Below are 114438 nucleotides of genomic sequence, written 5' to 3' on the forward strand. Positions count from 1 at the left end.
TCATGGCTCTGCTCAAGATACTCAACTACCCGGACAAGCGGCTCAACAAGGTGGCGAAGCCCGTCGCCGTGGTGGACGACGGCATCCGCAAGCTCGTCGCCGACATGGCCGAGACGATGTACGCCGCGCCCGGCGTCGGCCTCGCGGCGACGCAGGTGGACGTGCACGAGCGCGTGATCGTCATCGACGTCTCGGATGCGCACGACGAACTGATGGTCTTCATCAATCCGGAGATCGTCTGGGCAAGCGAGGTCAGGAAGGACTGGGAAGAGGGCTGTCTGTCGGTGCCGGGCATTTACGACATCGTCGAGCGGCCCGACCGGGTACGCGTCAAGGCGCTGAACGAAAAGGGCGAGACGTTCGAGCTCGAGTGCGAAGGGTTGCTCGCCGTGTGCGTCCAGCACGAAATCGATCATCTGGACGGCCATGTGTTCGTCGAATATCTGTCGCAACTGAAGCAGACGCGCATTCGCGGGAAGATGAAAAAGCTCGAAAAGGCGCTGTAACCGGCGGTACGATTCACGTTTTTTGCAGGCGCGCCGGACGGCGCTTTTCCCGATGACTCAATCGCTGCGTGTCGTTTTCGCCGGTACGCCTGAATTCGCCGCCGCCGCGCTCGCGGCCATTCATGCGGCGGGCTTTCCCGTTCCCCTCGTACTCACGCAGCCGGACCGGCCCGCCGGGCGCGGCATGAAACTGACCGCGAGCCCCGTCAAGCGGTTCGCCGTCGAACACGGCCTCCCGGTCGCGCAGCCGGCATCGCTCAGGCGCGCGGGCAAGTACCCGCAGGAAGCGGCGCACGCCATCGACCTGCTGCGCGCCACGCCGCACGATGTGATGGTCGTCGCGGCTTACGGGCTGATCCTGCCGCAGGAAGTGCTGGATATTCCGCCGCGCGGCGCGATCAATATTCACGCGTCGCTCTTGCCGCGATGGCGTGGCGCCGCGCCGATCCATCGCGCGATCGAAGCGGGCGACGAAGAAACCGGCATCACGCTGATGCAGATGGACGCCGGCCTCGACACGGGCGCGATGATCCGCGAGACGCGCACGCCCATCCTTCCCGACGACACGACCGCGACGCTGCACGACCGGCTCGCGCGAATGGGCGCGGCACTTATCGTCGCCGCGCTACGCGATCTTGAGCGCGACGGCACGCTGCCCTCCACGCCGCAGCCGCAAGACGGCACCACCTACGCCGAAAAGATCGCGAAGCACGAGGCGGCGCTCGACTGGCGCCGCCCGGCTGCGGAACTCGCGCGACAAATTCGTGCGTTCGATCCGTTTCCGGGCGCATCCGGCACGCTCGATGACACGGCGATCAAGATCTGGTCGGCGCAACCGCTCGACAGCGCGCATGGCGCGGCGGGCGCGGAGCAGCCGGGCGTCATCGTGGACGTCTCGGCGGAAGGAATCGTCGTCGCGTGCGGCAGCGGCGCGCTCAGGCTGACGCAGCTTCAAAAGCCGGGCGGCAAACGCCTGGCGGCGCGCGAATTTCTGGCCGGAACGCCGCTGTCGAAGGGGCAACGTTTCGCCGTTCACAACGACGCGCGCAGCATAGAATAAAAGTCGCCCACGCTTTCCCGGAGTTTCCATGCTCGGCATCACAGGTTTTGCCTTCTTTTTCGTCGCCGTCTTTCTGCTAAACGTCACGCCGGGGCCGGACACCGCTTACATCGTCGGGCGCAGCGTCGCGCAGGGCCGCGGCGCGGGCATTGTCTCGGCGCTCGGCATCTCGGCGGGGTGCATCGTTCACACGCTTGCCTGCGCGTTCGGACTGACGGCGATTCTCGCGGCGTCGGCGACGGCGTTCACCGTCGTGAAGATCGCGGGCGCGCTCTATCTGATTTATCTCGGCGTGCGGCTCATCTTCACGAAACCCGACGCCGCGAATGACGTAGCGTCCGCCAAAGCCAGCGCCAAGAGCGCGCCAAAATCGCTGCGCCAGCTTTTCACGCAGGGTTTCGTGACCAACGTCCTCAACCCGAAGGTCGTGCTCTTCTTCGTTTCGTTCTTCCCGCAGTTCGTCGCCGCCGACAGCCAGCACAAGACGCTCGCGTTCCTCACGCTCGGCCTGGTTTTCATCGCGATGAGCACGGTGTGGAACAGCTTCGTCGCGTGGATCGCGGGCAGCGTCACGCAACGTTTCTCCGGCAAGCCCGGCGTCAAGCGGTGGCTGGATCGCGGCGTGGGCGGCGCGTTCGTCGGGCTCGGCATCAAACTGGCGACTTCGCACAGATAGTTGAATTTTTCGCGGCTGCCCCTATCTAACATTTTGCTTACAATGAGCGTCTCGGTCACGTTGGCCGGGATCACCGCGCTTAAGCGCAGCGTATTTAGGGAGAAGGAGTTCCGCATATGTTCAACTGGGTCAAAACCGCGATGCTGATGGCAGCGATCACGGCCCTTTTCGTCGTGATCGGCGGCATGATCGGCGGGTCGAAGGGCATGATGCTCGCGCTCGTCGTCGCGCTCGGCATGAATTTCTTCTCGTACTGGTTCTCCGACAAGATGGTTCTGCGCATGTACAACGCGCAGGAAGTGGATGAAACCACTGCGCCGCAGTTCTATCGCATGGTGCGTGAACTGGCCACGCGCGCGCAGTTGCCGATGCCGCGCGTCTATCTCATCAACGAAGACGCGCCGAACGCGTTCGCCACCGGCCGCAATCCGGAGCACGCGGCGGTCGCGGCGACGACCGGCATTCTGCGCGTGCTGTCCGAGCGCGAAATGCGCGGCGTGATGGCGCACGAACTGGCGCACGTGAAGCACCGCGACATTCTCATTTCGACCATCTCCGCGACCATGGCCGGCGCGATCTCCGCGCTCGCGAACTTCGCGATGTTCTTCGGCGGGCGCGACGAGGAAGGCCGTCCGGCGAATCCGATCGCGAGCATCGCCGTGGCGATTCTCGCGCCGATCGCGGGCGCGATGATCCAGATGGCGATTTCGCGTGCGCGCGAATTCGAAGCGGATCGCGGCGGCGCGCAGATCTCCGGCGATCCGCAGGCGCTCGCGAGTGCATTGGAGAAGATCCACGCGTACGCGTCGGGCGTGCCGTTCCCGGCGGCGGAAGCGCATCCCGCGACCGCGCAGATGATGATCATGAATCCGCTGTCGGGTGGCGGCATCGCGCATCTGTTCTCGACGCACCCGGCCACCGAAGAGCGCGTCGCGCGTCTCATGGAGATGGCGCGCACCGGCCGCATGTAAGCCAGTCGCATCGGCAGTCGAATGCAAGGCCGCTCCGGCACGTCCGGAGCGGCCTTTTTTCTGAATGCAGCGTCCGGCGCGCCGGCTCGTCAGTCTGGTTTCCCGCGCACGTTACAATCGTCGTTTGCATGCGCGCGCCAGCCGCAAGACTTCCTCTCCGACATGACCGACAAGCCTTCCCGGCGACCCGCCGCTGCGCATCAGCCGCACGCGCCATCCCGCATGAGCGCGCTGCATCTCGCGCCCGATTCGCTCGCGTTCGCGCTCGACGGCGCAGCGCAAGCCGTCGGCGCGGTGCGAGCCGGCTCGGCGTTGCCGGCGGCCATCCAGACGGTCGTGGCGTCGGGCAAGCATGCGGCGGCGCGCGGCGCGATTCAGGACATCGCGTATCGCACGATGCGAAAGCTCGCGCTCGCCGATGCGCTCCTGCACAAGCTCGTGCGTAAAGCGCCGCCGCCGCACGTGAGCAACGTGCTCGTGTGCGCGTTCGCGCTGCTCGCGGACGACGAGGCGCACGCGGCGTATGCGCCGTTCACCATCGTCGATCAGGCGGTGAGCTCCATCGCCGCGCGGCGCGAGTTCGCCTTCGCGAAGGGGCTCGTGAACGCGGTGCTGCGCAACTTCCTGCGCGAACGCGACGCGCTCATCGGCGAAGCGATGCAAAGCCCCGTCGCGCGCTGGAACTATCCGCAATGGTGGATCGACGCGGTCAGGCGCGCCCAGCCCGACGCGTGGGAGCGCATTCTCGCGGCGGGCAATGTGCAGGGGCCGCTCACGTTGCGCGTGAACGTACGGCACATGACCGTGAGCGCGTATCTGGACGTTCTGAAGTCCGAACACATCGAAGCGCGCGCGGCTGGACAGCACGCGGTTCGCCTGGACACGCCGATGCCCGTCGATCGCATTCCCGGCTTCGCGGACGGCGTGGTGTCCGTGCAGGACGCGGGCGCGCAACTCGCCGCGCAATGCCTCGACGTGCGCGACGGCATGCGCGTGCTCGACGCGTGCGCCGCGCCCGGTGGCAAGACCGGCCACATTCTGGAGCTCGCGAACGTCGAACTCGTCGCGCTGGAAAGCGATGCCGCCCGCGCGGGCCGCATCGCGCAGAATCTGGAGCGCCTGGAGCTGCAAGCGGACATCCGCGTGGGCGACGCGGGCGACCCTTCACAGTGGTTCGACGGCGCGCCGTTCGATCGCATTCTCGCGGACGTGCCGTGTTCGGCGTCGGGCATCGTGCGCCGGCATCCGGATATCCGCTGGCTGCGGCGCGCGTCGGACATCGGCGCGCTCGTCGCTGAACAAAGACGCATCCTCACGGCGCTCTGGCCGCTCGTCGCCAAGGGCGGCGAACTGCTTTACGTGACGTGCTCCATCTTTCCGGAGGAGGGCGAAGAACAAGCTCGCTGGTTTGGAGCGGCGCAGGAAGATGCGGTACGATTGGACGCGCCGGGGCAACTGTTGCCGACAGCGGCGCGCGCAAGCGCGGATGCGGTTCAAGAGTCACCGGATGGTACACATGCCGAACGCGCCGGTCCCGGCGAGGCAGAGAACGCAGGTCCGCCGTCGAGCGTCAACGCGGAAACCTTCGCGGATCACGACGGATTCTTCTACGCGCGCTTTCAGAAACGGTGACGATCAAACGCTTTTTTCCGCTTCGGCTCGCGGCCGTCATCTGGACTGCGCTGGCGCTCTGGCTGAGTTTCGCGCCGGCTGCGCCCGCCTTCGCGGAAACCATCTCCGTGCAGCGCGCGTCCTTGCAGGCAGACAACAACGGCTGGAGCCTCGATGCGCATTTCGACTTCGATCTCAACAGCAGTCTCGAAGAAGCCGTGAACCGCAGCGTGCCGCTCTACTTCACCATCGACTTCACGCTTTCGCGGCCGCGCTGGTACTGGTTCGACGAAGAGCCGGTCAACGCATCGCAAAGCATTCGCCTCTCTTATCAGCCGCTGACCAACGAGTACCGCGTCTCGACGGGCGGCTTGCAATTGCGCTTCGCATCGCTTGCCGAGGCGCTCGCGGTCATCAAGCACGTGACATCGTGGCATGTGATCGACCGCAATCAGGTGCATGGCGGAGAAACGTACACCGCATCGGTGCGTATGCAGCTGGATATCGCGCTGATGCCCAAGCCGTTCCAGATCGACGCGGTCAACAACCGCGACTGGAACCTGTCCTCGGATTGGAAGCGGTTCACTTTTACGGCGGCGGAACGTGCGAAATAGATTTCGACGCGGCCGCACGGACATGAAGAGTTTCGTCGTCCGGTTGCTGGTTGCCACAGTCGCGCTCACGGCGGTTCTGCTGCTCGTGATGCTCGCGCTCGCGAGCGCGAACACCGAGTTCTTCGACCGCTATTACGGCTGGCTGTACGCGGCGAACGTGGCGGTGGCGCTCATCTTCATGCTGATCGTGATCAGCCTCACGCTCATCATCGTGTCGCGCGTGCGGCAGGGGCGCTTCGGCACGCGGCTGCTCGCCAAGCTCGCGCTGATTTTCGCGCTCGTCGGCGTGCTGCCGGGCGCGATCATCTACGTGGTGTCGTATCAGTTCGTCTCCCGAAGTATCGAATCGTGGTTCGACGTGAACGTGGAAACCGCGCTCACCTCGGGCCTGACGCTTGGGCGCGGCATGCTGCAAACGTCGCTTGCCGATTTCAAGAACCGCGGCCGGCAGATGAGCGATCAACTCGCGAGCGCCGATCCGTCGAGCCTCACGCTGACGCTGCTGCGTCTGCGCGATCAGTTCGGTGTGCAGGACGCCGTGGTCTTCGAGCGTCCGCGCGATCAATACAATCGCGAAGACCTGAACGCGGGCGGACCGTTGCAGCGCGTGGCCGGCTTGCGGACCATCGCGCAGGCGTCGGGCAACTACTATTCGCTCTTGCCCACGAACGAGCCGAGCGGCGCCATGCTGAAGGAAGCGCAGGATCATCCGTTCGGCGCGATTGAAGGGGAAATCGACGGCGATCCGAAATCCACCGGACCGAAAGGCGCGCTGCGGCTGCGCGTCATCACGAAGATTCCCGACCCTACGACGACCACCGAATTCCAGCACGTCGACCGCTTCTTGCAGATCGAGCAGCCGGTGAGCCAGGAACTCGCGCGCAATGCCGACGCCGTGCAGCGCGCGTACCGCGAGTATCAGGAGAAGCGGCTCGGGCGCACGGGCTTGCGCAAGATGTATATCGGCACGCTGACGCTCGCGCTCTTCCTCGCCACCTTCATCGCGATGATGCTCGCGCTCGCGCTCGGCAATCAGCTTGCCCGGCCGCTCTTTCTGCTCGCGCAGGGCACGAAGGAAGTGGCCGAAGGCGACTACACGCCGAAACGCGAGATCAATTCGCGCGATGAACTGGGCTTCCTCACGCAGTCGTTCAATGCCATGACGCGCCAGTTGTCCGAGGCGCGGGCGGCGGTCGAGAACAACCGCATCGCGCTGGAACATTCGAAGGCGTATCTCGAAAGCATTCTCGCGAACCTCACGGCGGGCGTTTTCGTGTTCGACCGGCAGTTCCGGCTGACTACCGCGAATCGCGGCGCGGAGCGCATTTTCCGGCAGCCGTTCCGCGCGTTGCTGGGTCATCCGCTCGATCAGATCGACGTGCTCGCGGAATTCGGCGCGATGGTCAGGAAAGCATTCGCCGAGCGCGATGCCGCCGCCATCGGCAGCGGGCATCCGACGGGGGATCGCGGACACTGGCAGCAGCAGGTCGCCGTGACCGTGCCCGGCGAGAACGATCCGTTGACGCTGCTCGTGCGCGGCACGCAGTTGCTGAGCGCCACTGAAAGCGACGCGGAAGACGCCGAAACCACCGGCTATGTCGTCGTCTTCGACGATATCTCCGACGTCATTTCCGCGCAGCGTTCGGTTGCGTGGGGCGAAGTCGCTCGGCGTCTCGCGCATGAGATCAAGAATCCGCTCACGCCGATTCAGCTTTCGGCGGAGCGTCTGCAAATGAAGCTCGCCGACAAGCTCGCGCCGCACGACGCCGAAGTGCTCAAGCGCGCATCGACGACCATCGTGAATCAGGTGCAGGCGATGAAGCACATGGTCGACGATTTCCGCGAATACGCGCGCACGCCGCCCGCGGTGCTCGGCAACCTGCAACTGAACGATCTCGTCGGCGAAGTGCTCGCGCTGTACGGCATCGAAGAAGGTAAGAGCCCGATCAAGGTGGACCTCGCGAAGCTGCCCGTCATTCGGGGCGACGCGACGCAGATTCGCCAGGTGATCCACAACCTGCTGCAAAACGCGCAGGACGCGGTCGCCGACGTGCCGGAGCCGCGCGTGCTGCTCGAAACGAGGACAGTAGAATATGGCGAGCCCGATGCCTCGGGTCATGCGCGCGTCGCGGTTCGCCTGAGCGTTTCCGACAACGGCGCAGGCTTTCCCGCGCGCATTCTGTCGCGGGCGTTCGAGCCTTACGTGACCACGAAGGCAAAGGGCACGGGTCTGGGACTTGCAACCGTGAAGAAGATCGTCGACGAGCATGGCGCGCGCATCGACATTCGCAACCGGTCGAAGACGGGCGACGTGGTGGAAGGCGCGCAAATCTCGATTCTGTTTCTCCAACTCGCGGAAGAGACCGCCGCCGATGGCGCAGCGCCTTCGGCTCCGGCGGCCGCGAAACATGGAACGACAAAAGCAACAGTGCAGACAAGGGCAGCTTAAATGGCAACCATCCTGGTGGTAGACGATGAAATGGGGATCCGGGAACTGCTCTCCGAGATCCTGAGCGACGAGGGGCATGTGGTGGACGTCGCGGAGAACGCGCAGCACGCGCGCGACTACCGCTTGCAGCAGACACCCGATCTCGTTCTGCTCGACATCTGGATGCCCGATACCGATGGCGTGACGCTTCTGAAGGAATGGGCCGCGCAGGGCAAGCTCACAATGCCGGTCATCATGATGTCGGGGCACGCGACCATCGACACGGCGGTCGAGGCGACGAAGATCGGCGCGCTCAACTTCCTCGAGAAGCCCATCGCGCTGCAAAAGCTCTTGAAGGCGGTCGAGCAGGGACTCGCGCACGGCACGGCCGCACCGGCTGCGGTGGCGGCGGCCAAGCCTGCGCTCAACGCGGGTTCGTCGGGGGTGCCGATCGCGGCGGCGCTGCCGACGGTTTCGGCGCTGAACGCATCGTCCGGCGATTCCGGCGCGGGCGGCGCGGGGCAAAGCCCGGCGGGACAGACGGCGTCGATTTCGTTCGACATCCCGCTGCGCGATGCCCGCGACGCATTCGAGCGCGCCTACTTCGAATATCACCTCGCGCGCGAGAACGGCAGCATGACGCGCGTCGCGGAAAAGACGGGGCTGGAGCGCACGCACCTGTACCGGAAGCTGAAGCAGCTCGGCGTCGATCTCGGAAAGAACAAGAGCGAAGTTTGAACGGCACTTTGAAGCCGAACCGGACGAAAGCGTGAAAAATTCGGTGAAAGGCTTGAGCGCCGTGCATGGCTCTGATATAGTCTCACTTCTTCGTTGGCCCGGTAGCTCAGTTGGTAGAGCAGCGGATTGAAAATCCGCGTGTCGGTGGTTCGATTCCGCCCCAGGCCACCAGAATGCAAGAAGCCCGAGAGTGTTTTCGCTCTCGGGCTTTTTCATTTGCGGCGCCGTGTCATTGAGCAATGCCGATCGAGCGCCGCGAGCGCCCGGCCGCGCAGTTCGGCGAACAATCGTTCAGCGTGATAAAATCCGCGTCGAATTAAGGACTTGCCTCGTCCGCGGACCGCAAGTCCTTTTCTTTTCGATGCCCCGAAAGACGCGCTTCGAAGCCCGAAAGCATCGGCGAATCACCGCGCGCTGCTATCGGAGGCACTATCGGAAGCATAAGGGGCGCGTGCGTCCGACAAAACATCGCCGGCCTATACTGGATTCGCGGATCGCCGCAGCCCGCGTTTCACACGCGACGCCGGTTTCTCGACCGGCCACGCGGCGCACGACGCCAATCTCATACACGGAGTTTTCACGGTGACTCGGATAGACGCGAAGGACAGCGCCCTCGTGCTGTTTTCCGGCGGGCAGGACTCGGCCACGTGCCTGGCATGGGCGCTCGAACGCTACAAGACCGTCGAGACGCTCGGCTTCGACTATGGTCAGCGTCATCGCGTCGAACTCGAATGCCGCGACGGGTTTCGCGCAGGCGTCGTGGGCGCGTTTCCGCAGTGGGCCGAGCGGCTCGGCGAAGATCACATGATCGACCTGTCGGTGCTCGGCGCGATCAGCGACACCGCCATGACGCGCGAGATCGAGATTCAATCGACCGCGAACGGCTTGCCGAATACTTTCGTGCCCGGCCGCAACCTGTTGTTCATGACGATTGCGGCGGCGGTCGCCTACCGTCGCGGGCTGAAGGTGCTCGTCGGCGGCATGTGCGAGACCGATTTCTCCGGGTATCCGGATTGCCGCGACGACACGATGAAAGCGTTGCAGGTGGCGCTGAACCTCGGCATGGAAACGCGCTATGCGCTCGAAACGCCGCTGATGTGGCTCGACAAGGCCGACACCTGGCGTCTCGCGGAAACGCTCGGCGGCGAGGCGCTCGTCGAACTGGTTCGCGTCGAAACGCATACGTGCTATGTCGGCGAGCGTTCCGAACTGCACGACTGGGGCTTCGGCTGCGGCCAGTGCCCGGCGTGCAAACTGCGCAAGCGCGGCTACGAGGCGTATCGCGCGGGCGAGCACGTCACGATCGAACCCGTTTGAATTTCAAACGCAGAGCAGAGCGAACTAACACAGGTCACAGAGCAGTCATGACGTACGCGGTCAAGGAAATCTTCTACACGTTGCAGGGCGAGGGCGCCAACGCCGGGCGTCCCGCCGTGTTCTGCCGCTTCGCCGGCTGCAATTTGTGGTCGGGCCGCGAGGAAGACCGCGCGGACGCGGTATGCCGCTTCTGCGACACGGATTTCGTCGGCACGGACGGCGAGAACGGCGGAAAGTACAAGACGCCGGCGGAACTGGTCGCGAAAATCGCGTCGCTGTGGCCGGAAGGCGCGGCGCACAAGTTCGTCGTGTGCACGGGCGGCGAGCCGATGTTGCAGATCGACCAGCCGTTCGTCGACGCGCTGCACGAAGCCGGCTTCGAAATCGCGATCGAAACGAATGGGTCGATGGCCGTGCTCGACAGCATCGACTGGATTTGCGTGAGCCCGAAGGCCGACGCGCCGCTCGTCGTGACGAAGGGCAACGAGCTGAAGGTCGTCGTGCCGCAGGACAATCAGCGGCTCGCCGAATACGAAACGCTCGACTTCGACTACTTCCTCGTGCAGCCGATGGACGGCCCGTCGCGCGACATCAATACGAAGCTCGCGATCGACTGGTGCAAGCGGCATCCGAAATGGCGGCTGTCGATGCAGACGCACAAATATCTGAACATCCCCTGAAAGACGATCGAGCCGACGTGCAGACGATTACCCGAAAACTCGAATTCGATGCGGGCCACCGCATTCCCGATCACCGCAGCCAGTGCCGCAACTTGCACGGGCATCGTTACGTGCTCGAAATCACGCTGCAAGGCGAACTCGTCGATACCGAAGGCGCGCCGGATCGCGGCATGGTGATGGACTTCGCCGACGTGAAGTCGCTCGCAATGGAACATCTCGTCAACAAGTGGGACCACGCGTTCATCGTCTACGAAGGCGACGTGAAAGTGCGCGAATTCCTGCAATCGATGGCGGACCACAAGACGGTCGTGTTCGACCGCATTCCGACCGTCGAGAACATGGCGGCGGTCGCGTTCCGCATTCTCGCGGGCGTGTACGATGCGCACTACGGCGTCGATCTGAAGCTCAAGCGCGTGCGGCTGTACGAAACGCCGAACTGCTGGGCGGACGTCGAGCGCGCGTAAGGCTCAAGGCGCGGCGAACGTCCGCGCCGTTGTCACGGTATGATCGCTCGGTGAGTCGGCCAACGCGCCGACGCCGCAAAGTGCGTGTCGATCATCCGGAGCGCAACATGCCGTCACTCTTTCAGTCGTGCCTGTTCCACGCATCGCGCAGACCGCGCTCCCACGGAGCCGCGCGATGAGCACCTTCACCAATCCCCTCAAGCAACGTCTCGCCGATCCCAGTCCGCTTTTCGGCCTGTGGCTGTCGCTGTGCAGCGCCGACGCCGCCGAAGCACTCGCCCACGCCGGCTTCGACTGGCTGTGCATCGACATGGAACACTCGCCGAACGATAGCCGCGATGTCGTCGAGCAGCTTCGCGCGATCGCCGCCGCGCATTTGCCGACGGAGCCGGTCGTGCGCGTGCCGTTCGCCGAAGGCTGGCTCGTCAAGCGCGTGCTCGACGCCGGCGCGCGCACGCTGATGTTTCCCAACGTGCAGTCGGCGGAAGACGCGGCGCGCATCGTGCGGCTCACGCGCTATCCGACTGAGGCGCAACTCGAAGGACTGCGCGGCGTCGCGGGCGCCGTGCGGGCGGCGGCATACGGCATGCGGCGCGATTACGTGTCCGGCGCGAACGCGCAGATTGCGACCATCGTGCAGATCGAATCCGTTGCGGCGCTCGCCGCCGTCGATGAAATCGCTGCGACGCCCGGCGTCGATTGCCTGTTCATCGGTCCGGCGGATCTCGCCGCGAGCCTCGGTCATCTCGGCGATACGAAACACCCGGACGTGCTCGCGGCCATCACGAAAATCGCGGATGCGGCCAGGCGCGCGGGCAAGTCCAGCGGCATTTTCGCGCTCGATGTCGCGAGCGCGCGGCAGTACGCGGAGGCGGGCATCAAGCTGGTGTCGATCGCCGCCGACGTGATGTGGCTATTGAAGGCAACGCGGCAGGCGTTGCAGGAGGCCAGAGCATGAAGGGCGGATGGCGTGGCGGCGTGGCGGCGGCATCGGCTGCGCTCGTCTGGATGACGGCGGGCGGCGCGCACGCGCAAGGCATGCCGAAACCAACTGATCTGGCGACGCAAAACGCCGTCGCCGATTACAACGCGGGCAACCTCGTCTCCGCGCGCTCGGAGTTTCGTCGCGCGGCTGAAAAGGGCAGCCGTCTCGCGCAATTCAATTACGCGATGATGCTGCTCAACGGCGAAGGCGGCGCCGCCGACGTGCCTGAGGGCAAGAAGTGGCTGCGCCGTGCCGCCGATGCAAACATGACGCACGCACAGTACGTCTACGGCAAGATGTACGACGACGGCGAGTTCGTGGACAAGGATCCGGCGGAAGCGCACCGATGGTTCCTGCGCGCCGCGAATCAGGGGCACGTGCAGGCGGAACTGGCGCTCGCGAATCAGTTTCTGGACGGTCGCGGCACGGCTCGCGACAACACGCAGGCATTCACCTGGTACAAGAAGGCCGCGCAGGGCGGCGACATGACGGCGCAGTACGTCGCGGGATCGTTCTACGAACGCGGCGGCGATGGCGTCGAGCGCAATCTAAACGTCGCGCGTGCGTACTATGCGGCGGCTGCCGCGCAAGGCGATCCGGCAGCGAAGCTCAAGTACTTGCAGCTGAGCGCCGAGCTCGAACAGCGGAAGCCGCCGCCGCAGGCGCAGCCGCAGTAACCGCTTGCCGCGCTAGCTCTGCATCAGCCGCTTCTGCCGCGCGACGCTCATGATCAGCCCGACCGCCACGCCGAGCGTGGTCAATGCCGTGCCGCCATAACTCATGAACGGCAACGGCACGCCCACGACCGGCAGAATTCCGCTCACCATGCCGATGTTGACGAACGCGTAAGTGAAGAACGCGAGCGTGAGCGATCCGGCCAGTAGTCGCCCGAAGAAGGTCGCGCCGTTCGCCGCGATATACAGTCCGCGCGCGATCAGCGCCATGTAGAGAAAAAGCAGCACCAGCCCGCCCGCGAGCCCGAATTCTTCCGAAAACACGGCGAAGATGAAGTCCGTATGCTTTTCGGGGATGAATTCGAGGTGTGCCTGCGTGCCCTTCAGCCAGCCCTTGCCGAGCGTGCCGCCGGAACCGATCGCGATCACCGCCTGAATGGTGTGGAAGCCCTTGCCGAGCGGATCGGATGTCGGATCGAGCAGCGTGCAGATGCGATGCTTTTGATAATCGTGCATCAGCGGCCAGTTCACTTCGGGCTGGCAAATGCGGTCCTGAAACACCGCGACGCTCGCCACGACGATTACCGCCGCCGCGAGCACCGGCACGATCAGCTTGAAACTAAGCCCCGCGAAATAGATGACGAACACGCCCGCCGCGAACACGAGCACCGCCGTGCCGAGGTCCGGCTGTTTCGCGATCAGGCCGACGGGCAGCACCAGAATCACGAAGCCGACGATGTAATCCCACCAGCGAATGTTGCCTTCGCGCCGCTGGTAATACCACGCGAGCATGAGCGGCATCGCGATCTTCATGATTTCCGACGGCTGAATCACCACGCCGACGTTCAGCCAGCGTTTCGCGCCCTTGCGCGTCAACCCGAACGCGGCCACGGCGACCAGCAGCGCGACGCCGACCGTATAAAGCGGCACGGCAAAGCGCATGAGCGTCTGCGGCGGAATGTTCGCGAGAATCCACATCAGGCCGAACGTCAGCAAGATGTTGCGCAGTTGGTCCTCCACGCGGCCCGGCACGTCGAGACTGGCGCTGTAAAGCGTCACGATGCCGACGCACAGCAGCAGGAAAACGATCAGCGCGAGCGGCCGGTCGAAGCCCGCGAACATGCGCTTCGCGCGCTCGATCCACGCGTGCTTGTCGAATTGCAAATGCACTTGCATGCCGATTTCCTTATTCGTCGATGCCGCCGGTCGGGGCGAACGTGCGCACGCCGTTCTCCGCGTTGCCGCGCACCATCGTGGGCGTCGGCTCGGCTGGCGCGTTTTTCTGGCCGCGCTTGCGGCCGGGCGGCGTCGACGCAGGCAACGCGGCGGCTGGCGCGGACGCCGGGCGCCCGGCGGGTACAGCAGGCGCGGACGCCGCCTTGGCGACATTCGGATTGGACGCAGCGGACGGCGAGAACGCCGGCGACTGTTCCGCGACCGACGAAGGTAGCGCGGCCGCAGCCGGCGGTTGCGTGCCGCCGATCACCGGCAGCCCCGCATCTTCCGTCGCGGACGCGGCTGCCGCCACGGCGGCCGCTTCGGCGCCCGGTTTCATTCGGTCCACCAGGTAATAGTCGAGCACCTTCCGCGCGATCGGACCCGCTGATTCCGCGCCCCAGCCGCCGTTTTCGACGATCAGCGCAAGCGCGATCTTCGGGTTCTCGGCGGGCGCGAACGCGATAAAGAGCGCGTGGTCCCGCAGATGCTCGGCCGTCGCGTGGCCGTGGTAGTTCGCGCCCTGAAGCGAGTAGACCTGCGCCGTACCCGTCTTGCCAGCCGCGAGGTAGGGCGCACCTGCGAAGACCTTCGCCGCCGTGCCGTTCGTCACCACGCCTTCCATGGCGCGCTTGATGACGTCGATGTCCTGCTGACGCACGGCTATCTTGTCGCTCGGGTCGCGCACGACCGGGCGTATCGCCTTGCTGATCGGATTTTCGATATCGCGCACGAGGTGCGGCTTCATGACGACGCCGTTGTTCGCCAGCGTGGCCGTGGCGTGCGCGAGTTGCAGAATGGTGAACGAGTTGTAGCCCTGACCGATGCCGAGGCTGATGGTCTCGCCTTCGTACCAACGCTGCTGCTCAGGTTTGCGATACGCCTTGCGCTTCCATTCCGTCGACGGAAGAATGCCGCGCGCCTCGCCCGCGATGTCGATGCCGGTAATCTGCCCGAAGCCCCACGGCTTCATGAAGCCGGCCATCGCGTTCACGCCGAGATCGCGCGCCAGCATGTAGAAGTACGTGTCGTTCGAGACGACGATCGCGCGGTTCATGTCCACCCAGCCCTGACCCGAACGCACGTCGTTGCGGAACGTGTGTCCGCCGAACGTGAAGTAGCCGGGATCCTGAAAGCCCCAGCCCGGCGTGCGCTTGTGCAGCGTGAGCGCGGCGAGCGCCATGAACGGCTTGTACGTCGAGCCCGGCGGATACGTGCCGTGCAGCGGGCGGTTCAGGAGCGGATGGTCCGGCGAGTTGTTGAGCGCGTCCCACGTCTGCTGGTCGATGCCATCGACGAACGAGTTCGGATCGAAGCTCGGCGCGGAGACGAAGGCGAGCACGTCGCCCGTGGAAGGCTCGACGGCCACGAGCGCGCCGCGCTTGCCCGCGAACGCCTGCTCGGCGACCTGCTGCAAGCCGATATCCAGCGACAGCACGAGGTTGTTGCCGGGCGTGGCCTGCGTGCGCGACATCGTGCGGACCGGGCGGCCGCCCGCCGTCACTTCCACTTCCTCGAAACCGGTGAGCCCGTGCAGCTCGGTTTCGTAACTCTGCTCGACGCCGATCTTGCCGACGTAATCTGTGCCCTTGTAGTTGTTCGCGTCGAGACGTGGGTCGTAGTGATCGGAGTTCGCGTCGTTTTCGTCGCTTGCATCGTCGATGCGCTCCTGATCGCGCTGCGAAATGCGGCCGATATAGCCGATCACATGCGCGGCCGTCGTGCCGAGCGGATATTGGCGGAACAGACGCGCGCGCACTTCGACGCCGGGAAAGCGAAAGCGTTGGGCGGTGAACTTGGCGACTTCTTCGTCGGTGAGGCGCGTGCGGATCGGCAGGCTTTCGAAATTCTTCGAGTCCTCGAGCAGCTTCTTGAAACGCCGCCGGTCGCGCGAATCGATGGGAATGACCTGCGACAGTTCGTCGATGACTTCATCGAGCGTGCCGTTGATCTTCGACGGCGTGACTTCCAGCGTGTAGGCGGAGTAATTCTTCGCCAGGACGATACCATTGCGGTCCGTGATGATGCCGCGGTTCGGCACGATCGGCGCGACGGAAATGCGGTTCTCGTTGGCTTGCAGCGAATACTTGCTGAAGTGCCAGACCTGCAAATAGAGAAAGCGCAGGCCGATCAGCCCGAAGCAGACGAACACGAACAGTCCCGCCGCCGCGACGCGCAGGCGGAACTTCGACAACTGCTGCTCGGTGTTCTTGATTTCGGTCATGCAGGTTTCGCGAGGGGTTCGCGTTTCTTTCGCGATTCAAGTGTAGTCGGCGCGCGGGCGTTTATCGGTCGCCGTGTGGCGCGCGGCGCTCAGATCGGGCGCGTGTCGTCGGGATCGGCTGCGCGCCGTTGCGGCATCAGGAGCAGGAAACTCGCGATCGGCCAGAGCAGCGCCTCGACGAATCCGTTGGTCAGGTAACTCCAGCCGGGAAACGCCGCGCCGGTCATCAGACGGATGATGAACGGCACGAGATGCGCGCCGATCAGCAGCGGAGCGACGACGAACGTCTGCACCGGCAGCGACATCCACAGCACGCGCCGGTGAATGGTGATCGCGCCGTAGGACAAGAGCGTGTACGCGAGCGCGTGCTCGCCGAGCAGGTTCGCGCTATGGACGTCCATCAGGAGCCCGAGCAGGAACGCGATGCCCATGCCAACCTTGCGCGGCTGCTGCACGTTCCAGAAGAGCAGCACGAGCGCGACAAAATCCGGCACGCCGACGAGCCGGCCCCAGGGCACCAGATTCAGCAGAAACGCAGCGGCCAGGCTGAACGTGATGAAGTACGGATTGACCGGCTGAAGAATGTACTGCGGACGGTTCATCGCGCGGCTCCCGACGATGCGGGTTTCGGCGCGTGCGCCTTCTTGCCCGTTTTGGCCGATGCGCTCGATGCCGCCTTCGGCGCGGCAGGCTTCGCCGCAGGATTCGCGGCGGGCGTCGACGCAGCCGCCGCCACTGAGGCGCTCGCCGGCGCAGACGCGGCGGTCGCGGCGCTCGCACCCGCAGCGGCCTTCGGCGCGGGCTTCTTCTTGCCCTTGTTTTCCTTCGCTTCCTTGGCGGCAGCGGCGGCTTCGACTTCGATCGGGTTCGGCGGCACGTTGACGTTGTAATGCAGCACGAGCAGCTGGCGCGCGCCGCGCACCGCAGCGACCGGCACACAGACGACACGCGCGAAAGCCGTATCCGCCTGCTTGTCGACGCGCAGCACTTTTGCCACCGCGAGCCCCGGCGGATACACGCCGTCGAGTCCGCTCGTCACGAGCTGATCGCCGACCTGCACGTCCGCGCTGATCGGCACGAAGCGCAGATCGAGCGTGTCGCCCTTCGGCGTGCCGTAGATGACGCTGCGCAGCCCCGTGCGCGCGATCTGCACCGGCACGGCCTGGTCCTTGTCGGTCAGCAGCGTGACTTCAGATTGCAGCGGAAAGACGCGCGTGACTTGCCCGATCACGCCTTCTTCGTCGACGACAGGCGCGCCGTCCTGAATGCCTTGCTGCGAGCCCTTGCCGATGACGACCTTCTGCGTGAAAGGATCGCGCGTGTCGTACTGGATTTCAGCGGGCGTGGTTTGCGTGGTCGCACGCGATTGCAGGTTCAAGAGCGCCCGCAAATGCGCGTTCTCGGTGTTCAATTGCGCGGCGTCGCCCGCCTTGATGGACAGTTCGAGATTCTTGTCGGCGAGCTTGCGGTTTTCGCTGCGCAAGGTTGCGCTCGTGACGGCGAGATCGGCGGCGCCCATGAAGATGTCGCGCGGAACCAGCGCCGCGCGCTGCAACGGATACAGCCCGGCGCCGAGCATGCCGCGCACGATTTCGAGTGTGTTGAAGCGGACGTCCGTGACCAGCAGCGCGATGGCCAGCACCACGAAGAAAATGAGGCGCGCGAGCGCCGAAGGGCCTTGCTTGAAAAGTGGCGGCGGACTGTATTCCATGGTCAGCGCCGAAGGCGTGAGCGGTTGGATGTTGCTGCAGGCTGTTTCGCTTGTGGCGGGACCTGCCCTACGCTGTTTCGACAAAGGCCCGGACTGATGCCGGGCCGTGCGCGCGTCGCGTTACGCTGAATGCCTGGGCGTCTGCTTCGGCGTTGCGTGATACGCGAACACGCACGCGGCAACGCCGAAGACTGCGATCACTCGTAAGAGAAGATGCTGCCGAGCTTGTCCATGCGCTCGAGCGCCATGCCCGAACCGCGCACCACGCAGGTCAGCGGATCTTCGGCGACGAGCACCGGCAGGCCGGTTTCTTCGGCAAGCAGGCGGTCGAGGTCGCGCAGGAGCGCGCCGCCGCCCGTCAGCATCATGCCGCGCTCGGCGATGTCCGCGCCGAGCTCCGGCGGCGTCTGTTCCAGCGCGATCTTCACCGACGAAACGATCTGGTTCAGCGGATCGGTGAGGGCTTCGAGGATTTCGTTGCTCGAAATGGTGAAGCTGCGCGGAATGCCTTCGGACAGGTTGCGGCCCTTGACTTCCATTTCCTTCACTTCCGAGCCGGGGAACGCCGAGCCGATTTCCTTCTTGATGGCTTCAGCGGTTTGTTCGCCGATCAGCATGCCGTAATTGCGACGGATGTAATTGACGATGGCTTCGTCGAACTTGTCGCCGCCGACGCGTACGGAGCCCTTGTACACGATGCCGCCGAGCGAGATGACGCCGACTTCGGTCGTGCCGCCGCCGATGTCCACGACCATGGAGCCCGTGGCTTCCGAAACCGGCAGGCCCGCGCCGATTGCGGCGGCCATCGGTTCTTCGATGAGGTACACCTGCGATGCGCCCGCGCCGTGAGCCGCTTCCTTGATGGCGCGGCGCTCGACTTGCGTGGAGCCGCACGGCACGCAGATGATGATGCGCGGCGACGGCGAGAACATGCGGGATTCGTGTGCAGTCTTGATGAACTGCTTGATCATCTGCTCGGTGACGGTGAAGTCGGCGATCACGCCGTCCTTCATGGGCCGAATGGCTTCGATGTTGCCCGGCACCTTGCCGAGCATTTGCTTCGCTTCCTTGCCGACAGCCTGAATGGTCTTCTTGCCGTTCGGGCCGCCTTCTTGACGGATGGAGACGACTGACGGCTCGTCGAGGACGATGCCCTTGCCGCGCATGTAGATCAGCGTGTTGGCGGTGCCGAGGTCAATCGCCAGGTCGTTGGAAAAATAGCTGCGCAAAAAGCCGAACATTCAAAAATCCTGTCTCGCTGGGTAGCCGTGCCTCGCTAAGAGCGCCGGGGACGGCAGCGGAAAAAATAACGGTTTGCCGGACGGCGAAACGGGCCGCCGTGATTGCAAATCCGAGCAGAAATCTACCGCGGAACTGAACATGCCACGCAAACGTTTCTCGGAATGCATCCATCCAGGGAGAAAGCCGCTGACAGGTCGATCCGGATGTGGGTCGAACGTGTAATGATACCTTATAATTTGGGGGTTTCTATAGGAAAAGGACGGCACTTTTTGCCATCCTCGGCCCCGCTTCGACGGCTTTCCGCCAAGATCGTAACTGTCTGTTACAGCGAACGTTTTTGGCGCGGGAGTTGTTCATGTTTTTCTCCGGTGATCCCATGTCATTGACCCTGACCGACGTTAAACGCATCGCGCATCTCGCGCGGCTGGAACTGCCCGACCACGAGGCCGAACCGACGCTTGCGCGGCTCAACGACTTCTTCGGTCTCGTCGAGCAGATGCAGGCCGTCGACACCGCCGGCATCGAGCCGCTCGCGCATCCTATCGATGCCATCGAGGAAGTCGCGCTGCGCCTGCGCGACGACGCAGTCTCAGAGCGGATCGAGCGCGAAGAGTTCCAGCGTTGCGCGCCGGCCGTGCAAGACGGGCTCTATCTCGTGCCGAAGGTGATCGAGTGAACGCGGCGCACCGGCCGCATCGGCGGTATGGGCCCCTCGGAACAACGATCTCGCGCGTGGCGTGAAGCGCCCGCTCATCAGGGAACTGCAATGCATCAGAAAAGCTTGACCGAACTGCGCGCCGCGCTCGACTCGAAGGCCATTTCCGCCGTCGAGCTGGCGCAGTCGTACCTGCAACGCATCGAAGCCGCGAAGGACTTGAACGCGTTCATCGGCGTGAATCCGGATCTCACGCTCGAGCAGGCCAAAGCCGCCGACGCGCTCATCGCGCAAGGCAACGCCGGTCCGCTCGCCGGCCTGCCGATCGCGCATAAGGACGTGTTCGTCACGCGCGGCTGGGCGTCGACGGCAGGCTCCCACATGCTGGAAAACTACGCGAGCCCGTTCGATGCCACCGTCGTCAAGCGCCTGAACCGCGCCGGCATGGTGTGTCTCGGCAAGACGAACATGGACGAGTTCGCCATGGGCTCGTCGAACGAGAACTCGTACTTCGGCGCGGTCAAGAATCCGTGGGACGTGAAGGCCGTGCCGGGCGGATCGTCGGGCGGATCGGCTGCGGCCGTCGCCGCGCGCCTCGCGCCCGCCGCGACCGGCACCGACACCGGCGGCTCCATCCGGCAGCCCGCGTCGTTCACCGGCATCACCGGCATCAAGCCGACGTATGGCCGCGTGTCGCGCTACGGGATGATCGCGTTCGCGTCGTCGCTCGATCAGGGCGGCCCGATGGCGCAGACCGCCGCCGACTGCGCGCTGCTGCTCAACGCAATGGGCGGCTTCGACGAGCGCGACTCCACGAGCCTGCAACGCGATAACGAGGATTACACGCGCTATCTCGGCCAGAACTGGAGCGAAGATGCCGGCAAGCCGTTGAAGGGCCTGCGCATCGGCATGCCGAAAGAGTACTTCGGCGCGGGCCTGGCCGACGACGTGCGCGCCGCCATCGACGCGGCACTGAAGCAATACGAAGCCCTCGGCGCCACGCTCGTGGAAGTGTCGCTGCCGAAGACCGAGCTTTCGATCCCCGTGTACTACGTCATCGCGCCGGCGGAGGCTTCGTCGAACCTGTCGCGCTTCGACGGCGTGCGCTACGGGCATCGCGCGGCTGAATACCGCGACTTGCTCGATATGTACAAGAAGTCGCGCGCACAAGGTTTCGGGCCGGAAGTGAAGCGCCGGATTCTGGTCGGCGCGTACGTGTTGTCGCACGGCTATTACGACGCGTACTACCTGCAAGCGCAGAAGATTCGCCGCATCATCGCGCGCGATTTTCAGGAAGCGTTCAAGCAGTGCGACGTCATCATGGGGCCGGTCGCGCCTTCGGTAGCGTGGAATCTCGGCGAGAAAACCGACGATCCCGTGCAGATGTATCTCGCCGACATTTACACGCTCTCTGTGAGCCTCGCGGGCCTGCCCGGCATGAGCGTGCCGTGCGGTTTCGGCGCGGGCGCGAATGCGAAGCGGCCGGTCGGTCTGCAGATCGTCGGCAACTATTTCAACGAAGCCCGGATGCTCCAGGTCGCCGACGCGTTCCAGCGCGCGACCGACTGGCACCGCAAGGCACCATCGGCATCGGGAGTGTGAACATGCAGTGGGAAGTCGTCATCGGTCTGGAAACGCACGCGCAGTTGTCCACCGTCTCCAAGATTTTCTCGGGCGCGCCCACGCAGTTCGGCGCCGCGCCGAACACGCAGGCATCTCCTGTGGATCTCGCGCTGCCGGGCGTGCTGCCGGTCATGAACCGCGGCGCCGTCGAGCGCGCGATCCGCTTCGGGCTCGCCATCGGCGCGCACATCGCGCCGCGCAGCATCTTCGCGCGCAAGAACTACTTCTATCCGGATCTGCCGAAGGGCTATCAGATCAGCCAGTACGAGATTCCAGTCGTGCAGGGCGGCCAGATTACGATCCACGTGCCCGCCAACGAAAAGGCCGGCAAGGAAGCGTACGAAAAAACCGTCAACCTGACGCGCGCGCATCTGGAAGAAGACGCCGGCAAGTCGCTGCACGAAGACTTCGCGGGCATGACAGGCATCGACCTGAACCGCGCGGGCACGCCGCTGCTCGAGATCGTCACGGAGCCGGAAATGCGCAGCGCCGCCGAAGCGGTGGCGTATGCGAAGGCGCTGCACGGTCTCGTCATGTGGCTCGGCATCTGCGACGGCAACATGCAGGAAGGCTCGTTCCGGTGCGATGCGAACGTATCGGTGCGTCCGGTCGGCCAGAAGGAATTCGGCACGCGCGCCGAGATCAAGAACCTGAACTCGTTCCGCTTCCTCGAAGAAGCCATTCAGTATGAAGTGCGCCGTCAGATCGAACTGATCGAAGACGGCGGCACCGTCGTGCAGGAAACGCGTCTGTACGATCCGGACAAGCGCGAAACGCGCTCCATGCGCAGCAAGGAAGACGCGCACGACTACCGCTATTTCCCCGACCCCGATCTGATGCCGCTCGTCATCGAGGAAAGCTGGGTGTCGCGCGTGCGGTCTGAGATGCCGGAGCTGCCGGCGGACATGCAGAAGCGTTTCGTCGATACCTACGGCCTCACGTCCTATGACGCCGGCGTGCTTACGTCGTCGAAGGCGATGGCTGCGTACTTCGAAGCGGTGGTCATGAAGGCGGGCGCGGCGCAGGCGAAGATCGCCGCGAACTGGCTGATGGGCGAGCTCTCCGCGCAGCTCAACCGCGAATCGCTGGACATCGCGCAGTCGCCGGTGTCCGCCGCGCAGCTCGCGCTCGTGCTGCAACGCATCGCGGACGGCACGATCTCGAACAAGATCGCAAAGGACATCTTCCAGTCGATCTGGGAAGAGAAGGCAACCGACGAAGCCGCGGCGGATCGCATTATCGAGGCGAAAGGGCTGAAGCAGATTTCCGACACCGGCGCGCTCGAAGCGATCATCGACGAAGTGCTCGCCGCCAACCAGAAGTCCGTGGACGAATTCCGCGCGGGCAAGGAGAAGGCGTTCAATGCGCTGATCGGCCAGGCCATGAAGGCGACGAAGGGTAAAGCCAATCCGCAGCAGGTCAATGAATTGCTGAAGAAAAAGCTGGGCTGAGTCGGCGGGCAACGGCGCGTTTTTGCGCAGAGTCTCTGATTCGGGAGCGTAAGACTTACGGGCTGTTGCCGGTCGAGCTGGGCAGCGGCCCGTTTTCATTGCACACGCGAAAACAGACATGGCAAAGAAACCCGACCTGGACGACTATCTCGTTCCCTTCTTCGACGGCGGAAAGAAACTCAAGGCGTTCGACATCGCTTCGATCGATCCGTCCGCGAAGCCGTTCTCGACAGGCTCGAAAGACGACGACCGCGCGCGTCTTGCCGAAATCGGCGCGCAACTGAACGATTTGCAGGAGAAGCTGCACGCGCAACGCCGCGAGCGCGTGCTGCTCGTGCTGCAAGGCATGGATACGAGCGGCAAGGACGGCACGGTGCGCGGCGTGTTCCATGACGTCGATCCGCTCGGCTTGCGCATCGTGCCGTTTCGCGCGCCGACCGAGCGCGAGCTGGCACACGACTTTCTCTGGCGCGTACACGCGCAGGCGCCGATGGCGGGCGAACTCGCGATCTTCAACCGCAGCCACTACGAGGACGTGCTCGTGCCGCGCGTGTTGAAGGACATCGGCGATGACGAATGCGAGCGCCGCTATCGTCATATCCGCGAGTTCGAGGCGCTGCTCGCGGATGCGGGCACGACCATCGTCAAATGCTTCCTGCACATTTCGAAAGACGAGCAGCGCGAGCGGTTGCAGGCGCGTATCGACGATCCGACGAAGCACTGGAAGTTCGATGTCTCCGATCTCGACGCCCGCAAGCTCTGGGACGACTATCAGCAGGCGTATTCGGTGGCGCTCGGCGCGACCTCGACGGACTACGCGCCGTGGTACATCATTCCGGGCGATTCGAAGACGCATCGCAATTTGATGGTCGCCGAGCTCATCCTGCGCGCGATGCAGGGCATGAAGCTGGAATATCCGCCGGCGAAGGAATCGCTCACGGGCGTGAAGGTCGAGTAACTCAAACTTAGAAGAAAGGAAGCGTATGTTTCGCGTGATCACCGCCAATCTGAACGGCATTCGTTCGGCTGCCAAGAAAGGCTTTTTCGACTGGTTCGGCGAGCAAAGTGCCGACGTCGTCTGCGTGCAGGAAATCAAGTGCTCGCAGGACGACCTGACGCCCGAGTTTCTCGCGCCGCACGGCTTTCAGGGCTACTTTCAGCACGCGGTCAAGAAGGGCTACAGCGGCGCGGGCGTGTACACGCGTCACGAACCGGACGACGTGATCATCGGTTTCGGCAGCGAGGAGTTCGACCCCGAAGGGCGCTACGTGGAAGCGCGCTTCGGCAGGCTCTCGGTGGTGTCGGTGTATGTGCCGTCGGGGTCGAGCGGCGAAGAGCGCCAGCAGGCGAAATACCGCTTCATGGACGAGTTCATGCCGCATCTCGCCGAGCTTTCGAAAGAACGCGAAGTCATTCTGTGCGGCGACGTGAACATCGTGCACAAGGAAATCGACATCAAGAACTGGAAGAGCAATCAGAAGAATTCGGGCTGCCTGCCGGAGGAGCGCGCGTGGCTCACGAAGCTCTTCGATGAAGTCGGCTATGTCGACGTGTTCCGCACGCTCGACCAGCGGCCCGAGCAGTACACGTGGTGGAGCAATCGCGGTCAGGCGTATGCGAAGAACGTCGGGTGGCGCATCGACTATCACATCGCGACGAAGGAAGTCGCCGCGACCGCGAAGAGCACGTCGATTTTCCGCGACATCAAGTTCAGCGACCATGCGCCGCTGACGATCGATTATGACTGGAAGGTGGGCCGGAAGTGATTACCGGCCGCTCTTCCTGAACCGCCCCATGCCCGCGTAAGCCGGCAACGCATCGATGCTCTTGCCGACTGCTTTCGCATAGAGCGGCATCATGTCGGGCATGCGTTTGAGCAGGTCCTGCTTGCGGTCGGGCCCGTACGGATGCATCCAGATGAAGCCGTTGTCCTGGCGGCGCGTGGCCGTGTCGATCTTGTTCCACAGCGTGACGGCGGCGCGCGGATCATAGCCCGCGCGTGAGGCGATCTCGCTGCCGATCACGTCGGCTTCCGTTTCGTCGGCGGGCGAATAGCGCATGGCGAGCAGTTGATCGCCGATGCCGAGCGGCGTCGAGCCGACATCCGCGAAGCCGAAAAGCTGCGGCATCGTCCCGGCGGTCAGTTGCTCCGCCTGCTGGCGGCCGAGCCGCTCGCGGGCGTGCTCGCGCAGCGCGTGCGCGATCTCGTGGCCCATCATCATGCCGATTTCGTTGTCGTTCAGATGCAGCTTTTCGATCAGGCCGCTATACACGACGATCTTCCCGCCCGGCAGACAGTACATGCGAATCTCGCTCGACCGCACGACGTTGATTTCCCACTTCCAGTTCTTCGAGCGGTCGTTCCATTTCAGCGCGAACGGAATCTCGTGATTCGCTATATCGCGCACGCGCTTCACGAGCGCGTTGTCGTTCGGCAGGAGCCGCTTGTTGCGCTCCGCATCGCGGATGATCGCGGCGTAGGCATCGGCGGACTGCTGTTCGAGCGTCGCGGGCGGAATGAGATTGCGAAAGAGCGCGGTGTTGCCGAAGCGAATCTGGTTGTTCGGCGCGGTGTAGGGCGCGGGCACGCGTTCTTCGTCCTGCGCACGCGCGCACGGCGACGCGAGCGAGGCGCACGCCAGCGCGCCAAGAAGCGTCTGCGCGAGGACACAGCGCGCACGGTGGATCGACATGCGCACCGTCATCGTTTGGGTCTCCAGGGCGCGATTATCGGCAACAGTAACATGCCCGGAATCGACAGCGCGATGCAGACGAGGAAGTACTCGAACCAGCCCGTGCGCGCGACGATGAAGCCGCTCACCGCCGAGACGATCGTGCGCGGCACGGCCGACAGGCTCGTGAAAAGCGCGAACTGTGTCGCGGTGTAGCGCGGGTCGGTGGTGCTCGCGATGTAGGCGGTGAACGTGGCGAGCGTGAGCCCCGTGGCGAAGGTTTCGAAGCCGTACAGCACGGCGAGCGCGAGCGGCGACGGCCCGATCTTCGCGAGCCACGCGAAGCCGAACGTCGCGACGATCTGTAGAACGCCGAAAATCCACAATCCGCGCGCAATGCCGATCTTCACCAGAAACACGCCGCCGATGATCCCGCCCGCGAGGCTCGTCCAGAACGCGACCGTCTTCGCGATCACGCCGAGCTGCATCATCGTGAAGCCCAGGTCGAGGAAGAACTTCGTGGCGAGCGCGGTCGCCATGGTGTCGCCGAGCTTGTAGAGAAAGATGAAGCCGAGCACGAGAAGCGCGGCGCGCCAGCCATCGCGGGTGACGAATTCGTGGAACGGCTCGATGACCGCATCGCGCAGGCTTTTCGGCGGCGTGCCGTGAACCGCCGGTTCCTTCACGACGAGCGTGGTCACGATGCCCGGCAGCATGAAAACGGCAGTCATGATGAAGACCGTCTTCCACGGCAAGAAGCCAGCGAGGATCAGCGCGAGCGAGCCCGGCACGAGACCCGCCACCTTGTACGCGTTGACGTGGACCGCGTTGCCGAGCCCTTGCTCCGTATCGGCGAGCAGTTCGCGCCGGTACGCGTCGATCGCGATGTCCTGGCTCGCGCTGAACAATGCGAGCAGACCGGCGATGGCGGCCACCGTCCAGATGTCCTGACTCGGCGAAAAGAAGCCGAATGCGCCGATGGCGAGCGTGACGAGCACTTGCGTGACGAGCATCCAGCCGCGCCGCCGGCCCGGCCGCCAGAACGGCAGGCGCGGCACGTAGCGGTCCATCAGCGGCGCCCAGACAAATTTCCACGTATAGGGCAGCCCGAGCAGCGCGAAGAGACCGATTTGCTTCACGTCGACGTGCTCTTTGGTGAGCCACGCCTGCAACAGACTCAGTAACGTGAAAAGCGGCAATCCCGACGTGAAGCCGAGAAACACGCAAATCAGGATGCGCGCGTTGAGAAACGCGTACCAGCGGGGATGTTCTTCGTGAGCAGTTAGAGCGGGCGCCTCGTGTGGCGTGTCGGGCATGTCGATGTTGGAAAAGCGTTGTCGATGCGCGATACGCCGGGTCGCATCACCGGCGCTTCACGCGATAGACCGCAAGACTACCACGCCAGTTCGCGCCCCAACGGACGGACTGTCCGCCGTGCAGCGCCACGCGGTCCAGAATCTCAATGCCCACTTCCGGCGCGAGCGCCTCGAAGTCCTTGATGGTCAGCACGCGCACATTCGGCGTGTTGTGCCATTGATACGGCAGCGACTTCGACACCGGCATGCGCCCCTGGATCACCGAAAGCCGGTGCGGCCAATACCCGAAGTTCGGGAACGAAACGATGCATTCGCGCCCGACGCGCACCGTTTCGCGCAAGATCGCGGCGGTCTGGTGAATGGTCTGCAGCGTCTGGGAGAGGATGGCGAAGTCGAAGCTGTCGTCTTCGAAAAGACGCAGGCCGTCTTCCAGATTCTGCTGAATCACGTTGACGCCTTTCTGCGCGCAGGCGAGCACGCCGGCGTCGTTGATTTCGATGCCGTAGCCGTTCACTTCAAGCTCTTCGGCGAGCAGCGAGAGCAGCGACCCGTCGCCGCAGCCGAGGTCGAGCACGGTCGAGCGCGGTTCCACCCAGCGCGCGATCGCCCGGAAATCCGAGCGCAGCGCGAGCGAATCGAGCGTGTTCTGGTTCATGCGCCGATCTCCGTGGCAATGCGTTCGTAATAGGCGCGCATCAGGTTGTGATAGCGCGCGTCGTCGAGCAGAAAGGCGTCGTGGCCGTGCGGCGCGTCGATTTCGGCGTAGCTCACGGTGCGCTTGTTGTCGAGCAGCGCCTTCACGATTTCGCGCGAACGGGCGGGCGCGAAACGCCAGTCCGTCGTGAAACTCGCGATCAGGTACTTCGCCTTCGTGCGGGCGAGCGCCTGCCTCAAGTCGCCGTCGTAGGCTTTGGCCGGATCGAAATAATCGAGCGCGCGCGTGATGAGCAGGTACGTGTTGGCGTCGAAGTATTCGGCGAACTTGTCAGCCTGATAGCGCAAGTACGACTCCACTTCGAACTCCACGTCGAAGTTGAAGTTGTACGCATCGAGCGCACCTTCGGCGCGGCGCAGCGCGCGGCCGAACTTCACGGCCATGTCGTCATCCGAAAGATACGTGATGTGGCCGATCATGCGCGCGACGCGCAGGCCCCGGCGCGGCTTCACGCCGTGCGCGTAGTAGTCGCCGCCGTGGAAGTCGGGATCGGAAAGAATCGCGGAGCGCGCGGTTTCGTTGAACGCGATGTTCTGCGCCGAGAGCTTCGGCGTCGAAGCGATCACGATGCAGTGTCCGAGCCGCTCCGGGTACATGAGGCTCCACGCGAGCGCCTGCATGCCGCCGAGACTGCCGCCCATCACGGCCGCGAATCGTTCGATGCCGAAGCGGTCCGCGACGCGCGCCTGCGCATGCACCCAGTCTTCGACCGTCACCACGGGAAAGCGCGCGCCGTAAGGCTTGCCGGTCGCGCGGTCGATGCTCATCGGCCCGGTCGAGCCGAAGCACGAGCCGAAGTTGTTCACGCCGATCACGAAGAAGCGATTGGTGTCGAGCGGCTTGCCCGGCCCGACCATGTTGTCCCACCAGCCGACGTCCTTTGGATTGTCGGCGTACACGCCCGCCACATGATGCGACGCGTTGAGCGCATGGCAGACGAGCACCGCGTTCGAGCGCGCGGCATTCAGTTCGCCATAGGTTTCGACGACGAGCTCATAGTCGCCGAGCGAACTGCCGCTCTGAAGCACGAGCGGCTCGGTGAAGCGCAAGGTTTGGGGAGTGACGACGCCGATGGATTCCATTCATTCCGCCTTTACTGGGCGGCTAAACGGTGTCGGCTGAGCGCGGAGAAGCGGAGAACAGGCGCGGCCGACGACCTCTTTAGCCGCATTTATAGTGAACCGGGCCATGCCCTGGTTCGCGCGCCCGCAATCGAGTCAGCAAATCGGCGCGTGTTCAAATCTGTCAAGCGGTGAAGTATAGCGGAAAACGTAATAAAGCCGCCAATCGACGCGGGTCGCGCGCGGCGGGCGCCGGCTTGGGTGACGCCTCGTTTTCTGTCTATATTGTCTAGGCATCGCGCCTTGCCGGGAATCGACATGAAACCGAGTCGCGTCAGACCGCTGAGTCATTTGAAGAGCCGCGCAGCCGAGATGATCCGCAACGTCGTGGAGAGCCGCGAGCCGATGCTCATCACGCAGAACGGCGAAGCGAAAGTGATCGTGCAGGACGTGCAGTCCTATGAGGACCTGCATCAGACCGTCGCGCTGCTCAAGATTCTCGCGATGGGGCAGAAGTACATCGAGGCGGGACATTGCATCAGCGCGGGCGACTTCTTCGCCGAAATCGAGCGGCTGGACAAACAAGAGGGCATCAAGTGAAGACCGTCTTTCTCGATCCCGTTCGGCAGGACTTGCAGGACTTCCGGCGCTATGTCATCAACAAGTTCGGCGGCACCGCGTGGAAAGCGACGCGCGACAAGATCGCGGACGCCGTCGCGGATATCGAGGCTTCGCCGCGCAAGGGCGCGACGCCGCCCGAACTCGTCGACTTCCGCATGACGGGATACTACGAAGTCGTTAGCGGGACGAACCGAATTATCTACAAGGTCGACGACGACACGATCTACGTGCATCTCGTCGTCGATACGCGCTCGGACCTCGAAGATATTCTCGCGCGTCGTCTTTTCAGGATTTAGCCGCTGGCCGGCTAAGCGCGCCGCCGCGCATGCCGAGCGCGAGCGCCCGCACCGAGCGCACCGTGCGATCCACGTAATGCGGCCGGCCCGCGCCCGGCAAGCGTACCGAGACCGCGCCCGCCGACGTGCGCACAGCCGGCAGATGCCCGACGATCCACACCGTCCGGATGCCGAGCCGCCGATAGCTTTTCAGGTGCCCGCGCGTGTCTTCGACGAGAATCGCATCGGCGAGACGCACGTGCGCGCGTCGCATCGCACGGCGAAGCATCGGCGCGTCCGGTTTCGAGCGCCAGCGATCGCCTTCGCGCATGTCCTCGATCGCGATCACGCGCTCGAAGAGCCGCTCGATGCCGAGTTCCGCGAGCACCGCGCGCGCATACACGGACGGCGCGTTGGTCAGCACGATCTTGCGGCCCGGCAGCGCGCGCAGCATGCGGCCGATGCCGCGTTCGGCGCGCAGCATCGACGGAAGATCGGCGAACGTGTGGACGACGTGCAGGAAGTCGGCCGGATCGACGCCGTGATGCTTCACGAGCCCGACGAGCGTCGCGCCGTAGCGCACCGTATAGCCGACGCGCAGCCGGTTCGCTTCGTCCACATCGACGCCGAGCCGGTCCATGATGTACTGCGTCATCGCGCGATTGATGGCCGGGAAGATCTGATGCGACGCGTGATGCAGCGTGTTGTCGAGATCGAAGAGCCAGACCGGAACGCGCGGTTCGACGCGGCGGCGGCGCGATGGGGTGTGCGGATTCATTGCGCGAAAAGAAACGCCCGCGCGGCGGCGGGCGTCATCATGAAATGAGCGGGGCTCAATGCGAGCGGATCATCGTGCCGAATGGCTGTTCGGTCAGGATTTCGAGCAGTACCGAATGCTCGATGCGCCCGTCGATGATGTGCACCGAGCGCACGCCGCTCTTCGCGGCATCCAGCGCCGACGAGATTTTCGGCAGCATGCCGCCGGAGATGGTGCCGTCGGCGAAAAGCGCGTCGATCTCGCGCGCCGAGAGGTCGGTGAGCAGGTTGCCTTCCTTGTCCATCACGCCGGGAATGTTCGTCATCATGACGAGCTTTTCAGCGTTCAGCACGACGGCCAGCTTGCCCGCGACCAGGTCCGCGTTGATGTTGTACGAGAGGCCGTCTTCACCGAAGCCGATCGGCGAAATGACCGGAATGAACGCGTCGTCCTGAAGCGCCTTCACGACGGCCGGGTTGATGGCTTCGACTTCGCCCACTTGCCCGATATCGATGAACTGTCCGGGATTGTCGCGGTCCGGCATCATTAGCTTGCGCGCGTGGATGAGGCCGCCGTCCTTGCCGGTGAGCCCGACCGCATGACCGCCGAAGTGATTGATGAGCGTGACGATGTCCTGCTGCACTTCGCCGCCGAGCACCCACTCGACGACTTCCATCGTCTCTTCGTCGGTGACGCGCATGCCCTGAATGAAGGTGCCCTGCTTGCCGATTTTCTTCAGCGCCTGGTCGATCTGCGGGCCGCCGCCGTGAACGATCACCGGGTTGATGCCGACGAGCTTCAGCAAGATGACGTCGCGCGCGAAGCCTTGCTTCAGGCGCTCTTCGGTCATGGCGTTGCCGCCGTATTTGATCACGACCGTCTTGCCGTGATATTGACGGATGTAGGGCAGCGCCTCGGCCAGTATTTCAGCTTTCAGGGTAGGCGCGATCTGCGTGAGGTCGGGAAGGTCGGACATGGCGGCAGTCGAGGCGAAGAGCGTTTAAACAGGCGGAATTGTACAGGACCGATGCAAGGCAACATGACGTTTTGCCGCGACGCCGCCGCGTTTTCCGGCGCGGCGGACAACGTGCGATCATCGTTTATCTTGCCGATGTCACGAATGCGTCACGATGACGAAGCCAACGTCCACATCCGACGCGCCGCGCGCCGTCTGCGCCCGCTGCGGCGCGACTTTCCGATGCGGCTCGCTTGCGGGCGATGCCGCCTGCTGGTGCGCGTCCCTGCCGGTCTTGCCGCCCGAGCGCCTGCGCGTCGGCGAAGCGTGTCTGTGCCGCGCGTGCCTGCTCGCCGAGATCGAAAAAGCGCGCCTGCCGGGTTAGCAGAGCGCATGCCGCGCGAGGTGCGACAAATCGCGCCACGGGCGGTTCGGCGGCGCGCGCAAGCGGGATAATGCCGCATGGACCACGACTTGCCGGCGCGCGCTTTCGCTGCCGGCGCGCACTCGAAGGCAAATGCATCGCATAACCAATACCGGTCGCGTCAACCTCGGCCATCTGTTCTGGCTTCGCTCGCTCGCGATCATCGGCCAGTTGACGACGATCGCCGTCGTGCAGATTTCGTTCGGCGCGAATCTTCCCCTGCCGGCCATGCTGCTCGTGATCGCGCTGGAAATGGTCTTCAACGGGCTAACGTGGCTGCGCGTCGCGCGGGCGCGGCCCGAGACGAACCTCGAACTCTTCGGGCAAATGTGCGTCGATCTCGGCGCGCTCTCGGCGCTGCTCTTTCTTTCGGGCGGCGCCACCAATCCGTTCGTCACGCTGTATCTGCCGTCTCTCGCGATCGCCGCCGCCATTCTGCCGTGGCTCATGATGACGTGTCTCGCGCTTTTCGCGGTCGCATGTTACGCGCTCCTGAGCTACAACTACGTGCCGCTCAATATCGAGAATCCGGCCAATCTCTTCGATTATTTCCGCATGGGGCTGTGGGTCAACTTCATGGTGAGCGTCGGGCTGATCGGCTGGTTCGTCGCGCGCATGTCGCGGGCGCTTCGGGTGCGCGACGCCGCGCTCGCCGACGCGCAGCAGCGCCATTTGCGCGACGAACGCGCGGTCGCGCTCGGCGTGCAGGCGGCCACCGTCGCGCATGAGATGGGCACGCCGCTCTCCACCATCGCGATGCTTTCCGAGGAATTGCGCGATGCCGCCGCGCACGACCGCAATCTCGCGCCCTACGCGGACGACTTCGAACTGCTCGAACAGCAGATGGCGCTTTGTACGTCGGCGCTCGCGCGGCTGCGCAGCCGGGCAAGCGGGCCGTCGAACCGGCAGGCCCTCGACGAATGGCTCGCGAGTTTTATAGAGCAGTGGCGGCTGCGTCATCCGCAGGTGAAATTCGAGCAGGTGGGCGAAGCGCCGGCGGGCGCGTCTATCGACGACGCGGTGGCCGTCGGTCAGATTCTGACCATCCTGCTCGACAACGCCGCGCGCGCAAGCAGCGAATTCGTGACGCTGCAGGCGGTGGCGGAAAGTGTCGAGGGCGCGCGGTACGTGCGCTTCGAAGTGTGCGATCGCGGCCCTGGCATTCCGCCCGCGCTGCGCGCGTCGCTCGGCGCGGGGCCGGTCGACAGCACGCAGGGCGGCCACGGCGTCGGGCTGTATCTGGCGTTCGCGGCGGCGGCGCGCCTCAACGGTTCCATCGATCTGTTCGCGGCCGAACCGCGCGGCACGCGCGCGGTGCTCAGGGTGCCGAACCGGGGCGCGGCGGCGGCGTCGGTCGCGGCGGCGCGGACCGAATCAAGCGGCGCGGCGTGAGGCCGCGTCAACAAGGAAGGAGAAGTGAAAAATGAGCGATAACAACTTTCTGATCATCGACGACGACGAGGTCTTCTCGGGCATTCTCGCGCGCGGACTGGCGCGTCGCGGTTACACGGCGCATCAGGCGCACAACGCGGACGAAGCCGTGAAGCTCGCCAACCAGCACAAGTTCGGTCAGATCACGGTGGACTTGCATCTCGGCAACGATTCGGGCTTGCGTCTGGTCGCGCCGTTGCGCGACCTGCAACCGGATGCGCGCATTCTCGTGCTGACCGGCTACGCGAGCATCGCGACGGCCGTGCAAGCCGTGAAAGACGGCGCGGACAACTATCTGGCGAAGCCGGCGAATGTGGAATCGATTCTGCTGGCGCTTCAGGAGGAAGCGAGCGAGCAGACGGCCGAGGAAGCCATCGAGCACCCGACGCTGCTTTCGGTGGCGCGCCTGGAGTGGGAGCACATTCAGCGGGCGCTGGCGGAGAACAACGGCAATATCTCGGCGACGGCGCGCGCGCTCAACATGCACCGGCGCACATTGCAGCGCAAGCTCGCGAAGAAGCCGGTGCGCCAGTAAGCGACCGCTGACACGCAGGAAACGATGAACAAAAAAAGAACCGCCCAAGCCGGGGAACGAGGGCGGTAATCGGAGAGTTGCAACGACTTCATGCATATACATGGGGATATGCACACGCGCAGCATACGTCGGATGATTTCGCCCTTATATACGAAAAATCCTAAAGATAGGAAGTCTCCTAGTTTCTTGCTTGTCGGCAGCAAGTGAGACGCCCGTCGCGCGCCTCTATTGCATCGGCCACATTTCTCCCATACGCCCTCAAGAAACGCGTTTCCAGCGCCGTAAAGCCTCCTTGTGCGCGACATGTATCGCGCTGCGCCGGCACTGCGCCGGCGTCGAGTGCTGTCCGTGGGCGTCGCCTGCGGGGCGCGGAACCGGAGCCCGGCACCGGATGGAGTCAGCGCGCGAGCGCCTGTTTTCGTTCGGCGTGCCCGCTCGCGACATTCGGAGACATCGATGAAATGGTTTGACCGCCTGCCGGTCCTGAGCAAGCTGTTGCTGTCGTTTGCGGTCGTGATCCTGTTCACGGCATGCGTGGGCGGAACCGGCGTCGTATCGCTCGCCAAGATGAACGGCCTGATCGAGGAAATTGGCGACCGTCACATGGACGGCCTTTACTGGACCGAGGAAATCAACAAGCACAAGCTCAACACGGACCTCGCCGCCGCCAACCTGACTTTCGCCGACGATGCCGGCAAGCAGAAGCTCAAGCAAAGCATGGGCGAATCGCTGGCCGCGATGCATCGCGCGTTCGAGCACATGCGCCCGACGATCGTTTCGCCGCAAGGCATCGCACTCTACGATGCCGCGAACCAGTCGGTCGCCGCGTGGGAAGACATCGCGCAGATGCAGATGGGCGTGAAGCCGATGCCCGTCGACGTCGATCAGATGGGGCTGATCGCCCGCGCCATCGCGGCGAGCGAGAAGGCGCGCGACGCGCTGCAACAGCTCGCCGATTACAAGCGTTCCCGCGCAACGGAGGCGCGTCAGAGCGCGGCGTCCGAGTACGACACGATGCGCGTCGTCTTGCTCGCGCTGGTGCTGGGCGCGGTCGCGGCGGGCGCGGTGCTCGCGGTCGTGATTGGGCGGCGCCTGGCCGGACAGCTCGGCGGCGAGCCGGCGTATGCGGCGCAGATTGCCAATCGCATCGCGCAGGGCGATCTGACGGCGCGTGTGCAAACCCGTCCCGGCGACGACAGCAGCATGCTGCACAGCCTCGGCAACATGAGCAGCAAGCTCGCGGAAATCGTGGGCGGGATTCGTCACGCGAGCGAGTCGATTCTGTTCGCATCGCGCGAAATCGCGCAGGGCAACACCGATCTCTCGCAGCGCACGGAAGAACAGGCGGCGTCGTTGGAGGAAACCGCGTCGAGCATGGAGCAGCTCACCGCGACCGTGCGCCAGAACGCAAGCAATGCGGACGAAGCCAGCAGCCTCGCGCGGGGCGCATCGGACGTGTCGGCGCGCGGCAGCGATCTGGTCGGCGAAGTGGTCGACAACATGCGCGAGCTGGCGGCAGGCAGCAAGCGCATGACGGACATCATCGCGGTGATCGAAGGCATCGCGTTCCAGACGAACATTCTCGCGCTCAACGCGGCCGTGGAAGCAGCGCGGGCGGGCGAGGAGGGACGCGGCTTCGCGGTCGTGGCGGGCGAAGTGCGCTCGCTCGCGCAGCGCAGCGCGATGTCGGCGAAGGAGATCAAGGAACTGATCGAAGCCTCGACGGCGCGCGTGGACAGCGGCGCGGCGATCGCCGAGCGCGCCGGCGCGACGATGGCCGAAGTGACGGACGCCGTGCAGCGCGTGACCGGCATCATGGCGCAGATTTCGGCGGCGTCGCACGAGCAGAGCGCGGGCATCGAGCAGGTGAATCGCGCGGTCGCGCAGATGGATCAGGTGACGCAGCAGAACGCGGCGCTCGTGGAGCAGGCCGCGGCAGCGGCCGGCGCGATGGCGGATCAGGCCGAGCAGCTGAAGGGCGCGGTGGCGGTGTTTGAGTTGGAAGGGCGCGTTTGATGCGCGCGGCTGCGGTTGGCGTTCGCGCGTGGGCCGCAGCGGGGGCGCGCGACAATGCAGGACGCGAAGCGCGGCGGCTGGTCGCCCGGGGGCGGCGCGGCTAAGGCAATCCTCGAGCGGGCCGCATCGCGCTCGGGTGAAACCTGACTCGATGCGCGCGGCCGCGGTTCGCGTTCGCGCGCGGAGCCGCAGCGGGGGCGCGTGACGGCGCAGCAGGCGAAGCGCGGCGGCTCGTCGCCCGGGAGCGGCGCGGCTGAGGCAATTTCCGGCTCCGCCGCTCTTGGCTTGCGTGATGCCTGACGCAAACGCCGCTCGAAACAACGCCCGCCGAGGATGTGAGCCGCATCGCCCGAGCGCCGCGCCGCGAGGCCGGTTACAAAGCAACCCGCAGCCGCCCGCGCGACGCATCGAGCGAAACGCAGCCGGAAAGCTCATCTAGCGAGGCACGCGGGCAACATCGCCCCGCTAGCGCGCTCGCAAGACAATTCCCGCCTAAGTTGCTGCGTGCTCGCCAACGCGCTGCGCAAAGGCGATCTGGAATTAGCCCGGCGAGCATACCCGGCCTCATCGCTCGAGAGCTGCTCCGGCGGGCCGTTCTTCGGCGCAGGCCGAAGCGCGTTCGCGCAGCAACGCAGCAGACGCGCGCCGACGCGCCGCGAGCGCGGAGGCCGCATCGCCCGAAAGCTGCGCCGCAGGCCAAATCCCGGCGCGAACCGCCGAGCGTCCCGCCCGACGCATCGAGCGAAACGCCGCTTGAAACCACGTTCGGCGACGCACGCTGCCGACATCGCCCGACAGCGCCGCCGCAAGCCAATCTCCGCGAAATCCCGCCCAACATCGCATAAGCCACCGATTTTCGGCTCGCTTGCCTCCGTTCAGCCCACTCCGTACACTCGCGCCTGTCCGAAGAATCAAGCGCGCCGCGTGGCCGGCGCATCATCGCCGAGAAGGAGAGCTGCCCATGTCCGATTCCTATTTCCCGCGCTGGCCCGAGCAGCCGAATGCCGAAGGCGGGCGCGTCGTCGGGCCTGACGAGCGTCTGCCGTGGCCGCAAATGATCGCGATGGGCGTCCAGCACGTCGTCGCGATGTTCGGCTCCACCGTGCTCGCGCCGCTGCTGATGGGCTTCGATCCCAATCTCTGCATCTTCATGTCCGGCATCGGCACGCTGCTGTTCTTCGTGCTCGTCGGCGGGCGCGTGCCGAGTTATCTCGGTTCCAGCTTCGCCTTCATCGGGCTCGTGATCGCCGTCACGGGCTACGGCGGGCACGGCCCCAACGCGAACATTCCGGTCGCACTGGGCGGCATCATCGCGTGCGGCGTGGCGTATGCGGTCATCGGCGCGATCGTCGCGGCAGTCGGCACGCGCTGGATCGAAACGCTGATGCCGCCCGTCGTCACCGGCTCGATCGTCTGCGTGATCGGGCTGAATCTCGCGCCAATCGCCGTGAAAGGCGTGAGCGGCAGCAACTTCGATTCGTGGATGGCGCTCGTCACCGTGCTCTGCGTGGGCGGCGTCGCCGTCTTCGCGCGCGGCATGGCGCAGCGGCTCCTGATCCTGATCGGCCTCGCGATTGCGTACCTGATCTACGCGGTGCTGACCAACGGCATGAGCATGGGCAAGCCCATCGACTTCGCCGTCGTGTCGAACGCCGCGTGGTTCGGCATGCCGCACTTCACCGCGCCTGTCTTCCAACCGCAGGCCATGACGCTGCTCGCGCCCATCGCGATCATTCTCGTCGCGGAAAATCTCGGCCACATCAAGGCGGTCGGCGCGATGACGGGACGCAGCCTCGACAAGTACATCGGCCGCGCGTTCATCGGCGACGGCCTCGCCACCATCGTCTCCGGTTTCGCGGGCGGCACGGGCGTGACGACTTACGCGGAGAACATCGGCGTGATGGCGGTCACGAAAATCTACTCGACGCTCGTATTCGTGATCGCCGCGCTGTTCGCCATCGTGCTCGGCTTCTCGCCGAAGTTCGGCGCGCTGATCCAGACGATTCCCGGGCCGGTGCTCGGCGGCGTGTCGATCGTCGTGTTCGGTCTGATCGCAGTGACGGGCGCGCGCATCTGGGTCGTCAACAAGGTGGACTTTTCGGATAACCGCAATCTGATCGTCGCGGCCGTGACGCTCGTGCTCGGCGCGGGCGACTTCACGCTGAAGCTCGGCGGCTTCGCGCTCGGCGGCATCGGCACGGCGACGTTCGGCGCGATTATTTTCTATGCGGTTCTGCGTCGGCGTGGGGCGGGCATGGTTTGATGTACCGTTGGGGTGCGCCGGTGTCGACGCTGATGGCGCCAGTACGCGCGCCCCATCGTCTTGCCTGCGATTCTGCGCTGGCGTGGCACAGGCGTAGTTTGCTAGCTGAACTGTGCTGCACCCTCGCAGCGCCAGACGAAGGCGCCAGAGCGCGCGCATCGTCTTGACCCGCTTCTGCATCGGCGCGCGGGCGTGATCCGATGTATTGCTGCGGCTGTGCCGGTGCCAACGCTCATGGCGCCAGTACGCATGCCCCATCGTCTTCCGCGCGATTCTGCGCTGGCGCGGCGCAGGCTTAGTTTGCTAGCTGAACTGCGCTGCACCCTCGCAGCCCGAGATGAAGCCGCCAGAGCGCGCGTCGTCTTCGACGCGATTTTGCATCGGCGCGCGGACATGAATCGATGTTCGCCGCCATCGTTTTCTGAGCGATTCCGCGCCGCCATAGCGCCCGCGTCGTTTGACCTGTCGCTGGGGCTGTGCCGGTGCGGTGCAGCTCCCAACCCTCAAGGCGCCATCCCACGCTTGCGGTTCACAATCGCCGTCTCGGAAAGATCGATCTCCCGCATCAGCTTGTTCAGCGTTTCATCGTTGATGGCCTGATCCGTCCTCAGCCGCAGCAATTCCGCGCGCTCCGCCCGCAGCGCGGCCATCTTGAGCCGCGTTTCGACGATCTCGCTTCTTTTCGCCGCCACGCGCGGCGCTTCCTCGTCGCCGAGCGATTCCAGCCGCCGCCGATACGTGTCCATCACGCGCGCCGTCGAATCGGCGCAGCGGGCGGACCCGGCTTCATCCATCGCGTCGGTGAGCAGCGTGTGCGTTTCGTCGATGGCGCGGATCGCCGCCTGCGCCGCGCGCCGGCGCGCCAGCCGTTCCTCGGCCGCATGGGGATTGCGCTCATGCTTTGCGCCGCGCAGCACCACCGGCAAGCCGACGACCGCGATCAAGAGCGACGCCAGAATCACCGCCGACGCGATAAAAATCGCGAGATCGCGCCCGGCGAGCGCCGCGCCGTTATCGAGCGTGACGGGCAGCGAAAGCACGCCCGCGAGCGTCACCGCGCCGCGCACGCCGCCGATGGTCGTGAGCGCGAGCGTCCGGATGCCCGGCGCGGCGCTTTCGATGCCGACTTTCGCCGCGCTGCGGCTCGCGACCCAGCGCAGGCAGTACACCCACACGAAACGCAGCGCGTAGAGCGCGAGCACCGTCGCGACCACGTAGCCGATCAGAAGGCCGACCTGCGCGTTGCCGTCCTGATGCGCCTCGATCAACGCCCGCCCGATGATGTGCGGCAACTGCAAGCCGAGCAGGATGAACACCATGCCGTTGAAGACGAACTCGATCATCGTCCACGTGCTCGTCATGCGTACGCGCACGGCGCTCGGAATGGTCGCGCGCAGGCTCTGGATGTTCATCATCATCCCGGCGGAAACGGCCGCGAGAATGCCCGAGCAGCCCGCGCGCTCGGAAATCACGTAGGCGGCAAACGGAATCAGTACGGTGAGAATGACGCCGGCGGCGGGATCGTCGTCTTCGGAGAACTTGAGCACGCGCGCCGGAATCTCGGTGACGATCCAGCTGATCGCCGCGCCGATCACGAGACCGCCCGCCGAAATCACCACGAAGCTGATGGCCGCCTCATGCAGCGAGAACACGCCGGTCAGCGCCGCCGCGATGGCGAACTTCAGCGCGACGAGACCGGAGGCGTCGTTCATCAACGCTTCGCCTTCCAGAATGTGCATGAGGTTGGCCGGAATGCGATTGCGCCCGGCGATGCCCGTCAGCGCGACGGCATCGGTCGGCGAAAGCACGGCCGCGAGCGCGAAGGCGACGGAAAGCGGCATCGCGGGAATCATCCAGTGCAGAAAATAGCCGAGCGCGCCCACGGTGATGAACACGAGCCCGAGCGCGAGCATGAGAACGGCGCGGCGCGCGAGATACAGCTCGCGTTTCGGAATGCGCCAGCCGTCCGCGAACAGCAGCGGCGGGATGAAGAGCAGCATGAACAGCTCGGGATCGAACGTGACGTGCAGCCGGAAGCCCGGCCACGCGAGCATCGCCCCGATGGCGATCTGGATGAGCGGCAGCGGCAGCTTGAACGGCAGCAGGCTTAAGCCCACGCCGGACAACGCCACGATCATCAGCAGGATGAGAACGGTAAAGACGATTTCCATGCCGGATAGGGAACGCGCGGGCGTCCGTTCAGTGTTCGAGACGACGCGAGAGTGTAGCCCGGCGCTTCGTGCTCGACATGTTCCGGCGACGCACTTCGACGGTGCGCGTGCATGCGTTCGCCGCCTGTTCGCGGTGCATGAAACCTGCAAACGCCCGACGAATGCGGCGGCATCGCGCGCATGGACCTTGCTTTATCGGGAGCCACGGGACGCGAGACTCCCGACGAGATCATCGAGGGCGGTGCTTATGAAAACGGTATCGGGCAGGACCGGCGCGGGGCCGGAGCACGAAGCGCGTGGCGCGCACGCGAGGGCATCGACATGTTGATCGCCAATCCCGAGAAGACGGCGCTCCCCGCGCGCACCTTCGAACTCGGCGTGATGTCGGGCCTGAATCGCTATTCGGTCGAGCATGGCGAGTGGACGCTTTCCAGCGTGTTCCAGCCGGTGTTCAGCCTGTCGCACATGCGCGCGGTCGGATACGAGGGGCTTCTGCGCGCGCACGATGCGCTCGATCGCCCGGTGCCGCCGGTCGATGTATTCGCGCAGGCGTCGCGCGTGGGCGAAGCGTTGCAGATCGACCGTCTCGCGCAGGCGCTGCATCTCGAAAACTTCAAGATGCTGGGCGCGCAGAACGAATGGCTGTTCCTGAACGTGCATCCCGGCGCGCTGACCGAGCCTTATCACGCGGCTGCGCTGCTCGCCAATCTCAGGCGCCTGCATATCGAGCCGCGCCGCGTCGTGCTCGAAGTGCTGGAGCAGAGCGCCGAGGATATCGAGCGACTCGCGCAGGCGGTGCAGCAGTTTCGCGATCAGGGATTCCTCATCGCGCTCGACGACTTCGGCGCCGGGCACACGAATATCGAACGTATCTGGCAGCTCGATCCGGATATCGTGAAGCTCGACCGCGTGATGCTGTCGCACGCTGGTCATAACGTGCATGCGCCGCTGTCCGCACGCACGATCAAGCAGCGGCGCAACATGGAAGCGGTGCTGTCGGGGATCGTCGCGCTGCTGCACGAGGCGGGCAAGCTCGTGCTGATAGAAGGCGTCGAGACCGAGCACGAGGCGCAGCTTGCGCTTGCGAGCGGCGCGGACTTCGTGCAGGGCTTTTTCTTTGCGCGGCCGCATCCGGGTCTCGCGGACGGCGCGCATGCGCAGACCATCATCGGTGAACTGACGGAGCGGTATCGCTTGCAGACGGAAGTCCGCGAGCGGCGCGTCGCGACGCGGCTTCAGCCGTATGTGCGGGCGTTTGAACGGGCGGCGGAGCGGCTCGCGGCCGGCGAACCGCTCGACGAAGTGTGCTGGAACTTTCTCGCGCTCGATCACGCCGCCCGCTGTTTTCTGCTGGATCAGAACGGCCGGCAGTCGGGCCGCAATGTCGTGCTGCGCGCGGATCGCGCCGCGCACGAGACGCGCTTTCTGCCGCTCGTGGATGCGCAGGGCGCGAACTGGCTGCGCCGTCCGTACTTTCGCGCGGCGCTCGGCGACCCCGCGCGCGTGCATGTGACGAAGCCTTATCTTTCGATCAACGAGGCGATGCCCTGCGTCACGCTGTCGGTCGAGACACGCTCCGGCGGCAAGCGCTGCGTGCTGTGCGGCGACATCGACTGGATGGCGGACGACGACGTCGCCTGAAGCCGCTCACTTCGCCACGACGACCGGAATCCCCTTCAGCGACGACGCGCCCTTCATCTGTTCGATGGACGCGCGCACCGCATCGCCCGTCGCCGCTTCGATGCCGAGCCGCGCGGCGATATCGCGCTCGCTGCGCTTGACCATCGCGAGACTTACGAGCTTCACGTGGCCGTAGCCGCGCACGCGCTCGAAAAGCGCGGCGAGCGCCGCCACGTCTTTCGCGTTGCCGGCGTCGAGCCCGGCGAGTGCGCGCTGCATCGTGAGTTCGTAGTCCTTCGCGAGCTGGCGCTCCATGCGGCGTTCGAGCGTTCTGCCAAACGGATCGAGCGCCGTGCCGCGCAGCGCACGCAGCTTCGACAAGCCGCCGAGCACCGGCCACATCCACTGGCCGAAGGTCTTCTTCTTCGGCGTGCCGTGAGACAGCGCGGGCGGCGCGAGGTTGAACTTCACGGTGTAAGCGTCGCCGGGCGTGCCCTCGAACTGCGCGGCAAGCGCCGCGCGGAACGCCGGGTCCGCGTGCAGGCGCGCGACTTCGTATTCGTCCTTCACCGCGAGCAGCTTGTAGAACGTGATGGCCACGGCGCGCTTCACGTCTTCATTCGCCGATGCCCGCGCAATCAGCGAACGATATCGCTCCACGTACTTCGCGCCGCCATAAGCGAGCAGCCGCTCTTCGCGGTCACGGATGAGGTCGGCGAGCGGCATATCCGCCATCGAGACGCGCTTCAGTTGCGCCGACGATGCGAGCGCGTCCAGCTCGCGCATATCCGCCGCCGCGAGCCGTCCGATGGCAAACGCCAGCTTGTTCGCCGTAACTGCGACGTTGTTCAGTTCGAGCGCGCGCATCAATGCGCCGTGCGACACGGGCACGAGCCCGAGCTGCCACGCGAAGCCCAGCATCACGATATTCGCGCCGATGGTATCGCCGAGAAAGCGCGTCGCGAGCGATTGCGCGTCGCAGGTGTGCAGGGCATCGGCGGCATTGGCACCGGCCGCGTGGCGCATCTTGTCGAGGAGCGCGTCTGCGTGCAGATTGGCGTCCGGGTTCTGCACGAAGCTCGCGTTCGGAATCGCGTGCGCGTTGACGACGATCCTCGTCCGGTCATGCCGCACCGTCTGCAACGCTTCGGGACTCGCGCCGACGACCATGTCGCAGGCGAGCAGCAAATCGGCCTGCTGCGTGTCGATACGCACCTGATTCAGCAGCGCGTCTTCGCTTGCCACGCGCACGAACGACAGCACCGAGCCGCCTTTCTGCGCGAAGCCCATGAAATCGAGCACCGACGCGCTCTTGCCTTCCAGATGCGCCGCCATGCTGATGAGCGCGCCGACCGTGACGACGCCCGTGCCGCCGACGCCCGTCACCAGAATGTCGTAAGGCGCCTGGTCGAGATGCGCGCGCGGCGGCGGCAGTGCATCGACGCGGCGCGCGAGTTCGGCAGGATCGAACGCTTGCCCGTCCGCTTTTTTCAGCTTCGCGCCTTCGAGCGTGACGAAGCTCGGGCAGAAGCCGTTCACGCACGAATAGTCCTTGTTGCACGACGACTGGTCGATGCGCCGCTTGCGTCCCAGCTCGGTTTCCACCGGTTCGACGGACAGGCAATTCGACTGCACGCCGCAATCGCCACAGCCTTCACAGACGGCTTCGTTGATGAAGAGGCGCTTGTCCGGATCGGGAAACTCGCCTTTCTTGCGGCGGCGGCGCTTCTCGGCGGCGCACGTCTGGTCATAGATGAGCACGGTCACGCCGGACGTCTCGCGCAGGCGGCGCTGCACGGCATCGAGTTCGCTGCGGTGATGAAACGTCGTGCCGCGCGGGAACTGGTCTTCGTGGCCTTCGTATTTTTCGGGTTCGTCGCTCACCACGACGAGCAGCGCGATGCCTTCCGCCTCCACTTGCCGCGCGATCTGCGGCACGGAAATGCTGCCGTCGACCGGCTGGCCGCCCGTCATCGCGACGGCGTCGTTATAGAGAATCTTGTACGTGATGTTGGCTTTCGCGGCCACCGCCTGACGAATCGCGAGAATGCCCGAGTGAAAGTACGTGCCGTCGCCTAAGTTCTGGAAGACGTGCGGCGTTTTGGTGAACATCGCGTGCGACGCCCAGTCGACGCCTTCGCCGCCCATCTGGATGAGGCCGGTCGTGTCGCGCTCCATCCACGACGCCATGAAGTGACAGCCGATGCCCGCCTGTGCGACCGAGCCTTCCGGCACTTTCGTCGATGTGTTGTGCGGGCAGCCCGAGCAGAAATAGGGCGTACGCTTCACGGCATCGGCGATATTCGACAGAATCTGCGGCGCGACGAGATCCACCACTTTCTCGCGGCGATCGAGCGCCGGCTTGTGCCGCGCGAGCCATTGCGCGAACACAGGCAGCACACGCGACGGCCGCAATTCGCCGAGCGCCGAAAGGAGCGGCGCGCCGTCCTGCGTGGTCTTGCCGATCACGACCGGCCGCGCGCCCTCCACGCGGTTGTACAGATGGTCCTTGATCTGCTGCTCGACCACCGGCCCTTTTTCCTCGATCACCAGCACTTCCGCGAGCCCTTCGACGAACGTGTCGAGCCGCGTGGTTTCGAGCGGAAACGACAGCCCGATCTTGTAGATACGCACGCCGGCGGCGTCGAGATCATCGACGGTGAGTTCGAGGCGGCGCAGCGCCTCCATCAGATCGAGATGCGCTTTGCCGCACGTCACGATGCCGACGTTCGCGCGCGGGCTCGGCGCGATCCACTTGTCGATGCTGTTCGTCCGCGCGAAGTGGCGCACGGCGTCGAGTTTCGCGTGAAGGCGCGCTTCGATGTTGAGACTCGGCAGGTCCGGCCAGCGGTTGTGCAGGCCGCCCGGCGGCGGGGTGAAGCCTTCCGGCGCTGTCCATCCGGTTTGCAGCGCATCGAGATCGACGGTCGATCCGGATTCCACCGTCTCCGAGATCGCCTTGAAGCCGACCCACGCGCCCGAAAAGCGCGACAGCGCCCAGCCGTACAGCCCGAATTCGAGCATGTCCGCCACGTTCGACGGATTCACCACCGGCATGTGCCACGCGATCATCGCCTGATCGCTCTGATGCGGCATGGACGACGAGACGCAGCCGTGGTCGTCGCCCGCCACGACGAGCACGCCGCCGTGCGGCGACGAGCCGTACGCGTTGCCGTGCTTGAGCGCATCGCCCGCGCGGTCCACGCCGGGGCCCTTGCCGTACCACATCGCGAACACGCCATCGACGGTGCGCTCGGGGTCGCTTTCCACGCGCTGCGTGCCAAGGACGGCGGTGCCGCCCAGTTCCTCGTTGATCGCGGGCAGAAAACGCACGTCATGCGACGCGAGCAGTTTCTTCGCCTTCCACAATTGCTGATCGACCATGCCGAGCGGCGAACCGCGGTAGCCGCTGATGAAACCGGCGGTGTTCAGTTGCGCGGCGCGGTCGAGCGCGCGCTGCATCAACACGAGACGCACGAGCGCCTGCGTGCCGGTCAGAAAGATCCGGCCGCTCGTGGCGCTCAGGTTGTCGGCGAGTTGGTAGCCGGACAGCGCGGGTTCGTTGAGGCGAGGCGACAAGGCATCGGCGGGCACGCGTGCGTTCATGGTTGTCTCGTTGTTCGTCTATGAGGCGATACGTCATTTTTTGTCATCGAACGCGGAATGTTTTTGCGCACTCGCTGCAATTCAGCAGGCATAGAGAAACGACGCATGCTTTTTCGGCCTAAACGGGAGAAATCTGCTCGATCTGGCGCGCATCGGCGTAAACCCGGACCCATGACGCTCGCGTGACCGCAAGGATTGGGACTAACCTGATCGCTTCTGAAAACGAGAGAAAGCCGACGCGATGAAACTCTTCTACTGGCCGAAGACGCGCGCTTTTCGCGCGCTGTGGATGCTTGAAGAACTGCGCGAGCCGTATGAACTGGCGTTCGTCAACATTCGCGCAGGCGCGCAGAACGAAGCCGCGTTCAGCCGCGTCAACCCGATGTCGAAGCTGCCCGCGCTCGACGACGGCGGCGTGCGCGTGGCCGAATCCGGCGCGGTGCTGCTTTATCTGGCGGACCGGTTTCCGGACGCGCGGCTCGGCGCGCCGGTTTCCGACCCGGCGCGCGGCCGTTTCCTGCAATGGATGTTCTTCACCGGCTCATGTCTGGAACCGGCGATGGCCGAGCGCATGACCGGCGCGCAGGGCAACACGGTCAGCTTCGGCTGGGGCGATCTTTCGCGCGTCGAACACGCGATCGAAAGCGCGCTCGAAGAAGGGCCGTGGCTGCTCGGCGAACTGTTCACCGCCGCCGACATCCTGCTCGCGAGCACGCTGCAGATCGCGTTCGTCGCGAGGCTGATCGAGCCGCAAGGCGTGCTGTTCGATTACGTCGAGCGTGCGGTGGCGCGCGAAGGATACGAACGCGCGGCCGAGATCGACCATCGCGAGGCGGAGCGCCTCGGACTCAGGCCGCACCCGAAAGCGCCGGTGGATTGAGCGATCGCGCCGCCGGTCAGGGAAAGGCGCGCGGCTTCGGAATGCCCGCGCCAGCATCGATGTCCGCGACCGCGCGCACATGCGCCAGTTCGATGGCTTCAGTCGAAGTGGCAAGACCGTCGTCGCCGCCGACGGTCTTCCAGTCCTGCACGGCTTTGTCGAGATGACGAATCTCGTACTCGGCGTCCCAGCGCGGGCCCTGAAGCTCTATTGGCCTCACGTGGATGGAATAGACGCCATATAGGAAGACCTGGTCCGGCATGTCGCCTCCGATGCAGTGAGCGGCGCGCGCACGCCGCCTCGCCGCCAGCTACAGTTCGATTTCCCCGAGGATGCGGTGGGCGAGCGCCCGCGCTTCGTCGAGTGCTTCGTGCTCGTTCTCCGATGCGGCTTCCACTTCGTAGAGCGTCGCGTCGGGCTGCTCGCCGTCGTCGCGGGAGAGCGAGACGAGTCCCTGAAACTTGCCTCCGTCGATGGCGCGCACGCCGATCGTCGCGGTGTAGATGCCTTTCGTGTAGGTCGTGTCTTCCATGATGGATTCGCCTCTAGACAAGGACGCGAGCATGAAATTCATGCTAGCACGCGGCCACGCGCCGCGTGTGACAGCGGCGCGCGCAGCCTACGCGTAGCCATTAGCCAAGCAATTCCTCGACCTCGTCCAGCGTCGGCGAATGCGCGCCCGAATGACGACACGCCGCCGCGCCCGCCGCCAGCGCGAACTTCAGATGCTCGGGCCAGCCGCCGTGGCGCGCCATCAGGCTATAGAGCAGCCCGCCGATGGACGCATCGCCTGCGCCGACCGTATCCGCCACCTCGATCACCGGCGGACCCGCGCTGAACGATTCGTCGCCGGCGTAGAGCGTCGCTTCCGCCGAGCCGCGCGTGACGAGCACGGTGGCTTGCGGGTTCATCGCGCGCAGTTGCGCGAGCGCGTCTTCCTCGGGAACGCCGCGAAACAGCATGTGCAGGTCTTCGTCCGACACCTTGATGAGATCGGCAAGGCCCGCCATGTTGCGCAGGATCGGCTCGTAGCCGTGTTCCATCAGATTCCGGTAGTTCGGATCGAAGCTGATCTTGACGCCATGCTCGCGCAGCTTCGCGGCGAGCGCGGCGAGCGTCGCGCCGAGCGGCTGTCGCACGAGGCTGATGCAGCCGAAGTGCGCCCACTTCACGCGCTCCATCCAGCCTTGCGGCAGCTTCTGCGGATCGAAGGCGAGATCCGCGCCGTTTTCGCCCATGAAGTAATAGGTCGGCGGCTGCGTCTTGTGAACGATGGCAAGCAGCGGCGGACGCTCGACGCGCTGCATGAAGCGCATGTCGAGGCCCGCGGCGACGCTCGCCTGCCAGAGGTCGTCGGAGAAATTGTCCGTGCCGAGCGACCCGGCGCTCGCGGTCGGCAGCCCGAGCCGGGCGACGGCGCGCGCGACGTTCCAGCCCGCGCCGCCCGGACGCGACAGCCAGCTCGCCTCGCCGGTGCGGATCAGATCAGTGAGGATGTCGCCAGCGGAGACGAACTGCGGGAAAGTGGTGTAATCGGTTGCCATCTTGCTTACCGTGAGTTGTGCGGCGAGGCGAGCGCGTTCAGCACTTTGTAGCACGCGCCCATCGTGTGATAGTCGGTCTTGCCGGCGGGACTTTTTTCGTCGCCGTATTTGCGGTTGTCGCACGTGAGAATGCGATACCACGCGCCGTACCGGTGATCGACGAAATGCGCCCAGCTATAGCGCCACAGTTCGTCGTAGCAGTCCCAGAAGCGTTCGCTGCCGGTGCGCGCGCCGAGGAGCGCCGCCGCCGCGAAGCTTTCGGCCTGCACCCAGAAGTACTTGTCGTGATCGCAGATGCTGTCGTCGGGGCCGAAGCCGTAGTAGAGGCCGCCGTGCCGGTCGTCCCACGCGCGGCAAAAGCCCGCGTCGAACAGTTCGATGGCGCGCGGCGCGAGCCACGGCAGCGCGCGATGGCGTTCGAGAATCAGCAGCAGCTTCGCCCATTCGGTCTGATGCCCCGCCTGAAAGCCCCACGGCCGGAAGATGTTCGAACTGTCCGATTCGTTGTAGTGCCAGTCCACGGACCAGTCGCGGTGAAAATGCTCCCACACGAGTCCGTTCGACAGCCGCGCCTGCCGCAGCGTGATGTTGCCCGCAATTTTTTCCGCGCGGTCGAGATACAGCACGTGGCCGGTCGCCTCGTATGCCGCGAGCAGGGCTTCGGTGGCGTGCATGTTCGCGTTCTGCCCGCGATAGTCCGAAAGCTGCCAGTCAGGCGTGGCTTCGTCGGCGTACAGACCCGCTTCGGCGTCCCAGAAGCGGCGGTCCATCAGCGCGAAGGTTTCGTCGATCATGGGCCGCGCTTCGTCGATGCCCGCCATGGCCGCATGCGCACACGCAAGCAGCACAAAGGCCATGCCGTAGCAATGGCGCGTGCCGTCGAGCGTGCGTTTCTGGCCGTCGCGCCATTCGATTTCCCAGTCGTAGCCTTCGTGCGCGGCGTCCCAGTGCGCGTCGCGCAGGAAACGGAACGCGTGCCGGGCGTCATCGAGGAACTGCGCATCGCCGAAGTGGCGATATGCCATCGCGTAATTGAAGACGAAGCGTGTACTGCTGACGAGGTGGCGCGTCGTGCGGTCGTAGACGGTGCCGTCGTCCTTGAAGAAATGGAAGAAGCCGCCGGACGGATCGCGGCCGGCCGGCGCGTAGAAGGCGAGCGTGTCGCGCACGTGCGACAGCAGGAAGTCGCGGCTGCGGAAGTCGATTGGGCCTTCCATCTGTTCCGACGCCGGCGCGTTCCCGGAAGCGACGGCGGCGACGGCGGGGGAGGCGGTCATGTTCATGGCGTGCGGATGTCCTTTTTCGTGCCCGAACTCGCGCGAGCGATGAACTCCACGCTCATCAGCGAATTGGCCTGATCGGGCTGGGTCGAAGGATCGTCGAGCAGCAATTCGACGCCCCGCCGCCCGAGTGCTTCCTTGTCCACGGCGACCGTCGAGAGCGGCGGCGAGCTGTGAGCGGCGGCGGGAATGTCGTCGAAACCGACGAACGCGATGTCTTCCGGCACGCGCAGACCGTGCGCGAGACAGACGCGCATGGCCGCGAGGGCCGCTGCATCGTTATAGGCGAAAACCGCGTCGGGCAGCGCATTGGATTGCGCGCGCGTCTCGGCGATGAGACGCTCCATGGCGTCGGCGGCGGCCACGTCGGCGGGCACGCCGGCCTGCGCGTTGATTTCGAGCGTCGGATCGAAGAGCAGGCCGGCGTCGAAATACGCCTTGCGATAACCGAGCGCCCGCTGCGCGATACTGTGATGCGCGAGCGATCCGCCGATAAACGCGACGCGCCGCCGTCCGAGCGCGAACAAATGCTGCATGGCGAGCGCCGCGCCCTTTGCGTTGTCGATGTCGACCGAGCGAAAGCCGGGCGCGCGCAGGTCGATGAGCACGATGGGCCGCGCGAGCGATTGCAGATGCGCGAGCAGTTCCGGCTCGACGAAGCCCGCGACCGCGATAGCGTCGGGCGCATGCAACCGCATCTGCTGCGCGAGGTCTTGCGTGGGACCGGCGGTGAGCACCGATGGCACGAGACGGCGCTCGCGGCACGCCTCTTCGAAGCCGTGCAGCACTTGCGAGAAAAACGGGCTGACGGCGAAGTTGTTGTGCTGCCGATGCAGCAGAAAGGTCACGCGGCGGATGCGCGTGCGCAGCTGCGCGGAGTCATAGCCGAGGCGCTGCGCGACTTCGACGACGCGCACGCGCGTGGCTTCCGAGAGACCCGGCTGGTTCTTGAGCGCACGCGAAACGGTCCCGATGGAGACGCTCGCCGCCCGTGCGACATCGCGGATGGTAGTGGCCATCGTGTTTTTCTCTAGGATGAAGCGGAGCGCACGCAGAATGCGAGCGCCTTGGGGCGCGATTGTATAGTAAAAGCGGGCCGCGACGCGTTCTGAATTGCCTAGAGGAAACCACTAAGCCTTTGTGCAGAATGCTTTGCGGTCTATGTGGTTGTTTAGTAAAACGGTGCGAATGAATGGCGCGGCGCGGAGTGCAACGAGGCGATGCATGATGCCCGACGCCCGAACCTAGGCTACGCCCGTGCTTGCGAACTGAACGCCAACCTCACGCCTTTCACCGCCGCTCATATCAAGATCACTTCATAAGGCCGCGTCAGCCGCGCAAGCACATGCTCCGCCAAAACCGCCGCCTGCCCCGTCGCCGTGTCCGGCTCCAATTGACTGCGGAACGCCTGCACGGCTCTCAGCTTGCGGGCATGTGTCGCTTCGTCGAGCACGATCCTGCGGGCGCGGCTCCACGGTACACGCGTATCGTCGGGCGACGCCCAGTGCCAGGTGCAGAGCGGCACCTCCACGAAAGCCAGCCCAAGCGAAGCGGCGGTCGAGAAGGCCGCGCGCCCGACCGCTTCGTGGTCCGGATGCCCGTCGTGACGCCAGGTCGCGAAGACGATGTCGTCGGGCTGCAAATGCTTCTCCAGGTAGCCCGCCAAGTCCGGCTCGATCTCATCCGCGCTGCCGTGTCGCAGCCCGAGTCTTGCCACCTGCACGTTTCGCAGGTGCAGCCGCTGCAATGCCTCGCGCGTTTCCATCGGGCGAACGGCGGCCAGGCGCTCTGGGGTCCACGCGGTGGAATTCGGGTGACTCGCGGTGCCGTCCGTGACCGCGACGATCAGAAGATTCCTGCTCGTTTCCGATAGCAGTGCGAGCAATCCGCCCGTGCCGAGCACTTCGGCGTCCGGGTGCGGCGCGACGACGACCGCGCGTGCGCCGGGCGGCACGAGATCGCCCGGATGCACTTCCGGCAATGCGCCGAGACGCCCCCAACTCTGCCATGCGGCTTCCGGCGTGCCGTGGGCGGAAAGCTCGTCCTGAGGCGCCGGCGTCACGCGCGCTTTCAGTGTAGCCATGAAATGCTCTCCTTCTTCATTCGCGCGCGGACTCACTGAGGCGCCGCGACGCGACGCGCGTCATAGCCGACGCGGCGCGCGCAATCGCGCGATGCCGGATGGTCCGAATGAGCGGCTCCTGGCAGCATGAGTTCATGGATGACTGGCGCGCTGTTCATGGCTTTCCCCGTGGTCGCGTATGTGATGTGACCGCAGTGTGGCAAGCCACGTACCCGCGCGATACTCGGCCCAACGGCATAGGCACGAGCGTCTGACCACCAGCATTCGATGTCCTCATGATGCTGCTCATGGGCAGGTTATCTTGCCTATGCCGTTCGGCCGAGTCGATCTTGCGTGACGCCTGCGCTCAAATAACGAAAAGGCCGCACGAGGCGGCCTTATCACGAAGCGGAGTGAGTCATGCAGCGATCAACGGCGAGCGGGTGCCCCGACGGTTTTGCTTTCCCGTACGGGTTCGGCGGCGGTCCGGCGCGAGCCCCAACGCTGCGCGAGCACCGCGCAGACCATCAACTGAATCTGATGGAAGAGCATCAACGGCAACACCACGGCACCCACCGCGTGCGACGCGAAGATGACCTTCGCCATCGGGATGCCGGACGCGAGGCTCTTCTTCGAGCCGCAGAAGATGATGGTGATTTGATCCGCGCGGCTGAAGCCGAGGCGTTTCGCGCTGAACGCCGTGATAAAGAGCGCCGCCGCCAGCAGAATAATGTTCACGACGAGCAGCCCCGCCAGCGCGGACACGGGAATCGAATGCCAGATACCTTCATTCACCGCTTCGCTGAACGCCACGTAGACGACCAGCAGAATCGAACCTTGATCGACGAACTTCAGCACAGGCTTGTGCCGGTCCACCCACTTGCCGATGGCGGGCCGCAGCAATTGTCCGGCAACGAACGGCACCAGCAATTGCAGCACGATATTGCCGACGGTGTGCCACGGAGAGCCGGTGGTCGCGCCGTGATTGCTCACGAGCAGCCCGACGAGCGCGGGCGTGATGAATATGCCGAGCAGACTGGACGCCGACGCGCTGCACACGGCGGCCGGCACGTTGCCCTTGGCCATGGACGTGAAAGCGATGGACGACTGTACCGTCGACGGCAACGTACACAGGAACAGGATTCCGGTGTACAGCGCCGGGGTGACGAGCGGGCTCAAGAGAGGCTTGAACGCGATGGCGAGCACCGGAAACATGACGAAAGTGCTGAGCAGCACGAGCAGATGCAGGCGCCAGTGCGTGGCACCCGCCACAATCGCTTCGCGGGACAGCTTCGCGCCGTGCAGGAAAAACAGCAGCCCGATGGCGATGTCGGTGATCCAGTTGAACGCGACCGCCGCATTGCCGCGGCACGGCAGCACGCTCGCGATGATGACCGTGCCGATCAGCGCCAGCGTGAAATTGTCAGGAAGGAGTTTGGGCCGTGCCATCAAGAAGTCTCGCACTCGGGCGCTGCCGGGCCGTTCGCTCGGTCAAGCGTCGCGTCAGGGAAAACCATGATTTTCGCCTGCGGGCGATTAAATTGGCAAATTCATTTCTCAGATCGATTGATTCCCGTTGCGCATTAAACACGGCTGCAGCCTTGGGAGCGTACAGCAACTTCCAGACCGCGACGGCTGGGCAAAGCCGCAAACGAGCGCCTTAAATTCATCCTATCAATTCACCCGCAAATAAGGATGTCGAAGTAAAAAAACTCTGACGTAACATGGTGTTACAACCATCGCGCCGGCCTAACACTTTTTGGCTCGACGGGTGCCGCCAAGGTCAATAAATTGTTGGATGCGCCGGTCGGAGCGGTGCGTGTCGGTCGATGCCGCTCAACACCCTGCTCCGTAAGCATCAACGAGGCTGGCGTCCGTTTGACGGTTCGGCGCAGCGAGCAGCGGCGGTTCCGTCGAATATTCGTGCTGGTTGCAGGCAGTTCTGACATGGCGCCCATAGGCTTTCGCAAGACGACTCGGTTCTTCGCTTCCACCGCGCTCCTCGCGCTCGCGGCGGCGGGATCGCTCGCGCTGGCGGGGCCGCGCTCCGAGTGGCTGTCGCCGGCCGTTTTCAGCGATTCCGCCGCGAGCCGCCAGTCTCTGCATGCCACCCCGGTTGCCGCAAAGGACGGCCTCACGCCCGTGAGCGCCGAACTGCACCCGACGCCGCGCGGCGAGCAGGCCGCGCCGTTCCGCGGCACGGGTTCGATCCGCGCCGACATCACGCGCTACAACGAAGAACGCAATGTGCCGCGTCCGCAGGGCCGCCCGTCGGACGATGGCCGCGCGCCCGCTGCATCGAACTTTCGCAATTAAGCGAGCAGCCTCGCTGCGGATCGCGGAACTCGTGTTTCGTCTCAGTTAACGAAAAATAATTGGCGCGTCCAGCGCGCATGTCACGGTGACGTAATCTCGCCACAGCGAGGCGTCACTTTTCCTGTCAGACATTCCCCTCTTTTTCCCGCGCAAGGACAATGCGGCCTTCGGCTCATTGCGCGTTCCCTTTTGTTTCGAAACGGCTTTCATCGCGTCGTGAGGCGCGCCGTGCCTGCTTTCCCGCGCGCTTGCCTCGCGTGAGTCGCAGGCGCGAGAAGCGGCCGGCCTTCGCGTGACCGAGGGCCGCCATCGACGCTTCGGTGATGGAGTACTCGAAACGCTATACCCGCAATAACGAGAAAGATTTTTGACCGGATAAATGGTCCGTAAAGATGGTGCCGCTCCACACGCGATGCCTCTCGCCAGAAGCCCATTACGCCGGTCAGACGAGGCGAGCGCCGTGTTCCTCGCCCGCCACGCTTTTAATTTTCGACAAACGACAGGAGAGTTCATGAAGGCAACCGTCAACCGTGCGCCGCAGAAAACGGTGAAAGCAGCGGTCAAGGCCACCGCAATCGCAGCGATGATCGGCTGTTTCAGCGCGGGCGCGGCCCACGCACAGTCGAGCGTGTCGCTGTACGGCCAGGTCGACGAATGGGTCGGCGCAACCAAGTTTCCCGGCGGCCAACGCGCATGGAATGTCAGCGGCGGCGGAATGTCGACGTCCTACTGGGGCTTGAAGGGCTCCGAGGATCTCGGCAACGGCTACAAGGCGATCTTCACGCTCGAAAGCTTTTTCCGCGCGCAGAACGGTCAATACGGCCGCTTCCAGGGCGACACGTTCTTCGCTCGTAACTCGTATGTCGGCATTCAAGGTCCGATCGGTACGTTCACCGCCGGCCGCCTGACCACGCAGCTCTTCGTCTCGACGATCCTGTTCAACCCGTTCGTCGATTCGTACGTTTTCTCGCCGATGGTGTCGCACGTGTTCCTCGGCCAAGGCACGTTCCCGACCTACACGACGGATCAGGGCGTCACGGGCGACTCGGGCTGGAACAACGCTGTCCAGTACACGACGCCTGACTTCAACGGCCTCTCCGGCAGCGCGATGTACGCGTTCGGCAACAGCGCCGGCGACAACCGTTCGAAGAAGTACAGCGCGCAGTTCCTGTACTTCCACGGCGGCTTCGCGGCGACCGGCGTCTACCAGTACGTGAACTTCAACAACACGCCGGGCGATCTGCCGACGTCCAATGCGTTCACCACGCCCGGGTTCAAGAGCCAGAGTGTCGCGCAACTGGGCGCGTCCTACGACATGAAGTACGTCAAATTTTTCGCGCAGTACATGTACACGAAAAACGACATCGAACCGACCTCGTTTCACGTCAACACGGGCCAGGGCGGCGTGACCGTGCCGGTCGGCCCCGGCACCGTGATGGCGTCGTACGCGTATTCGCGCAGCAACGGCGGGCTCGATCAGACGCACAAGAGCTGGGCCCTCGGCTACGACTACCCGCTCTCGAAGCGCACGGACGTCTACGCTGCGTATCTGAACGACAAGTACACGGGCATGTCGTCGGGCGATACGTTCGGCGTCGGCATCCGCGCGAAGTTCTGAGCGCAGCGGGCAAGCCCCAAACGAAAACACCGCGCCGAGTGCGCGGTGTTTTTTTTGCGAAGCCTCAAAAAGCCAATCAACGAATCGCGAGCCGTGTCTTCGCGTCCTCATACTCCTGCTTCATCCGCGCGACCAGTTCGGCGACGCTCGGCGTGTCGTGCATCAGGCCGACGCCTTGACCCGCGCCCCAGATGTCCTTCCACGCCTTCGCCTTGCTCGAGCCATCGCCGAAATTCATCGCGGTTTTGTCGGATTCGGGCAGCGCGTCCGGATCGAGCCCCGCGTTCACGATGCTCCGGCGAATGTAGTTGCCGTGCACGCCCGTGAAAAGATTCGTGTAGACGATGTCTGACGCGCTCGATTCGACGATGGCCTGCTTGTAGCTGTCGAGTGCATGCGCCTCGCGCGTCGCGATGAAGCGCGTGCCCATGTACGCGAGGTCCGCGCCCATCGCCTGCGCCGCGAGAATCGAGCCGCCGTTGGCGATCGATCCCGACAGCACGATCGGTCCGTCGAAGACGCGCCGCACTTCGCCGACGAGCGCGAACGGCGACGTCGTGCCCGCGTGCCCGCCCGCGCCGGCCGCGACGAGAATCAGCCCGTCGACGCCCGCTTCCAGCGCCTTCTGCGCGTGCCGCAGATTGATGACGTCGTGCAGCACGATGCCGCCATACGAATGCACCGCGTCGATCATCTCCTTGACCGGCGCGCGCAGGCTCGTGATGAAAATCGGCACCTTGTGCTCCACGCACACGCGCACGTCGTGTTCGAGCCGCGCGTTGGACTGATGCACGATCTGGTTCACCGCGATCGGGCCGATGACCGCATCCGGATTCGCCGCCTTGTGCGCCGCGAGCGACGCCTGAATCTGCGTGAGCCATTCATCGAGCATTTCAGCCGGCCGCGCGTTCAGCGCGGGGAACGACCCGACGATCCCCGCCTTGCATTGCGCGAGCACGAGTTCGGGATAGCTGACGATGAACATCGGCGAGCCGATAACGGGAAGCGCCAGATTCTTGAGGACGGCTGGAAGGGCCATGAGACGAGTCTCCTGATGTTGTCATCTCGTTTCGACGCTAGCGTTAGCATGCCCGAAGCGATGCATTGGAACGATCGTTCGATTATAGGCATGGCGGGGCTGCTGCGAGGCGGCCAAATCCGAGTGAATCCTCGGTTTTCGGGCATTTCCGGCGTTCCGCGAGTGAGCATTCGCAGCGCCACGCCTACAATGACTCGCACAGCGACAACAAGAACGCATCATGTCTTTCGCAGCCTTCGAGCCGTTCCTTGTCGACGCCGCGGGCGTCGCGATTGCAGGCGTGAAGGGCGGCGGCGGCCCGCCGCTCCTGCTGCTGCACGGCCATCCGCAGACGCACGAAATCTGGCACAAGTGCGCCGACGTTCTCGCGCGCCACTTCACGGTCATCGCAACGGATCTGCGCGGCTATGGCGCGTCGGCGAAGCCCGAAAGCGACGACGCGCACACGCCCTATTCGAAGCGCGCGATGGCCGCCGATCAGGTCGCCGTGATGCGGCACTTCGGCTTCGAGCACTTTCTCGTCTGCGCGCACGATCGCGGCGCGCGCGTCGCGCATCGCATGGCGATGGACTTCCCTGACGCCGTCGATCGGCTGATGCTGCTCGACATCGCCCCGACGCTCGCCATGTACGAAGCGACGAACCGCGAATTCGCGACCGCGTATTTCCACTGGTTCCTGCTGATCCAGCCGTCGCCGCTGCCGGAACTGCTGATCGGCGGCAATCCGGACGCGTATATCGACCGGGTGATGGGCAATCGTCACGCGGGACTCGCGCCCTTCGCGCCGCACGCGTTGCAGGCGTACCGCGATGCGCTCGCGCAGCCGGGCGCGGTCTACGCGATGTGCGAGGACTATCGCGCGTCGGCGAGCATCGACCTGGAGCACGATCGCGCGGACCTCGAACGCGGGCTGAAGATCGCGTGTCCGCTGCGCGTGCTGTGGGGCGAAGCGGGCGTGATTGCGCAATGCTTCGACGCGCTCGGCGAATGGCGGCGAGTCGCACGGGACGTCAGCGGCCGCGCGCTGCCGTGCGGGCACTACATTCCCGAGGAACAGCCGGACCTGTTGATCGACGAGATGCTCGCGTTCTTCGACGCACAGGCATGACGAGCCGGCGTCATCCATCTGTAGGGAAAGCACCGATGCACGGGGTATATCGTCGGGTTACGATCGACTCGACGTTGATCACGTCTATGTTCGCCGCTTGCCGTAGCTGACAAGCGGCTTTCTTTTTGGTCTCGCGATCCCCGTCATTCAGGCGAGAGCAACGACGCCCGCGTCCACCTTCACTGCGCCCGCCTGCGCCAGTTCCCCGACGATTTTCTCCAGCAACGCGCGGCGCTCGCCCGGCGCGGCGAGTGTATGGGCGGCGGCGCGCATGACGCGGGCGGTCGCGGTCGTCGCGAAGAGGGCGTCGAAGCTCATTGCGCGCACTTCCATCAGCTTGAACACGATCAGCACCTTCAGCGCGTTCTTCGCATTGCGGGCGGGGTCGGCCTGCAAGTAGTCGAGCCGCGACGACGCGGCATCCAGTGCGCGCGCCACGTCCGTGAACGGCGCGCCGTGGCCGGGAATCACGAGACGAACGTCGAGCCGCGCGATGAGATCGAGCACCGCGCGTTCTTCGGCGAAACCGCTCGCGCCTTCCACTTCCGGAAAGATCACGCCGAAGCCGTTCTCCCACAGCGCGTCCGCGCTGATGAGTATGCGGGCGTCGGCGCAATAGAGCATCAGCGAATGCGGGTGATGCCCCGGCGCACCCAGCACGGACCACGACAGCCCGCCGAGCGCGAGCGTCGCGCCGCTTGCGATGGTGCCCGTGAAGCCGAAGCGGTCGCAACTCTGGCCGGTGGCGTTGAATGTGAGCGCGTGCTCGTCCCATTCGCGCACGGCGTCGGCGTCGCCGGCGGGAATCAACGTGTCGCACGCATATGTTTGCTGGAGCAGCGCGTTGCCGCCGCAGTGATCCGAGTGCAGATGCGTGTTGACGATCAGATCGAGCTTGCGCGCGCCGAGTTTCTGCCGGACGAGCGACAACGTTTGCGTCGCGTGGGAGACGTAGCCCGTATCGACGAGCGCCGTGCCTCCGTCGCTCTCGAAGAGCACATTGTTGGACGAGAGCCAGCCGCGCTCGAAGACGGTCATGGAGTCGGGTAGCGCGTTCACGGCGCGGTCTCCTTCGGCATGACGACGATGGTCGCCGTTGCCTTCATCACGGTTTCGCCGAGTTGATTGTGGGCGCCGCCTTCGAGCTTCGCGAGATCGCCGCCGAGGCTCGCTTTCCACTTCGCCTCGACGACTTGCCAGCGCATCGTGAGCACGTCGCCGGCTTTCACGGCGCGCGTCAGCTTGATGCCGAATTCGAGGCCGAGCGGCTGCGCGTATCGCGCGAAGTGGTCGGCGATCATCGCCATGAGATGCGCGGTCGGCTGCGTGCCGGACGCGATCAGCGCGCCGAAGCGGCTCGCGCGGGCGTAGGCCTCGTCGTAATGCAGCGGGTTCGTGTCGTTGACGAGCGTCGCGAACCGGCGAATGGAATCGGCCGGCAGCGGGAGCGTCGCCTCGAACGATTCGCCGAGCATCACGACGCGCGCCCCTTGCCGGCGGCTCGCGACGCGCGCGAGCACGCTGCGCTTCGCGGCGTCGTCATACGCGCTCCACGCGGCGATTTCGTCGAGAGTGCGAAAGCAGCCGTCGCAGAAGTTCGTTTGCGGGTTCATGCGGCAGATATCGACGCACGGCGAGGGCGCGCCGTTCATTGCGCGGCCGTCTCGCGCAGCGCGACATTGACAACAGGCGCGCCCGTCAGATCGATCAACTCCTGCGGCGACAGATTGAAGACCGCATGCGGATGCCCGGCTGCGGCCCACAGGCTGTCGAGCGCGAGCAGGTCTTCGTCGATCAGCGTGACCGGCTCGACGGCATGCCCGATCGGGCACACGCCGCCGATCGCGTAGCCGGTGTTTTCACGCACGAACTTCGCATCGGCGCGGCCAAGTGCGCCGACGCGCGCCGCGACTTTCGCTTCGTCCACGCGATTCGCGCCGCTCGCGATCACGAGCACGGGCGCATCGTCTTCGCGGCGGCGGAAAAGAATCGACTTCGCGATTTGCGCAACCGAGCAGCCGAGCCCGGCCGCCGCTTCCGCCGACGTCTTCCCGGTCTCGGGCAGCATCACGACGGGATGCGGATGACCGCGTTCCTGCAACAGCCGCGCGACGCGGCGCGCGGAATCGGGCAGAGCTTCGATAGGGGTGGGTTCGATCATGGCGTTCCTCTTCAAGACACTGCTCAGACGCAGACTTCGCCGGTCTTCTTCTTCGCGAGCAACGCGCGGCCCGCGCGCGAGGCGCTCGGCTTGCCGATTGCGCGCGAGATGAAGTCGCCGGTTTCGACGAGTTGATCCAGATCCACGCCCGTCTCGATGCCGAGTCCGTTCATCAGATACACGACGTCCTCGGTCGCCACGTTGCCGGTCGCGCCCTTCGCGTACGGACAGCCGCCGAGCCCCGCCACCGACGCATGAAAAATCTCGATGCCTTCGAGCAGCGCCGCATAGATGTTGCCGATGGCCTGGCCGTAGGTATCGTGAAAGTGCCCGGACAGACGCTCGCGCGGGAACACCTTCGATGCCGCCGCGACGACTTCGCGCGTGCGCTCAGGCGTGCCGACGCCGATGGTATCCGCGATATCGATTTCGTCGCAGCCGAGCGCCTTCATCCGCTCGACCACGTCCACCACGGACGCCACGCTGACTTCGCCCTGATACGGACAGCCGAGCGCGCACGAAATGCTGGCGCGCAGCCGCATTCCGGCTTCTTTCGCGGCCTTCGCGACCGGCTCGAAACGCGCGATGCTCTCCGCGATACTGCAATTAATGTTTTTCTGCGAGAACGCCTCGCTTGCCGCGCCGAAGATCACGACTTCGTCGGCTTTGGCTTCCAGCGCGCCTTCGTAGCCGCGCATGTTCGGCGTGAGCACCGAGTAGATCGTGCCCGGCCGGCGCTCGATGCCCGCCATCAGCGCGGCGGCGTCGGCCATTTGCGGCACCCATTTCGCGGAGACGAACGACGTCGCCTCGACATTCACGATGCCCGCGCGCGCGAGCCGGTTCACGAGTTCGATCTTCGTCTCGGTGGCGACGAATTCCTTCTCGTTTTGCAGGCCGTCGCGCGGCGCGACTTCGACGATTTTCACTTTGGCCGGAAGCATGGCTGTCTCCTTTATAAACCCCGCGCGATTCAATAACCGCGCTTGAAATCCACGATGCCGCTGATCGCTTCGCCGCGCGCGAGCGCCTTGATCTTCGCCGCGATCTGCACGACGCTTTCCTCACGCAGCGTTTCCGCCGAGATATGCGGCGTGACGCTGATGCGCGGGTGCCGCCAGAACGGATGATCGGCCGGCAGCGGCTCGGTATGGAACACGTCGAGCATCGCGCGGGCGAGTTGTCCGCTGTCGAGCGCGGCGAGCAGGTCGGCATCGACGAGATGCGGGCCGCGCGCCACGTTCACGAGATACGCGCCGCGAGCGAGCCTGCCGAATGCGCGGGCGTTCAGGATACCTTCGGTATCCGGCGTGTGCGGCAGCAGATTGATGAGCACCTTCACGCCGCCGAGGAACGCATCGAACTGCTCGGGGCCGGCATGGACCGCGACGCCTTCGATGTCCTTCGGCGTGCGGCTGTAGCCGCGCACCGGCACGCCGAGCGCGACCAGCGAACGCGCCACTTCCGCGCCGAGCACGCCCAGCCCCAGCACGCCGACCGTGAAGGTCTTGCGCGCGTGCTGCGGCAGCTTCTGCCAGCGGCCTTCGCGTTGCAGGGCTTCGTATTCGTCGAAGCGGCGCATGAAGCGCAGCACCGCATGGCTCGCGTACTCGACCATCTGCTGCGCCATGCCGGTGTCTTCCAGACGCACGAGCATGGCGTTGGGCGGCAGCGTGCCGGGCTCCTTGCGCTCGACGTCGAGAATGGCATCGACGCCCGCGCCGAGATTGAATACGGCCTTCAAGTCCGGCCGGTTCGCGAACAATTCGCGCGGCGCGCGCCAGACGACGGCGTAATCGGCGGGCGCGGTGTCGCCGGGTTCCCAGACGCGCACGTCGGCTTCCGGCAGTTCGCGGGCGAAATCCCGCAGCCACGCGTCGATATCCGTGTTCTGCTCGTAGAAGACGATCTTCATGCGGCTCATTTGGCGAACAACTGGCCGATGTCGTTGAACGCCTTGAATTCGAGCGCGTTGCCGCAGGGGTCGAGGAAAAACATCGTCGCCTGCTCGCCGACTTCGCCCTTGAAGCGGATATGCGGCTCGATGATGAACGTCGTCCCCACGCCCTTCAGCCGTTCGGCGAGCGCGTGCCAGTCGCCCATCGAAAGCACGACGCCGAAGTGGCGCACCGGCACGGCGTCGCCATCGACGGCGTTCTTCGCGGCGGGACGCGCTTCGTCCGGCGAGAGATGCGCGACCAGCTGATGCCCGAAGAAATTGAAATCGACCCAGTCGGGCGAACTGCGGCCTTCCGGACAGCCGAGCAACTCCCCGTAGAACGCGCGCGCGTCCTCGAGACTGGTGACGGGAAAGGCCAGGTGAAACGGCTGGAGCGTGCGTTGCGTCCTGGAATGGTCCGCGTGCTCGAAGCGGCCGGCGGATTCATCGGGTAGATCGGACATGCGGCCTCCGTGTTGGGGCGTTGTGGCGGCGTTGTGGCGACGTTATGGCGACGTTATGGCGACGATGTTGCGATTCGGACCATTTTACGGTGACGGCGGGCTCGGCGCGCGGCTTCGAATATCCAAATGACGATTGAATCGTTCGCGGCGGCGCTGCATCACGCGAGAATGACGCATGAATCGAACGCAGCCGAGGCACGCATGAACATGAACGACGAACCCTTCCGCCGGCCCGTGCTCGTGACCGTGCCGGGACTGCACGGCAGCGAAGGCGCGCACTGGCAGAGCTGGCTGGAACGGCAATACGTGGAGGCGTCGCGGGTCGAGCAGGCCGACTGGGATGCGCCGCATCTCGATGAATGGGCGAGCGCCGTCGAAGCGCGGCTCGACGCCTTGCGGCGGCCCGCGGTGCTCGCCGCGCACAGCTTCGGCTGTCTCGCGGTTGCGCATGCGTTCAGGCGCGCGCGCAGCCGTGCGCTCACGCGCGTGACGGGCGTGCTGTTGGTCGCCCCGGCGAGCCCGGACAAGTTCCGTCTCGCGGGGCGCTTCGAAGCGGAACGTCTGTCCGTGCCGTCGATTCTCGTCGGCAGCCAGACGGACCCGTGGATGCCCATCGACCGCGCGCGCGATCTCGCGCAGCATCTGGGCAGCGCGTTCGTGAATTTCGGCGATGCCGGCCACATCAACACGGCGGCCGGCTTCGGTCCGTGGCCGCACGCGAAGTATCTCGTCGATACGCTCGCGCACTACGCCCCGCCCGCGCCGTCCGAGCCGTCCGAGCCGTCCGAGCCGAACGGCGCGCGGGAGCGGTCGCCGCGCGAACACGCGTATGGCTGATGGCTGCGCCGCGCATTCCATAACATGGATGGCCGCCTGCGCGCGGCCTTTCGCTTTTATATTCCAGGGAGTCTCATGGCGGCATTCAGGCAAGTCGGGCTCGCGGCATGGATCATGGCGGCTTCCGCCGCGCACGCGGACACCACGCTGCTCAACGTCTCTTACGACGTCACGCGCGAGCTGTACAAGGACATCGACGCGGCGTTCGTCGCGGACTACAAGAAGCGCACGGGCGAGACGGTGTCGGTGAGGCAGTCGCATGGCGCGTCGAGCGCGCAGGCGTTATCGGTGATGCAGGGCTTGCAGGCGGATGTCGCGACGATGAACCAGCCGAACGACATCGACCTGCTCGCCGAGCGCGGACAACTCGTGCCGGCGAACTGGCGCACGCGCCTGCCGAACGGCAGCGCGCCGTACACGACGACGATGGTGTTCCTCGTGCGCCACGGCAACCCGAAGCACATCAAGGATTGGAGCGATCTCGCGCGGCCCGGCGTGCAGGTTGTCATCGCGAATCCGAAGACATCGGGTAACGGCCGTTACACGTATCTTGCGGCGTGGGGCTACAAGAAGCAGCAGGGCGCGAGCGACGCGCAGGCGCAGGACTTCGAGAAAGCGATCTTCGCGAACGTGCCGGTGCTCGACACGGGCGGGCGCGGGGCGACGACGACGTTTACGCAGCGCGGCATCGGCGATGTGCTCGTCACGTTCGAGAACGAAGTGAGTTTGATCGGAACGGGCGCGGGCGCGAAGGACTTCGACGCGGTGTATCCGTCGTCGAGCTTGCTGGCGGAGCCGCCGGTTTCGATCGTCGACAAGGTGGTGGACAAGCGCGGCACGCGCAAGGAAGCGCAGGCGTACCTCGACTTTCTGTACGGCCCGCAGGCGCAGGAAATCATCGCGCAGCATCACTTGCGGCCGCGCAACGCGGACGTGCTCGCGAAGCATGCGAGCGAGTTCAAGCCGCTGAAGACGTTTACGGTGGAGCAGGTGTTCGGGAGCTGGCAGAAGGCGCAGCAGGCGCATTTCGCCGATGGGGGGACGTTTGATCAGGTGGTCGCCGAGAGGAAGTGAGGCTGGCGGGCGGTCGGGAATCGATGCAACGGCTGACTTCCCTCACCGCCCGCGACCGAATCGCGCCTCGCTCATTGGACGTCTCGAATGCTTCGAGCTCTGCAGTCCTCAAGCGACCTATCGTCGTGGTGGTCTATCCCATAAGCATACTTGCAGTAGACAAGGAGATCGCTTCGAACTTCAGGCGATAACTCAGTGATGGGCAACGGATCACCTTCATTCGCGAAAGGGTTGATGAACTCTCTCTTGTGCGTGAGACCCTTCTTGATGAAGTAGACGGCGTGTTCCTCGTGGTCGATTGACGAATGGTAGTAGCCCACACCCAAATAAAACCAGACTGATAGCAATGCCGCGGCGCCCAGCAGCACGGCTGCCACTCTTCTTTTCTTCATGACCCGTTCGCTCGCGGCGCGGATAGCGATAATTCCGAGCGTAGCCGCTTGACCACATCCATTCCCAGATTGCCTGGGCACGCTCGTCCTTTATGCGTTGCAAGCTGTTGATACTCTCGATGCCCGCCCAACCGCGCGATATTGAAAAAGTCCATGAGCACGCGACACAACGCGCGGCACGCGCCGATCTGAGGCCCTGTTGGCTCGTCGTGCCAAAATACGGCTCGATCGGTGACGATCCCGCCGATATTTATTAGCTTGTTCAAAAGTGACAAGCGACTGTATTCCTGTTCGTATGCCTCGCCTGCCTGTACGAGATCGGCAAGAAGAACGATTCCTAGTTTCCCGGTGTTATCGCCAGCAACGTGTTCCCCCGTGAACCTCACGTCTCGGGCCTCGTAAATTTCGCCCTGACAGGAGATGGCATAGTGATACCCTGCGTCGTTGAACGGCGGGATTCGTCCCATGTCCTCTGCCTGTAAGCGTTGCATCTCCTGAATGGAAGGCGAACCGCACGAGTAACTGCGGCCCGCGTGATGCAGGACGACGTCGTGATAGTCCCAATGACTCTCGCGCAACACTCCTCTCGGCGGTTTAGCGTGCCATGCCGAACGCTCGACCAACGGGTAGCCGCTTCGGGCGAGCGCGTTGATGATTGCTTGCCGAGTCGCGCCCTGGTTATTGACCGAAATGGCAGTGGCCGTGTCACGGGTGTTGCCCGCCGCAGAGTGCGCCCTAGTCCAATGGCGGATGCCGTAATCAAATGTCAACTCAGTCTCCGTTCACCGGAATCAGATTGCGCTTGGGCGATGAAAACACGGTGTGTATTTCAATGAGTTGCGTACCCTCGGTTTCGACCTTCGCATAACCGTTCGCATCCGTTCTGCATGATCGATGGACGCCCGACACAACGGCGATGACATCTTGATCTCGCAAAGGAAGGCCGGTTGCACTGTCTCGCATGCAGAACCAGGCTACGCATTGACCGGTTTGCTCTCTCTGGCGTGTAGCGGACTGCGCTGAGACTTCCGCGATCGTCGTAGCGCCAATGACGCCAAGCTTTTCCGCGAGGTCGTCATACCACGCTTCTCCTGCCAGCCGCGCGACTATCCGCGGATACTCCGGACAGTCGCAGACGACTACATCAGCGTCGAGAGCTATCTCGCTCCCGCCAATGGTCATGCGGCGCGGACCTCCATCCCTCGCGATGTAGCCTGTGGTCCGACAGACCGGACAGTAGACAGGGCCATTAATGAGTGCAGCTTGTTGTCCAGCATTGCCTAGTGTGAAAAACGGCCCTTTGCAGTAAGAGACCTCACCGCCGTTACTCAACTTGTCGCCGACAACTGCCATTCGGCGCATCATGAGAAAATCCTGAAGATTGATTCGTTGTACTTGATGACCGGCATGCATCGCTATCCCGCTGCTGAACGCTCACGCGTCTCGAAAGGAGTCAACAGGATACGAGAGCAGCGAAAAGCCGCAAGGGACGGTCAGCTGAGGAGTGCCGAAAACGTCAAACTATGACGAGATTGCGAAGTCTCGACGGCCGGCACCGTTGAAAGCGGCAGCATTTCGCCGATGGAGCAACGTTCGATCAGGTGTTAACGGATGGGAAGTGAGGCCAGCAGGGCTCGCGACCCCCTCGCAAGCCCCGCCGCCCGACCTCAATCCGCGCAGTGGCGCGCCGCCGTATCCTGCGCTGCTTCCGCCCGCATCCCCAGCCGCTCGATGAGCTTCCGGTCCGCTTCCGCCTGCGGATTACTCGTCGTCAGCAGTTGATCGCCGTAGAAGATCGAATTCGCGCCCGCAGCAAAACACAGCGCCTGCAACGCCTCGTCCATCTGCTCGCGACCAGCCGACAGGCGCACCATCGCCTTCGGCATCGTGATGCGCGCCACCGCGATCGTCCGCACGAACTCGAACGGATCGAGCGCCTCGGTGCCCGTCAGCGGCGTGCCCGCCACTTGCACGAGATTGTTGATCGGCACCGACTCCGGATACGGCTCCATGTTCGCGAGCTGCGAAATCAAACCCGCGCGCTCTCGCCGCGATTCGCCCATGCCGACGATCCCGCCGCAGCACACGTTGATGCCCGCATCCCGCACGTGATCGAGCGTATCGAGGCGATCCTGATAGGTGCGCGTCGAAATGATCTGGCCGTAGAACTCGGGCGACGTGTCGAGGTTGTGGTTGTAGTAATCGAGGCCGGCATCGCGCAACGCCTGCGCCTGATGCGACTCCAGCATGCCGAGCGTCACGCACGTTTCGAGGCCCATCGCCTTCACGCCGCGAATCATGTCCTTGATCGGCTCCAGATGACGGTCCTTCGGATTGCGCCACGCCGCGCCCATGCAAAAGCGCGTCGCGCCGTTGGCCTTCGCGGTTTCGGCGGCCTTCAGCACGGCATCGACTTCCATCAGCTTGTCGGCCTTCACGCCCGTTTCGTGATGCACGGACTGCGGGCAGTACGCGCAATCTTCCTCGCAGCCGCCGGTCTTGATCGACAACAGCGTGGAAAGCTGCACGGCGTTCGGATCGAAATGCTCGCGATGCACCGTCTGCGCGCGATACAGCAGGTCGTTGAACGGCAATTCGTAAAGCGCGACGACATCGGCGACGCGCCAGCGCGCGGGCGCTTGCGGTTGTGCTTTTGATTGAGCGTTGTCGGCAGTAAGAGTCTGCGTCATGTGAGTTCAGTCCTTGAGATGAAGCGTGTCGAGCAGGGCGCGCGCATCGAGATGATCCGCGGCGCGCGCCGCATCGCGCGAGCTGAGATGCGGAATCACGCCGAGAAGCGGCGCGGCGATGCGTTGCTTGAGCGTGGCGATGTTTTCTTCGGGATACAGCATGTTCGGATCGACGCGATTGGCGACCCAGCCCGCGAGCGTCAGCCCGCGCGAGGCGATCGCTTCGGCAGTCAAAAGCGCATGGCTGATGCAGCCGAGCCGCATGCCGACGACGAGCACCACCGGCACGTTCAGCGCGACGGCGAGATCGGCGGTGTCGTGCGTCTCGTCGAGCGGTACGCGAAAGCCGCCGACGCCTTCCACCACGACGATATCCGCGAGCGCCGAAGCCGCGCGATGCGCGTCCACGATGCGCCCGATATCCAGCGCGATGCCTTCGCGCGTCGCCGCGATATGCGGCGCGATCGGCTCGCGCATCATGAACGGCGTACGCATGTCGGGGGGCAGCGCGACAGTCGCGGCGGCGTCCAGTCGATCGGCGTCTTCGTTGTGCAGCACGCCGTCGCGCATGACGGCGCCCGAGGCGATCGGCTTCATCGCGGCGGCGCGAAGCCCAGCGCGCGCGAAGCCGTGAAGCAGCGCGCAGGAGACGAACGTCTTGCCGATCTCCGTATCGGTCCCGGCGACGAAAAGGGATAAAGCGGTCATAGCGTGTTCAAGGCGTGGTCGAGACGGTCGAGGTCTTCGCGGCTATGCGCGGCGGAGAGCGAAATCCGCAGGCGCGACGTGCCGGACGGAACCGTCGGCGGGCGAATCGCGGGCACCCAGAGGCCGTGCGCGTCGAGCGCGGCGGCGATGGCAAGCGTTTCGTCGTTGCCGCCGATCACGAGCGGCTGCACTGCAGTCTTCGAATCCACCGGAAGCCAGCGCGTGCGCTTCAACATGGCGCGCGTGGTGTCGATCAAGGAAGCGAGATGCGCGCGTCGCGTGTCGCCTTCATCGCCGGCAATGATTTCGATGCTCGCCGATACCGCATGAGCGACCGCAGGCGGCGCAGCCGTCGTGAAGATATACGGACGCGCGCGCTGCACGAGCCATTCGATCACGGTTGCGTGAGCCGCGACGAACGCGCCCGCCACGCCCGCCGCCTTGCCGAGCGTGCCGACATAGACGAGATGCGGCGAGCGCAGCGCGAAGTGCGCGAGCGCGCCGCGCCCTTGCGGGCCGAGCACGCCGAAGCCGTGCGCGTCGTCGACGACGAGCCACGCGCCGTACTTTTCCGCCAGTTCGACGAGACGCGCGAGCGGCGCAATGTCGCCGTCCATGCTGAAGACGGTATCGGTGACGATGAGTTTCGTCGCGGTCTCGTCGCGCGAGGCGTCGAGCATGGCGTCGAGCGCGTCCATGTCCGCATGAGGATAAATCTGCGTTTGCGCGCGCGAAAGCCGCACGCCGTCGATCAGCGACGCGTGATTCAGCGCGTCCGAGAAGACGAGCGTGCCGCGCCCCGCCAGCGTCGTGAGCACGGCGAGATTCGCCATGTAGCCGGTGCTGAAGTAGAGCGCGCGCGGATCGTCGACGAAGCCGCCCGAGAACGCGGCGAGCTCGTCTTCGAGTTGCGCATGGGCGCGCGAATGCCCGCCGAGCAGATGCGAACCGCCGCTGCCCGCGCCGTAGCGCGACGCGCCGTCGGCGAGCGCCGCGCGAATGGCTTCGTGCGCGGCGAGGCCGAGATAGTCGTTGCTCGCGAAGCCGATCATCGCGCGGCCATCGACGGTCATATGCGCCGAATTCGCGCCGTCGATGATTCTGCGGCGGCGGCGCAGTCCGCGCGCGTCGATATCGGCGAGACCCTGGTTCAGCGCGTCGTAGAGCGCCTGCGTGGTGTCGTTCATGCGGCGCACTCCGCAAGCGTGGCGTCGAGCGTATCCAGCGTGCGCTGCGCGAGCAGCGTAAGTTCGTCGTCGGAGAGGATGTACGGCGGCATCATGTACACCGTCTTGCCGATGGGACGCATCAGCAGTTCGCGCTGCAACGCATTGCCGAAGAAGCGGCGCGAGAACGCGCGGTCTTCCGTATCGACATCGAACGCGAAGATCGTGCCGCGCTCGCGGAAGTTGCGCGTGCGCGCGTGCTTCGCGAGCGGTTGCAACGCTTCGCGAAGCAGCGCCGACTTGCGCCGGTTTTCGGCGAGCACATTTGCGGTTTCGAACAAGTCGAGCGTCGCGAGCGCCGCGCGGCACGCGAGCGGATTGCCCGTGTACGAATGCGAATGCAGAAAGCCTCGCGTGATGTCGTCGTCGTAGAAGGCGGCGTAGATGTCGTCGCGCGTGAGCACGATCGAAAGCGGAAGATAGCCGCCGCTGATGCCCTTCGACAGGCACACGAAGTCGGGCCATATGCCCGCCTGCTCGCACGCGAAGAAGGTGCCGGTGCGCCCGCAGCCGACCGCGATTTCATCGGCGATCAGATGCACGCCGAACTCGTTGCAGAGCGCGCGCAGGCGCGTGAGGTACGACGCGTCGTACATCGCCATGCCGGCCGCGCACTGCACGAGCGGCTCGACGATCACGGCGGCAAGATGCGTCGCGCGTTCGGCGAAGAGCGCGCGCATCGCGTCGATCGCTTCGTCCGCGCCCGCCACAGCCGGCGATGCAACCACGTGCGCGTGGCGGATCAGCGGATCGTACGCGTCCTTGAAGAGCGCGACGTCCGTCACGCCGAGCGCGCCGATGGTCTCGCCGTGATAGCTGTTCGCGAGACAGACGAACTCGCGCTTCTCCGTTTGGCCGCGATTGCGCCAGAAGTGAAAGCTCATCTTCAGTGCGATTTCAACCGCCGATGCGCCATCCGAGGCGAAGAACGCGTGGCCGAGCGTCTCTTGCGTAAGCGCGGAAAGACGCTCCGCCAGTTCGACGGCGCTCGCGTGCGTGCAGCCCGCGAGCATCGCGTGTTCGAGCGTGTCGAGCTGGTCCTTGAGCGCGCGGTTGATGTCGGGATTCGCGTGGCCGAACAGATTGACCCACCACGAACTGATGGCGTCGAGATAGCGGTTGCCCGCCGGATCGTAGAGCCACGCGCCCTGGCCGCGTGCGATCGGCACGAGCGGCATGCGCTCGTGGTGCTTCATCTGGGTACACGGGTGCCACACGGCGGCGAGCGAACGCGCGACCCAGTCTTGATTGGCTTCTGTGTTCAAAACGGCTCCCAGGCCCGCGCGAACGCGAACCGGTACATCGGGCAGGCGCGGCGGCCTGCGCTTTTCGAAGGAACTGCGCGAGACTTTCGCGCGCTCCAATTATCCCGAAAATGCGCGCCGCCTTCGCTTTTCGCCCGTGTTTCGGACGATGCAGCCGCGCGCATCCGAAGTGCGAAAACGCGCTTTGGCGCGCAACTTCGCCGAACGCGACGCGTAGTCTTACGATCGCCGCCGCAAGATGCGAAAACGCCGGCGCAGCGGCCGGCGTCGTCAGACAGCGTGAAGTGCGCGCGCTCAGCGCGAGGCCGTCTGCGTATCGGCGCTGTTGTTCTTCCAGACGACCGCGTTATCGACCGCGTAGAGCCTGCACGGGTCGCTGCTCTGCTTCTGGCAGCCTGCAATCGCGACGGCCATCGGATCGTCGCCGCCCTCGGCCCACGACCACGCGCCGGAATCGGACACCGCGAACGCGCGGCTCGAATACTGGCTCAGAAAATTGCGATACCCGGCGCGGCCGTTTTCATCGACGAAGGGGACGGATTGCACGGCGTCGAGGCTCGCGAAATCCGTGGCGTTCGGCGCGTGCGGCTCGGCGACCTGATATTGCACGCTGGTCGGCATGCCGACTCGCGCGAGAAACGCCTTGACGCGCGGCCACCAGATCTGCACGCCGTCGCGATCGCCGACGAGCCGGTGGGCGTCGTTCTTGTAATCGCCGAAGTCGATCATGTTCGCCCGCGCGCCGTGCGAGACGAACGCGGCGTACATCTGCGACGACAGATCGCCCTGCCAGACCGAATCGTTATCGCCGTACAGCCACAGCGACGGCAGGCGCACGTTTTCGCCATACGCGCCGAAGGCATCGACGAGATTTTTCTGCCAGCCCGCGCACTCGTCCTGCCGCAAGCCGCCCGAGAAATTGATGAGACCGCGCACGCCCGGCGCGGACAGCGCATCGCGCGCGCCGTAGGCGATGGTCGTCAGCCCGCCGTGCGACGTGCCCGCCACGACGATATGCGTCTTGTCGATGTAAGGCTGCGCGCTCATGTACTCGACGGTCGCGGCGACATCGCGTGCCTGCGCGAAGCCGTTCGCCTGGACGTCGCAGCCGTGGCCGGCGTAGTCGCCGCCGGAGCCGGCGAAGCCGCGGCGGTTCGGCACCACCACGACATAGCCGTGGCGCACGAACTCACGCGCGAGCGCGACGGGCCGGTTGCGCGGTTGCGCATGGGAATCGCCGGGCAGCTTGCCGTGATTGAAGACGATCATGGGGAACGGGCCCGGGCCGTCCGGCTTGAAGACCGTGGTCTGGAGCGCGATGTCGTCTTCCGGCACCTCGATGACCGTTTCGTTCAGGCCATTGGCGACGACCGGCAGGCGCGCGTCGAGCGCGTCGGGAATCTGGCTGAAGACGGGTGCCGTGAGCCCTTCGGATTGGCGGATGCCGCCGATCGGCTCGGCGTGGACGACCGACGTGAAAAGCGACGCCGCGAGCGAGCACACCATGCTGCATCCGACCAACCAGGTTCTGATCGCCATCCGTGAACTCCGACCGCACTCATCGATATGTTGATATGACGCGGGCCCGGATCGCCGGTTGAAGTCACAAGCCGGTCGCGCTGCTGACGATGAGCAGTGTCGAGTGCCGGGCTTTGGAGTCATGCCGCGAAAAGGCATGACAAATGGCTTCAGACTGGAAAAAACGGGTTGCCGCATTGGGCCGGGCGCGAGAATGACAGCGCCCTGACGCAAACACAGATTACCCGTTCAAAATTGCACTGCACAATAAAGGAAACCCCGTAACCGTTTAATCTGAAAGGGGAAGTTCAGGAAATTAATACCGTGCAGTTTTAAGGGAGGATTTACTTTTCGACGATTTGTCCGTCGATATAAATCCAGTGGTTATCGTTATTACGCGTAAAGCGGCTCGCTTCGTGCAGCCGATGCGCGCGGCCATCGACTTTATATCGCGCGACGAATTCCACCTCTTCGTGATTGCCGTCGATGACCGTGTGACGCCTGATCTGCAAGCCGAGCCAGCGCGTGCCGTCGCCGGACGCGTCGAGATCGGGCGGGCAGGTTTTCGTGTCCCAGGTCGCGCGCAGATAGGCCGTGTCGCCGAGCACGTAGGCGCTGTAGCGCGAACGCATCAGTTCCATGGCGTTCGCCGGAAAAGAGTGACCGTCGATGAAGCGCCCGCAGCAGTCGTCATAGCGCGGCGCGCGCGCGTGCGGGCGCTGGGCGGTCGACGCGCCGCCGCAAGGACACTCGACCGGCTTCATGCGTCGACTCCCGGCATCTCGACATGGCGCGGCTGGCTGCGCACGCGGTCCAGCCACGCGCGAATGGCCGGATAGCGCGACAGATCGAGACCCGCGTCGTCCGCCACATGCGTGTAGGCGTAAAGCGCGATATCCGCCACCGTGTACCGCTCCGCGACAAAGAACGTGCGCGTCGCGAGATGCTGCTCCATCACGTCGAGCGCGCGATACGAACCAGCGGTCCGCTCGGGCAGGCGCGGATCGTCCGGCTGTTTGAGAAACTGACGGATGAAGCGCGCCACCGCGACGTTCGGCTCGTGGCTGTACTGCTCGAAAAACAACCATTGCAGCACTCGCGCGCGTTCGAGGCGATCGTCGGGAAGCAGCGCGGAGCCTTCGGCCAGATAGCAGAGAATGGCGTCGGATTCGGAGAGCGTCGTCTTTTCGTCGATGACGAGCACCGGCACCTTGCCGTTCGCATTCAGCTTGCGGAAGGCTTCGGTGCGCGTCGCGCCGTGCATCATGTCCACTTCGTGCCAGATATACGGCAGGTTCAGTTGTTCGAGCGCGAGCCGCACCTTGTAGCAATTGCCCGACGATGCCACGCCATGCACGTGATAAGTCACTTGGAGATGCTCCTTGTCAGGGCGCGGCTTACCACTCGAGCCGCGTGCCGTCGTACTGAATGAAGCGGCCGTTGTAATCGTCACGCAGCGCGTGCGCCTGTGCGATGACGGCGCGCATGCCGGTGACGCTGCGCGCCACGTCGATGGCCGCGGACGGCCCGCCCATCTCCGTGCGAACCCAGCCCGGATGCAGCGCGAGGCACGCCGTATGCCGCGACTGCACGGACGCCACCTTCAGCGCCGAGTTCAGCGCCGCCTTGCTCGCGCGATACAGCCAGCCGGTCGTGCCGCTCGTCTCGCCGATGCTGCCCATCTTGCTCGATACGACGGCGAGCACGCCATGCGCGGCATCGGTGAGCGGCAGCAGCACCGGTATTAGTTGCATCGGGCCGCGCACGTTGGTGTGCATGACGCCATCGAAGTCCTCGGCGCTGATCGTATCGACGCCTTCGGTGCGCGGGCCATAGACGCCAGACACGATGATCGCCGCGTCCAGCCGCTCTTCCTCGAGTTGCCACGCGAGCGCGGCGATCTGCTCCGGCTGCGTGACATCGAGCGAGAAGGTCTGCGCGCCGAGCGCATCGAGCGCGGAGAGCGCGGCTTTATCGCGGGCAGTGGCGAGCACGCGCCAGCCGTCGCGCGCATATTGACGCACGAATTCGTGGCCGATGCCCCGCGATGCGCCGACAATCAGAGCGGTTTTCATCAGTGCTCCTTTCTAGTCTGTTTCAAACCAGTTCCACACCCATCGCGGTCGCTTCGCCGCCGCCGATGCACAACGTCGCCACGCCGCGCTTGCCGCCGCGCGCACGCAATGCGCCGATCAGCGTCACGAGAATGCGCGCGCCTGACGCGCCGATCGGATGCCCGAGCGCGCACGCGCCGCCGTTCACATTGACCTTGTCGTGCGGCAGATCGTGCTCGCGCATCGCGGCCATCGTGACGACGGCGAACGCCTCGTTGATCTCGTACAGATCGACATCGCTCGCGCGCCAGCCGTTCTTCTCGAAGAGCTTGCGGATCGCGCCGACGGGCGCGGTCGTGAAGAGGGCGGGCTGCTGCGCGAACGTGCTGTGCCCGACGACACGCGCAATCGGCGTCGCGCCAAGGCGCTTCGCGGTCGATTCGCGCATCATCACGAGCGCGGCCGCGCCATCCGATATCGACGACGAATTCGCAGCCGTCACCGTGCCGTCGTTCGCGAAAGCCGGCTTCAACGACGGAATCTTCTCGATGTTCGCCTTGAACGGCTGCTCGTCGCGCTCGATGACGGCATCGCCTTTCTTGCCCGGCACCGTGACCGGCGCGATTTCCCACGCGAACGCACCGTTCTCGTTCGCGCGTTGCGCGCGGCGCAGCGATTCCACGGCGAACGCGTCCTGCGATTCGCGCGAGAACGCATACGACGACGCGCATTGCTCCGCGAACGTGCCCATCAGCCGGCCTTTTTCGTAGGCGTCTTCGAGGCCGTCGAGGAACATGTGATCCATCACTTGCCCGTGTCCCATGCGCATGCCGCCGCGCGCCTTGGGCAGCAGATACGGCGCGTTCGTCATGCTCTCCATGCCGCCCGCGACGATCACGTTCGCCGAGCCCGCGAGCAGCATGTCGTGCGCGAACATCGCGGCGCGCATGCCGGAGCCGCACATCTTGTTGATGGTCGTGCTGCCGGTCGATAGCGGCAGGCCCGCGCCGAGCGCCGCCTGTCGCGCAGGCGCCTGCCCCTGTCCCGCAGGCAGCACGCAGCCCATGATGGCTTCGTCGATCTGCTCGGGGTCGAGGCCCGCGCGTTCCACCGCCGCACGAATCGCGGCCGCGCCCAGCTGCGGCGCGGTCAGCGCGGCGAAATCGCCCTGAAACGCGGCCATCGGCGTGCGCGCGGCCGAAACGATGACCACCGGATTCTCTTGTGTCTCACTCATGTTTTAGCTCCTGAATGACGCCCTGGATGATTGCGGGAACATCGCCGAGGCGTGCCGCGTCGGACGCGATCACGTCGTTTTCCGCTGCGTGCGCGCCGTCGCGCTTCAACGCGGCGAGGCACGATTGATACGTCGAATCCACCTGCTCCTGCGCGCGGATCATCATGCCCATGTTGCGCAGACGGCCGTCGTGAACGCCGTAGGTCCAGCCATGCACGGTGAGTTCCTGCCCGCGCGACCAGGCGTCGTTGACGACCGTGGTCCGGCATACGTTGAGCGTCTGCTCGATGGTATTGAGCTCGACGAGCCGGCGATGCCGCGCTTCGCCCATCGGCCATTCGTCGAGCAAGGCGGCGTGCTTCTCGCGCACATCCTCGACATGGCGCAGCCAGTTGTCCGCGAGACCCACGCGCCGCCCGACGAGCGCCGCGCCCACGCCCGAGCAGCCGTAGTGACCGACGACCATGATGTGCTTGACCTTCAGCATATCGACGGCGAACTGGATCACCGACAGACAGTTGAGGTCCGAATGCACGACCACGTTCGCGATATTCCGATGCACGAACACTTCGCCCGGCGGCAGGCCGATGATCTGGTTCGCGGGCACGCGCGAATCCGAGCAGCCGATCCACAGATACTCCGGCGCTTGCTGATGCGCGAGCCGCTCGAAGAAACCGGCGTCTTCCGTGAGTTTGCGCGTGACCCAGTTCTGATTGTTCTCGAACAAATGGACGAGGGGATGGGCGGCTTCGTTGTTTCGGTCAGTCATGTTCGTGTTCGTGTTTCATGCGCGCGCGCCTTGCGCGGCGCGCGCGGGTGCCTTGTCGAATCGCTCCGGATAACGGATGCAGAAGCGGATGGCACGGTCATAGGGGAAGAAATCGGCGAGTTCGCCTTGCAGCAGTTGCTCCTTGTGACGCTGCCACAGGGCAGGGTCGAAGAGATCGGCGTGATGGCGCATGAACGCTTCGCGCACGCGCGGATCGCCGAGCAGAAAGGTGCCGTACGTCTCGGGAAAGATATCGTGCGGCCCGACGGTATACCACGGTTCGCCGGACAGTTCGTCCTCTTCGTTACGCGGCGGCGGCACGCGGCGCACGTTGCAGTCCGTCAGATATTCGATCTCGTCGTAATCGTAGAACACCACGCGCCCGTGCCGCGTGACGCCGAAATTCTTGTACAGCATGTCGCCGGGGAAGATGTTGGCCTGCATCAACTGTTTGATGGCGTCGCCGTATTCGCGGATGCCGTGATCGATGTCATCGGCGCGGCCGTTTTGCAGATACAAGTTGAGCGGCACCATGCGCCGCTCGATATACACATGGCGTATCACGAGCTTGTCGCCTTCGTATTCGATCATCGAAGGCGCTTCCTTCTCCAGTTCGCGGATGAGCGCATGATCGAGGCGCGCAAGCGGCAGTGCGACACTCGAATACTCCAGCGTATCCGCCATGCGTCCGAGCCGGTCATGCCGCTTCACGAGCTGGTACTTGTCCTGAATCTTCGCGCGCGTGGTTTCCTTGGGCGGCGGAAAGGCGTCCTTGATCAGCTTGAACACATAAGGAAACGACGGCAGCGTGAACACGATCATCACGAGTCCCTTGATGCCGGGCGCGATGATGAACGCGTCGCTCGAATGCTTCAGGTGATGCAGCAAGTCGCGGTAAAACAGATTCTTGCCCTGCTTTTGCAGGCCCAGCGACGTGTAGATTTCCGCGTTCGGCTTGCCCGGCATGATCGTGCGCAGGAAGTGAACGTACGCGGACGGCACTTCCATATCCACCAGAAAATACGAGTGCGCGAAGCTGAAGATGATGAGCAGTTGCTGACGTTCGGTCAGCACGGTATCCAGCGCGAGCAGCCCGCTCGGCGTATGGCGAATGGCGATGGCAAACGGCAGCAATGAATCGCCGTGAATGATGCGCCCGATGATATAGGCGGCCTTGTTCCGAAAGAACAGCGACGAAAGCACGTGAATCTGAAAGTTCGGCGCGGGCGCGAATTCGCCGAACGTATCGCGCAGCGATTGCATCACGCATTGCACGTCGCGCGTCAAATCCTCGAACGGCGTCTCCAGCTGAAAGTTCGTGACGATACGCTCGAGCGTCGGGGCGAGGCCGTCGGTGTCCGGGTAATACGCGCGATACGTCGGCTTGGCGGCGGGCTCGTCGTTCTCGATGTAGTCGGTCGAGATGGCCGGGCGCACGAAGATGAAATCGTTGTTGAAATACGAGCGATGCAAAATCTTGCAGCACACCGAATTAAAAAACGTCTCGGCGCATTCCGGCTGCCGATGCGTCGTCAACAGGCCGATGTAATGCAGCTTGATCTGCTGCCACACATCGTCGTCGATATGCTCGGCATCGTATTCGTCTTCGAGCCGCGCCACGCATTCCGCCACGCGATCGTCATACGAGGCGATGCGCTCGCGAGCCAGCCGCGCGAGCGCGTGCCAGTCGCCGCGCTCGAAAAGCGGCTTCGCTTCGATCGCGGCATCGCGAAACACGCGGTAATGTCGATCGAAGCCTTCGAGCAGCGTCTGCGCGACATCGAAGCCGATCTGCGACGAAAGCAGCTTGGGGAAGTGATTCATGTCGGCGTGCGCGTCGTGGGTCGAGGTCACATCATGCGGCTTTCGGTCGGCGGGCGCGCTTGTCCATGCCGGCGGCGAGCAGCGCGCGGCCTTCCTTTTCGTAGGCGGCGAGTTCCGCGAGCGTCGTGTTGATGTCTTCCATTTGCCGTTCCAGCACTTGCCGATGCGCTGCAATGGTGTCGACGAAGCCGCGCAGTTGCGCCGTCGTGCCGGTAGGCGAATCGTAAAGGTCGAGCAGCGTGCGAATCTCCGACAGCGTGAAACCGAGCCGCTTGCCGCGCAAGGTCAGCTTGAGGCGCGCGCGATCCCGCGACGAATACACGCGCCGCAGGCCGTTCGCGCCTTCGCGGCGCGGCGCGAGCAGCCCCTGATCTTCGTAGAAGCGGATGGCGCGCGGCGTGATGTCGAACTCGCGCGCCAGTTCGGTGATCGTGTAATGCGTGGGCTGAGTCATTGGAAAAGCGCCGCGCGCCATGGCGCGTCCAACGTTAGAATGACGTTTACGTTATCGTCAACTTCGCCGGATTGCAACGCGGCGCAAACCCTCAGAGCCCCGACCGATGAACGCACTCGAACACCAGCTCGACTATGTTTTTGCCGACGAATTGCCCGCATCGGGCGGCGTGAGGGAAGTCGCGCCCGGCGTCAATTGGCTGCGCATGCCGCTGCCTTTCGCGCTCGATCACATCAACCTGTGGCTGCTGCGCGATGAGATCGACGGCGTGAAGGGCTGGACGGTAATCGATTGCGGCATCGCGGACGAGAGCATTCGCGCGAACTGGGAGCGCGTGTTCGACACGGTGCTCGACGGCCAGCCCGTGCTGCGCGTGATCGTCACGCATTGCCATCCGGACCATCTCGGGCTCGCCGACTGGATCTGTCAGGGCGGCGACAAGAAACGCTGGAACGCGCGGTTGTGGATCTCGCTCGGCGAATACGCGATGGGCCGCGTGATGGCCGCGGGCGACGGCTCGAACGCGGGCGGCGAGCGCGCGGCGCAGCACTTCGCGGCGCACGGCTTGACGGACCCCGCATCGCTCGATGCGCTCAAAAAGCGCGACAGCTATTACCCGACGCTCGTCCCTTCGATGCCGCGCGAATTCCGCCGCATCCGCGAGGGCGACCGGCTGCGAATCGGTACGCGCGAGTGGCAAGTGGTGACGGGTTACGGCCATTCGCCGGAACACGTTGCGCTCTACTGCGCGGCCGACGAACTGCTCATTTCCGGCGACATGGTGCTGCCGCGCATCTCGACGAACGTGTCGGTGTTCGCCATCGAGCCGGAAGGCAATCCGCTCGCGCTGTATCTGGAATCGCTCGCGCGCTATGAGACGATGCCCGCCGGCGTGCTCGCATTGCCCTCGCACGGCAAGCCGTTTCGCGGCGTGAAGACGCGCATCGCGCAGCTTCGCGAGCATCATCGGGCGCGGCTCGCGGAAGTGCGCGACGCGTGCGCTGCGAAGCCGTGCAGCGCCGCGGATATCGTGCCGATCATGTTCAGGCGCGCACTGGATCTTCATCAGATGACGTTCGCGCTCGGCGAGGCGCTCGCGCATCTGCATGTGCTGTGGCTCGACGGCACGCTTTCACGCCGGACCGGCGATGACGGTGTGATCCGCTTCTCGCCGACCTGAGCCATCGCGCCAATCGCGTTACTGCACCGACACCGCGCCGAAGTTCTGCCGCCCGAACGGACTCACGTTATAGCCGCTGACGTTCGTGCGCGTGAGCGCGGCGGCGGTCGGATACACGAGCGGAATCCACAGCGCCTGATCGTGGATGATCTTTTGCGCATCCACATACGCCTTCGTGCGCTTCGCGAGATCGGGCGTCGCCTTGCCGTCCGCGATCAGCTTGTCCAGTTGCGGGTCGCAAAAGCGGGCGAAGTTGATGCCCGACTTCACCGCGTTGCAGCTGAATAGCGGCGACAGATAGTTGTCGGGATCGCCGTTGTCGCCGGCCCAGCCCATGAACAGCATGTCGTGCTGGCCCTGCTTCGCTTCCTTGATCAGCTCGCCCCATTCGATCACTTTCACCTGCGCCTTCACGCCGATTTTCGCGAGGTCGGCTTGCAGCAGTTCCGCGCCCGCCTTCGGGTTCGGATTCAGCACGCTGCCATTCGGGCGCACCCAGATAGTCGTATCGAAGCCGTTCGGCAAGCCTGCATCCGCCAGCAGCTTTTTCGCGCGATCCACGGAATACGGGTACGGCTGCACGTTCTTGTCGTAGCTCCACGTGTTCGGCGGATAGGGATTCACGGCGGGCGTCGCGGTGTTGTCGAAGACCGTCTTCATGTACGTCGTGCGATCGAACGCCATGTTCAGCGCCTGACGCACCTTCGGGTTGTCGAGCGGCTTCTTCTGCGTGTTGAGCGCGACGAACGCGGTCATGAACGCGGGCGTTTCGCTGACCTTGAGCGAGCTGTCCTTCTTCGCGTCGAGCACGTCCTGCGGCTTCGGCGAAAGCGCGATCTGACATTCGCCCGCCTTGATCTTCTGCGCGCGCACGGTGGCGTCGGGCGTGATCGCGTAGATGAGACGGTCGATCTTCGGCTTCGCGCCCCAGTACGACGGATTCACGTCGTAGCGGATGACGGCATCCTTCGTATAGCTTTTCAGCACGAAGGGACCGGTGCCAATGGGCTTGCTGTTCAGATCCACCTGCTTGTTCGCCTTCAGCAACTGGTCCGCGTATTGCGCCGAATAGATCGATGCGAAGCCCATCGTGAGAATCGGCACGAAGGTCGCGTTCGGCTCGTTCAGTTCGAACTTGACGGTGCGGTCATCCACTTTCGTCACGCTCTTGATCAGCTTGACGAGGCCCATCGACTGCGCGTGCGGAAAGCCGCTCGCGCCCGCAACCTTGTGCCACGGATTGCTCTCCGACAGCATGCGGTCGAACGTGAAGACGACGTCGTCGGCATCGAGCGGGCGCGTCGGCTTGAAGTAATCGGTGCTCTGGAACTGCACGTTCGGACGCAGATGGAACGTATAGGTCAAGCCATCGCTCGATACGTCCCATTTCTGCGCGAGCGACGGCGCGACTTTTTTCGCCGCTTCGTCGTAGGAGACGAGCGTGTTGAAGATGACGTCCGCCGATGCGTTCGTCGTGACGAGCGAATTGAACTGCACGACATCGAAGCCGTCCGGGCTCGATTCCGTGCAGACGGTGAGGGGCTTGGACTGCGCGAGCATGGGCGCGGCCATGACGAAGGCAGCGAGAAGGGCAGGCAAGCGTTTCAGGCGCATGGGTTCTCCGGTCGACGGGAGCGCGCTTCTTTTGCGTGCTCCGTGAATCACACATCGTTTGTTGTTATTGCTCGATAAAACCAGTCGCGCGATGCCGAGCAAGCACCGCGCCCGCGCGGGTAGCTTAGCGAACGCGCGCGAGCACGACAACGAACGCTTGCGCATACCGATATGCCGGGCCTGCTGGATCGGCTTGCCCGAGCGGCTTGCCGAACGCGGCGCGTCACGCTACACTGCCCCGGTCTTTGGGGAGTAGCCTTCCTTCCGTTTGCGAAGGAGAACGCGTCAACATCCTCGGCTCTGCTGCCGTGGCGCGTTCGACCGGTCCGGTTTGGCGAGACCAATGATGCGTCATGTCGTTCCTGGTCGGACGGCGCGTGGCGCATCATGGTTCGCTGACGTCCGACCGTGGAATCATCGTGTCCCCACAACTCCAACATCTCTTTCTTTTGCGCACGAGCATTGGCCGTGCGCTGTCGCCGCATCGTTTCATGCGAGGTGCCGCATGACGATGCTCTTCCTCGAACTCGCGTTGATGCTCGCGATCATCCTGATCGCCTCGGAGCTTTTCACTAACGCGCTCGAACATCTCGGCGAGCGGCTCGGCATTTCCGAAGGCGTGACGGGCTCGCTTTTCGCGGCAGTGGGCACGGCCTTGCCGGAAACGACAGTGCCGATCATCGCGCTCCTTGGCGGCACGGCGAGCCGCGCGGTCAACGAGGAAATTGGCGTCGGCGCGATTCTCGGCGCACCGCTGATGCTCGCGACGCTTTCCACGTTCCTGATGACGCTCGCCATCGTGAAATCGCGCGGCTTGCGCGGCGTGATCGAACCGGAGCGCAGCGGCTTCACGCGCGATCTGAACTTCTTCCTGTTCGCCTTTCTGATCGCGGCCGGCGCGATGTTCGTGCCGCACCACGCATGGCAAGTGCGCGCGCTCTTCGCGGCGGGGCTCGTCGGGCTGTACGTGATCTATGTGATCTCGACGTTCCGCGCATCGGCGAATCTCGTCGAAAGCGGACACGGGACCGAAGCGCCCGAAGCGCTCTTCATTTCGCGCGTCGGTTTGAAGACGAATCTCGGCTCGATCATGCTGCAGTTCCTGATCGGCATCGTGCTGCTGGTGGGCGGCGCGAAGGGCTTCATCCACGGCGTCGAGGGCGTTTCGGAGGCGCTGGGCGTATCGGCGCTGCTGCTGTCGCTCATCGTCATCCCGATTGCGACGGAACTGCCTGAGAAGGTCAACAGCATTCTCTGGGCGCGGCGCGGCAAGGACACGCTCGCGTTTGGCAACATCACCGGCGCGATGGTTTTTCAGGGCACGTTGCTGCCGTCTATCGGCATCATGTTGACGCCGTGGGAGCCGCGCGTGGAAGTGCTGACCGGCGTGCTCATCACGCTCCTGGCGGCGGCGTGGCTGCGCTTCAATGCAAGAGGGAAGGGTGTGGCGCTTTGGGCGCTGCTCGGCAACGGCGTGCTGTATGCGGCTTATCTGACGCTGACGCTCGGGCGCTGAGAAATAAAAATGCCCGCAAGAGCGGGCATCGAAGAGTAAAGCAGCGCGCCGTCGAAACCGGCGCGTCGTTCTTTTTGTTCTTAGATTAATTAACGGCGCTTGCGGGGAAAACTTTAGAACCGCGCCGCCTGTTGGTAGCGGCTCGCGGCTTTGGCGCCATCCATCGAGCGGCGATACGCCGCTGCCAGCGTCGTCTGTGCCGTCCGCGCGCGTGCAGTGACTGCATCGATGCTTGCCTGGATCTTGCGAATGACGGCGAGCGCGTCCGCCGGCTGATCGGCTTGCAGCGCCATCACAAGCGGAGCACGCTTCGCGTCGATTTCGGCGGCACGCGCCCAGTCGCCGTTGTTCACGGCTGCTTCGATCGCCTCGGTCAGCGACCACGCGTTCTCGATCAATTCTTGCTGGTTCATCCTGAGTCTCCGCCTTTACTTCGAGTTCGTCGCCAGCGCGCCGGCGCTGTTGGTGCCGCCGAAGAGCGCAGTCAGGTAGCTGCCCTGCGTCGCCATCTGCGACATCAGCGTGTTGAGCGCCGTGAACTGCGCGTTGTACGACGTCGTCAATTGCTGCGTGTAAGCGGTGAGCTGCGTCTGCTGATCGGCGATGCTCGACAGGTCCGCGTTGAGCGCGGTCGTGCGCGTGTCGATGACGCCGCCCGTCTGCAGGAACGACGTCAGGCTGGTGTTCAATTGCGCGGCCACGCCGTTGGTCGAATTGAACAGCGAAGCGACCTTGCCGGTGTTGTTCGTGAGCGCAGTCGTGAGCGCGTCTTCATCGGTCTTGAGCGAACCGTCCGGTTGCAGCGCGATGCCGATCGACGCCAGGTTGACCTGGCTCGTGCCGGTTCCGACAGCCTTGCTGATGGTGCTCGCGATCGTGTTCTTGATCGTGTTCATCATCGAATCGCCGAGCAGCGCGCCGCCTTGCGAGCCTGCCGACTGCGTCGAATCGAACGACGTCAGCGACGATACCGTGCTGATGTAGTTGTTGTATGCCGTGACGAACGCGTCGATGGTCGTCTTCTGGCCGCTCACGTCCTGACCGATCGTGAGCGTCTGCGACGTGCCGACCGAGTCCGACGTGAGCGTCATGTTCACGCCCGTGATGGCGTTGCTGATCGAATTGGTCGCGCTCGAAACGGCCGTCCCCGCGATGGTCAGATTCGCGTCCTGGCCCGCCGTGTTCTGCGTCCAGTTGGCCGACGCGCCGATCGACGTTTGCGCGGGCGTGGTGATCGTCTTGGTCGGATCGTTGGGATCGGTCGTCGTGCTCGCGGCGACGTTCGTCGTGGTGACGGCGAGCTTGTTGATCGACGACGTGCTGTCGTCAGCATTGACCGCGACGTTGATGCCGTTGGACAGACCCGTCGACGAGGAGCGCAGCACGAGGTGCGCGCCGTCCGTGCCGTTGACGATGGTCGCCGTGACGCCTGGATTGTCCGACGCCGAATTGATCGCCGAGGCGATGCCCGACAGCGTGTCGTTGCTGCTGTCGATCTTGATCGTGCTGCTCTTGCCGTTGACGCTGAGCGTCATCGAGCCGGTGCCCAGCGTATCGGTCGACTGGAAGGCGCCCGACGTGATCGACTGCGACGTCGCGATGTTCTGCACGCTCACAGCGTAGCTGCCCGTCACCGCGCCGCTCGCCGCGGAGGCCGACAGCCCCTTGCCGTCGGCGGTGGCGGTGAACTGCGAGAGCGTCGTGCCGTTCGCGAGATTCGCGAGCGAGCTTTGCAGCAGCGAGAGAATCGACTTCAGCGTGCCGATCGCGGTGAGCTGCGTGTTGTCGGTCGTTTTCTTGCTGTTGAGTGCGTCCGTCTGGCCCGCGACTTTCGAGTTGACGATCGCGCTCACGAGCGAGTTCACGTCCATCGTCGAGTTCGTGGAGCCGCTGATGATGGACTGCGCGGCCTGCTGGACGGCGCTCGTCGGATCGACAGTGGAACCCGTTGTCGTGGCTACGGTGGTCATGTGTACTCCGGTGCTTACGCGTTCGCGATCGTTCGAATTGGGCGGGAGTCGTCATCTCCCGGAAACGCGCACAGGGAGACGAGCTCCCCGGGCGCTGACTGCGGTGCTTCTTGTGCGGCTATTTCTACAGCGGCGCGCATTGAACGGCGAATGCGCGCCTTACAACGTCGGCAATGCTTAGCCGAGGAGCTTCAGAACCTGCTGGGGCATCGAGTTCGCTTGAGCCAGCACCGAGATACCAGCTTGTTGCAGCACTTGAGCCTTCGACAGATTCGCGGTTTCCTGCGCGAAGTTCGCGTCGGTGACCTGCGATTGTGCCGACGACAGGTTCGTCGCTTGTTGCGTCTGCGTGGCGGCGATCGACGTGAAGCGGTTTTGCGCGGCGCCCAGGTTTGCCTGAATGGCGTTGACCGAGTTCAGCGCGTTGTCGATCGCTTCGATCGCACCGTTGGCGCCATTGGTCGTGCTGATGTCGATGGCGGAAACGAGCGGCGGCTTGTTGTTCGAGTTGAGCGACGCGAGTTGCGTGGTTTGCGCGCTCGTTGCACCGCTCGGCGTCTGGAACGCGATCGAACCGGGGGTCGTGCCCGAAGCAGCCGTCACGGAGAGTTCCGAAGCGGTTGCCACGCCGGACGAGATCGCCTGGTTGTTCTGGTCCGTGAACGAGAAGCCGCCCTTGCCGTCGGCGAGAACGTTGATCGTCGTGATTGCTGCCGTGCCGGTCGTTGCCGCGCCCGCTGCGTCGAGGCTCAGGCCCGTGATCGAACCGATTGCCGTGCCCGACTGTGCGAAACCGCCGCCGATCTTGGCCGACGACACGTTCTGGCTCAGGTCGACCGAGATCGTCTGGCCGACGTTCGCGCCAACCTGGAAGCTCACCACGCCTGCGGAACCGTCCAGCACGTTCGTGCCGTTGTAGGTCGTTTGCGATGCAATGCGGTTCACTTCAGCGATACGCTGCGAGACTTCCTTTTGCAGCGCGGTCTGGTCGCTCGGCGACAGCGAGCCGGTTGCCGACTGAACAGCCAGCTGGCGGATACGCTGGAGGTTGTCCGTGATCTGGCTAAGACCGCTCGATGCCGTTTGCGTCATCGACACGCCGTCGTTCGCATTCGACACGCCTTGGTTCAGGCCGTTGATCTGCGAGGTCATGCGGGAAGCGATGGCCTGGCCGGCTGCGTCGTCAGCCGCGCTGTTGATGCGCTTGCCCGACGAAAGACGCGTGATGGCCGACGACAGTGCGCTTTGCGTGCCGTTCAGGTTTTGCTGGGCGACCAGCGAGTTGATGTTGCTGTTGATACCGATCATTTTCAATCTCCAAGGGTCTGGCGCTGTATCTCAGACAACGCCGTTTTTGGTCGGGGCGGCTAGTTGCTTGGCCGCTTGTTTAGGTTTTCGGCGGCGTTCGAAGAAAACTTTAGGCTCGACGTTGAGGCAATTCGGAAATTTTTCGGACGATGCCTCGCGCGGTTTGCGCCGCCCGGCTGCGCGTGCGCGCGCCGGGTAGAACGCCCGCGCCACATCGGTCAAACGAGATCGAATTCGCCTAACATGGCTTTGACTTGGTCAGCCGGGTTGAACATCAAGAGGTCGAGAATGGAAAGCCAGGGCACGAACGGCTCGCCGAACTGCCGGTATTCGAGCGGGCGCGGTTGCAAAAACCGCAGCTCGATTCCGCGTTCGGCGAAATCCGGCGCCGAATAAAGCGCGGTGCCGCCGATTGCGTTGATATACGTCGTCGCGCCGAGTGCGCCGCATATCGCCAGCACCTTGTCCTGCGCGCGAAGCGAATGGTCGATCGGCAATGTCGATGAAACGACGATCCGCGTGTCGAGCGACAGCCTTTCGTTTGTCGCGCGAATCGAGTGATGCAGGAAATGGAAAAGATTGCGGTCTTCATGCTCGACGCATTCGCGCAGCAATTCGAAGCCTTGCGCGAAATGCGGCGCGCGCCGATACGCACCCTGTATCTGATTGAGCAGCTTCTGCCGGTCGAACGAAGGCGCGATGAAGCGCGCGACGACATCGAGCGAATCCGAATCGTTGACGAGCGGAATGCTGAAATACGCATCGCCGCCGTTTTGCAAAAAGCGATTCCGATTGAACCAGCCTTTCTTCGTGTATTTGATATTGTCGTAGACGACGAACACGTCCACTGCCCCGATCAGCTGAAAGTAGCCGATATAGGGCAGGAAGTAAGGCTGCATGATCGCGACTTTCATTTGCCGCAGATAAGGAAAATGCTCGCGCACATTTGCGGATAAATCATCCCGAGGTCGTAAATGCCGTCGAGATATTTATCGTCGATGATGCCCGCTTCGAGCGCGCGATCGAACTGGAAGTTGGCGAGCGCCTTGAACATCAGGCCCCCGCGCTGTTCGACCTTGAAACCGGCGGCGCGCACGTCGGCTTCGAGCGTATCGAAGGAATACGTTCTTCGGTGTCCGTGCGCCCATTCGCCGGGCGTCACCGCATTGTTCGATGCAATCAGTCCCATGCGCACGGCGATCTGCCGCGAAGGCGCGTCGGCGTTGGGCACGAGGACGTAGAAGCGTCCGTCGGGCGCGAGCCAGTCGCGAATGTTGCGCAGCACCGGTCCGGTTTCTTCGAGATGCTCGAGCGTGTTGATCAGAAAGATCGAACGATACTTGCGGTCCAGCTCGGCGACTTCGAATGTCGCGTTGATGAAGCGCACGTGGTCCGGTGAATTGCGTTGCGCAACGGCGATGGCATCGGATGACGCTTCCACGACCGTGAGATCCGGGAAGTGTTGCGCGAGCAGGGTCGTCGATCGGCCTTCATGGCAGCCGAGTTCCAGAGCCGGGCCCGGCTCGAAATGCGGCGCGAACCGCTTCATCATGTAGTCGCGCACGATCTCGTCAAAGTTGTAGTCGTATCGCTTGTCGGGCCGCGACTGGGCCTCGGCATTGTAGTCACGCATCGCTTGCCTTCTATGTCTGGTTGGGTCTTGCCCAGGTTAGCCTTGATCGGGCAGATAAAGTCTTTCGGTACGCGGTCGATACCATTCCGACAGGCTCACCGGCACGCGCGAATTGAAGCCGAGCACCTGACGCGTCAGCGGCGCGAGCCGCGCGCCTCGCTCCTCGCCGATGAGCCGCGCGTAGTCCATCTGCGGCTTCACGAACGCGGGTCCGTAGCTGAGCGTCAGTGCGACGCGATTGCGTGCCGTCGTGTTGAGCGTTCCGCGATGCCACAGGTAGGAATTGAAGAGCACGACGGAGCCGGCGCGGCCCGTCACGTATTGCGCGCGGGCGGCGAAGCTCGCGTCGTCGGGTTGTTCGTCCTGAATGTGCGAGCCGCTCAGCACTTGAGTCGCGCCGTTCTCGATCGTGAAGTCGTCGAGCATCACGAGCATGTCCATGCGCAGATTGAAGTTCGGAATGAACGTCGAGACATCGCGATGCACGCGATGCACATAGTTCTGCGCGCGCGGGAAGCCGCCGACGGGATTACACGCGTGCAGGATGTACGGCCTGTCCGCGAAGAAATGCGTGAGCCACGGATGAAAGAGATGCATCGCGATGAACTCGTCGATGCTGTCGTTCGCGCCGATGCTGTGATGCGCGGTACCGTCGCCATTCGCGTTAATGCCGCTCGCCACCTGATACTGCGTGCAGATATCGACCCATTTCAGGCAATCCCGACGCAGACGATCGACGAGACCGGCGTCGAGCGCATCGGGAAACACAATCCAGCCGTGCTCAGTCAGCCTGTGATCGAACGAAGTCATGTCCATTGCGTGTTGCTCCTTACTGCTGCGCGGCCTGGTCGCCGGCGAGCGTCGCCATCATCAGCAAGTCGACGTAGCGTCCGCCTTTGAAAACCGCTTCGCGCTGCACGCCTTCGTGACGAAAGCCGACGCGTTCGTAGAGACGGATGGCGCGCGCGTTGTCCGCCAGCACCGACAGAGAGACGCGACGCAGGTTGAGATCGGCGAACGCGTGTTGCAGCATGAGCCGCGTTGCGGCTTCGCCAATACCGCGGCCGCGCGCCGCCGCGTCGCCTATCTGAATGCCGAACTCGCCGGTGCGGTTGATCCAGTGAATCTGGAGCAGATACACGACGCCGACGCATTGCCCGCTTTCGCGCAGACAGATCGCGAGGCGCACGTTGTTCGCGCGGCTCGCGAGATACGCGTCGTACCAGCGCCGGTCGACGTCGTCGTTCACATGGCGGAAGTTGCCGACGAGCGCGTCGACCACGTCGCGATCGGCGCGCCATGCGGTGATTGCGGGAAGATCGGCGGCCTGAATTTCGCGCAGGTAGATATCCATCGTCATGCTCGGCGTTGCGGATTCGCGATCAGGCCGACGATACGGTCCATGTCGTGATCTTCCAGCGCGGGATAAATCGGCAGACACAGCACGCGACGCGCTGCATCGCCTGCAACCGGCAGATTCGCACGGTGCGCCGACGGCAGGCCGCGATACATCGGAAACTCGGAAATGAGCGGATAGAAATAGCGGCGCGCGTAGATGTCGTGTTCGCGCAGATGCTCGAATAGCGCATCGCGTTCGAGCGGATACTCGTCGGTGACGAGAATCGGAAAATACGAGTGATTGGCGACGTATTCGTCCGCGCTTCGGGGCTCCGGAAGACAGCGCACGCCTTTTATATCGCCGAGCATCGCGCGGTATCTCGCGTCGATCTGCCGGCGGCGTTCGAGCGCCGCATCGATATGCTTGAGCTGGAGCAGGCCGAACGCCGCGTTGATCTCGCTCATCTTGCCGTTGATGCCCGGCGCGACGACCGTCGTTTCATCCACGAAGCCGAAGTTCTTCAGATGGTCGATACGCTGCTTCGTCTTTGCGTCCGGGCAGACAATCGCGCCGCCCTCGAACGTGTTGAACACCTTGGTCGCGTGAAAACTCAACACGGAAAGGTCGCCGTGTTCGAGCACGCTGCCGCCGCGCGTCTTCACGCCGAACGCATGCGCTGCGTCGTAGATCACCTTCAGGTTGTAGTTGTCGGCGATCTTCTGAATCGCTTCGACATCGCACGGACGGCCATAGCAATGCACCGGCATGATCGCCGCGGTTTGCGGGGTGATGGCCGCTTCGATTTTCGCGGGATCGAGATTGAGCGTGTCCGGATCGATATCGACGAACACCGGCTTGATGCCGTTCCACAACAGCGAATGCGCGGTGGCGACGAAGGAATACGGCGTCGTGATGACTTCGCCCGTCACGCGGTGCGCCTGCAACGCCGTCACGAGCGCGAGCGTGCCATTGGCGAACAACGCGAGATGCTCGACGCCGAGGTAGTCGCACAACGCCTTTTCCAGTTGCTGATGGAACGGCCCGCCGTTGGTCAGCACCTTGCTGTTCCAGATTTTTTCCAGATAGGGCACGAATTCCGCGAGCGGCGCGAGATGCGGCTGCGTGACGAAAATGCGTTCGTCGACGATCGGCTCCACGATGCGAACGGGAAGGCTGCTCATGATTTTTCCACAGAGTTGCGCGCGGTTTCGCCGAGCTGTTGCACGTCCAGCGCGGCGGGCGCGAGTCCCGCGCACCAGCGGCGCCACATTTCGAGCAGGGAAGCGGACAGGCCCGCTGCGATCACGGCCGGTTGAAGCATCGGCGATTCGGCGCAGCGGACGCGCATGCTCGCGCGCAGTTCGGCGAGCCGCGTGAGATCGTTCGCCCACGCCACGCCCTTCGCGACGAAGTCGGCGTGGTCTTTCGCGACGAAGTCGTCCAGCCCGGCGAGAGACAGTGCGGCGGTGCTTCCGCGGCTTGCCATCAGGCGGCCCGGCAACGTGATCGTGGGGACGCCCATCCACATGGCATGAAGCGTCGTGGTGCCGCCCGAATACGGGAAGGTGTCGAGGCAGAGATCGACGTGATGATGCTGCTGCAAATACACGGGCATGTTCGAGCGCGAGCGGAAATCGAGCCGTTCACGCGCGATGCCTTCTCTCGCGAACCATTCGGTGAGCGTCTCGTGGCCCGAATCCGGTGGCATCGCGCCGAGGAGCATGCGCGAGTCGGGCAGCGCGCGAAGCAGTTCGGCCCACAGCGCGATGGCGCGAGGCTGAATCTTGTTGATGCGGTTGAAACTGCCGAACGTGAGATAGCCGTTGTGCAGCGCGGGCAGTCCGTTGACGGGCGGCGCGAACCTTGCCGGTCGAAACGGCGCGTTGGCCGGCAGATACGCGATCTTCTCGACGAACTGGCCTTGCGCGTGGTGCTCTGGAACGTGAAAGGTGTCGGCGAAGTAATAGTCCATCGCCGCAAGACCGGTCGTGCCGGGATATCCCATCCAGCTCGCCTGAATCGGCGCGGGTTTGCGCGCGAACATGAGCAGCCGATTGCGCGACGTGTGCCCGGAAAGGTCGATCAGCACGTCGATGCCATCGGCGCGAATCTTGTCGGCGAGTTGCGCGTCGGTCAATCCGTTGACGGTGTTCCAGCGCGCCGCGTTCTGACGCAGGCGAGCGGTCACGTCGTCGCTGATCGAGTGGCTGTAGTACACGTGAATCTCAAAGCCGGTGTCATGCGCAAGATGCTCGAAGATCGGCTCGATGAACGTGGAAATCGCATGGTGGAAGAGATCGCCGGAAACGAAACCAACCTTCAGTTTCCGCTCCGGGTGACGCGAATTGGCATGCGGTTTCCACTGGGCGCGCAACGGCGCCTCGCACTGCTCGCCGAATGCGACGTGTTGCGCGAAAAGCGCATCGGCATCGACGTCTTCGTCGTGACTCATGCAAAAGAGGAGGTTTTCGTGCGCGATGCCGTAGTCCGGCTGGATCTCGAGCGCGCGGCGCAGTTCGATCTGCGCTTCCTTCAGGCGGCCCTGGTCGAGCAGCATCACGCCGAGCGTGCTGTACGCCACCACCGAGCGCGTGAGTTTCACCGTCTTGCGGCAGCACGCTTCGGCTTCCTCGTGGCGGCCCATCGACTGCAACGTCATGCCGAGGATGCGAAACGCTTCCGCGTGCTCCGGTGCCTGCGCAAGGACTTCGCGGCACGCGGCTTCGGCATCGGCAAGACGGTTTTGCAGGCGCAGGCAGTCGGCGAGCACCTTGCGCGATTCCACGTCCGCCGGCTCCAGTTCCAGGGTGCGCGCGAACGGTTCAATTGCCTCGAACGTGCGTCCGAGGCTGTGCAGGGAACTGGCCATCGCCCGCCATCCGAGCGCGAAATTCGGAAACCGCTCGGTCATCTGACGCGCGATGTCGAGAGCTTCGGCAGTGCGGCCCTGATGATAGAGCGTCGTCACGCGATTGATCTGCTGCTGCGGCGGCGCGGCCATGCGCATCACGGACGCCTCTTTCTTTGCGGCCGCGCTGACGGCTTTCTGTGCCGGCGCAGGCGCAACGGGCGCAACGGGCGCAACGGGCGCAACGGGCGCGGGCGCGTTCCCGGACAACACGAGTTGCTGGATCAGCCGATCGACCGCCGGTCCTTTCATCCCGCGCTGCTGCGCCATTTCGAGCGCGACCCACGCCGCCGATGTCTGGCCGCTCACGGTCAGCGCATTGATATAGCTGGCCCAGAAGTGGCCCTGATCGGGATTCGCGCCGACGGCCGCTTCGAAGTGCGTGATCGCGCGCTCGAAATCGCGCTGTTGCAACGCGAGCGCGCCGAGATTGTGATTGGCATCGGGATGAGCGGGGCTGGCATCGAGCACGATGCGATAGAGCGCCTGCGCCTCGTCCAATTCGTTCTTCTGATGATGCTCGATCGCCGCGCTCAGCACGTGCGACAGCGCCTCGTCGAATCCTGGATCGTTGGTGGAAGCGGGTGCGTCCGGAAGCTCGGTCGAAGCAGTCATGGTGTGCGGATTGCGCCTGATAATGGTTCGAGAGGAATTATCAGACGCCGCCGCGCGATCGAAATCGAGGAACTGCGCGGAAAAACCGGCTCTGTTCAGAGAATCCGCGGGGGCATCGCCGGCAGCCGCTTTGGGTACCGCGTATGCTTGTCTGTCCGTTCTCTCTTGCACACGGAGCACCCATGCAAACTCGCAGCATCGGCACATCGGATTTGAAAGTGGCGCCGCTCGTCTTCGGCGGCAACGTGTTCGGCTGGACGGCGGACGAGCGCACGTCGTTCTCCATCCTCGATGCGTTCGTCGATCACGGCCTCAATTTCATCGACACGGCGGACGTCTACTCCGCATGGGTCGAAGGGCATCAGGGCGGCGAATCGGAAACGATCATCGGCAAGTGGTTCAAGGAGAGCGGCAAGCGCCACAAAGTCGTGCTGGCGACCAAAGTCGGCATGCTCGGCGCGCGCGCGGGGCTGTCGGCGGCGAACATCGCGGCGGCCGTGGACGATTCGCTGCGGCGTCTCAAGACCGACTACATCGACGTCTACTTTTCGCACCTCGACGACGACAAGACGCCGCTCGACGAGACGCTCGGCGCTTACCAGAAGCTCATTCAGGCGGGCAAGGTCCGGGTGATCGGCGCGTCGAATTACACGGGCGCGCGGCTGGAAGAGGCGCTGAAGGTGGCGAAGGAATCGGCGCTGCCGGCCTATCAAATCCTTCAGCCGGAGTACAACCTCTACGATCGCGAAGGCTACGAATCCGATCTCGAGCCTGTCGCCGAGGCCCACAAGATCGCGGTCGTCACGTACTTCAGCCTGGCGAGCGGCTTCTTGTCGGGCAAGTACCGCTCGAAGGAAGACATGCAGGGCAAGGCGCGCGGCTCGCGAGTCGAGAAGTATCTGAACGAGCGCGGCCTGAAGATTCTCGATGCGCTCGATGACGCCGCGAAGCGCCACGACACGACGCCCGCGACGGTGGCGCTCGCGTGGATCATCGCGCGGCCGAGCGTGACGGCGCCGATCGCCAGCGCGACGTCGGTGCAGCAACTAGAAAGTCTCGCAGCCGCCACGCGCCTCAAGCTCGATCCCGAAGAAGTGAGCATGCTCGACGAAGCGAGCGCGTGGCAGAAATAAATCTGTTGCATCAATGAGTTGGCGGGCTTCGAAGAGTTGGCAGGGGCGCGGTGTTCTGGTAACATCGCGCCCGAATCGAGAAATGTGCCCGATTTCTGGCCCGATCTTGCGTCCTCGCCGCTGAAAATGACAACGTCAAAACGTTAATCGCCAGCGGAGAACGGCGCCGAAAGTGTGCGTTCAGGCTGTTCTTTCGTACGCACATGCCGTTTTGCGGTTGAATCCCAACTCTCTCTTTTCCGGCCTCCGTGGCCGCTTTGCTCGTGTCCGCTGCGCCTTTTGGCTTTTCTGCGCCTTATGCCCGGCGGACGATCGGAGTGCCGGCGCGCGGCGGGTTTTCCGTTGCGCACTTAGAAATACGTTTAGCAAACCAGGATTGTCATGACCACTATTGTCCTTAAAGAAAACGAGCCGTTCGATGTCGCGATTCGGCGCTTCCGCCGCACCATCGAAAAGAATGGCCTGATCGCCGAACTGCGCGAGCGCCAGTCCTACGAAAAGCCGACCACCGAGCGCAAGCGTAAAAAGGCTGCGGCTGTTGCCCGCCTGCGCAAGCGCCTGCGTAGCCAGATGCTGCCGAAGAAGATGCACTAAAGCGTCTTCGCCCGGACCGGGTTCTTTCGGTCCGAAAAGGCGAAACGGCGGTGCGACCCGTGAGGGCGCACCGCCGTTTCGCTTTCTTCGCCCCGTTTCAACCAGGGCGTTCGCTCAGGCGAACGCGTGCCGCCTGGCGAGTGCTTGCAGCAGATGCGGCCATTCCTCCACACTGGCGTCGTCGTGAATCTGTTCCAGTTCGATCAGCAGATCGATGATGACCGGATCGTACGCATTCACGTTCGAGGCATACAGCGCGCGCAGCAGCTTGCCGTCCTGCGCATGCCGATAGTACGAAATGCCGACGCCTTCCAGCTCCGCCTCGTAAAGATCGTCGCGCACGAGCGATCCGATCGCGCACTTGCGGCCGTGCGCGCTTCTCAGGCGGCACGACCCGTTGTCATCTTCCGAGACGGCGCCCTGCGCCAGCAAATGCGCGCTCACGCGATGGAAGACGTCCTTCGGGCTCAACATCGTGACAGGGCTCAACATACCGCACCCGCACCGTTAGGCAGCCGTTTTCAGGAGCTCGGCCGACAGACCGAACTGCCGCGCGATCGACGTAAGACGCTCGCGCCATTCCCATTTGCCGAAAACGTCGTGGACGTTCTGCAGGCAGGAAAGCAGTTCGACGGTGGTCGAATCGAAGACATTGATGCGCGCGCGCAGCAAAGCGCGCTTGAGCGCGGCGACGCCGACATCCATGTACGCCGGCACCGACTCCGGCGATTTCCCGATGTAGCGGATCGGCACGCCTTCCATCGCGGTCACGTAGTCGCGCGGCTTGATGAGGCTCCCAACCGGGCAGCCGCCGCAGAACCCGCGATAAGCGCCGCCGCCGTGAGGCAGCAAAGCGGCTTGTCCCTGTGTGAAGAGGTGCTGCACCGCGTTGTCAAAAATCTCCTGATGCGTCAGGAAGTTCAAGCTTTTCATGATCTTTCTCCCCTGCGCCCCTGCGCAGCGGCCATGCGTTGAATTTCGAGCAACCTGCACCTGCGGCATCGGACGGCGCGCACGCCGCCCGGCTACTGCTTTGAGCACGATGGTTTCCCCGGCCTTAGGACACGCGGTTTGCCGTGTCCGTGTACTCGCGGCGGATCTCTCCACTCAGTGAACGATCCGCACACCGTCAGTTATAACGGCACGGCTCGGTAAAAAGGTGCGGTAACGCACGCGAGAACGACATTTTTACACGATGTGAACGTTCGTGCAGTGCCGCAGAAGCAGGGTCCGCGCTTTATGCGGCGCGGCTTGCGCCATGCTTCACTGCAAAAAAAACCGTGCGATCAGGACTTTCCCTAGTCAACGCGGTATTGCGGAGAGGTTGTTGCCAAAAAGCAAAAACCGCTTGCATCGGACTAGGCTGAAGGTCTGGTTTTCTCGGACGCTTTGCGCTTGGTCTTAGTCTTGGCGCGCGCGACGCAGCCGACGGCATGGTCGTTCACCAGCCCCGTCGCCTGCATGAAGGCGTAGCAGATGGTCGTGCCGACGAACTTGCAGCCGTATTGCTTGAGCGCGCGGCTCAATGCATCGGATTCGGGCGTCGAGGCGGGCGTCGGATTGCCCGCATCGCGCGGCGTATCGATGGGCACGCCGTTCACGAAGGCCCATACAAAGTCGGCGAACGAGCCGTGTTCGGCCTGAATGCGCTGCACGGCACGCGCATTGATGACGGCGGATGTAATCTTCGCCCGGTTGCGCACCACGCGCGCGTCGCCGACGATCCGCTCGATGTCGTCCTCCGTGAAGCGCGCCACCGTGTCGATGTCGAAGCCCGCAAACAACGCGCGATAGCCTTCCCGCTTGTTGAGGATGGTCGACCACGAAAGACCGGCCTGCGCGCCTTCCAGCACCAGCATTTCGAAAAGGTGACGGTCGTCGTGGGAAGGGACGCCCCATTCGGTGTCGTGGTAATGCGCCATTGCGTCGGTGGTGGCCCAGGCGCAGCGGGTTGGTTCGGTGTCTGCCATTGCGATCCTCGTTTCGATCGCGCCAGCATAGCGGAACGCGATTGCCGCGCCACCTCGGCCATTCGGCTAATTGGCGTGCGCAACCGTCGCCGCTATGCTTGCGGCCATGAACACTTTCACTCGCACTTTCACGAACTCCGAAATCAACGGCTTTCTGCTCGGCATCGACGGCGGCGGAAGCGGCACGCGCGTGATTCTGGCGGACGCGCACGGCGTCGAACTGGCCCGCGCGAGCGGCGGTCCTTCGGGCCTGGCGCTGGGCGTCGAAGAGGCGTGGCGTTCCATCGGCGATGTCTGCACGCGTGCCTTCGATGCCGCCGGCCTTCCGTTCGACTGGCGCGCCTGTTCGCTCGGCTGCGGCCTCGCGGGCGTCAACAACGCGGACTGGCTCGCGGCTTTCCTGAGCATGGCGCCGCCGGTTCGCGCGTTGAGCGTGCAAAGCGACGCGTACACGACCGTCCTCGGCGCGCACGGCGGCGGACCGGGCGTGATCGTGGCGCTCGGCACCGGCAGCATTGCGGCATCGTTGGACGGCGAGGGTGTCTGCCATATCGCGGGCGGATACGGCTTTCCGAGCGGCGACGAAGCAAGCGGCGCCTGGCTCGGGCTGCGCGCGGTGGTTCACCTTCAGCGCGTGCTGGACGGCCGCCTGCCCGCCGATGACTGGTCCCGCGCGCTCTTGCGGCAGACCGGCGCAACGGATCGCGACAGCCTCGTCGTGTGGCTGTGCGCGTCGAATCAGACCGCGTATGCCACGCTCGCGCCGAGCGTCTTCGAATACCGCGATCATCCGGCGGCGGCGCAGTTGCTGGAGCAGGCGGGGCGCGAGATCGAACTGCTCGTCGCGGCGCTGGATCCGGCGGGCGAACTGCCGGTTGCGCTTTGCGGCGGACTGGCCGCGCCCTACGAGCCTTTCGTGCCGACGCCTTTACGCGCGCGCCTCTGCCGCCCTCGGGCGGATTCCGCCGCCGGCGCGCTCGAACTCGCGCGGCGCGCGGCGCTGTCGGGCGGCGTGACGGGGCAATCCGCAAAAGAGCCGCGATAGAATATCCAGCTTCGCGGGCGCTTCCATCCGCTCAAACAGGGCAGCCATGTATTCGGTCATCGCAACTGATCTCGACGGTACGCTTCTCAACAGCGATCACCAGCTCGACCCGTTCACCGCAGAGACGCTGCGCACGGTGGCATCGCGCGGCGTGCCGGTTATCATCGCGACCGGACGGCATTATCGCGATGTCGCGGGCATTCGCGACGTGCTGGGCGTCGATGCGTACCTGATCACGTCCAACGGCGCGCGGGTGCATGCGCCCGGCGACGAGCGCATCTACTCTCGCGATCTCGCGCCCGCCGCCGTGCGACGCCTCGTGCAGTCGGACGTCGCGGGCGTTCATGGCCGTGTGATCGTAAACCTGTTCGCCGACGATGCGTGGCTCATCGACCGTCACGCGCCCGAACTGCTCGTGTTTCATCAGGACTCTGGCTTCAAGTACGAAGTGATGGACTTGCGCGAGCACGACGGCGAGAACATCGCGAAGGTGTTGTACATCGGCGAGCCGGCGGACTTGAAGCACGTCGCCGAGAATCTGGAGCGCGAATTCGGCGATGCGTTGTACGTCACCTATTCGCTGCCGGACTGCCTCGAAGTGATGACGTCTGACGTTTCGAAGGGCCGCGCGCTGCGTTACGTGCTGGAGCGGCTGGACATCGATCCGGCGCAATGCGTCGCGTTCGGCGACAACATGAACGACATCGACTTGCTGGAAACGGCCGGTCATCCGTTCATGATGAACAATGCGAATCCCGATTTGATCACGCGTCTGCCGCAGGTGCCGCGCATCGGGAACAACTTCGAGGCCGGCGTCGCGCATCATCTGCGCAAGCTGTTCGATCTGCACGACGACATTGCGTCGCCACGGTGAATCTTCGTGATGCGCCCCGCGACCCCGCGCGAGGCGCTTCGTGCGGCGGCCGGTGCCGCCGTCCGTTAGCCGGATCTGATCGGGCGTCTGCCGCATGTGCCGCGCATCATCTGCGCAAGCTGTTCGACCTGCGCGACGACATTGAACCTTGCTGAAGCGCCTCGCGAGCCCGCGCGAGGCGTTTCGTGCGGCGTTTGATGCCGCCTTCCGTTAGCCGCGGCGGCCCCAGTCGTTCGAATGGCCGTGGTTCCAACCGGCGCGATTCCAGCGCCCGTCGTCGTGACCGTAGTCACGGTGCCAGCGCGGTTCCTCGTGACGCCAGTACGGCGCGCGATACTCCGGCGCGGCGGGCCGCATGTACACGGGCGCGGGAGCGGCATAAGCAGGCGCGCCGAGCGAAACGCCGACGTGAAGATCGGTATGGGCCTGCGCCGCGCCGACTGCGCCGATAACAAGGCCGGTTGCGACGAGCAATTGCGTGACGATGCGCTTCATTGTATTTCTCCTGGAAGGCGACGTGTGTCGCATGAGTCCAATGTAAGCGTTGGCCGTCTTACAGGCTTCGACGACTTGTTACGGGGTGCAAGCGGTGCGTAAGCGCGCTGCCTTGCCGATGGAATCCGCGCGAGCCTTATGGGACCGGGCTCTCCACTCCGAAGCGCACGCTCGCTCGCAAAATAGTAAGCATGCTGCGTAATTCGCGATTACAACTGTCGCGCCGTTTTAATTCGCACGCGTCGAGCGCAAAACGAAACGGGCGCCGAAGCGCCCGTTTCCCGTGGTCGATGCCGTGCGTTATTGCGCGACGGCAGCCAGTTTGCGTGTCTCGGAGTCCGAGGTCAGCAGCGGATACAGCAGGCCCGCGACGATAGCGCCCGCGATCGGCGCGATCCAGAACAGCCACAACTGATCCAGCGCCCAGCCGCCGACGAAGAACGCCGGGCCGGTGGAACGCGCCGGATTCACGGACGTGTTCGTGACCGGAATCGAGATCAGATGGATGAGCGTCAGGCACAGGCCGATAGCGATCGGCGCGAAGCCCTTCGGTGCGCGGTCGTCGGTTGCGCCGAGAATCACGAACAGGAAAAAGAACGTCATCAGGAATTCGCAGACGAGCGCCGCGAACATTGTGTAGTGCCCAGGCGAATGCTCACCGAAGCCATTCGCGGCAAAGCCGCTTGCGACCAGATCGAAGTCGGGCATGCCCGTGGCGATCAGCATCAGCGCGAAGGCGCCGAGCGTCGCGCCCACCACTTGCGCCACGATATACGGCGCGAGGTCGCGCACCGGGAAGCGGCCCGCGACCACGAGCCCGATGCTCACCGCCGGGTTCAGATGGCAGCCCGACACGTGGCCGATGGCGTAAGCCATGGTGAGCACGGTGAGGCCGAACGCGAGCGAGACGCCCACGAACCCGATGCCCGTGTGAGGAAAGCCGGCGGCCAGCACGGCGCTTCCGCAGCCGCCCAGCACGAGCCAGAAAGTACCGAAAATTTCAGCGCCGAGACGCTTCGACAAATGCATGATCTTGCCTTCGTGAAATGTGAGAGACCTTTGATTTGACGCAAGAAAGCCGATTGCCCTTGCCGAGCGCAGTTTAAGGGCGGCTGTTTTTACGAACTGTCAAAAATGGTCGATCCACGGGCATTTCATGCTCAACGCAGCGATCTTCGGATTTCTCCCTGTCGGGAAGCAAACGGCGCGAAGCGAAAGGCGAAAAAAATGCCGCCCATCGGGCGGCATTGGGTGTCATTCCTCAGCGGCAAGCCGCGCTATGTCAGCCAATGGCAACCTGACGCAGCACCGGACGCTTTGCGGCCTGAAGCATGGCCGCGTACGTGTCGACGTAGTTCTGCGCCATCGTCTTCGCGCTGAAGCGGCGCTCGAACTGCGCGCGGATCTCGGTGCGCGAAAGTTCGTCGATGCGATGCAGCGCGCCGACCGCGCCCGGCACGTCTTCGCAGATGAAGCCGGTCACGCCGTGATCGATGACTTCCGGCACCGAACCGCGATTGAACGCAATCACTGGCGTCCCGCATGCCATCGCTTCGATCATCACGAGGCCGAACGGCTCGTTCCAGTCGATCGGGAAGAGCAGCGCCTTCGCGCCCGACAGGAATTCGGGCTTCTGCGCCTCGTTGATTTCACCGATGAATTCGACGTGCGCCTGCGAAAGCAGCGGCTCGATGGTCGACTTGAAATAGTCCTGATCGACCTTGTCCACCTTGGCCGCGATCTTCAGCGGCAGGCCACTCTGCGCCGCGATCTTGATCGCGAGGTCAGCGCGCTTTTCCGGGCAGATTCGGCCCAAAAACGCCAGATATTCCGGCTTTTTGTGCGGCTGCGGCGTCAGCAGATCGTCCGGCAGACCGTGATAAACCGTGTTCAGCCAGTTCGCCTGCGGCAGCGGTCCGCGCTGATTGTCCGAAATGGAGACGACGTTCGCCTTCGTGAACGTGTTGAAGATCGGCTGCAATTCCGGCAGATCGAGACGGCCGTGCAGCGTCGTCACGAACGGCGTGCCGAGCTGCGTGAACAGCGGGAACGGCATGTAATCGAGGTGAAAGTGCAGCACGTCGAATTCGTGCGCGCGGCGGCGAACCGTTTCGAGCAGCAGCATGTGCGGCGCGAGCGGATCGCGGATCGTGGGGTCGAGTCGCAGGGCGCGCGGCCAGGCGGCATCGAGCGTCGCGCGGGTTTGCGAATCGCCGCTTGCGAACAGGGTGACATCGTGGCCGAGGTCGACGAGCGCATCCGTCAGATAAGACACCACACGCTCAGTGCCGCCGTAAAACTTCGGAGGAACTGCTTCGTGCAACGGTGCAATTTGTGCGATTCGCATAACGTGACTCTCCTGAGTGGTCCGTCCCGGCGCGGTCGGCGCGGGTTGCGGCCATGCAAAGCTGTGGTGTGGACAGCGCGGTCGCTCCGGTCGAGCGTGGCGCGATGCCATTCGGGCGGGCTGCGGGGTGTCGCTGACGCCGCCCAAAGATCGATCCGGCTCTCGACCGGGTTATCCCTTATGTTCATTATCGGGATCGAGAGCGGCATTACACGTCATTTTTCAAACGCTTAACCTTGTTACAGCGCGAAACACCGGCTGTTACGAAGTCAAAAATTGCACCGAAGCGGTCGAAGAAGACGTTTCCGGCTGCCAAAGCGAGCGGCGAGGCACCACATAGCAGGGCGCGTGCCTGATTGCTGACTCAAGTCCGCGCAACCGTTGCCGATAAAGCGTTTGCCGACATGCACCGAAAACGGCATGGCACGTACGAATTTTTCCTACACGATTCGGGCGGAAGTCTGTCGGCGCGTCGGCAGGTTCGTCCGATAGCCGCGTTCGGCGCGCTGCGGGACAATCGGGCCGATATGACAAGCGGGGCCGGATGCGTCGCCACTGAACGCGTCCGAGCAAACGTTTCCCGCTCGGCCTGACCAGCCACGCAACGACTCGGGGGAAAGATGACGGCCACCACCATGAGCACGCTCGCGGAGATTCGCGAGGTGAATCTGTCGTACGTGCTGCTCGCGCAGCGGCTGCTTCAGCAAGACCGCGTCTCGGCGATGGTTCGCCTCGGGCTGTCCGAGCAAGTCGCCGAACTCGTGTCGTCGCTGACGCTCGCGCAGGCGGTGAAGATCGCGGCGTCGAGCCATCTGCTGTGCCGCTTCCGTTTCGACGACCACGCGATCCTCGCGTCGCTCGCCGACAAGGACAAGAGCCCGGCGCTCGCGCACGCGGCGATGCTTGCCGATGCGGCCGTGGAGCAAGTCAGTTGAGAGCGCGGCGCGCGCTGAGCGACATGACGGGTGTCGGCGGACTGCGCTAGCAGGTCGAATGCGAAAGGAGCGCGTCGCATTCGCCTTACAACTGCTTGCGAGCCGTCGCGCCGCAGAACGGGCTTGTGCTGCCGTCCCAACCGACGGGCTGAGACGTGGCAGCCGAACACGCGCTCGTTGCTGTCTGGCCGCATTAACCAGTTCGATTCGTCGAGGCACGCATCGAGGCGACCGTAAGAACTGCCGCGAGTATCCGAGGAGGAGTCGCGGCAGCGAGTAGCCGTGCTCTGGCTCACACGCGCCGGCACGAATCCAATCTCCGCCCGCCACGATCGGGCGCCTGCCCACGCTGCGGCTCCATGCAACGCGCGCCGCATATCCGTCCGCCACGCGCAAGCCGCCAGCCGCCCGCGACGCCTGCCCCACGCCAAAGCCCCCAGCCAAAGTTTTCCATCCGTGTGCCGTAAACAGGCTTAACCGCGCATCCACGCCGGCCATTCCGCATTCGAACTCTGAGGACCCGACTGTGCTGATTTTCGTTGGAACGCTCGTGACATTGCTGTCCGTTTTCGGCGGTTACGCGCTCGAAGGCGGCCATCTTGGCGCGCTCGTACAGCCGGTCGAAATACTGATGATCGCCGGCGCGGGCATCGGCGCTTTCATTCTCGGCAACGGCGTCAAGACCATCCGTTCGACGCTGCTCGTCATTCCCACGCTTTTCAAAGGCTCCAAGTACAACAAAGACGTGTACATGGAGCTGATGGGCCTGCTCTACGTGCTGCTCGCGAAGGCGCGCAAGGAAGGCACGCTCACGCTCGAAGCCGACATCGAAGATCCGCACAAGAGCCCGATCTTCAGCCAGTACCCGAAGCTGCTGGCCGATCACCATGTCGTCGAGTTCATGACCGACTATCTGCGACTCATGGTCGGCGGCAACATGAACGCGTTCGAGATCGAAAGCCTCATGGACGAAGAGATCGAGACGCATCACGTCGAAGGCGAAGCGCCCGCGCTGGCGCTGCAAAAAGTCGGCGACGCGATGCCCGCGTTCGGCATCGTCGCGGCCGTGATGGGCGTCGTGCACACGATGGCGTCCGCCGATCAGCCTCCCGCCATTCTCGGCGAAATGATCGCGCAGGCGCTCGTCGGCACGTTCCTCGGCATTCTGATTTCGTACGGTTTCATCGGGCCGCTTGCGAGCGTCGCGGAGCAGCGCGTCGCCGAGCAGACGAAGATGTTCCAGTGCATCAAGGTGACGATTCTCGCGAGCCTGAACGGCTACGCGCCGGCGATCGCCGTCGAGTTCGGCCGCAAGGTGCTGTTCTCCACGGAGCGTCCGTCGTTCTCCGAACTGGAAGAGCACGTGCGCCGGGTGAAGGCGAAGTGACGCGCCTCGTTCACGCGATCCCGACCGGAGCCCTGCGATGAGCAGCGAAAAAGATCGTCCCATCTTCATCAAGCGCATCGTCGCGGGCCGCAAGGGCCACCACGGCGGCGCGTGGAAGCTGGCATACGCGGACTTCATGACCGCGATGATGGCGTTCTTCCTGCTGATGTGGCTGCTCTCGTCGACCTCGCCCGTGCAGCGGCGCGGCATCGCGGAGTACTTCAACATGCCGCTCAAGGCGGCGATGGTCGGCGGCAAGAGCGTCGGCATGGACAACAGCATCATCACCGGCGGCGGGCGCGACCTTTCGAGCAACGATCCGGGCGATGCGCGCAGTTCCGACGGCAACACGCAATTCGCGCAGCGTTCCAGCGGGAAAGCCGACGAGGATCTGCTGAAGGCCGCGCAAGGCGAGCTGGAGCGGCGCGAGCAGGCGCGTCTTCACGACCTTCAGGTGAAGCTGATGGCCGCGCTCGAAGCCAATCCGACGCTGCATCAGTTCAAGCAGCAAATCCGGATCGAATCCACGCAACAGGGATTGCGCATCGAAATCGTCGATACGCAAAAGCGCCCGATGTTCGCGCTCTCCAGCAACAGCGTGCAGCCGTACATGCGCGACATCCTGCGCGAAATCGGCCGGACGCTCAACGACGTGCCGAACCGCATCGTCGTGCAGGGCCACACCGACGCCGTGAAGTACGCGGGCGGCGAGAAGGGCTACAGCAACTGGGAACTGTCCGCCGACCGCGCGAACGCGTCGCGGCGCGAGCTGGTCGCGGGCGGCATGGACGAAGCGAAAGTGCTGCGCGTGCTCGGCCTCGCGTCCACGCAGAACCTGAACAAGCAGAACCCGCTCGATCCCGAGAACCGGCGCATCAGCATCATCGTGCTCAATCACCGCGCGGAAGCCTCGATGCTGCGCGACGACGGCGGCTCGGCCGCCACGCTCGACAACGCGTCCGACGCCTTCGAGCCCGGTGCGAAGCCGCTCCTGGGCCGGATCGTGCCCGGCGCGTCGAAGCAATAAGCGCGTGCGGCGCAAATCGGCATAAAAAACGCTCAAGACTCCACACGTTTGCGCCGTCATCCGGACAAGAGGCAGCGAGGCGCAGACCCAAAGGCGACACATGATTAAGAACATTCTGGCAATCGACGATTCCGCAGCCATGCGGCAAATCCTCTCCGCCACGCTGACGACGGCGGGCTACGAGGTGACGGTGGCGTCCGACGGCAACGAAGGGCTCGAATGGGCGCTCGCCGAGCGTTTCGATCTCGTGCTCACGGATCAGCACATGCCGCAAAAGAGCGGCCTCGACCTGATCGTGGAACTGCGCGCGAACCCCGCTTACCGTGCCACGCCGATTCTCGTGCTGACCACGGAAGACGGCGAGCCGTTCAAGGAAGCGGCGCGTGCGGCAGGAGCGACGGGCTGGATCGAAAAACCGCTCGACCCGGACCTGCTGACCGAAGTGGTCGCCGCGCTCTCCGAAGACACGCAGCACTGAAGCGACAGCCAAAGCCAAGACAACTCGCGCGCACGCGCCGACGGTGAATCAAGCATGACACTCGACATTACCCAGTTCTATCAAACCTTCTTCGACGAAGCCGATGAACTGCTCGCGCAGATGGAGCAACTGCTGCTCGTCCTGGATATCGCGAATCCCGACCCCGAGGATCTCGCGGCGATCTTTCGCGCGGCTCACTCGATCAAGGGCGGCGCGGCGACGTTCGGCTTTACCGCGCTCACCGAAACGACGCACATTCTCGAATCGCTGCTGGATCGCGCACGCAACAACGAACTCGTGCTTCGCCGCGACATGATCGACACGTTCCTCGCGACGAAGGACGTGCTCTCGGACCAGCTCGCCGCGTATCGCGCAAGCGCCGAGCCGGATGCGGCCGCCGCCGCCGCGATCTGCGCGAAGCTCGAACGCCTGAAGAACGAAGACGCCGCGCCGCAGAGCGCGCCCGTCGCCGCTGAGCCGGTCACGCTGCCGGTCATCGGTGAAGCGGACGTCACGCCGGCCTACGAAGGCCCGAACGCGCCGCCCGCGCATGTCATCGCGCAAGCCGCCGAAGCCATCGAGGACGACGGCACCTGGGACGGCGCGTTCGAAGTCACCGACGGCGCAACGAATGCGGGAACCGCGGCCGGCACGCCGGCAGCGGAAGCAGGACCCCACCTGAAAATTACGCTACGGGGGGTGGGCGAGAAGGACCTGGCGACCTTGACCGAGGAGCTGGGGAACCTGGGTAGTATCGTCGGAGAGAAGAAGACCGACGCCGAACTCGTGCTTTGGCTCGATTCGGACGTCACCGCCGACGACATCGTGGCCGTGTGCTGCTTCGTGATCGATGAATCGCAGATTACGATTGGCCGCGGCGACGGGCATCACATTGCGCCGTCGGACGCGCCGCAGCCGGCGCAGGCCAAGCAACACACGCTACAGGCGCAGCCGCCCGTATCGCAGGCGCAGGAAGCGCCCGCATCCGCGGTTCAGCAAAAAGAAGAAGCGGCGAAGGCGGCGGCGAATGCGGAAACGCAAGCTGCCGCCGCCATCCCGTCACGCGACACCCAACACAAGGCCGCCACGAGCGACGCCGAGAAGAAAGCGCGCCCGGCCGCAGCGGCATCGGCGGAAGGCAGCTCCATTCGCGTCGGCGTGGAGAAAGTCGATCAGCTCATCAACCTGGTCGGCGAACTGGTCATCACGCAGGCGATGCTCGCGGAAACCACGAGCGCATTCGATCCTGCATTGCACGACCGTCTGTTCAACGGCATGGCGCAGCTCGAGCGCAACGCGCGCGACCTGCAAGAGGCCGTCATGTCCATCCGCATGATGCCGATGGATTACGTATTCAGCCGCTTCCCGCGCCTCGTGCGCGATATCGCGGGCAAGCTCGGCAAGGACGTGGAACTCGTCACGTTCGGTCAGGCGACCGAACTGGACAAGAGCCTGATCGAGCGCATCATCGATCCGCTCACGCACCTCGTGCGCAATTCGCTCGATCACGGCATCGAGACCGTGGAAGCGCGCCGCGCGGCGGGCAAGCCCGCGACGGGCCAGCTCGTGCTGTCGGCGGCGCATCACGGCGGCAACATCGTGATCGAAGTGAGCGACGACGGCGCCGGCCTGCGCCGCGACAAGATTCTCGCGAAGGCGCAGAAGCAGGGCATGCAGGTTTCCGAATCCATGACCGACGAGGAAGTCTGGCAACTCATCTTCATGCCGGGCTTCTCGACCGCCGAACAGGTGACGGACATTTCCGGCCGCGGCGTCGGCATGGACGTGGTGAAGCGCAACATCCAGTCGATGGGCGGCCACGTCGAAATCATGTCGCGCCAAGGCGCGGGCACGACCACAAAGATCGTGCTGCCGCTCACGCTCGCCATTCTGGACGGCATGTCGGTCAAGGTCGGCAACGAAATCTTCATTTTGCCGCTCAACTTCGTGATGGAGTCGCTGCAACCCGTCGCCGAGGACATCTACACGGTCGCGAACGGCGAGCGCGTGGTGCGCGTGCGCGGTGAATATCTGCCGCTGATCGCGCTGCATCAGGTGTTCTCGGTCGAAGGCGCGCGCACCGAGCCGACGCAGGGCATCGTCACGATCCTGCAAACGGAAGGCCGCCGCATGGCCATGCTGATCGACGAGCTCGTCGGCCAGCAGCAAGTGGTCGTGAAGAACCTCGAAACCAATTACCGCAAGGTGCACGGCATTTCGGCGGCGACGATTCTCGGCGACGGCAGCGTCGCGCTGATCGTCGACGTGGCCGCGCTCAACCGCGAATCGCGTGCGCAGCACTCGCACACTCATTAAACACATCGACCGAACCTGGGGTTTCTCATGGCAGACATTCAATCGATCCAAAACGCAACACTGTCGCGCCGCGATGCGCAGCACGCCGAAGCCGCCGGACAGGAATTCCTCGTCTTCACGCTCGGCGCCGAAGAGTACGGCATCGACATTCTGAAAGTGCAGGAAATTCGCGGCTACGACAGCGTCACGCGCATCGCGAACGCGCCCGCTTTCATCAAGGGCGTGATCAATCTGCGCGGCATCATCGTGCCGATCGTCGACATGCGTATCAAGTTCAATCTCGGGCGCGTCGAGTATGACAACCAGACGGTGGTCATCATCCTGAACGTCGCGCATCGCGTGGTCGGCATGGTGGTGGACGGCGTGTCGGACGTGCTCACGCTGACGCAGGATCAGGTGATGCCCGCGCCCGAATTCGGCGCGACGCTCACGTCGGAGTATCTCACCGGCTTGGGCACGGTGGATGGCCGCATGCTGATTCTGATGGATATCGAAAAGCTCATGACGAGCCGCGAGATGGAGTTGATCGACTCCGTCGCCGCTTGAAGAAGCGCCCCGAAGCGCCTGAAGAAGCGCCCGCAGAAGCGCCCGCACGCGTCGCGGGTCAAGGAAAGGAAGCCATGTTCAAGAAGTTGTCCATCCGCACGACGCTCACGCTCGTCGGTCTGTTGTTCGTCGGTTGCGCGGCCGTGATCGGCGCGCTTTCGCTCGTCGGCCTGAATTCCGCGAGCGCCTCGCTCACGTCGCTCGCCGAAGAGGACATGGTGGCGATGCGCGCGCTGGCGGAAACGTCGTCGTATCTGCTGCGCTCGCGCATCACGCTCGACCGCGTGCGTTCGCTCAGCGAAGCAGGCAGCGCCGACGAAGCCAAGAAGGCGATGGAGCGCGGCCAGTTCCTGCTCGACAAGAGCTACGAGAACTGGAAGCTCTATCTGGACACCAAAAAGCCCATGCTGCCGCAAGCGACGCTCGACGCGCTCGTCGCGCAGCACGATACGCTGATGAAGACCGGCGTCGAGCCGGAGTTCGCCGCGATGCGCGCGAACGACATGGCCGCGTACCACGCGATCGCCGACACGAAGATCAGCCCGATGTTCGTCGCGTTCGATCAGGCGGTCACCGCAGCCGTCGCGTTCCAGCAGAAACACGCGGACCAGTCGCGTGCCAGCGCGGCGTCGCAGAATTCGGCGCTCAGCATGGTCATCGGCGGATTGCTCGCGCTGTCGGGTCTGCTCCTGATCGCCACGCGCTTCGCGCTGCGCGGCCTAGTCGTGCAGCCGATCAACGACGCGGTGGAGCACTTCGAGCGCATCTCGCGCGGCGATCTCACGAAGTCGGCGCACACGGACAGCACGAACGAAATCGGCCGTCTGTTCGCGGGCATCGAGCGCATGCGCACGAACCTGACCGCGATGGTCGGCGCGGTGCATCGCGGCGCGGAATCCATCGATGTTGGCGCGCATGAGATCGCGAGCGGCAACACGGACCTGTCGCAGCGCACGGAAGAACAGGCGGCGTCCCTTCAGGAGACGGCGTCGAGCATGGAACAGCTCACGAGCACGGTGAAGCAGAACGCCGACAACGCGCGTCAGGCGAGTCAGCTCGCGGTGAACGCATCGGATATCGCGTCGCGCGGCGGCCAGGTGGTCGAGCAGGTCGTCAATACGATGAACGCAATCGCGTCGAGTTCGGGCAAGGTTGTGGACATCATCGGCGTGATCGAAGGCATCGCGTTCCAGACCAACATTCTCGCGCTGAACGCGGCCGTGGAAGCGGCGCGGGCCGGCGAGGAAGGACGCGGCTTCGCGGTCGTGGCGGGCGAAGTGCGCTCGCTCGCGCAGCGCAGCGCGGCGGCGGCGAAGGAAATCAAGACGCTGATCGGCGATTCGACCGAGAAGGTGCAAAGCGGCTCGCAGCTCGTGACGCGCGCAGGCGAAACCATGGGCGAGATCGTGCAGGCGGTGCGCCGCGTGACGGACATCATGGGCGAGATCAGCGCGGCGTCGGAGGAGCAGTCGGACGGCATCGAGCAGGTCAATCGCGCGGTCACGCAGATGGACAGCGTGACGCAGCAGAACGCGGCGCTCGTCGAGCAGGCGGCGTCGGCGGCGGCATCGCTCGAAGACCAGACGCGGCAGTTGAAGGACATCGTCGCGCAATGGCGCATCGCAAGCGCGGTGTCGGCGTCGGCTTCGGCATCGGCTTCAGTGTCCAGCTCGCCGAGCGCGGCGGTCGCGGCCGCGCGTCTTGCGCCCGCCGTGGCGAAGGGCGCGCGCGTCGAGCCGTCGTCGCGGGCATCGTTCGTTAGTGCAGCGAAAGTTGCGCAGCAGCCTAACGTCGCGCCGGAAATGGCCGTTATCAAGGATAAGGCACGCGATGCAGCGAAGCCGGCGAGCGCAGCGAAAGCCGCGCCCCGCGTGAGCGCACCGCCGGCAACCGCGCCGCGCGCAGCGAAGGCCACGACCGCCGACGACGGAGATTGGGAAACCTTCTAAGCGTATTGACTGGAAAGCGGCGTGCGCGCCGAGGGGGCAACGCCTCGGGCGCGTGGGCTGGGCAAGGTTGAAAGCAGGCAGGTAAGTACGCAGGCACGAAGGTACGCAGGAACGCAGGCACGCAGGAACGCAAGCACGCAAGCACGCAAGCACGCAAGCACGCAAGCACGCAAGCACGCAAGCACGCAAGCACGCAAGCACGCAAGCACGCAAGCACGCAAGCAGGCGCAAAACAGAGCAAAAGGCACGAAGATGGCAACGCGTAATGCAACCAACGCACGCGTCGAACTGGCCGGCGGCATACGCGGTCCGGAAGTCGAGCGCGATTTCGAATTCACCGTGGCGGACTTCGCCCGGATCCGCGAGCTGATACATCGCCGCGCGGGAATTTCGCTGTCCGACCACAAGCGCGACATGGCCTACAGCCGGCTCGCCCGACGCCTGCGCGCCTGCGGCATGGACACGTTCAAGCAGTACCTCGACCGTCTCGAATCCAACGACGACAACGCCGAGTGGGAAGCCTTCGTCAACGCACTGACGACCAACCTGACGGCGTTCTTCCGCGAGTCGCACCATTTCCCGCTGCTCGCGGATTTCGTGAAGCGTCGTCAGCAGCCGGTGTCGGTGTGGTGCTCGGCGGCATCGACGGGCGAGGAGCCGTATTCCATCGCGATGACGCTCGTCGAGGCGCTAGGCGAGCAGGCCGCGCGCCACTGCACCGTATTCGCGAGCGACATCGACAGCCAAGTGCTCGCCAAGGCCGACGCGGGCGTCTATTCGCTCGATCAGGTGAAGGCGATGCCGGTGGAACGCCTGAAGCGGTTCTTCCTGAAGGGCACCGGCTCGCACGCGGGCTTCGTCAGAGTACGTCCGGAATTGCGCTCGATGGTGAACTTCGGCCGCGTGAATCTGACCGACGCGCGCTACGACGTGAAAGGCCCATTCGACGCGATCTTCTGCCGCAACGTGATGATTTACTTCGACAAGCCGACGCAAGGACAGGTGCTCTCGCGCTTCGAGCCGTTGATGAAGTCAGGCGGCCTGCTGTTCGCCGGTCATTCGGAGAACTTCACGTATGTTTCGCAGGCGTTCCGGCTGCGCGGCCAGACCGTCTACGAACTGACGCGCGACACGAAAGCGGCGGGTGCGCAAAAGCGCGCGCTCGCGGGAGAGCCGGCATGAGCGGACTGCCGATCGCGTCGAACCTGTATTTCGACAACCATTTCAAGAAGCCGGGCGTGAAGCTGCTGCCGAACGAGTTCTACATGACGAGCGAAGACATGGTCCTCGTGACCGTGCTCGGCTCGTGCGTGGCGGCGTGCATCAACGATCGCACGGCGGGCATCGGCGGCATGAATCACTTCATGCTGCCCGATGACGGCTCGGACCCGTCGCACGCTTCGTCCGACTCCATGCGCTACGGCGCGTATGCGATGGAAGTGCTCATCAACGAGCTCATCAAGCGTGGCGGACGCCGCGAGCGGTTCGAAGCGAAAGTGTTCGGCGGCGGTGCGGTGCTCGCCGGGATGACGACGATCAACATCGGCGATCGCAACTCGGAGTTCGTGCGGCGCTATCTCGCGCTGGAAAAGATTCGCATCGTCGCCGAGGACTTGCAGGGCATGCACCCGCGCAAGGTCGCGTTCATGCCGCGCACGGGACAGGTGATGGTCAAGAAGCTGAAGACGCAGCACGATCCGGTCGTCGTCGAGCGCGAGCAGGCGCTCGTGCAGCGCACGCCGGAAGAGCGCGCGGAACGGCTCGCCCGGGCGCGTGCGCGTGTCGAGCTGTTCGGCGTCGAGCGCGCGAAGCCGGCGGCAGCAGTCGCGAAGCCGCGCGTCGAAATGTTCGGTGTGACGGCGGCAGCGCGTGCGACCCACGCAATCGCGCACACGGGGCGCGTCGCGAAGACGGTGGAGGAGGCGTGAGCATGTTGAATGCATCGAATGGCGGCAAAGAAGCCGCGCCGAAGATCAAGGTGCTGTGCGTCGACGATTCGGCGCTCGTGCGCAGCCTGATGACCGAGATCATCAATTCGCAGCCCGACATGCAGGTGTGCGCGACCGCGCCCGATCCGCTCGTCGCGCGCGAACTGATCAAGCTGCATAACCCCGACGTGCTGACGCTCGATGTCGAAATGCCGCGCATGGACGGACTCGACTTCCTCGAAAAGCTGATGCGCCTGCGGCCGATGCCGGTCGTGATGGTGTCGTCGCTGACGGAGCGCGGCAACGAAATCACGCTGCGCGCGCTGGAACTGGGCGCGGTCGACTTCGTGACGAAGCCGAAAGTCGGCATCCGCGACGGCATGTTGGATTACGCCGAGAAGCTCGCCGACAAGGTGCGCGCGGCGTCGCGGGCGCGCGTGCGGCAGATCGCGCATGCGGCGAGCGCGGCCAGCGCGGCGGCGCAACCGGGCGCGAAGCCCGCGCCGCTCATCAACAACCCGCTCGTCTCGACGGAAAAGCTCGTGATCGTCGGCGCATCGACGGGCGGCACGGAAGCGATCCGCGAAGTGCTGTTGCCGCTGCCGCCCGACGCGCCTGCCGTGCTGATCGCGCAGCACATGCCGCCGGGCTTCACGAAGTCGTTCGCGCAGCGCCTGAACGGGCTGTGCCGCATCACGGTGAAGGAAGCGGAGCACGGCGAGCGCGTGCTGCCGGGTCACGCGTATATCGCGCCGGGCCACGCGCACCTGGTGCTCGCGCGCAGCGGGGCGAACTACGTCGCGCATCTGTCGGATGCGCCGCCGGTGAACCGGCATCGTCCGTCGGTGGACGTGCTGTTCCGCTCGGCCGCGCAGCACGCGGGCAAGAACGCGATCGGCGTGATCCTGACCGGCATGGGCCGCGACGGCGCGGCGGGCCTGCTCGACATGCAGCAGGCGGGCGCTTACACGCTCGCCCAGGACGAAGCGAGTTGCGTGGTGTTCGGCATGCCGCGCGAAGCAATTGCAATGGGCGGCGCAAGCGAAGTCGCGCCGCTTTCTGAAATGAGCCGGCGCGTGATGGCGCGGCTTGCCTCGATGGGCGACCGCGTACAGCGCGTCTGAGTTATCTGAATTGAATTACGCGGTGTCACGCCGCATTGAGAATACACGGGAGCAATGATGGACAAGAACATGAAGATCCTCGTCGTCGACGATTTTCCGACGATGCGCCGTATCGTGCGCAATCTGCTGAAGGAGCTCGGCTACTCGAACGTCGACGAAGCGGAAGACGGCGCGGCGGGCCTCGCGCGTCTGCGCGGCGGCGGCTTCGACTTCGTGATCTCCGACTGGAACATGCCGAACCTCGACGGCCTTTCGATGCTGCAGCAGATTCGCGCGGACGCGACGCTCTCGCATCTGCCGGTGCTGATGGTCACGGCGGAATCGAAGAAGGAGAACATCATCGCGGCGGCGCAGGCAGGCGCGAATGGTTACGTGGTGAAGCCGTTCACGGCGGCCACGCTCGACGAGAAGCTCACCAAGATTCTCGAGAAGATGGCTAAAGCCGGGAGCTGATCGTGAACGATCTGACCACTGCACTTTCCGCTGTCGCCGCCGAGGCCGACAACGATTTTTCGAGCGACCGCATTCTCGCGCGCATCGGCCAGCTAACGCGCACGCTGCGCGACTCGATGCGCGAACTGGGTCTCGACAAGCAGGTCGAAGCAGCGGCGCAAGCCGTGCCCGACGCCCGCGACCGCCTGAAGTACGTCGCGACGATGACCGAGCAGGCGGCCGACCGCGCGTTAAACGCGATCGAGCTCGCCAAGCCGATGCAGGAAGCGATGCAGCGCGAAGCGCAGGCGCTCGACGAGCGTTGGGCGCAATGGTACGGCGCGCCGCTCGCGCAGGGCGAAGCGGGCGAACTGCTCGCGCAGACGCGCAGTTTTTTACAAAGCGTGCCGGAAAAGACGCAGGCGACCAACACGCAACTGCTGGAAATCATGCTCGCGCAGGATTTTCAGGATCTGACCGGCCAGGTGATCAAGAAGATCACGGACGTCGTGTATCTGATCGAACAGCAATTGCTGGGCGTGCTGCTGGAGAACATTGCGCCCGAGCGGCGTGAGCAGTTCGCGGCGTCGGCGGCGGCGCTCGTGTCGGCGAGCGGCAGCCCCGAGGCGCTGCTCAACGGCCCGCAGATCAATCCGCAAGGACGCAGCGACGTCGTGCAAGATCAGTCGCAAGTCGACGATCTTCTCGCGAGCCTGGGTTTCTGAGGCTTCCTGCACGTAGCTTCCTGCTCTCAAGCCACACGAAAACGCGGAACGCCTCCCCGGATGCGTTCCGCGTTCTTGCGTGCGCGCCGATTTCTGACCTCGACGGCTGCTTCTAGCAAAGCATCTATCGACGCGGAACTTCTGCCCGGCTTACTGTTCGATTCATCCGTCCCCAAGTCCGCGTAATTTGCGCGTAACGCGGCCCTTTTGCGGGATTTGGCATACTGATGGCTATAGCATCCGTACGATGCTTCAATCGGCACGCGTGCCGCAGTCCCGAAAATGGCGCGCGGCCCCGGCAGGCAACCATCCACAGGAATCGACAGGAGGCCCAGTGAAGGAACCGAAGCAACCCCGTCATGGGCATCTCAGGCTAACGTTGGCCTTTCTTGCAGGCGCGCTCAGCGTCTGCGCAGCCGGACCGGCGCGCGAGGCGCTCGGCGGCGACCCGCTGACCGCGCCGCAAGGCGCTACCGCCGCGAACGCCGTCGTGCACGCCGCGACGGGCGCGTCCGGCGCATCGGCGGCATCGGCGGCATCGAATTACACCGTCCGCTCGACGACGCTCGCGAGCGGCACCGTCATCAATGAATATGTGTCGTCCGGCGGCACGGTGTTCGGCATCGCCTGGCGCGGGCCGCGCGTGCCCGACCTGGCGACGCTGCTCGGCAGCTATTTCCCGCAGTATCAGCAAGCCTTGCTCGCGCAGCGCGCCGCACGCGGCGGACGCGGGCAGGTGAGCGTGCAGGATTCGGGTCTCGTGGTGCATTCGGGCGGTCACATGGGCGCTTTCTCGGGCAGCGCGTACCTGCCGCAGTCTTTGCCCGCCGGCGTATCCGCCAGCGACATCCAGTAAGCGACGGGAGAATCCGACAATGCTCAGAAAGACACTCGGCCTCGGCCCGGCTTCTTCCCGGCGCGCCGGCAACCCGGCGCGCTGGCTCGGCGCGCTGTTTCTCGCGCTCACGCTCGCCGCATGCGGCGGCGGCAGCGACGACCATTCCAGCTCCAGCAGCGGCGGCTCGTCGGGCGGCAGTTCCGGCGGCGGCTCGTCCAGCACGGCGAACGCCCAGCCGATCACGCCCAACGGCACGAACGCGGTGCCCATCACGGTCAACGGCGGCGTCGCGAACTTCGTCAATATTCCGAATGTTTCAGTGACGGTCTGCGCGCCCGGCACGAACGTTTGTCAGACCATCGACAACATTCAGATTGATACCGCTTCCTTCGGCCTGCGCATTCTGAGTTCGGCGGCGCAGTCGGTCATCGGCGCGCTGCCGGTGTCGAAGGCGCAGAACGGCGGGCAAC

General features: G+C 64.4%; 109 protein-coding genes, 1 tRNA gene and 1 riboswitch (1 of these 111 cut by a window edge). Of the genes, 53 read left to right on the plus strand and 57 right to left on the minus strand.

Going from position 1 to position 114438, the window contains the following annotated elements; all coding sequences use genetic code 11:
* Window positions 1-2 precede the first annotated feature (2 nt).
* The 14 genes from def to GV035_RS24660 all read left to right on the plus strand — a co-directional run bounded on the left by def (window position 3) and on the right by GV035_RS24660 (window position 12727).
* Window positions 3-506: a peptide deformylase gene (def, locus tag GV035_RS24595; RefSeq protein ID WP_159837544.1), complete on the plus strand. Its 504-nt coding sequence runs from the start codon at window positions 3-5 to the stop codon at window positions 504-506.
* 52 nt (window positions 507-558) lie between these two features.
* Window positions 559-1566, plus strand: coding sequence for a methionyl-tRNA formyltransferase (gene fmt, locus GV035_RS24600; protein WP_159837546.1), 1008 nt, complete (start codon window positions 559-561; stop codon window positions 1564-1566).
* A gap of 28 nt (window positions 1567-1594) precedes the next feature.
* Window positions 1595-2242 (plus strand): LysE family translocator, encoded by a 648-nt coding sequence (locus GV035_RS24605; RefSeq protein WP_159837548.1) that lies wholly within the window; start codon window positions 1595-1597, stop codon window positions 2240-2242.
* 116 nt (window positions 2243-2358) lie between these two features.
* A complete protein-coding gene (gene htpX, locus GV035_RS24610; RefSeq protein ID WP_159837550.1) occupies window positions 2359-3213 on the plus strand; it encodes a zinc metalloprotease HtpX in 855 nt (284 codons plus the stop codon).
* 162 nt (window positions 3214-3375) lie between these two features.
* Window positions 3376-4845: a 16S rRNA (cytosine(967)-C(5))-methyltransferase RsmB gene (rsmB, locus tag GV035_RS24615; RefSeq protein WP_159837552.1), complete on the plus strand. Its 1470-nt coding sequence runs from the start codon at window positions 3376-3378 to the stop codon at window positions 4843-4845.
* A complete protein-coding gene (locus GV035_RS24620) occupies window positions 4842-5438 on the plus strand; it encodes a DUF4390 domain-containing protein (RefSeq protein ID WP_159837554.1) in 597 nt (198 codons plus the stop codon). The genes rsmB and GV035_RS24620 overlap by 4 nt, the downstream gene beginning before the upstream one ends.
* A gap of 22 nt (window positions 5439-5460) precedes the next feature.
* Window positions 5461-7887 carry a sensor histidine kinase gene (locus GV035_RS24625; protein ID WP_159837556.1) on the plus strand — a complete coding sequence of 809 codons (2427 nt, stop codon included), beginning with the start codon at window positions 5461-5463 and terminating at the stop codon, window positions 7885-7887.
* Window positions 7888-8604 (plus strand): response regulator transcription factor EsaR, encoded by a 717-nt coding sequence (gene esaR, locus GV035_RS24630; protein ID WP_159837558.1) that lies wholly within the window; start codon window positions 7888-7890, stop codon window positions 8602-8604.
* A gap of 95 nt (window positions 8605-8699) precedes the next feature.
* Window positions 8700-8775 (plus strand) — tRNA-Phe (locus tag GV035_RS24635).
* A gap of 411 nt (window positions 8776-9186) precedes the next feature.
* Window positions 9187-9921 carry a 7-cyano-7-deazaguanine synthase QueC gene (gene queC, locus GV035_RS24640; RefSeq protein WP_159837560.1) on the plus strand — a complete coding sequence of 245 codons (735 nt, stop codon included), beginning with the start codon at window positions 9187-9189 and terminating at the stop codon, window positions 9919-9921.
* A gap of 47 nt (window positions 9922-9968) precedes the next feature.
* Window positions 9969-10601: a 7-carboxy-7-deazaguanine synthase gene (gene queE / locus GV035_RS24645; protein WP_159837562.1), complete on the plus strand. Its 633-nt coding sequence runs from the start codon at window positions 9969-9971 to the stop codon at window positions 10599-10601.
* A 17-nt stretch (window positions 10602-10618) separates the two neighbouring features.
* On the plus strand, window positions 10619-11065 hold the full coding sequence (queD, locus tag GV035_RS24650; RefSeq protein ID WP_159837564.1) for a 6-carboxytetrahydropterin synthase QueD: 447 nt from the start codon (window positions 10619-10621) through the stop codon (window positions 11063-11065).
* 175 nt (window positions 11066-11240) lie between these two features.
* Window positions 11241-12023: an HpcH/HpaI aldolase family protein gene (locus GV035_RS24655; RefSeq protein WP_159837566.1), complete on the plus strand. Its 783-nt coding sequence runs from the start codon at window positions 11241-11243 to the stop codon at window positions 12021-12023.
* On the plus strand, window positions 12020-12727 hold the full coding sequence (locus GV035_RS24660; RefSeq protein WP_159837568.1) for a tetratricopeptide repeat protein: 708 nt from the start codon (window positions 12020-12022) through the stop codon (window positions 12725-12727). The genes GV035_RS24655 and GV035_RS24660 overlap by 4 nt, the downstream gene beginning before the upstream one ends.
* A gap of 12 nt (window positions 12728-12739) precedes the next feature.
* Here the strand turns inward: GV035_RS24660 and rodA are convergent, their stop codons facing one another.
* The 5 genes from rodA to GV035_RS24685 all read right to left on the minus strand — a co-directional run bounded on the left by rodA (window position 12740) and on the right by GV035_RS24685 (window position 19115).
* Entirely contained in the window at window positions 12740-13888 is a 1149-nt protein-coding gene (gene rodA, locus GV035_RS24665) for a rod shape-determining protein RodA (RefSeq protein WP_159838199.1), read from the minus strand.
* A gap of 22 nt (window positions 13889-13910) precedes the next feature.
* Window positions 13911-16163, minus strand: coding sequence for a penicillin-binding protein 2 (mrdA, locus tag GV035_RS24670; RefSeq protein ID WP_159837570.1), 2253 nt, complete (start codon window positions 16161-16163; stop codon window positions 13911-13913).
* A gap of 89 nt (window positions 16164-16252) precedes the next feature.
* Window positions 16253-16765, minus strand: a complete 513-nt coding sequence (gene mreD / locus GV035_RS24675; protein WP_159837572.1) for a rod shape-determining protein MreD — start codon at window positions 16763-16765, stop codon at window positions 16253-16255.
* Window positions 16762-17874, minus strand: coding sequence for a rod shape-determining protein MreC (gene mreC / locus GV035_RS24680; protein WP_159837574.1), 1113 nt, complete (start codon window positions 17872-17874; stop codon window positions 16762-16764). Before mreC ends, mreD begins: the two co-directional genes overlap by 4 nt.
* Window positions 17875-18071: 197 nt before the next feature.
* Complete coding sequence (locus tag GV035_RS24685) at window positions 18072-19115, minus strand: rod shape-determining protein (protein WP_004189550.1); 1044 nt, start codon at window positions 19113-19115, stop codon at window positions 18072-18074.
* Between the two features lie 377 nt (window positions 19116-19492).
* On the opposite strand from GV035_RS24685, the gene gatC reads away from it, so the two are divergent.
* From gatC to GV035_RS24710, 5 genes are all read left to right on the plus strand, one after another.
* Window positions 19493-19792 (plus strand): Asp-tRNA(Asn)/Glu-tRNA(Gln) amidotransferase subunit GatC, encoded by a 300-nt coding sequence (gene gatC, locus GV035_RS24690; protein WP_159837576.1) that lies wholly within the window; start codon window positions 19493-19495, stop codon window positions 19790-19792.
* 90 nt (window positions 19793-19882) lie between these two features.
* Window positions 19883-21373, plus strand: a complete 1491-nt coding sequence (gene gatA, locus GV035_RS24695) for an Asp-tRNA(Asn)/Glu-tRNA(Gln) amidotransferase subunit GatA (RefSeq protein WP_159837578.1) — start codon at window positions 19883-19885, stop codon at window positions 21371-21373.
* A gap of 2 nt (window positions 21374-21375) precedes the next feature.
* Window positions 21376-22845 carry an Asp-tRNA(Asn)/Glu-tRNA(Gln) amidotransferase subunit GatB gene (gene gatB, locus GV035_RS24700; RefSeq protein ID WP_159837580.1) on the plus strand — a complete coding sequence of 490 codons (1470 nt, stop codon included), beginning with the start codon at window positions 21376-21378 and terminating at the stop codon, window positions 22843-22845.
* A 118-nt stretch (window positions 22846-22963) separates the two neighbouring features.
* Window positions 22964-23803: a PPK2 family polyphosphate kinase gene (locus tag GV035_RS24705; RefSeq protein WP_159837582.1), complete on the plus strand. Its 840-nt coding sequence runs from the start codon at window positions 22964-22966 to the stop codon at window positions 23801-23803.
* Between the two features lie 25 nt (window positions 23804-23828).
* On the plus strand, window positions 23829-24611 hold the full coding sequence (locus GV035_RS24710; RefSeq protein ID WP_159837584.1) for an exodeoxyribonuclease III: 783 nt from the start codon (window positions 23829-23831) through the stop codon (window positions 24609-24611).
* Here GV035_RS24710 and GV035_RS24715 read toward each other — a convergent pair whose 3' ends face one another.
* From GV035_RS24715 to metX, 4 genes are read right to left on the minus strand one after another with little or no spacing between them, the layout of a single operon-like run.
* On the minus strand, window positions 24612-25550 hold the full coding sequence (locus tag GV035_RS24715; RefSeq protein ID WP_236572711.1) for a M48 family metallopeptidase: 939 nt from the start codon (window positions 25548-25550) through the stop codon (window positions 24612-24614). It abuts the gene before it with no gap.
* Complete coding sequence (locus GV035_RS24720) at window positions 25547-26833, minus strand: AmpG family muropeptide MFS transporter (protein ID WP_159837588.1); 1287 nt, start codon at window positions 26831-26833, stop codon at window positions 25547-25549. Before GV035_RS24720 ends, GV035_RS24715 begins: the two co-directional genes overlap by 4 nt.
* 46 nt (window positions 26834-26879) lie before the next feature.
* Complete coding sequence (gene metW, locus GV035_RS24725; protein WP_159837590.1) at window positions 26880-27488, minus strand: methionine biosynthesis protein MetW; 609 nt, start codon at window positions 27486-27488, stop codon at window positions 26880-26882.
* A complete protein-coding gene (gene metX, locus GV035_RS24730; RefSeq protein WP_159837592.1) occupies window positions 27485-28630 on the minus strand; it encodes a homoserine O-succinyltransferase MetX in 1146 nt (381 codons plus the stop codon). The genes metW and metX overlap by 4 nt, the downstream gene beginning before the upstream one ends.
* A gap of 297 nt (window positions 28631-28927) precedes the next feature.
* Here metX and GV035_RS24735 point away from each other — a divergent pair, with 297 nt between their 5' ends.
* Both GV035_RS24735 and GV035_RS24740 read left to right on the plus strand, forming a co-directional pair.
* Entirely contained in the window at window positions 28928-29209 is a 282-nt protein-coding gene (locus GV035_RS24735; protein ID WP_159837594.1) for a type II toxin-antitoxin system Phd/YefM family antitoxin, read from the plus strand.
* The gene (locus GV035_RS24740) at window positions 29206-29526 is read left to right on the plus strand and encodes a type II toxin-antitoxin system RelE/ParE family toxin (RefSeq protein WP_159837596.1); all 321 of its coding nucleotides are present in this window, start codon (window positions 29206-29208) and stop codon (window positions 29524-29526) included. Before GV035_RS24735 ends, GV035_RS24740 begins: the two co-directional genes overlap by 4 nt.
* Here the strand turns inward: GV035_RS24740 and GV035_RS24745 are convergent.
* Both GV035_RS24745 and argB read right to left on the minus strand, forming a co-directional pair.
* Complete coding sequence (locus GV035_RS24745; protein WP_159837598.1) at window positions 29516-30283, minus strand: pyrimidine 5'-nucleotidase; 768 nt, start codon at window positions 30281-30283, stop codon at window positions 29516-29518. The genes GV035_RS24740 and GV035_RS24745 overlap by 11 nt on opposite strands.
* A gap of 55 nt (window positions 30284-30338) precedes the next feature.
* On the minus strand, window positions 30339-31238 hold the full coding sequence (gene argB / locus GV035_RS24750) for an acetylglutamate kinase (RefSeq protein ID WP_159837600.1): 900 nt from the start codon (window positions 31236-31238) through the stop codon (window positions 30339-30341).
* Window positions 31239-31392: 154 nt separating this feature from the next.
* On the opposite strand from argB, the gene GV035_RS24755 reads away from it, so the two are divergent.
* From GV035_RS24755 to GV035_RS24775, 5 genes are all read left to right on the plus strand, one after another.
* Window positions 31393-31602, plus strand: a complete 210-nt coding sequence (locus GV035_RS24755; protein WP_159837602.1) for a cysteine-rich CWC family protein — start codon at window positions 31393-31395, stop codon at window positions 31600-31602.
* Window positions 31603-31734: 132 nt separating this feature from the next.
* Window positions 31735-33033, plus strand: coding sequence for an ATP-binding protein (locus tag GV035_RS24760; protein ID WP_159837604.1), 1299 nt, complete (start codon window positions 31735-31737; stop codon window positions 33031-33033).
* A gap of 31 nt (window positions 33034-33064) precedes the next feature.
* A complete protein-coding gene (locus tag GV035_RS24765) occupies window positions 33065-33607 on the plus strand; it encodes a response regulator transcription factor (protein ID WP_159837606.1) in 543 nt (180 codons plus the stop codon).
* 456 nt (window positions 33608-34063) lie between these two features.
* Window positions 34064-35623 (plus strand): methyl-accepting chemotaxis protein, encoded by a 1560-nt coding sequence (locus tag GV035_RS24770; RefSeq protein WP_159837608.1) that lies wholly within the window; start codon window positions 34064-34066, stop codon window positions 35621-35623.
* 961 nt (window positions 35624-36584) lie between these two features.
* Window positions 36585-37886, plus strand: coding sequence for a solute carrier family 23 protein (locus GV035_RS24775; RefSeq protein WP_159837610.1), 1302 nt, complete (start codon window positions 36585-36587; stop codon window positions 37884-37886).
* A 503-nt stretch (window positions 37887-38389) separates the two neighbouring features.
* On the opposite strand, the gene GV035_RS24780 is transcribed toward GV035_RS24775, so the two are convergent.
* Entirely contained in the window at window positions 38390-40057 is a 1668-nt protein-coding gene (locus tag GV035_RS24780) for a Na+/H+ antiporter (protein ID WP_159837612.1), read from the minus strand.
* Between the two features lie 321 nt (window positions 40058-40378).
* On the opposite strand from GV035_RS24780, the gene GV035_RS24785 reads away from it, so the two are divergent.
* Entirely contained in the window at window positions 40379-41698 is a 1320-nt protein-coding gene (locus GV035_RS24785; RefSeq protein ID WP_159838201.1) for a sensor domain-containing phosphodiesterase, read from the plus strand.
* Between the two features lie 6 nt (window positions 41699-41704).
* On the opposite strand, the gene GV035_RS24790 is transcribed toward GV035_RS24785, so the two are convergent.
* On the minus strand, window positions 41705-45283 hold the full coding sequence (locus tag GV035_RS24790) for an indolepyruvate ferredoxin oxidoreductase family protein (RefSeq protein ID WP_159837614.1): 3579 nt from the start codon (window positions 45281-45283) through the stop codon (window positions 41705-41707).
* 241 nt (window positions 45284-45524) lie between these two features.
* Between GV035_RS24790 and GV035_RS24795 the strand changes: the two genes are divergently transcribed.
* Window positions 45525-46163, plus strand: coding sequence for a glutathione S-transferase family protein (locus GV035_RS24795; RefSeq protein WP_159837616.1), 639 nt, complete (start codon window positions 45525-45527; stop codon window positions 46161-46163).
* Window positions 46164-46179: 16 nt separating this feature from the next.
* Here the strand turns inward: GV035_RS24795 and GV035_RS24800 are convergent, their stop codons facing one another.
* The 7 genes from GV035_RS24800 to GV035_RS24830 form a co-directional block, all read right to left on the minus strand.
* The gene (locus GV035_RS24800) at window positions 46180-46425 is read right to left on the minus strand and encodes a hypothetical protein (protein ID WP_159837618.1); all 246 of its coding nucleotides are present in this window, start codon (window positions 46423-46425) and stop codon (window positions 46180-46182) included.
* A gap of 48 nt (window positions 46426-46473) precedes the next feature.
* Complete coding sequence (locus GV035_RS24805) at window positions 46474-46695, minus strand: hypothetical protein (protein WP_159837620.1); 222 nt, start codon at window positions 46693-46695, stop codon at window positions 46474-46476.
* A 100-nt stretch (window positions 46696-46795) separates the two neighbouring features.
* Window positions 46796-47707 carry a carbohydrate kinase family protein gene (locus GV035_RS24810; RefSeq protein ID WP_159837622.1) on the minus strand — a complete coding sequence of 304 codons (912 nt, stop codon included), beginning with the start codon at window positions 47705-47707 and terminating at the stop codon, window positions 46796-46798.
* 5 nt (window positions 47708-47712) lie between these two features.
* Complete coding sequence (locus GV035_RS24815; protein ID WP_159837624.1) at window positions 47713-48990, minus strand: AGE family epimerase/isomerase; 1278 nt, start codon at window positions 48988-48990, stop codon at window positions 47713-47715.
* On the minus strand, window positions 48987-50006 hold the full coding sequence (locus GV035_RS24820) for a LacI family DNA-binding transcriptional regulator (protein WP_159837626.1): 1020 nt from the start codon (window positions 50004-50006) through the stop codon (window positions 48987-48989). The genes GV035_RS24815 and GV035_RS24820 overlap by 4 nt, the downstream gene beginning before the upstream one ends.
* A gap of 281 nt (window positions 50007-50287) precedes the next feature.
* The gene (locus tag GV035_RS24825) at window positions 50288-51070 is read right to left on the minus strand and encodes a PIG-L deacetylase family protein (protein WP_159837628.1); all 783 of its coding nucleotides are present in this window, start codon (window positions 51068-51070) and stop codon (window positions 50288-50290) included.
* Between the two features lie 408 nt (window positions 51071-51478).
* The gene (locus GV035_RS24830) at window positions 51479-52498 is read right to left on the minus strand and encodes a bile acid:sodium symporter family protein (RefSeq protein WP_159837630.1); all 1020 of its coding nucleotides are present in this window, start codon (window positions 52496-52498) and stop codon (window positions 51479-51481) included.
* Between the two features lie 498 nt (window positions 52499-52996).
* On the opposite strand from GV035_RS24830, the gene GV035_RS24835 reads away from it, so the two are divergent.
* Entirely contained in the window at window positions 52997-53365 is a 369-nt protein-coding gene (locus tag GV035_RS24835) for a hypothetical protein (protein WP_159837632.1), read from the plus strand.
* Window positions 53366-53876: 511 nt separating this feature from the next.
* Complete coding sequence (locus GV035_RS24840; RefSeq protein ID WP_159837635.1) at window positions 53877-54983, plus strand: porin; 1107 nt, start codon at window positions 53877-53879, stop codon at window positions 54981-54983.
* Window positions 54984-55059: 76 nt separating this feature from the next.
* Here GV035_RS24840 and GV035_RS24845 read toward each other — a convergent pair whose 3' ends face one another.
* Window positions 55060-56022 carry an NAD(P)H-dependent flavin oxidoreductase gene (locus tag GV035_RS24845; RefSeq protein ID WP_159837637.1) on the minus strand — a complete coding sequence of 321 codons (963 nt, stop codon included), beginning with the start codon at window positions 56020-56022 and terminating at the stop codon, window positions 55060-55062.
* 220 nt (window positions 56023-56242) lie between these two features.
* Between GV035_RS24845 and GV035_RS24850 the strand changes: the two genes are divergently transcribed.
* Complete coding sequence (locus GV035_RS24850; RefSeq protein ID WP_159837639.1) at window positions 56243-57130, plus strand: alpha/beta fold hydrolase; 888 nt, start codon at window positions 56243-56245, stop codon at window positions 57128-57130.
* Window positions 57131-57277: 147 nt separating this feature from the next.
* Here the strand turns inward: GV035_RS24850 and GV035_RS24855 are convergent, their stop codons facing one another.
* Genes GV035_RS24855 through GV035_RS24880 form a run of 6 tightly spaced genes read right to left on the minus strand, consistent with a single transcriptional unit; the run spans window position 57278 to window position 61694 of the window.
* Window positions 57278-58189: an MBL fold metallo-hydrolase gene (locus GV035_RS24855; RefSeq protein ID WP_159837641.1), complete on the minus strand. Its 912-nt coding sequence runs from the start codon at window positions 58187-58189 to the stop codon at window positions 57278-57280.
* A complete protein-coding gene (locus GV035_RS24860) occupies window positions 58186-58743 on the minus strand; it encodes an FAS1-like dehydratase domain-containing protein (protein ID WP_236572713.1) in 558 nt (185 codons plus the stop codon). Before GV035_RS24860 ends, GV035_RS24855 begins: the two co-directional genes overlap by 4 nt.
* Window positions 58744-58778: 35 nt before the next feature.
* A complete protein-coding gene (locus GV035_RS24865) occupies window positions 58779-59291 on the minus strand; it encodes a YbaK/EbsC family protein (protein WP_159837645.1) in 513 nt (170 codons plus the stop codon).
* 23 nt (window positions 59292-59314) lie between these two features.
* Complete coding sequence (locus GV035_RS24870) at window positions 59315-60235, minus strand: hydroxymethylglutaryl-CoA lyase (protein ID WP_159837647.1); 921 nt, start codon at window positions 60233-60235, stop codon at window positions 59315-59317.
* 29 nt (window positions 60236-60264) lie between these two features.
* The gene (locus GV035_RS24875; protein ID WP_159837649.1) at window positions 60265-61206 is read right to left on the minus strand and encodes a 2-hydroxyacid dehydrogenase; all 942 of its coding nucleotides are present in this window, start codon (window positions 61204-61206) and stop codon (window positions 60265-60267) included.
* 5 nt (window positions 61207-61211) lie between these two features.
* Window positions 61212-61694 (minus strand): VOC family protein, encoded by a 483-nt coding sequence (locus tag GV035_RS24880; protein WP_159837651.1) that lies wholly within the window; start codon window positions 61692-61694, stop codon window positions 61212-61214.
* Between the two features lie 201 nt (window positions 61695-61895).
* Here GV035_RS24880 and GV035_RS24885 point away from each other — a divergent pair, with 201 nt between their 5' ends.
* Together GV035_RS24885 and GV035_RS24890 are read left to right on the plus strand one after the other, a co-directional pair.
* Complete coding sequence (locus tag GV035_RS24885) at window positions 61896-62531, plus strand: RBBP9/YdeN family alpha/beta hydrolase (RefSeq protein WP_236572783.1); 636 nt, start codon at window positions 61896-61898, stop codon at window positions 62529-62531.
* Between the two features lie 75 nt (window positions 62532-62606).
* A complete protein-coding gene (locus GV035_RS24890) occupies window positions 62607-63605 on the plus strand; it encodes a sulfate ABC transporter substrate-binding protein (RefSeq protein WP_159837653.1) in 999 nt (332 codons plus the stop codon).
* Between the two features lie 388 nt (window positions 63606-63993).
* Here the strand turns inward: GV035_RS24890 and GV035_RS24900 are convergent, their stop codons facing one another.
* The 14 genes from GV035_RS24900 to GV035_RS24965 all read right to left on the minus strand — a co-directional run bounded on the left by GV035_RS24900 (window position 63994) and on the right by GV035_RS24965 (window position 77742).
* Window positions 63994-64767: a peptidoglycan recognition protein family protein gene (locus GV035_RS24900; protein ID WP_236572715.1), complete on the minus strand. Its 774-nt coding sequence runs from the start codon at window positions 64765-64767 to the stop codon at window positions 63994-63996.
* Window position 64768: 1 nt separating this feature from the next.
* A complete protein-coding gene (locus GV035_RS24905) occupies window positions 64769-65410 on the minus strand; it encodes a PAAR domain-containing protein (protein ID WP_159837657.1) in 642 nt (213 codons plus the stop codon).
* A 254-nt stretch (window positions 65411-65664) separates the two neighbouring features.
* Window positions 65665-66687: a biotin synthase BioB gene (gene bioB, locus GV035_RS24910; protein WP_159837659.1), complete on the minus strand. Its 1023-nt coding sequence runs from the start codon at window positions 66685-66687 to the stop codon at window positions 65665-65667.
* Window positions 66688-66693: 6 nt separating this feature from the next.
* A complete protein-coding gene (gene bioD / locus GV035_RS24915; RefSeq protein WP_159837661.1) occupies window positions 66694-67395 on the minus strand; it encodes a dethiobiotin synthase in 702 nt (233 codons plus the stop codon).
* Window positions 67392-68582, minus strand: coding sequence for an 8-amino-7-oxononanoate synthase (gene bioF, locus GV035_RS24920; RefSeq protein ID WP_159837663.1), 1191 nt, complete (start codon window positions 68580-68582; stop codon window positions 67392-67394). Before bioF ends, bioD begins: the two co-directional genes overlap by 4 nt.
* Window positions 68579-69886, minus strand: a complete 1308-nt coding sequence (locus GV035_RS24925; protein WP_159837665.1) for an adenosylmethionine--8-amino-7-oxononanoate transaminase — start codon at window positions 69884-69886, stop codon at window positions 68579-68581. The genes bioF and GV035_RS24925 overlap by 4 nt, the downstream gene beginning before the upstream one ends.
* A 294-nt stretch (window positions 69887-70180) precedes the next feature.
* On the minus strand, window positions 70181-71425 hold the full coding sequence (locus GV035_RS24930; RefSeq protein ID WP_159837667.1) for a dienelactone hydrolase family protein: 1245 nt from the start codon (window positions 71423-71425) through the stop codon (window positions 70181-70183).
* Window positions 71426-71748: 323 nt separating this feature from the next.
* On the minus strand, window positions 71749-72168 hold the full coding sequence (locus GV035_RS24935; protein WP_159837669.1) for a YchJ family protein: 420 nt from the start codon (window positions 72166-72168) through the stop codon (window positions 71749-71751).
* On the minus strand, window positions 72165-72773 hold the full coding sequence (locus GV035_RS24940) for a glutathione S-transferase family protein (RefSeq protein ID WP_159837671.1): 609 nt from the start codon (window positions 72771-72773) through the stop codon (window positions 72165-72167). The genes GV035_RS24935 and GV035_RS24940 overlap by 4 nt, the downstream gene beginning before the upstream one ends.
* A gap of 28 nt (window positions 72774-72801) precedes the next feature.
* Window positions 72802-73479 carry an SDR family oxidoreductase gene (locus tag GV035_RS24945; protein WP_159837673.1) on the minus strand — a complete coding sequence of 226 codons (678 nt, stop codon included), beginning with the start codon at window positions 73477-73479 and terminating at the stop codon, window positions 72802-72804.
* A gap of 22 nt (window positions 73480-73501) precedes the next feature.
* Complete coding sequence (locus GV035_RS24950; protein ID WP_159837675.1) at window positions 73502-74695, minus strand: acetyl-CoA C-acetyltransferase; 1194 nt, start codon at window positions 74693-74695, stop codon at window positions 73502-73504.
* On the minus strand, window positions 74688-75464 hold the full coding sequence (gene can, locus GV035_RS24955; RefSeq protein ID WP_159837677.1) for a carbonate dehydratase: 777 nt from the start codon (window positions 75462-75464) through the stop codon (window positions 74688-74690). The genes GV035_RS24950 and can overlap by 8 nt, the downstream gene beginning before the upstream one ends.
* 15 nt (window positions 75465-75479) lie before the next feature.
* Window positions 75480-77288 (minus strand): bifunctional isocitrate dehydrogenase kinase/phosphatase, encoded by a 1809-nt coding sequence (gene aceK / locus GV035_RS24960; protein WP_159837679.1) that lies wholly within the window; start codon window positions 77286-77288, stop codon window positions 75480-75482.
* 31 nt (window positions 77289-77319) lie between these two features.
* Complete coding sequence (locus tag GV035_RS24965) at window positions 77320-77742, minus strand: MerR family transcriptional regulator (protein WP_159837681.1); 423 nt, start codon at window positions 77740-77742, stop codon at window positions 77320-77322.
* Window positions 77743-77848: 106 nt separating this feature from the next.
* Here GV035_RS24965 and GV035_RS24970 point away from each other — a divergent pair, with 106 nt between their 5' ends.
* Window positions 77849-78922 carry an MBL fold metallo-hydrolase gene (locus tag GV035_RS24970; protein ID WP_159837683.1) on the plus strand — a complete coding sequence of 358 codons (1074 nt, stop codon included), beginning with the start codon at window positions 77849-77851 and terminating at the stop codon, window positions 78920-78922.
* 18 nt (window positions 78923-78940) lie between these two features.
* Here GV035_RS24970 and GV035_RS24975 read toward each other — a convergent pair whose 3' ends face one another.
* On the minus strand, window positions 78941-80536 hold the full coding sequence (locus tag GV035_RS24975) for an ABC transporter substrate-binding protein (RefSeq protein ID WP_442859588.1): 1596 nt from the start codon (window positions 80534-80536) through the stop codon (window positions 78941-78943).
* 235 nt (window positions 80537-80771) lie between these two features.
* A riboswitch (yybP-ykoY riboswitch) is annotated at window positions 80772-80940 on the plus strand.
* A gap of 101 nt (window positions 80941-81041) precedes the next feature.
* Here GV035_RS24975 and GV035_RS24980 point away from each other — a divergent pair.
* The gene (locus GV035_RS24980; protein WP_159837685.1) at window positions 81042-82052 is read left to right on the plus strand and encodes a sodium:calcium antiporter; all 1011 of its coding nucleotides are present in this window, start codon (window positions 81042-81044) and stop codon (window positions 82050-82052) included.
* 113 nt (window positions 82053-82165) lie between these two features.
* Here GV035_RS24980 and GV035_RS24985 read toward each other — a convergent pair whose 3' ends face one another.
* The 9 genes from GV035_RS24985 to GV035_RS25025 all read right to left on the minus strand — a co-directional run bounded on the left by GV035_RS24985 (window position 82166) and on the right by GV035_RS25025 (window position 91825).
* The gene (locus GV035_RS24985) at window positions 82166-82465 is read right to left on the minus strand and encodes a flagellar protein FliT (RefSeq protein ID WP_159837687.1); all 300 of its coding nucleotides are present in this window, start codon (window positions 82463-82465) and stop codon (window positions 82166-82168) included.
* A 15-nt stretch (window positions 82466-82480) separates the two neighbouring features.
* On the minus strand, window positions 82481-84022 hold the full coding sequence (gene fliD, locus GV035_RS24990) for a flagellar filament capping protein FliD (protein ID WP_159837689.1): 1542 nt from the start codon (window positions 84020-84022) through the stop codon (window positions 82481-82483).
* 177 nt (window positions 84023-84199) lie between these two features.
* Window positions 84200-85330 carry a flagellin gene (locus GV035_RS24995; protein ID WP_159837691.1) on the minus strand — a complete coding sequence of 377 codons (1131 nt, stop codon included), beginning with the start codon at window positions 85328-85330 and terminating at the stop codon, window positions 84200-84202.
* A gap of 218 nt (window positions 85331-85548) precedes the next feature.
* Window positions 85549-86229, minus strand: a complete 681-nt coding sequence (locus GV035_RS25000) for a WbqC family protein (protein ID WP_236572717.1) — start codon at window positions 86227-86229, stop codon at window positions 85549-85551.
* Window positions 86230-86240: 11 nt separating this feature from the next.
* The gene (locus GV035_RS25005) at window positions 86241-86963 is read right to left on the minus strand and encodes a class I SAM-dependent methyltransferase (RefSeq protein WP_159837695.1); all 723 of its coding nucleotides are present in this window, start codon (window positions 86961-86963) and stop codon (window positions 86241-86243) included.
* 36 nt (window positions 86964-86999) lie between these two features.
* On the minus strand, window positions 87000-87779 hold the full coding sequence (locus GV035_RS25010; RefSeq protein WP_159837697.1) for a phytanoyl-CoA dioxygenase family protein: 780 nt from the start codon (window positions 87777-87779) through the stop codon (window positions 87000-87002).
* A 13-nt stretch (window positions 87780-87792) separates the two neighbouring features.
* The gene (locus GV035_RS25015; RefSeq protein WP_236572718.1) at window positions 87793-88317 is read right to left on the minus strand and encodes a GNAT family N-acetyltransferase; all 525 of its coding nucleotides are present in this window, start codon (window positions 88315-88317) and stop codon (window positions 87793-87795) included.
* Between the two features lie 2 nt (window positions 88318-88319).
* Window positions 88320-89483: a DegT/DnrJ/EryC1/StrS family aminotransferase gene (locus GV035_RS25020; RefSeq protein ID WP_159837702.1), complete on the minus strand. Its 1164-nt coding sequence runs from the start codon at window positions 89481-89483 to the stop codon at window positions 88320-88322.
* Window positions 89480-91825, minus strand: a complete 2346-nt coding sequence (locus GV035_RS25025) for a tetratricopeptide repeat protein (RefSeq protein WP_159837704.1) — start codon at window positions 91823-91825, stop codon at window positions 89480-89482. Before GV035_RS25025 ends, GV035_RS25020 begins: the two co-directional genes overlap by 4 nt.
* Window positions 91826-92007: 182 nt before the next feature.
* Here GV035_RS25025 and GV035_RS25030 point away from each other — a divergent pair, with 182 nt between their 5' ends.
* Entirely contained in the window at window positions 92008-92958 is a 951-nt protein-coding gene (locus GV035_RS25030; RefSeq protein WP_159837706.1) for an aldo/keto reductase, read from the plus strand.
* Window positions 92959-93339: 381 nt separating this feature from the next.
* Window positions 93340-93552, plus strand: a complete 213-nt coding sequence (rpsU, locus tag GV035_RS25035; RefSeq protein ID WP_159837708.1) for a 30S ribosomal protein S21 — start codon at window positions 93340-93342, stop codon at window positions 93550-93552.
* Window positions 93553-93666: 114 nt separating this feature from the next.
* Here the strand turns inward: rpsU and GV035_RS25040 are convergent, their stop codons facing one another.
* The 3 genes from GV035_RS25040 to GV035_RS25050 form a co-directional block, all read right to left on the minus strand.
* Window positions 93667-94044, minus strand: coding sequence for a hypothetical protein (locus GV035_RS25040; RefSeq protein WP_236572720.1), 378 nt, complete (start codon window positions 94042-94044; stop codon window positions 93667-93669).
* Between the two features lie 15 nt (window positions 94045-94059).
* Window positions 94060-94485, minus strand: a complete 426-nt coding sequence (locus GV035_RS25045; protein ID WP_159837710.1) for a hypothetical protein — start codon at window positions 94483-94485, stop codon at window positions 94060-94062.
* Window positions 94486-94910: 425 nt separating this feature from the next.
* Window positions 94911-95522, minus strand: coding sequence for a DNA-3-methyladenine glycosylase I (locus GV035_RS25050; RefSeq protein ID WP_159837712.1), 612 nt, complete (start codon window positions 95520-95522; stop codon window positions 94911-94913).
* Window positions 95523-95628: 106 nt separating this feature from the next.
* On the opposite strand from GV035_RS25050, the gene GV035_RS25055 reads away from it, so the two are divergent.
* Both GV035_RS25055 and GV035_RS25060 read left to right on the plus strand, forming a co-directional pair.
* Window positions 95629-96567: a BadF/BadG/BcrA/BcrD ATPase family protein gene (locus GV035_RS25055; protein ID WP_159837714.1), complete on the plus strand. Its 939-nt coding sequence runs from the start codon at window positions 95629-95631 to the stop codon at window positions 96565-96567.
* A gap of 46 nt (window positions 96568-96613) precedes the next feature.
* Window positions 96614-97441, plus strand: coding sequence for a Cof-type HAD-IIB family hydrolase (locus GV035_RS25060; protein ID WP_159837716.1), 828 nt, complete (start codon window positions 96614-96616; stop codon window positions 97439-97441).
* Window positions 97442-97651: 210 nt separating this feature from the next.
* Here the strand turns inward: GV035_RS25060 and GV035_RS25065 are convergent, their stop codons facing one another.
* The 3 genes from GV035_RS25065 to GV035_RS25075 all read right to left on the minus strand — a co-directional run bounded on the left by GV035_RS25065 (window position 97652) and on the right by GV035_RS25075 (window position 100283).
* Entirely contained in the window at window positions 97652-97936 is a 285-nt protein-coding gene (locus tag GV035_RS25065) for a hypothetical protein (RefSeq protein ID WP_159837718.1), read from the minus strand.
* A 300-nt stretch (window positions 97937-98236) separates the two neighbouring features.
* Window positions 98237-98965: an aquaporin Z gene (aqpZ, locus tag GV035_RS25070; protein ID WP_159837720.1), complete on the minus strand. Its 729-nt coding sequence runs from the start codon at window positions 98963-98965 to the stop codon at window positions 98237-98239.
* 253 nt (window positions 98966-99218) lie between these two features.
* On the minus strand, window positions 99219-100283 hold the full coding sequence (locus GV035_RS25075; protein ID WP_159837722.1) for a glycosyltransferase family 4 protein: 1065 nt from the start codon (window positions 100281-100283) through the stop codon (window positions 99219-99221).
* Between the two features lie 620 nt (window positions 100284-100903).
* Between GV035_RS25075 and flhD the strand changes: the two genes are divergently transcribed.
* The 14 genes from flhD to GV035_RS25145 all read left to right on the plus strand — a co-directional run.
* On the plus strand, window positions 100904-101218 hold the full coding sequence (gene flhD, locus GV035_RS25080) for a flagellar transcriptional regulator FlhD (protein WP_159837724.1): 315 nt from the start codon (window positions 100904-100906) through the stop codon (window positions 101216-101218).
* Window positions 101219-101744: 526 nt separating this feature from the next.
* Window positions 101745-102605, plus strand: coding sequence for a flagellar motor stator protein MotA (motA, locus tag GV035_RS25085; RefSeq protein WP_159837726.1), 861 nt, complete (start codon window positions 101745-101747; stop codon window positions 102603-102605).
* 37 nt (window positions 102606-102642) lie between these two features.
* The gene (motB, locus tag GV035_RS25090; RefSeq protein ID WP_159837728.1) at window positions 102643-103632 is read left to right on the plus strand and encodes a flagellar motor protein MotB; all 990 of its coding nucleotides are present in this window, start codon (window positions 102643-102645) and stop codon (window positions 103630-103632) included.
* Between the two features lie 100 nt (window positions 103633-103732).
* Complete coding sequence (locus GV035_RS25095) at window positions 103733-104110, plus strand: response regulator (RefSeq protein WP_159837730.1); 378 nt, start codon at window positions 103733-103735, stop codon at window positions 104108-104110.
* Between the two features lie 54 nt (window positions 104111-104164).
* The gene (gene cheA / locus GV035_RS25100; RefSeq protein ID WP_159837732.1) at window positions 104165-106426 is read left to right on the plus strand and encodes a chemotaxis protein CheA; all 2262 of its coding nucleotides are present in this window, start codon (window positions 104165-104167) and stop codon (window positions 106424-106426) included.
* A 27-nt stretch (window positions 106427-106453) separates the two neighbouring features.
* Entirely contained in the window at window positions 106454-106972 is a 519-nt protein-coding gene (cheW, locus tag GV035_RS25105; RefSeq protein ID WP_159837734.1) for a chemotaxis protein CheW, read from the plus strand.
* Between the two features lie 74 nt (window positions 106973-107046).
* Window positions 107047-108921, plus strand: a complete 1875-nt coding sequence (locus tag GV035_RS25110) for a methyl-accepting chemotaxis protein (protein ID WP_159837736.1) — start codon at window positions 107047-107049, stop codon at window positions 108919-108921.
* A gap of 252 nt (window positions 108922-109173) precedes the next feature.
* Window positions 109174-110103: a CheR family methyltransferase gene (locus tag GV035_RS25115; protein WP_159837738.1), complete on the plus strand. Its 930-nt coding sequence runs from the start codon at window positions 109174-109176 to the stop codon at window positions 110101-110103.
* Window positions 110100-110849 (plus strand): chemoreceptor glutamine deamidase CheD, encoded by a 750-nt coding sequence (gene cheD, locus GV035_RS25120; RefSeq protein ID WP_159837740.1) that lies wholly within the window; start codon window positions 110100-110102, stop codon window positions 110847-110849. The genes GV035_RS25115 and cheD overlap by 4 nt, the downstream gene beginning before the upstream one ends.
* A 2-nt stretch (window positions 110850-110851) precedes the next feature.
* On the plus strand, window positions 110852-111973 hold the full coding sequence (locus GV035_RS25125; protein WP_159837742.1) for a protein-glutamate methylesterase/protein-glutamine glutaminase: 1122 nt from the start codon (window positions 110852-110854) through the stop codon (window positions 111971-111973).
* 57 nt (window positions 111974-112030) lie between these two features.
* Window positions 112031-112426 (plus strand): chemotaxis response regulator CheY, encoded by a 396-nt coding sequence (cheY, locus tag GV035_RS25130; RefSeq protein WP_159837744.1) that lies wholly within the window; start codon window positions 112031-112033, stop codon window positions 112424-112426.
* A 2-nt stretch (window positions 112427-112428) separates the two neighbouring features.
* Window positions 112429-113130: a protein phosphatase CheZ gene (gene cheZ / locus GV035_RS25135; protein ID WP_159837746.1), complete on the plus strand. Its 702-nt coding sequence runs from the start codon at window positions 112429-112431 to the stop codon at window positions 113128-113130.
* A gap of 334 nt (window positions 113131-113464) precedes the next feature.
* The gene (locus tag GV035_RS25140) at window positions 113465-113986 is read left to right on the plus strand and encodes a DUF2844 domain-containing protein (protein ID WP_159837748.1); all 522 of its coding nucleotides are present in this window, start codon (window positions 113465-113467) and stop codon (window positions 113984-113986) included.
* 19 nt (window positions 113987-114005) lie between these two features.
* Window positions 114006-114438: the beginning of a DUF3443 domain-containing protein gene (locus GV035_RS25145; protein ID WP_159837750.1), read on the plus strand. Its footprint extends 854 nt past the window's final position; the window shows 433 of its 1287 coding nt (coding positions 1-433); it begins with the start codon at window positions 114006-114008; its stop codon lies off the right edge, out of view.

The organism is Burkholderia sp. 8Y, assembly GCF_902506145.1.
GTDB lineage: Bacteria > Pseudomonadota > Gammaproteobacteria > Burkholderiales > Burkholderiaceae > Caballeronia.

Bases quoted from the DNA above. Each gene is read 5' to 3' on its own strand.
- def (WP_159837544.1), top strand. From the start codon at position 3: ATGGCTCTGCTCAAGATACTCAACTACCCGGACAAGCGGCTCAACAAG.
- fmt (WP_159837546.1), top strand. From the start codon at position 559: ATGACTCAATCGCTGCGTGTCGTTTTCGCCGGTACGCCTGAATTCGCC.
- GV035_RS24605 (WP_159837548.1), top strand. From the start codon at position 1,595: ATGCTCGGCATCACAGGTTTTGCCTTCTTTTTCGTCGCCGTCTTTCTG.
- htpX (WP_159837550.1), top strand. From the start codon at position 2,359: ATGTTCAACTGGGTCAAAACCGCGATGCTGATGGCAGCGATCACGGCC.
- rsmB (WP_159837552.1), top strand. From the start codon at position 3,376: ATGACCGACAAGCCTTCCCGGCGACCCGCCGCTGCGCATCAGCCGCAC.
- GV035_RS24625 (WP_159837556.1), top strand. From the start codon at position 5,461: ATGAAGAGTTTCGTCGTCCGGTTGCTGGTTGCCACAGTCGCGCTCACG.
- esaR (WP_159837558.1), top strand. From the start codon at position 7,888: ATGGCAACCATCCTGGTGGTAGACGATGAAATGGGGATCCGGGAACTG.
- queE (WP_159837562.1), top strand. From the start codon at position 9,969: ATGACGTACGCGGTCAAGGAAATCTTCTACACGTTGCAGGGCGAGGGC.
- GV035_RS24655 (WP_159837566.1), top strand. From the start codon at position 11,241: ATGAGCACCTTCACCAATCCCCTCAAGCAACGTCTCGCCGATCCCAGT.
- GV035_RS24660 (WP_159837568.1), top strand. From the start codon at position 12,020: ATGAAGGGCGGATGGCGTGGCGGCGTGGCGGCGGCATCGGCTGCGCTC.
- mrdA (WP_159837570.1), bottom strand. From the start codon at position 16,163: ATGACCGAAATCAAGAACACCGAGCAGCAGTTGTCGAAGTTCCGCCTG.
- mreD (WP_159837572.1), bottom strand. From the start codon at position 16,765: ATGAACCGTCCGCAGTACATTCTTCAGCCGGTCAATCCGTACTTCATC.
- mreC (WP_159837574.1), bottom strand. From the start codon at position 17,874: ATGGAATACAGTCCGCCGCCACTTTTCAAGCAAGGCCCTTCGGCGCTC.
- GV035_RS24685 (WP_004189550.1), bottom strand. From the start codon at position 19,115: ATGTTCGGCTTTTTGCGCAGCTATTTTTCCAACGACCTGGCGATTGAC.
- gatC (WP_159837576.1), top strand. From the start codon at position 19,493: ATGTCATTGACCCTGACCGACGTTAAACGCATCGCGCATCTCGCGCGG.
- gatA (WP_159837578.1), top strand. From the start codon at position 19,883: ATGCATCAGAAAAGCTTGACCGAACTGCGCGCCGCGCTCGACTCGAAG.
- gatB (WP_159837580.1), top strand. From the start codon at position 21,376: ATGCAGTGGGAAGTCGTCATCGGTCTGGAAACGCACGCGCAGTTGTCC.
- GV035_RS24705 (WP_159837582.1), top strand. From the start codon at position 22,964: ATGGCAAAGAAACCCGACCTGGACGACTATCTCGTTCCCTTCTTCGAC.
- GV035_RS24710 (WP_159837584.1), top strand. From the start codon at position 23,829: ATGTTTCGCGTGATCACCGCCAATCTGAACGGCATTCGTTCGGCTGCC.
- GV035_RS24715 (WP_236572711.1), bottom strand. From the start codon at position 25,550: ATGACGGTGCGCATGTCGATCCACCGTGCGCGCTGTGTCCTCGCGCAG.
- GV035_RS24720 (WP_159837588.1), bottom strand. From the start codon at position 26,833: ATGCCCGACACGCCACACGAGGCGCCCGCTCTAACTGCTCACGAAGAA.
- metW (WP_159837590.1), bottom strand. From the start codon at position 27,488: ATGAACCAGAACACGCTCGATTCGCTCGCGCTGCGCTCGGATTTCCGG.
- metX (WP_159837592.1), bottom strand. From the start codon at position 28,630: ATGGAATCCATCGGCGTCGTCACTCCCCAAACCTTGCGCTTCACCGAG.
- GV035_RS24735 (WP_159837594.1), top strand. From the start codon at position 28,928: ATGAAACCGAGTCGCGTCAGACCGCTGAGTCATTTGAAGAGCCGCGCA.
- GV035_RS24745 (WP_159837598.1), bottom strand. From the start codon at position 30,283: ATGAATCCGCACACCCCATCGCGCCGCCGCCGCGTCGAACCGCGCGTT.
- argB (WP_159837600.1), bottom strand. From the start codon at position 31,238: ATGTCCGACCTTCCCGACCTCACGCAGATCGCGCCTACCCTGAAAGCT.
- GV035_RS24755 (WP_159837602.1), top strand. From the start codon at position 31,393: ATGACGAAGCCAACGTCCACATCCGACGCGCCGCGCGCCGTCTGCGCC.
- GV035_RS24760 (WP_159837604.1), top strand. From the start codon at position 31,735: ATGCATCGCATAACCAATACCGGTCGCGTCAACCTCGGCCATCTGTTC.
- GV035_RS24765 (WP_159837606.1), top strand. From the start codon at position 33,065: ATGAGCGATAACAACTTTCTGATCATCGACGACGACGAGGTCTTCTCG.
- GV035_RS24770 (WP_159837608.1), top strand. From the start codon at position 34,064: ATGAAATGGTTTGACCGCCTGCCGGTCCTGAGCAAGCTGTTGCTGTCG.
- GV035_RS24775 (WP_159837610.1), top strand. From the start codon at position 36,585: ATGTCCGATTCCTATTTCCCGCGCTGGCCCGAGCAGCCGAATGCCGAA.
- GV035_RS24780 (WP_159837612.1), bottom strand. From the start codon at position 40,057: ATGGAAATCGTCTTTACCGTTCTCATCCTGCTGATGATCGTGGCGTTG.
- GV035_RS24785 (WP_159838201.1), top strand. From the start codon at position 40,379: ATGTTGATCGCCAATCCCGAGAAGACGGCGCTCCCCGCGCGCACCTTC.
- GV035_RS24790 (WP_159837614.1), bottom strand. From the start codon at position 45,283: ATGAACGCACGCGTGCCCGCCGATGCCTTGTCGCCTCGCCTCAACGAA.
- GV035_RS24795 (WP_159837616.1), top strand. From the start codon at position 45,525: ATGAAACTCTTCTACTGGCCGAAGACGCGCGCTTTTCGCGCGCTGTGG.
- GV035_RS24800 (WP_159837618.1), bottom strand. From the start codon at position 46,425: ATGCCGGACCAGGTCTTCCTATATGGCGTCTATTCCATCCACGTGAGG.
- GV035_RS24805 (WP_159837620.1), bottom strand. From the start codon at position 46,695: ATGGAAGACACGACCTACACGAAAGGCATCTACACCGCGACGATCGGC.
- GV035_RS24810 (WP_159837622.1), bottom strand. From the start codon at position 47,707: ATGGCAACCGATTACACCACTTTCCCGCAGTTCGTCTCCGCTGGCGAC.
- GV035_RS24815 (WP_159837624.1), bottom strand. From the start codon at position 48,990: ATGAACATGACCGCCTCCCCCGCCGTCGCCGCCGTCGCTTCCGGGAAC.
- GV035_RS24820 (WP_159837626.1), bottom strand. From the start codon at position 50,006: ATGGCCACTACCATCCGCGATGTCGCACGGGCGGCGAGCGTCTCCATC.
- GV035_RS24825 (WP_159837628.1), bottom strand. From the start codon at position 51,070: ATGGCTACACTGAAAGCGCGCGTGACGCCGGCGCCTCAGGACGAGCTT.
- GV035_RS24830 (WP_159837630.1), bottom strand. From the start codon at position 52,498: ATGGCACGGCCCAAACTCCTTCCTGACAATTTCACGCTGGCGCTGATC.
- GV035_RS24835 (WP_159837632.1), top strand. From the start codon at position 52,997: ATGGCGCCCATAGGCTTTCGCAAGACGACTCGGTTCTTCGCTTCCACC.
- GV035_RS24840 (WP_159837635.1), top strand. From the start codon at position 53,877: ATGAAGGCAACCGTCAACCGTGCGCCGCAGAAAACGGTGAAAGCAGCG.
- GV035_RS24845 (WP_159837637.1), bottom strand. From the start codon at position 56,022: ATGGCCCTTCCAGCCGTCCTCAAGAATCTGGCGCTTCCCGTTATCGGC.
- GV035_RS24850 (WP_159837639.1), top strand. From the start codon at position 56,243: ATGTCTTTCGCAGCCTTCGAGCCGTTCCTTGTCGACGCCGCGGGCGTC.
- GV035_RS24860 (WP_236572713.1), bottom strand. From the start codon at position 58,743: ATGAACCCGCAAACGAACTTCTGCGACGGCTGCTTTCGCACTCTCGAC.
- GV035_RS24865 (WP_159837645.1), bottom strand. From the start codon at position 59,291: ATGATCGAACCCACCCCTATCGAAGCTCTGCCCGATTCCGCGCGCCGC.
- GV035_RS24870 (WP_159837647.1), bottom strand. From the start codon at position 60,235: ATGCTTCCGGCCAAAGTGAAAATCGTCGAAGTCGCGCCGCGCGACGGC.
- GV035_RS24875 (WP_159837649.1), bottom strand. From the start codon at position 61,206: ATGAAGATCGTCTTCTACGAGCAGAACACGGATATCGACGCGTGGCTG.
- GV035_RS24880 (WP_159837651.1), bottom strand. From the start codon at position 61,694: ATGTCCGATCTACCCGATGAATCCGCCGGCCGCTTCGAGCACGCGGAC.
- GV035_RS24885 (WP_236572783.1), top strand. From the start codon at position 61,896: ATGAACATGAACGACGAACCCTTCCGCCGGCCCGTGCTCGTGACCGTG.
- GV035_RS24890 (WP_159837653.1), top strand. From the start codon at position 62,607: ATGGCGGCATTCAGGCAAGTCGGGCTCGCGGCATGGATCATGGCGGCT.
- GV035_RS24905 (WP_159837657.1), bottom strand. From the start codon at position 65,410: ATGCATGCCGGTCATCAAGTACAACGAATCAATCTTCAGGATTTTCTC.
- bioB (WP_159837659.1), bottom strand. From the start codon at position 66,687: ATGACGCAGACTCTTACTGCCGACAACGCTCAATCAAAAGCACAACCG.
- bioD (WP_159837661.1), bottom strand. From the start codon at position 67,395: ATGACCGCTTTATCCCTTTTCGTCGCCGGGACCGATACGGAGATCGGC.
- bioF (WP_159837663.1), bottom strand. From the start codon at position 68,582: ATGAACGACACCACGCAGGCGCTCTACGACGCGCTGAACCAGGGTCTC.
- GV035_RS24930 (WP_159837667.1), bottom strand. From the start codon at position 71,425: ATGGCGATCAGAACCTGGTTGGTCGGATGCAGCATGGTGTGCTCGCTC.
- GV035_RS24935 (WP_159837669.1), bottom strand. From the start codon at position 72,168: ATGAAGCCGGTCGAGTGTCCTTGCGGCGGCGCGTCGACCGCCCAGCGC.
- GV035_RS24945 (WP_159837673.1), bottom strand. From the start codon at position 73,479: ATGAAAACCGCTCTGATTGTCGGCGCATCGCGGGGCATCGGCCACGAA.
- GV035_RS24950 (WP_159837675.1), bottom strand. From the start codon at position 74,695: ATGAGTGAGACACAAGAGAATCCGGTGGTCATCGTTTCGGCCGCGCGC.
- can (WP_159837677.1), bottom strand. From the start codon at position 75,464: ATGACTGACCGAAACAACGAAGCCGCCCATCCCCTCGTCCATTTGTTC.
- aceK (WP_159837679.1), bottom strand. From the start codon at position 77,288: ATGAATCACTTCCCCAAGCTGCTTTCGTCGCAGATCGGCTTCGATGTC.
- GV035_RS24965 (WP_159837681.1), bottom strand. From the start codon at position 77,742: ATGACTCAGCCCACGCATTACACGATCACCGAACTGGCGCGCGAGTTC.
- GV035_RS24970 (WP_159837683.1), top strand. From the start codon at position 77,849: ATGAACGCACTCGAACACCAGCTCGACTATGTTTTTGCCGACGAATTG.
- GV035_RS24975 (WP_442859588.1), bottom strand. From the start codon at position 80,536: ATGCGCCTGAAACGCTTGCCTGCCCTTCTCGCTGCCTTCGTCATGGCC.
- GV035_RS24980 (WP_159837685.1), top strand. From the start codon at position 81,042: ATGACGATGCTCTTCCTCGAACTCGCGTTGATGCTCGCGATCATCCTG.
- GV035_RS24985 (WP_159837687.1), bottom strand. From the start codon at position 82,465: ATGAACCAGCAAGAATTGATCGAGAACGCGTGGTCGCTGACCGAGGCG.
- fliD (WP_159837689.1), bottom strand. From the start codon at position 84,022: ATGACCACCGTAGCCACGACAACGGGTTCCACTGTCGATCCGACGAGC.
- GV035_RS24995 (WP_159837691.1), bottom strand. From the start codon at position 85,330: ATGATCGGTATCAACAGCAACATCAACTCGCTGGTCGCCCAGCAAAAC.
- GV035_RS25000 (WP_236572717.1), bottom strand. From the start codon at position 86,229: ATGCAGCCTTACTTCCTGCCCTATATCGGCTACTTTCAGCTGATCGGG.
- GV035_RS25005 (WP_159837695.1), bottom strand. From the start codon at position 86,963: ATGCGTGACTACAATGCCGAGGCCCAGTCGCGGCCCGACAAGCGATAC.
- GV035_RS25010 (WP_159837697.1), bottom strand. From the start codon at position 87,779: ATGGACATGACTTCGTTCGATCACAGGCTGACTGAGCACGGCTGGATT.
- GV035_RS25015 (WP_236572718.1), bottom strand. From the start codon at position 88,317: ATGGATATCTACCTGCGCGAAATTCAGGCCGCCGATCTTCCCGCAATC.
- GV035_RS25020 (WP_159837702.1), bottom strand. From the start codon at position 89,483: ATGAGCAGCCTTCCCGTTCGCATCGTGGAGCCGATCGTCGACGAACGC.
- GV035_RS25025 (WP_159837704.1), bottom strand. From the start codon at position 91,825: ATGACTGCTTCGACCGAGCTTCCGGACGCACCCGCTTCCACCAACGAT.
- GV035_RS25030 (WP_159837706.1), top strand. From the start codon at position 92,008: ATGCAAACTCGCAGCATCGGCACATCGGATTTGAAAGTGGCGCCGCTC.
- rpsU (WP_159837708.1), top strand. From the start codon at position 93,340: ATGACCACTATTGTCCTTAAAGAAAACGAGCCGTTCGATGTCGCGATT.
- GV035_RS25040 (WP_236572720.1), bottom strand. From the start codon at position 94,044: ATGTTGAGCCCTGTCACGATGTTGAGCCCGAAGGACGTCTTCCATCGC.
- GV035_RS25045 (WP_159837710.1), bottom strand. From the start codon at position 94,485: ATGAAAAGCTTGAACTTCCTGACGCATCAGGAGATTTTTGACAACGCG.
- GV035_RS25050 (WP_159837712.1), bottom strand. From the start codon at position 95,522: ATGGCAGACACCGAACCAACCCGCTGCGCCTGGGCCACCACCGACGCA.
- GV035_RS25055 (WP_159837714.1), top strand. From the start codon at position 95,629: ATGAACACTTTCACTCGCACTTTCACGAACTCCGAAATCAACGGCTTT.
- GV035_RS25060 (WP_159837716.1), top strand. From the start codon at position 96,614: ATGTATTCGGTCATCGCAACTGATCTCGACGGTACGCTTCTCAACAGC.
- GV035_RS25065 (WP_159837718.1), bottom strand. From the start codon at position 97,936: ATGAAGCGCATCGTCACGCAATTGCTCGTCGCAACCGGCCTTGTTATC.
- aqpZ (WP_159837720.1), bottom strand. From the start codon at position 98,965: ATGCATTTGTCGAAGCGTCTCGGCGCTGAAATTTTCGGTACTTTCTGG.
- GV035_RS25075 (WP_159837722.1), bottom strand. From the start codon at position 100,283: ATGCGAATCGCACAAATTGCACCGTTGCACGAAGCAGTTCCTCCGAAG.
- flhD (WP_159837724.1), top strand. From the start codon at position 100,904: ATGACGGCCACCACCATGAGCACGCTCGCGGAGATTCGCGAGGTGAAT.
- motB (WP_159837728.1), top strand. From the start codon at position 102,643: ATGAGCAGCGAAAAAGATCGTCCCATCTTCATCAAGCGCATCGTCGCG.
- GV035_RS25095 (WP_159837730.1), top strand. From the start codon at position 103,733: ATGATTAAGAACATTCTGGCAATCGACGATTCCGCAGCCATGCGGCAA.
- cheA (WP_159837732.1), top strand. From the start codon at position 104,165: ATGACACTCGACATTACCCAGTTCTATCAAACCTTCTTCGACGAAGCC.
- cheW (WP_159837734.1), top strand. From the start codon at position 106,454: ATGGCAGACATTCAATCGATCCAAAACGCAACACTGTCGCGCCGCGAT.
- GV035_RS25110 (WP_159837736.1), top strand. From the start codon at position 107,047: ATGTTCAAGAAGTTGTCCATCCGCACGACGCTCACGCTCGTCGGTCTG.
- GV035_RS25115 (WP_159837738.1), top strand. From the start codon at position 109,174: ATGGCAACGCGTAATGCAACCAACGCACGCGTCGAACTGGCCGGCGGC.
- cheD (WP_159837740.1), top strand. From the start codon at position 110,100: ATGAGCGGACTGCCGATCGCGTCGAACCTGTATTTCGACAACCATTTC.
- GV035_RS25125 (WP_159837742.1), top strand. From the start codon at position 110,852: ATGTTGAATGCATCGAATGGCGGCAAAGAAGCCGCGCCGAAGATCAAG.
- cheY (WP_159837744.1), top strand. From the start codon at position 112,031: ATGGACAAGAACATGAAGATCCTCGTCGTCGACGATTTTCCGACGATG.